The following is a 115,343-nucleotide window of genomic DNA, read 5'->3' as shown; positions in this document are numbered from 1 at the left end:
TCCCGTAATGCTGACTCACGCCGTCAAGGTGCGCCACGGGAGGAACGGGAACCAGCGCCAGATGCGTCATTGCGGCAACCTCACCACCAGGGAATCAGGCCAGGCGCGACTTTCATCCAGGCGCACCCAGGCCATGCCCGGCAGACCGGTTTTCACGTACTCCAGATGCTGCTGTAACAGCTCCGGCGGGATACGCGCTTTCACGCGGAACATCAGTTTTAGCCGCTCATCACTGGTTTCAACTGTTTTCGGCGTAAACTGCGCGACGCTGGCGACAAAGCTGATGGTCGCCGGAATACGCAGATCCGGCGCGGCATCCAGCACCAGTCGCGCTTCACCGCCAATCTTCAGCAGGCCAGCCTGTTCGGTCGGCAAGAAGAATGTCATGTAGACATCGCTGAGATCGACCATATTCAGCACCCGACCGCCAGCGGACAGCACTTCGCCCGGTTCGGCTACGCGATACTGTACGCGACCATCGCGCGGGGCTTTCAGCTCGCTGTCATCGATATCTGCCGCAATGCGTCGTTCGGTGGCCTGTGCAGCTTCGACCCGGGTTTGCGCCTGGATGATACTGGTGCGGGCGGCTTCAATCGCCGCTTTCGCGGCAGAGACCTGCGCCTTTGCCGATTCCAGCGCAGCACGCGCACTTTCAGCCGCGGCGCGGTCGTCATCCAGTTGTTGCTCAGACACCGCACCACGCTGGGACAGTGAACGGGAGCGCACATGGCGTTTAGAGACCGACTGCAGCTCTGCTTCACGCTGTTTGACTACCGACTGCGCGGCCCGCATTTCACTTTGCCGCTGCTCTAACAGCGCTCGCGCCGCCGCCACCGCGCTTTCGGCTTCTTTGATTTGGGCGACCGCTTCCAGCCGCTGCTCCTGCAACACGCGGGTATCCATTTTCGCCAGCACCTCGCCCTGACGAACAAACTGCCCTTCCGACACGAGAATCGTGTCAATTCGCCCGGCAATCTTGGTGGCAATATCCACTTCGGTGGCTTCAATTCGGCCATTGCTGGCTGCAAACCCTTCCGGTATTCCCGCAGGACGGAGCATCCACCATGCTATCGCGGCCACCACAATCAGGATGCCCGCCCCCCACCACATCAGATGACGCTTAAACTTATCCATATTCGACCCGCCGTAATCCCTGTTATCAAACGATGCGTGTCACAAAACCCACTGAACCGCTATCCAGTGAGAGATTCCATCCGGGATGAGAAGGAATGAAAAACGATGGCCAAAGAGCGGACAGGCGTTAAGGCAACGCTTACCGCGAAGGAAGTGAATGACGAAAATGCTGTGAAATCGGGTAGTAATGTTGTCATCATCAGCGTTCCTGGCCGGAAATGAAACACGCATACTCATAACTGCTATCTATTGAATACTAACACCTGGATTCGATATGTCTATTCGGTTGTTCTCGCGTTGTCCTCGGCCAAAACAGTGTCCGGCAATCCGCTCGCCGGACAAGCTTCTGGCGAGTGTTCTGTTTAAAACGCGTGTTGGTATAGCCGCAAAGCATCGTCTGCCGTGAGCGGAACAGGATTGTTATCCAGAAGACGGGTCTGCTGCATGGCATCGTGGGCCAATATCGCCAGCGTTTCAGCAGGGATATCGACATCGCGCAGCCTTTTCGGTGCACCAGATTCAGCAATAATGCGTACCATCGCAGCAATAAATATCGCGGCATCTTTCTCTATATTCCCCGACACCTCCTCGCCAATGACAGCCGCCAGCTCGGCATAGTATGGCGCAGCGACTGACGCATTAAACTGCAGCACCGGAATCAGCATCAGCGCATTCGACAAACCATGTGGAATATGATGGCGAGCCCCCAATGGATAAGCCAACGCATGCACCGCCCCCACGGGAGAGTTGGCGAAAGCCTGGCCTGCCAGCATTGCCCCCAACAACACACTCTCTCTGGCTTCCCGATTGTGGCCATCATGGCAGGCCGTCACCAGATGGCGACTAATTAAGCGTAATGCTTCCCGTGCCAGCGCATCCGAAATGGGGTTCTTCTTATGTTTACCGGTATAAGCCTCAATGGCATGAACCATCGCGTCGATGCCGGCCGCCGCCGTATGAACCGGAGGAAGTCCAAGCGTCAATTGCGCATCCAGCAGCACCAAATCGCCATATAGCTGTGGTGCGACAATCCCCATTTTGCTGTCATCATTGGTCGTCAAAATCGAAATATTAGTGACTTCTGACCCCGTCCCTGCCGTGGTAGGGATGTTAATCAGCGGCAGACGCTGCCCGGACACTTTGCTAATACCGTAAAGCGCCTGCAGATCTTGCTCAGAGTTGATTAACACGGCCACCAGCTTCGCGACATCCAGCGAGGAGCCGCCGCCCAGACCAATAACCATGTCGCAATGGTCATCGCGAGCAACCTGTAAGGCTTCCCGGACCAGACGTTCCTGTGGATCGGGTTGGACCCGATCATAGACCGTCACCTGAAACCCTGCCTCTTGCAGGCTATGCAAAACAGGCGGCAGGATCCCTGCTTTGACCAGTCCGGGGTCGGTCACCAACAACACGCGACGCGCGCTAAATCGCGGCTGAATAATCTCCCCTGCTCGTGATGCTCCCGCCCACTCGACGATAATTTCCGGTACTGTTGAAAACGTAAAATCCTTCATGACAGTGTTCATTGATGTACTCCTGGTAGTAAAAATGGCCAGCTTTTAACTACGCGGTGCATCGGCATGAGTGAGAAAGCTTTTCACCTCTTTACGCTCCAGAAACGGGTTGATAATCCCAACGCCAATACGTTGAAAATGCTCCGTTTGCCGATGAATTTCGAGACCTTGTTCGCAACGATAAGTCTCAATAATCACAAAGCGATCGCCGTCTTCCGTGGAACGGAAAAACTCATAGGAGATGTTTTCAGGCTCCTGACGCGAGGCCTGGGCAAGCAGTCTGAGCGCTTCATTGACCTTGTCCCCCATTCCCTGACGAGAATAGTAATGTGCAATAACAAGAAGTTGTGTATTTTCCATAGTCGGCTCCCGGTGTTCTAACGGCGAAGGTCTATATCCCATAACGCGCTATCACTGCTCGAAACGGCTATCGCGCCGTGTAACAGCGCCGTTTGAGCATGTTCCTCGTTACAGACGAAGCCTGATGCCACTATCGGCGGCAACACATTACGGTCAGCCTGTGAGAGTAGCGGCAACATCTGCGCGGGCATCAGTTGCACGTAATCGGGTTCGCTTTGTTCTACGGCTTTCAGGCTGCGTAACCAGGTGGAACGGTCGGTGACAAAGATTTTCTGCATCGTCACCAGTCCACACTTTTTCTCTCGCTGTACGGTTTGCAAACGCGTTGAGAGCAACCCCATCGATCCCGTTTCGGCCACATAATCAATGCCGCCCTTATCCTGGGACAGCCCATTGCAGCTGTCGATATTCACGATGACGTACTTCCCCGCCTTCGACAGCAGTTCTATCACCGGATGGAGCTTAATCAGGTCAATATTGGCAATAATGCAGACTTCCGCCTTGCTGGACAGCGCGGTTTTCAATTGCTCAATACCGTAAATCGCCATGATGACGGGCTGGCGTGCCAGGAGCACGCCAAGATTTTTGATCATTATTGACCTGCCTGGTGTGAAGGAAGATCGACGCTTAACCCCAGTTTGCCTGGGTTAAGAATGTTTTTCGGATCCAGCGCGTATTTGATATCCGCCAGAACGGAAAGCGATTCGCCTAAAGAAGCCTGCATATAGGGCGAACGCAGGAGACCAACACCATGATGGTGGCTAAGGGAGGTATTGTGCTTAATTAGCACCGCATTCGCTGCATCCCATGCCGCACGATACCAGGCCGCACGTTGCTCAATCGCCACATCACCGCGCAATGAGAAATAGAGGCATGCGCCGTCGATGTAGGCGTGAGACTGATGCGCCGAACCGGCCAGCGTGCCGGGTACGGCATTAATCGCAGCCACCACATCATCATACACGTCGCTAAGATCGCGCCAACGTCCCACCATTTCCAGCGTATCCGCCACCAGACCCGGGCTCTTTTTAAAGCCTTCAGCACTTTTTCCGGTCAGATATCGGGTGTCCAGCCAGCGTTCAAAAATAGCCTCGCCGTCGAGTTGTTGTCCGCTGCGTCGGCACACACGTTCGCTGATAGCCAGCACCGCATCGACAATCTCAGGCTCCCCCTCATCCGCAATCAACAGGACATTGGTATCTGGTAAACCAAACTGCACGCCGCTTTCCAGGTTATCGTACAGGCGCAACGCTGCGGGGTTCGCGCCATGCTGTAAAATTTCACGGCATGCCTCCAGCCCACTGGCGAAGCTGGAGAATCCCCAGGCAATAGCGCGGCCATAGTCAGGTAAACGATGCAGTTTCAGACGCACACGGACAATCACCCCCAATGTGCCTTCAGAACCAATAAACATCTGCTGTAGATCAGGTCCCGTTGCGCTACGCGCATAGCCACCCACGGTGATTAAGCGGCCATCGGCAAGGACGACATCCATCCCATAAACCATATCTTCAATTTTGCCGTAGCGGGTCGACAACTGTCCCGCGCCACGACAGGCCACCCAACCGCCCACGGTACTGATACCAAACGATGACGGCCAGTGGCCCATCGTCATGCCGTACTCTTTTTGGATAGTTTGTTCAAAAATATCGCCGAACATGCCGGCTTCAACGTCAACAATCTGACTTTGTGGATCGAAGTCGATAAGTTTGTTGAGTTCGCAAACATCCAGCACAATGCCCCCCCGCAACGGCAATGCGGCGCCAGTGACGTTACTGCGCCCGGCGGAAACCGTGACCGGGATTGCTAACGCATTCGCCAGACGCATCACATCCTGAATTTGTTCTACCGTAGAGACACGTACAATCGCCCCTTTTGACGTGGCCGGTGCGCCCTGAGTTTCCGCAATCATCGATCCGGCCCACCAGTCGCGGGTCCAGGTAATCACATCAGACTCCGACGTCAGCACCTCATCAGCAATGACCCGCAGCCGGTCAAACGTTGCCTCGCTCATCGCCACCGGATCAATTTGCATCCCTTTCGCGCCACCGCTGCTTTTGATATCCGTCGCCCATGCTGGGCGCGTGTGTGCACCTACCGTATAATTTCCACGGTTGTAACCGCGTTTAATCGCTTCTTTACTGATCATTCGGATGTCCCCATAAGAGTTGATTTTTCATGTTTAATTGCCGCCCGATAGCTGGCTACCTGCCGGGCCACCTGTTCAGGCTGAAGCTTGAGCTCTTGTTGCAGAATTTCCCCCACGCGTTCCGCAGCATTCGCTGACGCATCACGAGCCATCAGACGGGCACGAATTCGGCGCGATAACACATCATCAATGGTGCTGGCGAGTTCATGGCGCACGGCATACACCACTTCCGCTTCGGTATAGGGAAGCCCTTCCACAATTGGCTTTGCCAGTAAGGGATTGGACTGGATAAGGTCACTGACAAAATGCGCTTCCGTCCCGTAGCGCTCCCCCAGGTGCGCAGACAAACCGCCCGATGCCAGAATCGCCTGCGGGTCATAGCCCGCCGCCCCCAGTAACCAGGCGGTTTTGGTTGAGCAGGCCTTTTTACGGCCGAGTATTTTGCTGGCGGCATCGATGGTCTCTTCTGCCATATGACGTGATGTCGTCAGTTTGCCGCCGACAATCGTAATCAGACCATCTGCCGCAACCGTGATTTCATGATTACGTTTCATCTCAACGGTCTTGCCTCCCACCGTCCCCACCAGAGGGCGGCAACCGGCGATACTTCCCACCACGTCTTCCGGGCGGAGATCGGTTTTCAATGCCGAATTCGCCCCTTCCAGCAGAAAGTCCAGTTCAGCGCGATTGCAGTGAACATCATTGAGATCGCCCTGATAATCCTCATCGGTGGTACCCAAATAGGAAACGTTGCCCCAACGGGTGATCGTTGCGCGGCGACTGCGCCCGGCAACCGGGATCGTCACCGTGCAATCATTGCGGATCTTCATCCACGGAATAGCAACATGTACCCCTTTGGCAGGACGGATATTCAGCGGCGATGCGTCACCTTTTTTCAGCCCATTCCAGTCACGTAGCCAGACGCCCGTCGCCATGATGACAACCCGTGCGTTGACCTGAATTTCTCTGCCATCGGCATAGACGATGGCTCCATTCACTTTGCCGTGCTGGTCGCGCGTGGTTTCGATGACTTCCGCGTGGTTGGTCACCACCGCGCCATGAAACGCCGCCGTGCGCACCAATGCCAACGTCAGTCGGGCATCGTCGACGCGGGCATCGAAATACATAAAACCACCGGATAGCTGTTCTTCTTTGAGCGTCGGGCAATGCGACAGCACTTCCGCAGGGGTCAATTTTTGGTGAAGGATGCCTTCCCGCCATCCTCCCGCAAGGTCGTAGGTCCAGAGCAGGCTTTCAAATGCAGCGGACATCCGCTTGTCGAATACGCCATTTTTATCGAGCACCGGGAATAAAAAGGGTAACCGTTGCACCAGATGACGGGCATTTCTCCGCATGCGCTGGCGTTCGAGTAAAGAGTGGCGAACCAGTCCCAGATTTCCTTGTTCGATATAGCGCAGACCGCCGTGTACCATTTTCGATGACTTTGATGAGGTGCCTGAGGCAAAGTCACTTTTCTCAATCAGCGCCACCCGGTAGCCACGCAGGCTGGCATCCAACGCCGCATAGGCTCCGGTTACGCCACCACCGACAATCAGCATGTCGTAGGTGTCGCTTTCCAGCCGATCCAGTTGTTCAGCGCGCTGGAGACGTAATGGCTCTGCACCGTACATCTCACTGCAGGTTTTGTTGGGCTTTCGCGAAGGGAAAAACTTCATGAGTAAGTGTGCTCCTGATTAGCTGAGGTGAGGCTGTCGGCGGCTTCCATTTCGAGTGCAATACGCATCGCCCAGCGGTTAATTTTTTGTTCGCGAAGGTCATGACTGATTTTCGGCTCAAATAGCCGCGCGGTTTTTAGCATGGCGCAGGCATCCGACAGCGAGTCCCACAGCAGCCCATTGGCACCGGCCAAAAACGCAACGCCACCTAAGCTTGCCCGCGCCGTTTCGGCCATTCGCCGCACGGGAATACCGCTAAGATCGGCCTGGATTTGCAATAACGTATCGCTATTTGATAACCCTCCCCCGACCACCAACTCTTTTGTGGGGATACCGGTTGCCGCTTCATTTGCGCGAATACAGGCCGCGACCGAATGCGCAATCCCTTCCAGAATCGCGTAGGCCACCTGCGAACGCGTGGTCGAGATTGAGATACCGTTCAGGGACGCTCGGGCATGAGGCTGGAGATGGGGTACGCGTAGCCCCGTTAGCGCCGGAATAAAACTTACGCCACCCGCGTCGCTAGCCTGCGCGGCCAGTTCGCTGATTTGTTCAGGTGAGTCAAACCAATGCAGCTTTTCGCACACCCAGTTGAGCGCCGAACCGGTAGTGGGGACAAAGGTTTCGACAGAGAAATGCGAAAGCCCTTTTTGGCGGCGCGCCGTCATGGTGAGCGTACTTTCACAACCCTTTTGCAATGTTGGTACCGTTGGCCCCATCATTAAATCAACAAAGCTGCCAGTGCCATGCATACAAAAAGCCTGCCCTCGCTCGGTACACCCCAGCCCAATCGCCCCTGCAAACTGATCCCCTGCGCAGGCCAGGATCGGTACGCTTATCCCCAGAATATCTTCACGCGTGGTGCCGAAGTCATCGGCATCATCATGTAATTCAGGCAACAATGACGCCGGGAAGCCCAGAGTCTGTAGCCATGGCAAATGATAGTGATGCTCTTTGAGGCAATACGCGCCAGCAGAGGTGGCATTTGTCGGAGTGGTGACACTTTTTTTCTCCTGCGCCAAATGCCAAAGCAACCAGCTATCAACGGTACCAAAGACCAGTGTTCCAGCCTGATACGCCTTCGCCACCGCAGGCGTATTGGCAAGATGGTGCGACGCCCAAAGATAAGGAGAGCGTATCCCAACCGGTCGCCCAATCAGCGGCAGCAGTTTTGCATCCCATTCAGGGGCTAACTGGGCCAGTTCATCCGTGAAACGCGCATCCTGCCAGACCATCGCCGGAGTTAATGCCTTGCCCGTTTGCGCATCCCACAGCACTGCCGTTGAACGTTGGGTCGCAATCGCCAGCGCCACAATGCGCATCTTGTTGCATTGCGCGTTAGCTATCGCTTTGCGACAAACCTCAATAGTGGCCTGCAAGACCTCATCTGCATCTTGTTCCACCACACCATGACGCAGACTACTGACCTGAAGCGGCTGGTATTCCAGGCAGTGAACCTGGCTATTTTGTGCAACAACTGCCGCACGGGTCCCCGATGTACCTTCATCGATAGCCAGAATGACATCTTCGTATTCACTCATTTCGTACTCCTGTTTGATTCTGGGGCCATCGACTCTGGATAAGGTGAAGGGGGTGATTCGAACTGCGGCGCACCTGGCTCGTTATCCGGCTGAATAGTGGTGCGGGTGGGGTCCCACGGAATAACAAAACAGATAATGCTCGCAAACAGCGGCACGGCAGACATGATCAGGAAGGTCGTTTGCAGGCCATACAAATCACGGAAGACCGGGAAAATAAACAGCCCAAGCGCCGCACCGATTGCGCCGAGCGCACCGACCACGCCGTTCGCGCCAGCCCGCAGTTCACTGCGAAAAGAGAGTGACGACAGGCTTTTCCCGTTTGCGCCAGGCCCGCCAGAGTGACAAAGAATAAACAGTGCAGGGACCAGCAAAGAGGCCCACAGCGACATACTGTCGCTAAACAGTCCCAGCGTAAGCAGTACGAGAAAAGCCACGGCAAAACCGATCGCCGAGGAGCGGCGTAACCCCAGACGGCGGCCAATCGCAGGCGATAAGAAACCGCCGACGATGCCGAAAACGTTAAAAAATAGTGAACATAAGGTTGCGTAAACAAAGTTTTTACCAAACATCGCAGCACTAATAACCGGCAAATACCAGCCCACACCGAAATATTGGATCGACTGACAGATTTGAACGGTCGAAGCCAGAATCGTGCGTGGTAAATAAACACCACGGAATATTAACAGCACATTTCTTGCGCCTTTTTCAGCCTGCCCAATAACGGGTTTCTGTTCTGCTTTTGGCGCCAGAATAAATTGGTCACCGTATATTTTATTCATGGCAACGATAGCGTCAGGCAATCGAGATTTTCTTGCCAGCCAAACCGGGCTTTCCACTAAATAACGGAACTGGAAAAACAGAACGATGAGTCCACATAATGCCGTTACAGCAATGGAATAACGCCAGATGGCATCACCTACGTCCCATGAGTAAAACATCAGCGCTAATACCAAATTTAAACAAACGGCAACATACCAGACCCCCTGCCAGGTATTTAAACGGCTTTTGAGTTTCACAGGCGTGAACTCTGCCAGCATGGCCATTGCCACAGCAAAGTCCATCCCGTAAGAGACACCAACAAAGAAGCGACCTACGATTATCGTGCTAAAACTGGAGGATGACATCACCAGCAAAGCACCAATCACCGCCATTATTTTGGCAATAATCAGCGGTGGCACACGACCCCAGCGATCGGCTATCCAGCCGCCAATCGGGTTAAATAATATGGCGACCCAGGATGAAAATGAGGTCAGCAGCGCAACTTCGGTCGCGCTCAGATTTAAATTGCGGGTCATTGGGTTTAATCCAGCGCTGAGGGCTGAATTTGAAAAAGCGTCAAGAAACAGGCCGCCTAGTGCTAACCACAAAATAACACCGGCTCTGCCATTGATTTTTCCGCGTGAGTCGATGCAATGAATAACATCATCAACACCACGGATTTTTATCGGATTCGAGAATGAGCATGCGGACATGGCTTTCCCCTTCATAATATTCGGAAGAAGGTCGCCATTAGCTAAAAAAATGCAATAAGAGACCATCTTAATTTCACAGATAGTCTCTTATCTAAAATCTGTATTTTTCCACTCTAGAAGGTAACCCAAAGCGTGTCAAAGCGACTTTTATCCCCATCGTTGATTCTGTGACATGTAGCTCAAATGTTAATGAAACATTACAGAAAGAGGTCGTTATGAGCCATTTTTTCGTTCTCAGCGGGTGGGATACCACTGTGACTGTACCTGGCCGCTGCGCTGGTTGACTGATTTGCGCTGAACGCTCGCCGTTTTCCCTGTACGACGCCATTGCAATATCCACCCAAAATAGGTTTTGAATACGAAGCTCGTTTTTATCCTAAATTTCACCGCTAACATCAAAAACCTTAAAATTCATAAAGATATGCCAACACGCATTTGATCGTGATTATTTAACGCGCTAATTTTTCGTTATGTTGATCACATTCGTATCAAAAGAATGGTGATCTTAAAATAGGTTTTAAATATTGTGGTCAGGCCGCTAGACCACAATAAGAGGATATATCATGAAAAGAAAAACAATGGGATGGCTTATCGTTTTTCTTCTTTTTATAGTTTACATGCTTAACTATATGGATCGTTCAGCATTGTCGATCACCGCTCCACTCATTGAAAAGGAATTAGGATTTAATGCCGCTGAAATGGGTATGATTTTCAGCGCATTCTTTGTTGGTTATGCACTGTTTAACTTTATCGGTGGCTGGGCCAGTGACCGATTTGGCCCCAAAACAGTATTTCTGGTCGCCGCATTACTCTGGTCAGTATTTTGTGGGATGACCAGTCTGGTTACTGGCTTATGGACTATGCTGGCTGTTCGCGTATTATTCGGCATGGCTGAAGGGCCGGTCAGTGCTGCAGGTAATAAAATAATCAATAACTGGATTTCGCGTAAAGAATCGGCCACTGCCATCGGCATTTTCAGCGCAGGATCGCCGTTGGGCGGCGCAATTTCCGGTCCGGTGGTTGGTCTGCTGGCTCTTTCATTAGGCTGGCGTCCGGCATTCGGTATTATTTTCCTGTTTGGTTTAGCCTGGGTATTACTTTGGTATTTCATTGCCAGTGATAAACCCTCAAAAAGTAAACACCTCACCCCGGAAGAACGTGTCGATTTTGAAAACCATGATGACATCATTTTAGCGGATGACGGTAAAGCGATGCCTTCTCTCGGCTACTACATGAAGCAGCCGATGGTGTGGGCAACGACGCTGGCCTTCTTCAGCTATAACTACATACTCTTTTTCTTCCTGACCTGGTTCCCAAGCTATCTGAACCACTCGCTACACCTTGATATTAAAGAAATCAGTATTGCAACGGTGATCCCCTGGGTGATTGGTGCAATCGGCATGGTATTGGGTGGCGTATGCTCTGACTTTATCTATCGGGTAACGGGCAACGCCCTGCTTTCTCGCCGTCTCATTCTCGGTGTTTGCCTGGCTGGAGCGGCAATCTGTGTGGCGGTTTCTGGAACGGTTACCACTATCGGCAGTGCCGTTGGATTGATGTCAGTCTCGTTATTCCTGCTGTATTTAACTGGACCTATTTATTGGGCAGTTATTCAGGACGTCGTGCACAAAGATAAAGTGGGTAGCGTCGGTGGCGCCATGCATGGGCTGGCAAATATATCCGGAATTATTGGCCCTCTGGTCACCGGATTTATTGTTCAGTTCAGCGGTAAATATGATTACGCATTCTATCTGGCTGGTGCTATTGCGATTGTTTCCAGCTGCCTGGTATTCGTATTTGTCAAAAATAAAGGATTAAAAACAAATGAAAGTCAAAGCTGTCTACATCAATAAACCTGGTGAAATTGAAACCCGTTGGGTTGATTACCCGGAAAAGAAAGATAATGAAGTATTAATAAAGGTTGATGCTGCTGGAATATGTGGCTCTGATATAGGTGCATTTCGCGGTACTAACCCCCTGGTGACCTATCCACGTATTATTGGACATGAAGTCACGGGTATTATTATTAAACAAGGCAAGGGCATGCCAGCAAATATTAAGGAAGGTGACCGCGTTATTGTTGATCCTTATATTTATTGTGGTCATTGCTACCCCTGTTCAGTGGGGAGAACAAATTGCTGTGAAAACCTGAAGGTCATTGGCGTACATATTGATGGCGCGATGCAGGAGGTAGTTGCTCACCCCGCGCATTTGATTCACAAAATCCCGGATGACGTCGCTACTGAGATGGCTCCGTTGGCTGAACCACTGACGATCGCACTGCATGCGCTACACCGCGCCAAACTGACGGCCGGGGAGCATATCGCCATTATTGGAGCCGGTGCGATAGGTCTGATGGCGGCATTGAGCGCATTACGTTATGGCGCGACACCTATCCTGATCGATATCGTGGAAGAACGACTTCAGTACGCAAAATCGCTGGGCGTGCCTTACGTCATCAATCCGTCGAACACCCAGGTTGTTGAGGCGATTAAAGATATCACGCAGGGGACGATGGCACAGGTTGTCGTCGAAGCATCTGGTGCCAACAGTGCAATTCGCGAAACGCTGGATCTTGCTTCGTTTGCGGGTCGTATTGCTTTCACCGGCTGGCCAAAACAGGAGACATCGTTACCCACTAACCTGATCACGTTTAAAGAGTTGGATCTGCGCGGATCACGTACCAGCGCTGGCGAATTCGAAGAAGCGTTACAGATGCTGGCTACGCTGAACATTAATCCTGCGGATGTCGTCAGCAAGGTGGTGAATATTGATGATGTGCCTGACGCCGTGAAGGAACTCGATCAATACCCAGAACGCTATCTGAAGATCAATGCGACCTTTCATTAATTTTTCCAGGAGATAAAGCGATGGAACAAACCTGGCGTTGGTATGGCCCGAACGATCCCGTGTCGTTGTCCGATGTTCGTCAAGCCGGTGCAACGGGTGTGGTCACTGCACTGCACCATATTCCAAACGGTGAAGTCTGGTCCGTAGAAGAAATTCTCAAACGCAAAGCGATCGTGGAAAAAGCGGGTCTGGTCTGGTCGGTCGTGGAAAGCGTGCCGATCCATGAAGACATCAAGACCCACACGGGCCAGTACGATCTGTGGATCAAGAATTACCAGCAGACGCTGCGCAATCTCGCCCAATGCGGCATCTTTACCGTGTGCTACAACTTCATGCCGGTTCTGGACTGGACCCGTACCGACCTGGAGTATGTGCTACCCGACGGTTCAAAGGCTCTGCGCTTTGACCAGATTGAGTTTGCCGCCTTTGAGCTGCATATCCTCAAGCGTCCCGGTGCGGAAGCGGACTACAGCGCGGAGGAAATTGCCCAGGCTCACCAGCGTTTTGCGGATATGAGCGAAGAGGACAAAGCTCGGCTGACGCGAAATATCATTGCCGGTCTGCCTGGCGCCGAGGAAGGCTATACGCTGGATCAATTCCGTAGCCACCTTGCAACCTATAAAGATATCGACAAAGCAGTCTTACGGGAAAATTTCGCCGGGTTCCTGAAAGCCATTATCCCGGTTGCGGAAGAAGTGGGTGTACGTATGGCGGTTCATCCGGACGATCCACCGCGCCCAATTCTTGGCCTGCCGCGCATCGTTTCTACTGTAGAAGATATGCAGTGGATGGTGGATACCGTAAACAGTACCGCCAACGGTTTTACGATGTGTACAGGATCTTACGGCGTACGCGCCGACAACGATTTGGTGGATATGATCAAACAGTTCGGCCCGCGGATTTACTTTACGCACCTGCGTTCCACACAACGTGAAGAGAATCCCAAAACCTTCCATGAGGCGGCGCATCTTTCCGGGGATGTTGATATGTACAACGTCGTGAAAGCAATAGTCGAAGAAGAACAGCGACGCAAAGCTGAAGGCAACGCCTTACTTATCCCCATGCGACCAGACCATGGTCATCAAATGCTTGATGACCTGAAAAAGAAAACCAACCCAGGGTATTCCGCTATTGGTCGCCTTAAAGGCCTGGCTGAAGTACGCGGCGTTGAACTGGCTATCCAACGCGCCTTCTTCAATCAGTAACCACATTGCCGCATGGTATCCCCGCCATGCGGTTTTTCACTTTCAGTCAGGACCGGTCTTTGATAGCGCATTATCAAAGAAGATCATCAATGACAGGAGTTTGTCATGGACAAGAATCTCGCCACCGCCCAGATTTCCACCCCACGCCCGCGCTGGGATCGTTCACGCCTTGTTTCGCGTATCGTACATCTTGGTTGCGGCGCTTTTCACCGCGCTCATCAGGCACTCTATACACATCATTTGCTGGAAAGCAGTGACAGCGACTGGGGTATCTGTGAGGTCAACCTGATGCCCGGACACGATGCCACACTGATTCAAAACCTGAAGGCGCAGGATCTGCTGTACACCGTTGCCGAGCGCGGAGCACAAACGACAGAGCTTAAAATCATTGGCGCGATGAAAGAAGCGCTGCATCCTGAGTTTGACGGCTGTGAAGCCATTATCCACGCAATGGCACGTCCAGAAACGGCCATCGTTTCACTGACCATCACCGAAAAAGGATATTGCACAGATGCCGCAAGCGGCGAGCTGGATCTGAATCATCCGTTTATCCAGCACGACATTGCTCACCCACAGTCCCCCAAATCCGCAATGGGTTATATCGTCGAAGCCCTCGCACTGCGCCGCCAGCAGGGATTGAAGGCTTTTACTGTGCTGTCCTGCGACAACGTACGAGAAAATGGCCGCGTCGCAAAAACCGCGGTCCTGGGTTTAGCCGCCGAGCGCGATCCGCAGCTGGCTGAGTGGATTGCCGAACAGGCAACGTTCCCATGCACGATGGTAGACCGCATCGTTCCGGCAGCAACAGAAGAGACGTTAGCGCAAATCGCTGAACAGCTTGGGGTGGATGATCCCTGTGCCATTGCCTGTGAGCCGTTCCGTCAGTGGGTGATTGAAGATAACTTTGTCAATGGGCGTCCGGACTGGGATCGCGTGGGCGCACAGTTTGTAGCAGATGTGGTGCCTTTTGAGATGATGAAGTTACGCATGCTCAACGGCAGCCACTCTTTCCTGGCGTACCTTGGTTATCTGGGCGGGTATGAAACGATTGCCGATACGATGACCAACCCGGCGTATCGCAATGCAGCGCGGGTTTTGATGCTCAATGAACAAGCGCCGACGCTGTCAATGCCGGAAGGAACAGACCTTGCGGCTTATGCAGAGCTGCTGATCGCGCGCTTTACTAATCCATCACTGAAGCACCGAACCTGGCAAATTGCGATGGATGGCAGCCAGAAATTACCGCAACGCTTGCTGGACCCCATTCGACTTCATCTGAAAAAAGGCGAAGACGCTCGCCATCTGACGTTGGGAGTCGCCGGTTGGATGCGCTACATCAGCGGTGTGGATGAACAAGGTCATCCGATTGAGGTGATAGATCCGCTGTCAGCACAGTATCAGGCTATTTATCAACAGTATCCATCAATAGAAGAACGTGTCCGGGCGCTGTTAGCCATTGACACTATCTTTGGGCGAGACCTTTGCGAGAACACAGACTTTATCGAACGCGTAACCGCTGCCTGTCAGCAATTGCACAGCGTAGGCGCACGTGCAGCGGTAGCCGCTCTACGCCAATAGCGTGGTGTGATTAAAGACCCACGATCTGTCTGACATAGGCCAGATGTTCCAGCGATTTTTGGTAAGCACCGTCAGCATCAGCCTGGCGGATCGCATCCACAATCGCTTTATGCTGTGTATTCATGCTGGTTAATACATCCCGATTGCCGGAACGTTTGTCCAGCCCGGCATACGGGATGTTAACGCGCTGTTCCCACAGCATTCGCGACATATCAAGCAGCACGCGGTTCTGGCTGGCTTCTGATACTGTTAAATGAAATTGCTTATCGAGGGAATAAAAACCATGCACATTGTTTTCGTTGATGGCCTTTTCCATGCTGAGATGCAGTGCTTCAAGCTGGCTAATGAGATCATCTTGCCCGGCCTGAGCAGCAAGACGCGCACAATGGCTGTCGACCAACTCACGCGAATAGAGGATTTCTTCAATCGTATAATCACTGGTGGAATGCTTTTTATCAGCAACAATCACACCATTACCTGACTGGATGGTGATCCATCCGGAAATCTCCAGCACAATCAGCGCTTCTCTGAGCGATGCGCGACTTACACCGAGTTGCTTCGCCAGCTCACGTTCGGGGGGTAAGAAGCTTCCCGGCGGAAAAATACCATCATTGATGAGCTTAATGATGAGATTGGCTATCTTTTGATAGAGCCGCTCCTGTTTTACCTCAGGAATAACCATGTGTCTCCCGTTCTCTTATCTGTGCGATTTTTAACTGATTTATCATATCATTCCTGGAGTTAAGAAACGCACGTCAGAGTCAGTTCATGTATCACACATCACGATGATATTTTTTCTTATTGTGTGCAGACAGAGTCTTTCACTTATGCAGACCCCAAATCCTGTGCACATGCCCAGGCGCTCGACCACGCCCACTGGAAGTTATACCCACCCAACCAGCCGGTGACATCCATCACTTCACCAATAAAGTACAGCCCAGGCACTTTGCGGGCTTCCATCGTGCGCGAAGACAGTTCGTTGGTATCCACGCCACCCAGCGTGACCTCCGCTGTGCGATACCCTTCCGTACCGTTCGGCTGCACCCGCCATTCAGTTAGCGTCTCCACCAGCGTTTGCTGATCGCGCACGTTAAGTTGTTTCAGCGTTACATCCGGGATTTGCCCTAATTGCTGCAGGCATTCCACCAGACGTTTCGGCAACTGCATCGCTAAGGTGTTCTTTAAGCTCTGATTGGGATGTGCGCTTCGTTGTTCGTCGAGAAAGCTCGCAAGGTCAACATCCGGCAACAAATTAATGCTGACAAATTCGCCGGGCTGCCAAAAACTGGAAATCTGCAAAACGGCCGGGCCTGAAAGCCCACGGTGCGTAAAGAGCAGGTTTTCACGAAATACGGTGCCGTCTTCAGCGGTGATTACGGAAGGAACAGACACGCCTGAGAGCACCTGAAGCTGCTCCAGCAGTGGCTTATGCAACGTAAAGGGCACCAGGCCTGCGCGCGTCGGCAACACCTTCAGTCCAAACTGTTCGGCAATTTTATAACCAAACGGCGTTGCCCCCAGACCCGGCATGGAAAGCCCACCGGAGGCAATCACCAATTTCTTCGCACCGACCGTCATCCCGTTCAGTTCCAGAATGAAGCCGTCATCATCTCGTGCGACGCTCAGGACTTCGCTACGTAACCGCATCGTAACGTTACCTTTTTCGCACTCAGCAACCAGCATATCGACGATTTGTTGGGCCGAATCATCGCAGAACAGCTGACCAAGCGTTTTTTCGTGCCAGGCAATGCCGTGTTTACCCACCAGATCGATAAAGTCCCACTGCGTATAGCGAGCCAGCGCCGATTTGCAAAAATGCGGGTTTTGACTCAAATATGCAGCCGGTTCCACATAAAGATTGGTAAAGTTACAACGCCCTCCGCCGGACATGAGGATCTTACGTCCCGGCTTTTTACCATTATCAATCAGCAGTACTTGACTGCCTGCTTGCCCTGCCTGCGCGGCACAGAACATACCCGCTGCGCCAGCGCCTATAATAACGGTATCAAACCTTTCCACGTTGCGATCCTCTCTAAAAAGCGGGCGTGAATTGTAAAGATTCCTCAGTGGTCGCACCAGCACCAAACTATCAATAATAGGTATTTATATGAATTCTATAGGATAATTCTTTAGTGGTGTAAAACAAAGCAGGAGACAAATCAAAAAAACTCTATATTTCACTTTGCCCGCGCCGCCAAAGTCACTGATAATGCGCCGCGTTCATGTCCTCAAAATGGCGTAACGTCCTATGCTACATTTGTTTGCTGGCCTGGATTTACATACCGGGCTTTTATTATTGCTTGCTCTGGCTTTTGTGCTGTTCTACGAAGCAATTAACGGCTTCCACGATACAGCCAATGCTGTCGCAACCGTGATCTATACCCGTGCAATGCGTTCGCAATTGGCGGTGGTCATGGCTGCGTTGTTCAACTTCTTTGGTGTTTTGCTGGGTGGTCTCAGCGTAGCGTATGCCATCGTGCATATGCTACCAACGGATCTGCTGCTCAACATGGGTTCTTCACATGGCCTCGCCATGGTGTTCTCCATGCTGCTGGCGGCAATTATCTGGAACCTCGGTACCTGGTACTTTGGTCTGCCTGCATCCAGCTCCCACACGCTGATTGGCGCGATCATCGGTATTGGTTTAACCAATGCGTTGATGAACGGGACTTCAGTGGTGGATGCACTTAACATCCCGAAAGTACTCAATATTTTCGGTTCGCTGATCATTTCCCCTATTGTCGGTCTGGTGTTCGCTGGCGGTCTGATCTTCTTGCTGCGTCGTTACTGGAACGGCACCAAGAAGCGCGCGCGTATTCACCTGACGCCAGCAGAGCGTGAAAAGAAAGACGGTAAGAAAAAGCCGCCGTTCTGGACGCGTATCGCGCTGATCCTCTCCGCTATCGGTGTGGCGTTCTCTCATGGCGCTAACGATGGGCAGAAAGGTATTGGTCTGGTAATGCTGGTACTGATTGGCGTAGCGCCTGCAGGCTTCGTGGTGAATATGAATGCTTCTGGTTACGAAATTACGCGTACCCGTGATGCTATCAATAACGTCGAAACCTACTTCCAGCAGCGCCCTGATCTGCTCAAGCAGGCGACCGGCGTTGATCAGTTGATTCCGTCTCCGGCGGAAACGGCGACAACGACACCGGCAGAGTTCCATTGCCACCCGGCAAATACCATCAACGCGCTTGAGCGTGCGAAAGGTATGCTGGCAAACCTGGAAACCTACGACAAGTTAAGCGTTGAGCAGCGTAGCCAGCTGCGTCGCATTATGTTGTGCATTTCTGATACGACCGATAAAGTCGTGAAACTGCCTGGCGTAAGCAGCGACGATCAGCGTCTGCTGAAGAAACTGAAAACCGACATGCTGAGCACCATCGAGTACGCCCCCGTCTGGATTATCATGGCTGTTGCTCTGGCTCTGGGCTGCGGTACGATGATTGGCTGGCGTCGCGTGGCGACCACTATCGGTGAGAAAATCGGTAAGAAAGGCATGACCTATGCTCAGGGGATGTCGGCACAGATGACTGCCGCAGTCTCTATCGGTCTCGCCAGTTACACCGGTATGCCTGTTTCCACCACTCACGTTCTCTCCTCTTCTGTTGCAGGGACGATGGTTGTTGACGGTGGCGGTTTGCAGCGTAAAACGGTAACCAGCATTCTGATGGCCTGGGTCTTCACCCTGCCAGCAGCGATTATCCTTTCCGGGGTGCTGTACTGGCTCTCCCTGAAGCTAATCTAAGCGCATGCACAGTAAAAAAGCGGGTCAGGAAACTGACCCGCTTTTTTTATATCTGTCGTAGAAATCAGTGCCAGATAATCAGCGCGACCATACTGATTAACACCAGCCCACATAACGCACTGGTAAGGATGAACTGACCGCGAACCCGCTCACAGCGGCGAATAAACTCATCGTCATGATGATCACGGTAACGCTGAGCGTAGATATACCACACCAGACGCATCTGCTTGTTAGGTTGCCCATGCGAGGTAAAAAAGCCGCCCCCATCGACATACTGGTAAAGTAATGGATCGCAACCACGAAGTACCACTAACAGTGCGCGTAGCGAAGAAAAATAACGCGCCATATTAACAATGCAAACGACACATAAAGCCCAGAATAACGCAATGGTGCTTATCATATCTCCTCCCCGGCGACCCGCCCACGGAACTCCTTTCCGGGACTACCGCTCCCCGATACCCTGCCAAACCATTCAGTGAAGAGTACAACCGAAACCGCTCGTGTTAGTGTCACGCATCCGAGCGCCTCTCTAAATAGTGTAGGAGATCAGTTAATTTTTTTGCCAGAAGGTTAAGCACTATCAATGCAATTAACTAAAAAATTTGTTTAACTACTTGGCAAGCAAGGCGGATTGACGGATTATCCCGGTCGCTATAATGTAAGGATAGTCCTTATAAGGTACGTTTTTACGACTGGGCTAGCCCCGCGCACAACGTTCGCAGGACGCGGATGACGCGGCGGCAAATGAACGCCAGCAGGCTAGTCATCGACAACTTATGGAAGGAGTAACACTATGGCTTATAAACACATTCTTATCGCGGTTGATCTTTCTCCAGAAAGCAAAGTTCTGGTTGAAAAAGCGGTCTCTATGGCGCGGCCTTACAATGCGAAAGTCTCCCTTATCCACGTTGACGTAAACTATTCCGACCTGTACACCGGGCTAATCGACGTGAATCTGGGCGACATGCAGAAACGCATTTCTGAAGAAACCCACCACGCGTTAACCGAGCTGTCCACCAATGCAGGCTACCCAATCACCGAAACCCTGAGCGGTAGCGGCGACCTGGGCCAGGTCCTGGTCGATGCCATCAAAAAATACGACATGGATCTCGTCGTTTGTGGCCACCACCAGGATTTCTGGAGCAAACTGATGTCCTCCGCGCGTCAACTGATCAACACCGTGCACGTCGACATGTTGATTGTTCCGCTGCGTGACGAAGAAGAAGCATAAAATGCTTGCTGCCGGGGAATAACCCGGCCCGCTGCAAACAGTAAAGCCTGTAAACGCCCGCCTGTGCGGGCGTTTTTGTTTTTATCATTCGGACACAATTAGTACATCAATCCAACAAATAAATCATAATTAGTGTGATCAACTAATTGGATCGAAAACTATCTCTATAATAATCTACCCTTACGGCTAATCGCCGCAGTCTATAACAAAATAAGACTTTTTCGGCGCGTTTAAGCATACGCGTTCATACTTTTCGGGATGGCTTTGAAAGGCGAAGGAATATGAATACTACTGCACCTACGGGCTTGCTGCAGCAACCTCGTCCGTTCTTCATGATCTTCTTTGTGGAATTATGGGAACGATTTGGCTATTACGGCGTTCAGGGCATCCTGGCGGTATTTTTTGTTAAGCAACTCGGATTTTCTCAGGAACAGGCTTTTATCACCTTTGGCGCGTTTGCGGCATTGGTATACGGCCTGATCTCCATCGGCGGCTATGTCGGCGACCATCTTTTAGGGACCAAACGCACGCTGGTGCTCGGTGCTATCGTACTGGCACTTGGTTACTTCATGACCGGGATGTCACTGCTCAAGCCCGACCTGATTTTTGTCGCACTGGGTACCATTGCCGTGGGTAACGGGCTGTTTAAAGCCAACCCGGCAAGCCTGCTGTCAAAATGCTATCCCCCGAAAGACGCCCGTCTGGACGGTGCTTTTACCCTGTTTTATATGTCGATCAACATCGGTTCGCTGTTGTCACTGTCGCTGGCGCCGGTGATTGCCGATAAGTTTGGTTACGCCGTTACCTATAACCTGTGCGGTGCCGGGCTTATCGTTGCGCTGCTGGTCTACTTTGCCTGTCGTGGAATGGTGAAGAATATCGGTTCTGAACCCGATCATAAGCCGCTGAATTTCCGTAACCTGCTCTATGTGCTGGCCGGTACGGTGGTGATGGTATTCATCTGCGCCTGGCTGATGCACAACGTTAAAGTTGCCAACCTGGTGCTGATCGTACTGTCGATTGTCGTCACCATTATCTTCTTCCGTCAGGCATTCAAACTGGATAAAACCGGACGCAATAAGATGTTCGTGGCCTTTATCCTGATGCTGGAAGCGGTGGTGTTCTACGTGCTGTACGCACAGATGCCAACGTCGCTGAACTTCTTTGCCATCAATAACGTCCACCATGAAATTCTCGGCTTCGCCATCAACCCGGTGAGCTTCCAGGCATTGAACCCGTTCTGGGTCGTGCTTGCCAGCCCGGTACTGGCGGTGATTTATACCCGTCTGGGCAACAAGGGCAAAGACCTGACCATGCCGATGAAGTTTACGCTTGGCATGTTCCTGTGCTCACTAGGCTTCCTGACTGCCGCCGCAGCCGGAATGTGGTTTGCCGATGCGCAAGGGCTGACGTCTCCGTGGTTCATTGTGCTGGTGTATCTGTTCCAGAGTCTGGGTGAGCTGCTGATTAGCGCCCTGGGGCTGGCAATGGTCGCCGCGCTGGTGCCACAACACCTGATGGGCTTTATTCTTGGGATGTGGTTCCTGACGCAGGCAGCAGCCTTCCTGATGGGGGGTTACGTCGCAACGTTTACAGCTGTACCGGAAAACATTACCGATCCACTCCAGACGCTGCCTATCTACACCAACGTCTTCAGTAAGATTGGCCTGGTCACCCTGGCGGTAACGGTTGTGATGGCGATTATGGTGCCATGGCTGAACCGCATGATTAATACGCCGAGTACCGAGCAATAATCTTCAGTGCCGGATGCGGCTTACGCCTTATCCGGCCTACATTCAACAAGCCCGATCGCCTTGCGCTATCGGGTATTTTCATTCACTACCCTTTGCGCGCGTCTATCCACTCCTGAACTTCGACCACAAAAGTGTCAGGCGCTTTGCGATACATTTTGCGCGCCAAGTCCAGAATCGTATGCTGGCCGAGCGCTTCTTCCATTCGCTGCTGGGCCATGTCCATTACCGAACGCACGCCACAAATGCCTTCACAGGCCCACTCCGGTGGATGCTCCTCAAATACCGCCAGCCGCTGGCGAATTTCACGACATTCAAAGATGCGCTTCTCGCCATCAATAGCATTCACCACATCCAGCACCGTGATGTGTTCAGCGGGTTTAGCTAACTGGAAACCGCCGCCCTTACCCTCGATACTGCGCACCAGACCTGCTTTCGACAGACGGGTGAAAATTTTTGCCAGATAGTCATACGGTACACTTTGCAGTTCGGCAATTTCTCGCACACTCATATCCCGCGCGTCGCCTTTGCTATCGACCATACACATCAGGCTATGGATGCCGTACTCAACCCCGGAACTGTAAAATGCCATTTTTTATCTCAGCCAAAATGAATCTGAGTTTATTGTAGCTTTTTCATCTAAGGCATTCCAGAGAACAGAGTGTTCCCGCGTGAGCATAAAAATATAAATAGATATTTATCAAACAGATAGTAAAGCACCCCGATGCAATACAGAAAAAAGGATCAGGATCGCATTGCAATCCAAAACTACGACCAATAAAATCCGAGTAAATAATTCGTAGTCACCAGTGAGATAAAACCAATGCACAAACAAATTCTGATCGTGGGCGCCGGTTTTGCCGGTATGTGGGCAGCATTGAGCGCCGCACGCCTGGCAGATAAACATCAGCAGGCCATTGATATTACAGTAATTGCCCCACAGCCAGAGCTGCGTGTCCGCCCACGTTTTTATGAAAGCGCCGTTCATACGCTGGTCGCACCGCTGCAACCGCTGTTTGACGTTACCGGCGTCAACTTCCTGCAAGGTCACGTCGAGCAAATCCTCCCGGACTCTAAAGAGGTGAGCTGGAAAGATGCCAACGGTGACATTCATCTGCGCCGCTACGATCGCCTGGTGCTCGCCAGCGGAAGTCATGTAAACCGCGACGCCGTCGCCGGTGCCGCCGAGTACGCGTTTGACCTCGACCAACTCGAAAGCGCCGCCGTACTGGAGCAGCACATTAAGGATCTGGCGTTACAACCGGAATGTGAGGCTCGCAATACGGTCGTGGTCTGCGGCGGCGGCTTTACCGGGATTGAAATGGCACTGGAATTACCGGGTCGTTTGCGCGAAATATTGGGCGCTGATGCTAAGACCAGAGTTGTCGTAGTTGAACGCGGTGCTCAGCCAGGCGGACGCTGGAGCCAGGAATTACGTGACGTGATTATCGAAGCCTCTGCTGAACTGGGCGTCGAATGGCTGGTCAATGCGGAAGTAGAAAGCGTGGATGCCTCCGGCGTCACGCTGAAAGATGGGCAGGTGATTGCCTCTCAGACGGTTATCTGGACCGTCGGCGTGCAGGCCAATGGCCTGACAGCACAGATTAACGCTCCGCGCGATCGCCAGGGACGTCTGCATGTGAATGCCAATCTGCAGGTTGTGGGTCACGATGATATCTACGCCACTGGCGATGTGGCCTATGCCGCCACCGACGACAAAGGCAACCATGCGCTGATGACCTGTCAGCACGCTATTTTGTTGGGTAAATTTGCCGGTAATAACGCCGCGGCGGACCTGTTAAACGTATCACCACTGCCATATCGTCAGGAAAACTACGTCACTTGTCTGGATCTCGGTGCCTGGGGTGCGGTGTATAGCGAAGGATGGGACCAGCAGGTGAAACTGACGCGCGCAGAAGCGAAGAAGCTGAAGGTGTCGATTGTCAGCGAGCTGATTTATCCGCCGAAAGCAGACCGTGCAGTAGCATTTGAAATTGCCGACCCGCTGGCACCGTTTGTTTAATGGGTCATGCCGGATGCGGCTAACGCCTTATCCGGCCTCGCTGTCGTAGGCCTGATAAGCGCAGCGCATCAGGCTGTTAAGCGCACAGATCTACAAACTATGCCGTCCCGGCGTAGATATCAAACCGATGCCCTTTCGTGACTACCGCATTCGGCGTGGCGATATCCGCCAGCGGCGGCGCGTAGTCCGGGCGCTTCACCACCACACGTTTGGTGGCTAACTGACGCGCAGGCTCCAGCAGGCCATCCGCATCCAGGTCCGGCCCCACCAGCGACTGAAACACGCGCATCTCTTTTTTCACCAGCGCGCTTTTCTGCTTATGTGGGAACATCGGGTCGAGATACACCACCTGCGGGCGCGGCGTGATATCGGTTAACGCCGTCAGGCTCGACGCGTGGATCAGCTGTAAACGTTCCTGCAGCCACGGACCGATTTCCGGGTCTGCATAACCACGGGCCAGGCCATCGTCGAGCAGTGCCGCCACCACCGGATTACGTTCCAGCATCCGTACATGGCAGCCTACCGAGGCCAGCACAAACGCATCGCGCCCCAGTCCTGCGGTAGCATCGACCACGTCTGGCAGATAATCGCCTTTAATGCCGACCGCCTTCGCCACCGCTTCGCCTCGTCCACCGCCAAACTTACGCCGATGGGCCATCGCCCCGCCGACAAAATCAACGAAGATACCGCCAAGTTTGGGTTCATCACGTTTACGCAGTTCCAGATGCTCCGCTGTCATCACCAGCGCCATCAGGTTATCTTCATCGTGTTCTAACCCCCAGCGGGCGGCAAGAACAGATAAGGCGCCGTCTCCGGCGCCTGTTTCATCAATTAAGCAGATTTTCAATTCCGCTTTACCCTAAATAATTCGAGTTGCCTCAAGACAACAAGTGAAGGAATCCCTGGGAACGTACAAATAGTACGTGACCAGGGTGAGTGAGCGCAGTTGCCGAAGAGGCAGCTTGAAGTATGACGGGTAAATCAGCCTTTAATCCCGTAATGCTCCAGCATTGCATCCAGCTGTGGCTCGCGGCCACGGAAGCGTTTGAACAGCGTCATTGGCTCCTCAGAACCCCCACGAGTCAGGATGCTATCCAGGAATGACTGTCCGGTTTCGCGATTGAAAATCCCCTCTTCTTCAAAGCGAGAGAACGCATCCGCCGCCAGTACGTCGGCCCACAGATAGCTGTAGTAACCCGCCGCGTAGCCACCAGCAAAAATGTGGCTGAAGGCATGCGGGAAGCGGCCCCAGGTCGGCCCCGGCACCACGGCGACCTGTTTTTTAATTTCCGCCAGCGTGTCGAGGATTTTAGCCCCTTGCTGCGGGTTAAATTCCGCGTGCAGACGGAAATCAAACAGACCGAACTCCAGTTGACGCAGAATAAACAGCGCCGCCTGGTAGTTTTTCGCCGCCAGCATTTTATCCAGCAGCTCCTTCGGCAGTGGTTCACCAGTCTCAAAGTGACCAGAGATAAACGCCAACGCTTCCGGCTCCCAACACCAGTTTTCCATAAACTGGCTCGGCAGTTCGACCGCATCCCATGGCACGCCGTTGATACCGGAAACGCCCGCGGTTTCGACACGGGTCAGCATGTGGTGCAGGCCGTGACCAAACTCATGGAACAGAGTGATCACTTCATCGTGGGTAAACAGCGCCGGTTTACCGTTCACCGGACGGTTGAAGTTACAGGTCAGATAAGCGACCGGTTTTTGCAACGTACCGTCGGTTTTACGCATCTGGCCGACGCAGTCGTCCATCCACGCCCCGCCGCGTTTGTGTTCACGTGCGTACAGGTCCAGATAGAAGCTGCCACGCAGCTCGTTGTTTTCATCGTACAGTTCAAAGAAGCGAACTTCCGGATGCCAGACGTCGACGTCAGTACGCTCTTTCGCGGTGATGCCGTAAATGCGCTTAACCACTTCAAACAGGCCGTTAACCGCTTTGTTTTCCGGGAAGTAAGGACGCAACTGCTCGTCGCTGATGCTGTAAAGGTGCTGTTTTTGCTTCTCGCTGTAGTACGCTATGTCCCACGGCTGCAGCTCATCAACGCCAAATTCCGCTTTCGCGAAGGCGCGCAGTTGGGCCAGCTCTTTTTCACCCTGCGGACGGGCGCGTTTCGCCAGATCCGTCAGGAAGTCAAGCACCTGCTGCGGGTTTTCCGCCATTTTCGTGGCGAGAGATTTAAAGGCGTAGCTTTCGAAGCCCAGCAGTTGAGCCAGTTCGTGGCGCAACGCGAGGATCTCTTCCATTATCGGGCTGTTATCCCATTTGCCCGCGTTTGGCCCCTGGTCAGATGCGCGGGTGGAATAAGCGCGGTACATCTCTTCACGCAGAGCCTGGTTGTCGCAGTAGGTCATTACCGGCAGGTAGCTCGGGATGTCCAGCGTCAGCAGATAACCTTCCTGCTCTTTGGCTTCAGCCTGGGCTTTAGCGGCGGCCAGCGCACTTTCCGGCATCCCGGCAAGCGCAGATTCGTCGGTGACGAGTTTGGTCCAGCCCATAGTCGCATCCAGCACGTTGTTGCTGTACAGGTTACCCAGTTCAGACAGACGGGTCGCGATTTCGCCATAGCGCTGTTGTTTTTCTTTCGGCAAACCAATGCCAGACAGCTCAAAATCACGCAGTGCGTTATCGACCGCTTTTTTCTGTGCGGTATTCAGGGTGGCGTAATGATCGCCATCGCGCAGATCGCGGTAGGCTTTGTACAGCCCCTCATGTTGCCCAACCCAGGTGCTGTATTCCGACAGCAGCGGCAGCGTTTGTTCGTAGGCTTCGCGCAGCTCCGGGCTGTTTTTCACCGAATTCAGGTGACTGACCGGAGAGAAAATACGCCCCAGGACATCGTCCACTTCCGCCAATGGCTGGCAGAGATTTTCCCAGGTATACGGCGCGCCCTGCGCAACCACGCGTTCAACGTTTTCGCGGCAATCATTTAGCGCCTTAGTCACAGCGGGCACGACGTGCTCAGGCTGAATTTTAGAAAACGGCGGCAGTTCGAAGGGAGTCAGCAATGGATTGGTCATTAGCGCGGTCCTGTTGAAAAGAGTGAATAAAGCGCGTATCCGGCGCTGTGCATATTATTTGTAGAATGGGGTTAAGTGTAGAGGATTTCAATGCTAACCGTGATGGAAAGACGCCCGGTGGCGCTGCGCTTACCGGGCCTACGGGTAATCTGTGCCGATCTGCTGTAAACTGTGGCAAATCGTCATTTCAGCGGAATTTCATTACCCATGCTCAGTTATCGCCACAGTTATCACGCAGGCAACCACGCCGACGTCCTTAAACACACCGTTCAGAGCCTGATCATTGAATCGCTCAAAGAGAAAGAAAAACCGTTTCTGTATCTGGACACCCATGCTGGCGCTGGCCGTTATCAGCTGAGCAGTGAGCATGCCGAACGTACCGGTGAATATCTGGAAGGCATCGCCCGTATCTGGCAGCAGGACGATTTGCCTGCCGAACTGGAACCCTATATTTCTGTCGTGCAGCATTTCAACCGGAGTGGTCAGCTGCGCTACTACCCGGGTTCTCCGCTGATTGCCCGCCAGTTATTGCGTGAGCAGGACAGCCTGCAATTGACAGAACTGCACCCGAGCGATTTTCCGCTACTGCGTTCCGAGTTCCAGAAAGACGAACGTGCGCGCGTCGCTAAAGCCGACGGCTACCAGCAGTTAAAAGCAAAATTACCGCCGGTTTCCCGTCGCGGATTGATCCTTATCGATCCCCCGTACGAAATTAAATCCGACTATCAGGCCGTCGTCACCGGCATCAGCGAAGGTTACAAACGTTTCGCGACCGGTACCTATGCACTGTGGTATCCGGTAGTCCTGCGTCAGCAAATCAAACGTATGATTCATGATCTGGAAGACACCGGCATTCGTCGCATCCTGCAAATTGAGCTGGCGGTACGCCCGGACAGCGATCAGCGCGGTATGACGGCGTCCGGTATGATTGTGATTAACCCGCCGTGGAAGCTGGAACAGCAGATGAACAACGTCCTGCCGTGGCTACACAGCAAACTGGTTCCGGCAGGAACCGGGCACACTTCCGTCAGCTGGATCGTGCCGGAGTAATCGCAGCCATCGGTGGAACCTTTTAATTTCAGGTATACAATCGCGAATATTTTGGCGGATGGCATAACGCTTCTCCGCCCTACAATGAACATGAAGGAGCGGTCATGACCAAGCACTATGATTACATCGCTATCGGCGGCGGCAGCGGCGGTATTGCCTCCATTAACCGTGCGGCAATGTACGGCCAGAAATGCGCACTGATTGAAGCCAAAGAGCTGGGCGGCACCTGCGTCAACGTTGGTTGCGTACCGAAGAAAGTGATGTGGCATGCCGCGCAGATCCGCGAAGCTATTCATATGTATGGCCCGGATTATGGTTTCGATACCACCATCAATAAATTCGACTGGGACAAACTGATCGCCAGCCGTACCGCCTATATCGATCGCATCCATACCTCGTACGACAACGTGCTGGGCAAAAATAATGTCGATGTGATTAAAGGCTTTGCCCGCTTCGTTGATGCTAAAACCATCGAAGTGAACGGTGAAACGATCACTGCCGATCATATTTTAATTGCCACCGGCGGCCGCCCAAGCCATCCGAACATTCCGGGTGTGGAATACGGCATCGACTCCGACGGTTTCTTTGAGCTGCCAGCACTGCCGAAACGCGTGGCGGTCGTTGGCGCAGGCTACATCGCCGTTGAACTGGCGGGTGTCATTAACGGCCTGGGTGCCCAAACGCATCTCTTTGTGCGTAAACACGCGCCGCTGCGTAGCTTTGACCCGATGATTGTCGAAACCCTGGTTGAAGTGATGAACACTGAAGGCCCGACCCTGCATACTCACGCGATTCCAAAAGCCGTGGTTAAAAATGCAGACGGCAGCCTGACTCTGCAACTGGAAGATGGTCGTAGCGAAACGGTAGATTGCCTGATCTGGGCGATTGGTCGTGAGCCTGCAACCGACAACTTCAACCTGGCGGCAACGGGTGTGAAAACCAACGAAAAAGGCTACATCGTCGTTGATAAATACCAGAACACCAGCGTGCCGGGTATTTATGCGGTCGGCGATAATACCGGTGCCGTTGAACTGACGCCAGTGGCGGTTGCCGCGGGCCGTCGCCTGTCCGAACGTCTGTTTAACAACAAGCCGGACGAGCATCTGGACTACAGCAACATTCCAACCGTGGTCTTCAGCCATCCGCCAATTGGTACTGTAGGGTTAACCGAGCAGCAGGCGCGCGAACAGCACGGTGATGATCAGGTAAAAGTGTATAAATCATCGTTTACCGCGATGTATACCGCCGTTACCTCTCACCGCCAACCGTGCCGCATGAAGCTGGTCTGCGTTGGACCAGAAGAGAAGATCGTCGGTATTCACGGCATCGGCTTTGGTATGGACGAAATGCTGCAAGGCTTCGCGGTGGCGCTGAAAATGGGCGCGACTAAGAAAGATTTCGACAACACCGTAGCGATCCACCCAACGGCGGCTGAAGAATTCGTCACTATGCGTTAAGCGCACACGTGTAGAAAGATTGCGATCGCGATTCACTACACGCTCAAACAACGCCCCTCCGGCAACCAGAGGGGCGTGACATCATCTCAGCCAGCGCTATTCAGCCAACGCACGCATCTCTTTAATCAGGTCTGATTTCCCCTCAAAACCAATGCCCGGCAGTTCAGGCATGACGATATGACCGTCCTCCACCGTCACAGAATCCGGGAAACCGCCGTACGGCTGGAACAGGTCCGGGTAACTTTCATTGCCGCCCAGGCCAAGACCCGCCGCAATGTTCAACGACATCTGGTGGCCGCCATGCGGTATGCAGCGTGATGGTGACCAGCCAAACTGCGCAAGGACATCCAGCGTGCGCAGGTATTCGACCAGACCGTAGGAAAGCGCGCAGTCAAATTGCAGGTAATCGCGATCCGGGCGCATGCCGCCATAACGCAGCAGGTTACGCGCATCCTGATGAGAAAAGAGGTTTTCACCGGTCGCCATTGAGCCTGGGTAAAACTCTGACAGCGCAGCCTGCAAGGAATAATCCAGCGGGTCGCCCGCCTCTTCATACCAGAACAACGGGTATTCACGCAGCATTTTGGCGTAGGCAATACTGGTTTCCAGATCAAAGCGACCATTGGCATCGACGGCCAGGCGTGCTTCATCGCCAATTTCCGCGAGGACCGCGTCAATTCGGCGGCGGTCTTCATCAAGCGATGCCCCGCCGATTTTCATTTTAACCACGTTATAGCCGCGATTCAGGTAGCCTCGCATTTCCTGACGCAACGCGCTCAGGTCTTTACCCGGATAATAATAACCGCCCGCCGCGTAAACAAAGACGCGCGGGTTGGCCTCAACGCCCTTCATCTCAGCCAGCAGGCGGAACAACGGCTTGTTAGCAATTTTGGCGACGGCATCCCAAATAGCCATATCCAGTGTGCCGACGGCGACCGAACGTTCGCCATGTCCCCCCGGCTTCTCGTTACTCATCATGACGTCCCAGATTTTATGCGGATCCAGGTTATCACCTTTGGCATTCAGCAGGCTTTCCGGGTCTGCGTCCAGAATGCGGTTACGGAAGCGCTCGCGGATCAATCCCCCCTGACCATAACGACCATTAGAGTTAAATCCGTATCCCACAACCCGGCGTCCCGCTATTTCAACATCAGTCACAACAGCCACCAGGCTGGTTGTCATCTTGCTAAAATCGATATAGGCGTTACGAATAGGGGAAGCGATGGGTTTAGTTATTTCTACAACATCGAGGATACGCATGTTTTCTCCGGCGGGTTCTTAGTCAGTTGTGCTCACACTTACGCGCCTGTAAAAAGTGATAACTCATGCCGGTTTATTATTGGCATAATGCACGCAGGCAGTATTTAAGGACGCCATCGTCCTGTCTTTTTCCATCTTAAGCAGTGCTCATCTGCTGATCTAATGCCAAAGAGGCTGGCTGTAATGCAAAATCGGCATCACCTGGAACTCACCTGGCTTGAAGACTGCATTGCGCTGGCGCAGTCACTCAATTTCTCCCGGGCAGCCGCTTCCCGATATGTGACGCAGCCCGCATTCAGTCGGCGCATTGTCTCGCTGGAAGAGTGGCTTGGAACGCCGATTTTTGAACGCAACCGCCGTGGCGTCGGCCTGACTCGTGCAGGGGAAGTGTTCGTCGCTCAGGTGCCCGAACTAATCCGGGCGCTTTACACCCTGAGAAATGAAACCATCGAAGCAGCAGGAAATACCCGACCGGATGTTATTTTCTCTGCAACACACTCCCTGTCGTTCTCATTTTTTCCGGCACTGATGCGTAATAACGAAAAAATCGCCCGTTTCGGCTCATTTCGCCTGCTTTCAGATACGCTCAGCGCCTGTGAACGGATGATTGAAAAAGGGGATGCTCAGTTTCTGCTGTGCTATTACCACCCTCACATGCACATCAACCTTGATCAGACGAAATATCTCAGCGTCCGCCTTGGACGAGAAACATTATTGCCTTACTCAAAATGCGCTCCCGGCTCTCCTCAGCCGCTCTGGCAGGCAACGGGGGGCAAAAAATTTCCGTTTCTCTCCTTCTCTGCAGAATCCGGTCTGGGGAGGATCCTCTCAAACACGTCTCCGGTGAATCATGCCCGACGCGGTATGGACATCGCCTTCACCGCCGATCTGGCGGCCACGCTGCTGGCAATGGTCAAAGCTGGAGACGGCATTGCCTGGCTGCCGGAAAGCCTGGCAGCTCCGGACGTTGAGGCCGGGACAATCTCCGCAGCCGCCCCGCAACAGAGTGGATTGTGGGTACCCATTGATATCAGACTGTTTCGACCTGCGGCCAGGATGTCCAGGGCAGTAGAAGAATTGTGGGAAATATTCGTGGCTGAGCAGATATAACCGACGGCCAGGTAAAGGAAAATTATCCAGCCTGCAAAACGTGCCAGGCTGGACAGGGGGAATGATTATTTACCCTGCATATATGGCGTATACACCCCGTTAAGACTTTCGAGGAACGCCACAATATCGTCGATATCTTCCTGCGGCAGTTCCTTACCGACCTGATAACGCAGCATCAGTTTCACTGCGCCATCGAGCGTCGGTACATCGCCACGATGGAAATAAGGTGCAGTTAGCGCAACGTTACGCAGACCCGGTACTTTCTGACGCAGCTTGTCACGTAATTCATTCGTCACGTTCATCCGGCCAATATCTGCCGCGGTGACTTCGCCAAAATTAAAGTCCTTTTTCAGCCCCAGGGGCTCAAATGAGCGTCCGCCTAAAATAATACCGCCATGACAGGTCGCGCACTTATTATCTTTAAACAACTGATAGCCCTGTTTTTGCTGGGCAGTTAACGCCGTTTCATCGCCACGTAACCACTTATCAAATGGCGAATTTGGCGTAATGAGCGTTTTCTCAAACTCAGCAATCGCGTCAGTAATATTGTCACCACTGAATCCCTGCGGATAAACCGCGATAAATTGTTGCTTCAGAAGCGGATCTTTATCCAGTTTCTGGATAATTTCATCCCAGGATTTCGAGGCCATTTCAATCGGATTTAACGGCGGGCCACCGGCCTGCGCCTGCAACGTCGGCGCACGCCCATCCCAGAATTGCTCCACGTTAAACACCGAGTTAAAGACCGTCGGCGCATTAATTGGTCCAACGGCTCCCCCCACGCCGATTGACGTTTTTCTGCCATCCACGCCGCCCGCATTCAGAGCATGGCAGTGCGCACAAGAAATCGTGCTATCGCCGGAAATCCGTGGATCATGATAGAGCGAGAAACCGAGCGCCACTTTACGGGCATCTGTCGGGATACTTTCCGGTATCGGTTGAACCGGTTCGTTGCGATGTTGAGCTGCCGTATCACTGCTGGCGTAGTACTGCTCGCGTTGTTTTGCAATCCAGCCAAGAATCTCTTTGCGCTCAGCATCACTAACCTTACCGGCCCAGTGCAGCGCGGTATAACGCGTTGGCGGCATAGTATCGTACTGCATCACCCATTCAATTTTATTCAGATCGCTTTGCGAAACGGGTTTATCCGCGACCAGTGCCGCACGCACGGCTTCAAGATTGAAGGATTTATATCCCAGTTGAATATCGTAATTCATCAACTGTTTAGCGACAGGAAAAGAAGAATAGAAAGGTAATTCCGCTGAAGGGGTATGACAATAATCGCATCCTTTTTCGCGTAAAAAACCTAATACTTTATTATTTTCTTCCAGCGTAGAAGCCTGAACATCAGCTTGTTTACTACGTTGATTATCGTGATACCACACATAACCGGATAATCCTAAATAACAAATCACGATGCCTGCTATAGCAATCGCGGTAAGACGGGTAATGATTTTCATTATTTTACCCTCACCGTTGTGAGTTATTGTGACCCAGAAAATTAGAATAATTAATGCACAGTCTTTGTCAGACCTGACCATCATAGGAAATGGGGGGATTACTTTTTTGATAAGTATCAATCAATTACATGGGCGGGAACTATCGATAGAATAGCCTGCGCCTATTATAAGAATGAACCGTTACCAGGTTCTATTCACACCTCGTTGCAATCGAATGTTCTGAAAATGAATTAGTTTTAGATTGTGAATAATTATAAATTTCTCATTGTTATCATTGGGATAGTTTTATTTCTTTATTATTGATAAGCATAAAAACGTGATCGACCGCACGCTTTACTCACCCGGCACCGAAGCGAATGTCTACGCTTAACAGACGATCAGGCAATAGCCTTAGCATTTCAACCGTTACCGGAGGTCTTTCTCATTATGCTCAACCAGAAACTACCCCACGCCCCTTCAGAAGAACTGACGATCGACGTCGATCTACTTTATGAAATGGATCCGTGCGAGTTAAAGCTGGATGACATGATTGAGGCGGAGCCTGAACCGGAAATGATTGAGGGGCTTCCCGCCTCGGACGCGTTAACCCCCGCCGATCGTTACCTCGAACTGTTCGAGCACGTCCAGTCATCCAAACTGTTTGCTGATAGCAAAACCTTTCCCGACTGCGCACCCAAAATGGACCCGCTGGATATTTTGATTCGTTATCGTAAAGTCAAACGACACCGGGACTTTGACCTGCAACGCTTTGTCGCGAACCATTTCTGGCTGCCGGAAACCCCCACCAGCGAATATGTTTCCGACCCTGAAAGCTCGCTGAAAGAGCATATTGATCAACTGTGGCCAGTGCTGACTCGCGAGCCGCAGGATCACATTCCCTGGTCCTCGCTGCTGGCGCTACCGCAGTCATACATCGTGCCGGGCGGGCGCTTTAGCGAAACCTACTATTGGGATTCCTACTTCACCATGCTGGGTCTTGCGGAGAGTGGCCGGGAAGACTTACTGAAATGTATGGCCGATAACTTTGCCTGGATGATCGAAAACTATGGTCACATCCCGAACGGTAACCGCACCTACTATCTGAGCCGCTCCCAGCCACCGGTCTTTGCGCTCATGGTCGAACTGTTCGAAGAGGATGGCGTACGCGGTGCGCGTCGTTATCTTGATCATCTCAAAATGGAGTACGCGTTCTGGATGGATGGCGCCGACTCGCTGGTGCTTAATCAGGCATACCGCCACGTGATCAGAATGCCGGACGGTTCTCTGCTCAACCGCTATTGGGACGATCGTGATACCCCGCGCGATGAGTCCTGGCTTGAAGACGTAGAAACGGCTAAGCATTCAGGCCGACCGCCTAATGAGGTTTATCGGGATCTGCGTGCGGGTGCGGCCTCCGGCTGGGATTACTCATCACGTTGGTTGCGCGATGCCGGTCGCCTCGCCAGCATCCGCACCACCCAGTTCATCCCAATTGACCTGAACGCGTTCCTCTACAAACTGGAAAGTACGATTGCGAACATTTCTGCATTAAAAGGAGAGCGAGATACCGAAGCGCGGTTTCGCCAGAAAGCCAGCGACCGCCGTGCCGCCGTGAACCGCTATTTGTGGGACGACGAAAATGGCTGCTATCGCGATTACGACTGGCGACGTGAGCAAATGGCTCTCTTCTCTGCTGCCAGCATCGTTCCGCTGTACGTCGGCATGGCGACCCATGAACAAGCTGACCGACTCGCCAACGCAGTACGCAGTCGCTTACTCACGCCAGGCGGCATTTTAGCGACCGAGTATGAAACCGGCGAGCAGTGGGATAAACCCAACGGTTGGGCACCACTGCAGTGGATGGCGATTCAGGGATTTAAACTGTATGGCGATGACCATCTCGGCGATGAGATCGCCCGTAACTGGATGAAAACGGTTAATATTTTTTATCAGGAACACCACAAGCTAATCGAAAAATACCATATCGCTGACGGCACGCCGCGCGAGGGCGGCGGTGGGGAATATCCGTTGCAGGACGGATTTGGCTGGACGAATGGCGTGGTGCGCCGATTAATCGGTTTGTACGGTGAACCGTAAATGTCTGACGGCCTGATGCCACGAAATGCATCGGGCCGTTAGTTAATGGCATCGTACAGCGCGGTGTGAATTTTCTGCCATTTCTTGTTCTCTGCATTGGGATCTGCACGCACACGCAGTTGGGCCTGTTCCACATCATACTGCTGACGAGCAACGACCTCCGGTGTCGAGCAGAAACTGTGTAGGTAGCTTTTATGCAGTGACGTCAGCGATGCGCCATTAGACATGGCATGACTGAGCGTACTCATAAACTGCTGGCAGGGTTTAGCCTCATCCATCTGTGAGGGATAGCGCAGCAGCAGCTTCAGAACTGCAGTGTTCCCCGCGGAAAATGCCTGCTCCGTCCACGCCAGCTTCCAGTCCATACCGCCTTGCAGGAACAGCGACGTGACGCGGGTATCGTTGCGATCGATAGCCGCCCGCATATTAAAGGTATCCCATGTAATGCCCATGCGGGTCACCGATTCTCGCGCGGAAGGTGCATCACGCCGCGGCTCCTCCTGTACTATCTCAACAGCTTGCCCTGAAGATGCTTGCGGTGCGGGTGCATTGAATAGCCAGAAAGCGCCCAGCGAGACTGCCAGTACCATGACGCCGACCGCCACCCACAGCATGCCGGAAATCAGCTGTTCGCGCTCTTCTGCCGTGCGCTGCGCTCGCTTTTCAGGAGGATCGATACTGTCGGCAATTTCCTTTTTATCACCCCCAGCCTGCTCGTCTTTTTGCCTTGCCGTTTCCCAGAATTGACGCACCGTCGACTCATCAGAGTCCAGATACGATGCAGGATTGATACGCGTTCGGCGCTCTTCAAACGCCCGCTGTACAGAATGCGTAATTTGTTGGTACTGATAATTTAACAGCATCAGCTGTACTGACGTCAGCGGTTGCTGAGCAATGATAGCGTTTCGCGCCAGTCGGCAATCATCCAGAAACATTCGCAGCGTTAAGCGCGGTTCGACAAACAGCATCAACACTGACGTATCATTAAAAATCTGCGTAAAGTGGCGAACAAATAGCTTCTTATCGACCACCATCAACGCCAGTTCGCTAAACAACATGCCGTCCAGCGCATCACGCCCTTCGCCCAGCTTTAACCAGCGACGCAAGCGTTCGGCGCCAAAGTGCTGCTTCAGGAAACTGTTTAGCGGATGCTGATCTGGCCATACCCGAGCGATGAGGGCTTTGAGCGTTAACTCTATTGCGCGAAGCTGACGCTGCGCCCGCATCTGCGCATCCTGCCCCCCGATTTCGATATCGGTTTGATAGTTCAGGAGCGGCTGTTGCTGGCGTAATTGCTCCAGTGCGGCCACAAAACGCAGCGCGGAAATCAGCTGGTTTTCACTGACATCCTGACCGCTTTCATACTGAGGCACACTCTGTTGAAGATGGCGTAAACGCAACGTGAACTGGCTGAGTTGCGCATCATTCATCTGCAAGCGTCTGGCAACTGCCACCCAACCGCCCAGATTCAGTCGGGCCTGATCGAGTTGCTCCAGAAACCAACGCGGATCTTTGCCCTCTGCCACATGTACGCCTAACAGCAGCAAAATTTCCACCGACGCCTGACGGATGATCCCCAAACAGTGTTCAAATGGCGCACATGTCGCCTGTAACGCGCTATTGGTCATTATCTTCCCTAAAAGAGCCCAGAAAGGTGCGGCCTCACGATGTATTACGTTATCTTTTTATAAACGTGGTACTGCGCAGAATAGTGCCGCAGCACACTAGAACACATTCATATAACAAATAAATGTGTTTTGCAGTGACAACGGCAAAATCATTGAAATTTATTCTGGAGATAAACCCGTGTCTGTGTTGAAAACAGCGCGACCGCCTCACAATGACGGAGAGTGACTGGCTATGTCTGGTGATACGCAATAGCATATCGGGAAAAGTGCCTGAGATGACAGGATGTTCAGCCGGTAAAAACGTGAATGCCACCCCTTAAGTCGTAAGGCGTTTATGGCCAAAAATGGCCATATGGCAACTACGTCTGCTGATAATTATCTTTATACTGTTTTTCTTTTAAGAGAAATCATTATGCCGCATTGCGCCGCTCATTTTACCCCCGCCGGTATTGCATTTATCAAGCAATGGCAGGGCCTGTCGCTGGAAAAGTATCAGGATAAAAATGGTGTATGGGTCATTGGCTACGGGCATGAAATGACACCCGATGAAACCTTTGTTACCCCCATTTCAATGGCGCAGGCAGAGGCTCTGCTGCTCGCGGATCTGGATATCTGCAAAGCATTAATACGCACAAATAAACCTCAGCTTAACGACCCGTTTCAACAAGAAGTCTTTATTGCGTGGATGCTAAGTGTTGGGATAACGCGCTTTTGTCACGCAGAAATGTGGCCGATTAATATTTCACAGCCAGATAGCGTCTGACCGTGAAATAAATATCAATTATAGAAATTCATTTAACATCATTGCCGCCTGAGTACGGTTTTTAACTTCCAGGCGCTGATAAAGTGACTCAAGGTGGGCTTTTACCGTTCCGGTACTGATATTTAACAGCCGACCAATTTGCTTATTTGACTCACCAGCCGCCAGCATGGTCAGGATCTCTCGCTGGCGGGCGCTTAATGTTTTTATATTTTGCCTGCTGCTATCGTTTGTCGCTAAGTGATCCCTGGGAAGAAACATCATGTCCATCGCAACGCTGTTAAGCGCCAGAGTAAAGGTTTCTGCATCAGAGTCCCGTGGCACAATGGCCAGCACGTTTAATTGCGTCACATCCTGCAGCCATTTCTTACTGCAATCAGTGGCTGAGATCAGCACCTTCACCGTTGAAAAAGAGTGTGCAATCTGTTGCAGCAAGCTGCAGCAAAACTCACCGTCGAGATCACCGTCCAGCATGAGGAGCGCATCCGGGGTGTTTTCCAGTTTTTGCCAAAGGTCATCTGCCTGACTGACACCCTGAACATTCACTCCTGGAATTCGTTGCTGCAAACTTACATTCATTCCATGAATAAATATTGACTGCCTGTCAAACATTATTACCTGCATTATTAACTCTCCGTCTGAAAAATAGTGGCTTTGAGACGTGAAAGGGTATTATTCACGAGGAAAAATAAGAACTCACCATTTGGCAGGGGTCATTCTACCGATAACAGAAGAATAAAGAAGCAGGAGTTATGAATAGTTACAGCTCAAGAAAAAGGATTACACAAAGCGGGCAGAACAGGATAGATTTCTGAGACATTCCTCATTTATTGAGGGTCATAACTCCTTATTAATATTAATTTTCAGAGAATACATTTTTAGCTGAAAATAAGACATCCTGAACAAATGATAAATATGTTACAAACTACAATATCGCATTAAGTGCTCATTCAACAGCTACCGCAGCCTATTGAATAAGCACGTTGCCACGTTACAGGAACATCCCGCCAGATACCTCAATACGTTGTGCAGTCATCCAGGCGAGCTCATCGCTGAGCAACGCGGCGATGGCATCACCGATATCATCCGGTAGCCCGACGCGTCCCAGCGCCGTTTGCGAGGCAATATACGCATTCAGTTGCGCATTATCACGCACATTCCCACCGCCGAAATCAGTTTCAATCGCGCCCGGCGCAATAATATTTGCCGTAATACCGCGTTCCCCCAACTCTTTAGCCTGATAGCGGGTGAGCACTTCCATCGCCCCTTTCATGGCGGCATAGGCGCTGTAGCCCGGTAGGGCAAAACGCGCCAGACCGGTCGAGACATTGAGGATCCTTCCCCCCTTGTTCATCAGCGGAAGAAGACTCTGCGTCAGGAAAAATGGCCCCTTAAACTGGATACTCAGCAGTTGGTCAAATTGCGCTTCGGTGAATGCAGAGTACGGCGCAGTAATGCCGATCCCGGCGTTGTTCAATAAATAATCAAACCCTTCACTTTGCCACTGTGTCTTTACGGTGTGCTTCATCTGTTCAACGAAGGATGGGAAAGTTGAAGTATCGCCGACATTTAACGGTAATGCCGCTGCTTTTCCACCAGATTGCCGAATTTCATCCACAACCTGTTGCGCCTCTTTTTCATTGCTGTTCCATGTCAGGACGATACCTATTCCTTTGTTCGCCAGCTTAAGTGCCGCGTTTTTACCGAGCCCGCGACCGCCACCGGTCACTAATGCGATACGTTGCGTCATAAGAAACCTCATTTCAGGTGTTGTGATGATTGAGACAAAGCTTATTAGGTGGTAGAAGAACAATAAATATCGCTAATTGCGCATTACTGTTTCATTCAGAACAACAATAGGGCATGGGAATGGATAAAATTCACGCAATGCAGTTGTTCATCCGCGTCGCAGAACTGGAGAGTTTTTCGCGTGCGGCAGACACCCTTGGACTTCCTAAAGGTAGCGTATCGCGCCAAATTCAGGCCCTGGAAAATCACCTGGGCACGCAGCTTCTGCACCGCACCACCCGGCGCGTTCAGCTGACGCAGGACGGCATGATCTATTACGAGCGCGCAAAAGATCTGTTGAGTAATCTGGATGAACTGGATGGGTTGTTCCATCACGATCCAGCCAGTATCAGCGGTAAGCTGCGCGTCGATATGCCGGTTGGCGTGGCGAGAAATCTGGTCATGCCCCGCCTGCCCACCTTTTTGCATCAGTATCCGGGGCTGGAGCTTGAACTTAGCAGCAGTGACCGCTTGGTGGACTTAATTCGCGAGGGTTTCGACTGCGTCGTTCGCGTTGGCACATTGAAAGATTCGGGGTTGATTGCCCGACCGCTGGGGAAACTCACGCAGATTAACTGTGCCAGTCCACAGTATCTGGCCCGCTTTGGTTATCCGGAAAGCCTGGAGGATTTGGCCTCACATGCCGTGGTGCATTACTCGGTGAATTTGGGGACACGCGCACAGGGTTTCGAGGTGGCTACAGACAATGGGACTGCATGGGTAAAAACCGGCGGCATGCTGACGGTGAACAGCACCGAAACCTATCATGCAGCATGCCTTGCCGGGCTGGGTATTATTCAGGTACCACGCGTCGGGGTGCGTGAAGCCCTTCGCGCCGGTACGCTGGTTGAAGTGTTGCCGCAATATCGGGCCGAACCCATGCCCGTTTCTTTGCTGTATCCACATCGCCGTAACCTTTCCCGCCGGGTACATCTGTTCATGGAATGGTTGACCGCTGTGATGAAAGACTACGTGGATTAGCCCATTTTTCGGGAAGTGGGTCTGAGCGGCTATAATGTCATGAGTAAACAAAATAAGGACTACCGATCGGATGACGCAGGAACACGACGCAAAGCACCCCACGCCTGAACAACAGCAAACCACCACAACGCCGGTAAAAAACGCCAAAGCGAACCAGGCGCTGAAAACAGCCATAACCTTCGCAGATAAAATTCAACGTCAACCTGTTATCGCCCACCTGATCCGCGCTGCAGAGCGTTTTAATGACCGAATGGGGAATCAGTTTGGCGCAGCCATCACGTATTTCTCGTTCCTGTCGATGATCCCTATCCTGATGGTGTCGTTTGCGGCGGCCGGTTTTATTCTCGCCTCGCACCCCACGTTATTACAGGATATCTTCAGCAAAATATTGCTCAACGTTAGCGATCCGACGCTGGCCTCTACGCTGAAAAACACCATCAATACTGCCGTTCAGCAACGTACCACCGTGGGTCTGGTGGGGCTTGGCATCGCCCTCTACTCTGGTATCAACTGGATGGGAAACCTGCGTGAAGCGATTCGCGCGCAGTCGCGGGACGTCTGGGAACGCACACCGCAGGATCAGGAAAAAATATGGGTTAAATACCTGCGTGATTTTGTCTCATTGATTGGGTTGCTGATTGCGCTGATCGTTACGCTATCGATTACCTCCATTGCCGGTTCTGCCCAGCAAATGATCATCTCGGCACTGTATCTCGACGGTATTGAATGGCTGAAACCCGCATGGCGGTTGATTGGCCTGGCGATCTCCATTTTCGCCAACTATTTGCTGTTCTTCTGGATTTTCTGGCGTCTGCCGCGCCATCGTCCGCGCAAGAGAGCGCTGATTCGTGGCACATTTATCGCCGCGCTGGGCTTTGAAGCGATCAAAATGATTATGACGTATACGCTACCATCGTTGGTGCAATCACCGTCGGGCGCAGCATTTGGCTCTGTACTTGGACTGATGGCATTTTTCTATTTCTTCGCCCGTCTGACCTTGTTCTGTGCGGCCTGGATTGCCACCGCAGAATACAAAGATGACCCGCGCATGCCGGGGAAAACGCAATAGCCAAAGCCGGATGAGTGGTGAATTGCCGGATGGCGACGCACGCGTCTTATCCGGCCTACGGGTGAGTCTTGTAGGCCGGATAAGCACAGCGCCACCCGGCAATTATAATGCCGCCTGTTCTCACCGATTTAGTGAATAAATCCAACCCGTAACTTTTATTTAACCAAAAACCAGTTTTATCAACTAAGTTTTAAATTTAGTGAAGCATTTCATAGAAGTCAAAACGCCAGCCTAAAAATTATCCCCTTTTTGACTTTATTTTGACCAGGCCCAGCGTTTGTTACAGATTGAAATGTCTCTTTTGCTGTGCGTAATATGGCCTTTCGTTCGACCCAAAATAAGAAAATATTATGCAAGCAACCGCCACAACACTCGATAACGAACAGGAACACGCCCCGGTCAACTCGCGCAATAAAGTTGTCGTCGCCTCGCTCATCGGCACTGCCATTGAGTTCTTCGACTTCTATATTTACGCGACCGCAGCGGTGATCGTGTTCCCCCACATCTTCTTCCCGCAGGGCGACCCCGCGGCGGCAACGCTACAGTCGCTGGCTACCTTTGCTATCGCCTTCGTGGCCCGCCCGATCGGCTCTGCCGTATTCGGCCATTTCGGCGATCGTGTTGGACGTAAAGTCACGCTGGTTGCTTCACTGCTCACCATGGGGATTTCAACGGTCGTCATCGGTCTGCTGCCGGGTTATGAAACCATCGGCATTTTCGCCCCGTTGCTGCTGGCGCTGGCGCGTTTTGGTCAGGGTTTAGGACTGGGAGGTGAATGGGGCGGTGCTGCACTGCTGGCGACGGAAAACGCACCACCGCGTAAACGCGCGCTGTACGGTTCATTCCCGCAGTTGGGTGCGCCTATTGGTTTCTTTTTCGCTAACGGCACGTTCCTGTTGCTCTCCTGGCTGTTGACCGATGAGCAATTTATGAGCTGGGGATGGCGCGTACCATTCATCTTCTCTGCCGTACTGGTCATTATCGGTCTGTACGTCCGTGTTTCGCTCCACGAATCGCCAGTATTTGCCAAAGTCGCCGCAGCGAAAAAGCAGGTAAAAATCCCGCTGGGCACTCTGCTGACAAAGCATGTTCGCGTGACCATCCTCGGCACGTTCATCATGCTGGCGACCTATACGTTGTTCTATATCATGACCGTCTACTCGATGACGTTCAGTACCGCCGCAGCACCTGTGGGTCTTGGCTTACCGCGTAATGACGTATTGTGGATGCTGATGATGGCGGTAATTGGCTTCGGCGTGATGGTACCGGTGGCAGGTCTGCTGGCCGATGCGTTTGGTCGTCGCAAAAGCATGCTCATCATCACCACGCTTATTATTCTGTTTGCACTGTTTGCCTTTAAGCCGTTGCTGGGTTCCGGTAACCCGGTGCTGGTGTTTGCCTTCCTGTTGTTGGGCTTGAGCCTGATGGGGCTGACATTCGGCCCGATGGGGGCTCTGCTGCCGGAGTTGTTCCCGACCGAAGTTCGCTACACGGGCGCGTCATTCTCGTATAACGTCTCGTCGATTCTCGGCGCCTCTGTTGCCCCCTATATTGCCGCATGGCTGCAGGGGAACTACGGTCTGGCAGCGGTAGGAACCTATCTGGCATCAATGGCGGCGTTAACCCTGGTCGCCCTGCTGTTAACCCATGAGACACGGCATAAGTCGTTGTGATGCTTTTGCCGGATGCGGCGTAACCGCCTTATCCGTCCTGGGTTGAGCATGAAACCCAGGCCGGATAAACATCCGGCCAGACATCACTTCTTCATCTGCGACAAAATCGTCCGGCACTGATTCGTTTCGTTTTCCGACGGAGAAATTAGCGCCAGCAGCGCCGCCGCTGGCGTAACCAGCGTTGCCAGCGCGGCAGCCACCGCACCGCGCGCAATCAACGGCCCAGCTTTTACCCCGGCCTGTGGGTTCTTAAATGTCCCGCGAACATACAGCGGCGAACGCAGGGTAATAATACGAATACCTTTGCTCTCCGGGTCGATGGTTAAATCCAGTTGCTCCGACGCAAAGCTTGCCGTACCAGTGACATTAATGACTGCGTTTTCCGTGTCGAAAGCAAAAATCTGCGGACGCGCCACACCGTTAACAATATCCAGATTCGCCGCCGCGCAGTTCACCCGTACTTCGTCATCACCGAATATTTGTCCGACGATATAGTTACCCAGATTCAGCCCAACGATCTCCATCAGATTGCGACTGACCAATCCATCATTCATCAACAGCTTCAGATTACCGTTGCTGTTACCCAGCAACGCAGCCACTGAATTTCCGCTACCGCTCAGCCTGGCATCACCATTCATCTCACCAAGCGTTTTCTGCATCAGCGCTACATCCGGCATCAACGCTTTTAGCTTAAGCCGCCGCGCCTGAATATCCGCCTGCCCGCGCATCGGCTTTTTATCACCTTCCAGATGGATGCTGGAAACAATGCTGCCCCCCGCGAGGCCAAATTTCAGTGGCTGCAAGCGCAGGTCAGCATTTTTCAGGAGGATATGGGTGGAGAGATCGCTTACCGGCAAGCGGCTACCGTGCTCAATCCGTTGCCCTTTGAAACGCACGTCGGCATCCATCACGTTCCATTTATCGGTTTCAAAACGGTCATACGGCAAGACTTTGCCGGCGGGTTGCACGCTGGTCTCACCTTTGCGTCGTTCAGATTGTTTTGCCCGCTCGGCCCCTTTACCCGAATCAACGCCAATCAACGGTCCTAAATCCGCCAGTCGCAGTTGGCGTGATTCAACGTCGCCTTTTAGCATCGGGCGCGGCTTGCCGGTGGTATAGGTAAGCGTTCCGTGAATATCGCTATCGCCAATGCGACCATTAAAATGACGGTATTCAAAAAGAGAGGACTTTTCTGGATCGATTTTCGCCACCAGACGCCCGTCCGTTTCAAACGGTGGCGTATCCGGTAACAGCACACCGGTCAAATCGTATAAATCCCCGAGTGAATCCCCAGAGAATTTAAGCCGTAGATCGACACCGCCCATATTCATCGGGTCATTTATCGTGCCGCTAAATACCACGCGCGTGTTGCCCGAGCGAAAGTCAGCCTGTAGCGGAAAAGGGGTACCTTCGCCGCGTAACGCCAGCATCCCGCCTATTTTCCCCGTTCCGGTTAGCGGTTCACCGTGGTAGCGGCCCTGGGCTTTCAGACCAAAAACGTAATCCTCAACGCTGGCGCTCCCTTCTTTGCTGTTGGTGCCTGTCACTTCGCTAAACGGTAGCGGCTTGCCTAATGGATCGACCAGGATCTCCAGCTCCGATTGCGTCACCTTATCGTTCACAGCGATACGCCCTTGATCGAACAGAATGTTGTCCAGGCGAAATGACCAGGCAGAGGGAGTGGCATTCGGATCGCGGTTTTTATCCCCAGCGAGCGTAAAGGTCCAGTTGTTGTTTTCCTCCGACAGCCGAATGAGCCGCGCATCGGGTTTCACCAGCTTGACCCACGGTAACCAGATGGTTTTTGTCAGCAGCGCCAACGGGGCAAGCGTCGCTTCAACGCGGGGGAGATGTACCATTGTGACGTCGGGAATATCTGGCGGGTTGCCGAGGATAATATCATCAGCATGAACATGCGGCCACGGAACCCAGCTGCGCCAGCCGGTTTCCTGCTTCTGGCGTTCCCAGACGACGCCCAGATCACCGCGTATGGCGAATGGACGGTTGAGTTCAGTAGAGACTTTCTGGTTGATGGTCGGTTTGAGCCGGTTCCAGTCAAATGTCGCAATCACAATGATGAGCACGACGATCAGCAACAAGAAAACCCCTGCTACAAATATGGCTATTTTGCTTGTTTTCGTCACGTTTTCCTCCTGACTTCCTCCCTTGCCTGTCCTAAAGATAGTCCAGCAGGGCGAAAAGGAGGCACGCTACATCCGCATCAAAGCGCCAGAATCACCTCTTCAAGGGTACTCAGCGGCACCGGACGAGAGAGGAAATAGCCCTGAGCAGCAAAAGCCGGTGAGTTTTGCACATCGCGCCACTCCTCCAGAGTTTCAACACCTTCGACAATCACGCCACGGCAATAGCGGTTCATAAGCTGGAGCAGCAAAGTGAAGAGGTTACGGCCTTCCGGCGTCTGACGCAGCATCACAAACAGATCCCGCGCCACTTTGATGTAGTCGTAGCTCACTTCGCTAAGGGCTGAGAAATTGGCCATCCCGGTACCAAAATCATCCAGCCAGAGCGGGCCGAACTCGCACATCGAGGCAAACGACGATCCCTTCGGTAAGCGGATATGCTCGACCAACTCAAAGCGTAACCAGGGCAGGCATTCAATGATTTTCAGGATCTCGGGGTCCTGGCGCATCGCAATGAGCGTCGGGCCATCGACATTGACGGAGGCCAACAGATCATGGGCTCTGAAAAAATCACTTTTCAGTTCAAGTTGTTCAAGCTGCTCTTTCACTACCTCAACGCGATGCCGAACAGCAACTTCAGCAAAATAACGGTCTGGCGCAATGCGTTGAGCAGGGTTATCAGGATGGCTCACGACGGTTAGCAGCTCGACGGCCATCAGCCGACCATTGGTCTGGTAAATGGGCTGATAAGTGTAAGCACGCTCGCACTGCAGCCAATAGCGTCGCTCCTGCAAGCATTCGATACTCGCATCTGGCGTAATTAGCTGCTGGGTGACCTGCTTTATCATCTGAGGTGTCCTGTAAATAAGAGTGTGACTGACCGGACTCGTCAAAGGTTATCGGCGCTCAGGCGCAGAACTTTACGTTCAGCAGTACGCAAAATAAAAACAGCGGCAAAAACGACACAGAACACGTTCTGGCTCAAAAAAATAATGGAACGTTGTTTTAATATAGTTGACCACTTAACACCCACAGCGCACACTAACGCTAATTTTTTTCAGAGCAGGTTACGACTATGTCCAGGAAGATTGCCGTGATTGGCGAATGCATGATTGAGCTGTCACAGAAAGGCGCTGACGTTCAGCGCGGATTCGGTGGCGACACGTTGAATACATCCGTTTATATTGCCCGTCAGGTCGATTCTGCGGCCCTTTCCGTACATTACGTCACGGCGCTGGGCACTGACAGTTTTAGCCAGCAAATGCTGGAATCCTGGCAGGGCGAAAACGTCGATACGTCATTAACCCAGCGTATGGAAAACCGTCTGCCGGGTCTCTATTACATCGAAACTGACAGTACTGGCGAGCGCACCTTCTATTACTGGCGTAATGAAGCGGCGGCGAAATTCTGGCTGGAGAGCGAACAATCCGACGCCATTTGCAAAACACTGGCGACATTTGACTACCTGTACCTGAGCGGAATCAGCCTGGCAATTTTAAGTCCGGCCAGCCGTGACAAACTGCTGTCGCTGCTGCGCGAGTGCCGCGCCAACGGCGGCAAGGTCATTTTTGACAACAACTACCGCCCGCGTCTGTGGAGCAGCAAAGAAGAAACTCAGCAGGTGTATCAGCAGATGCTGGAGTGCACCAATATTGCGTTCCTGACGCTGGACGATGAAGACGCGCTGTGGGGTGAAAAACCCGTAGAGGACGTGATTGCCCGGACTCACGCAGCTGGCGTACAGGAAGTGGTTGTGAAGCGCGGCGCAGACTCTTGCCTGGTGTCCATCGAGGGTGAAGGACTTATCGATGTACCGGCTGTAAAATTACCGAAAGAGAAAGTGATCGATACCACGGCGGCAGGAGACTCCTTCAGTGCCGGGTATCTGGCAGTACGCTTAACCGGTGGCGATGCCGCAGAAGCCGCTAAACGCGGCCACCTGACGGCAAGCACAGTTATTCAGCATCGCGGGGCGATTATCCCACGCGACGCCATGCCGCAGTAACATATTGTCCTTGTAGGCCGGAGGCGCTTCGCTTGCCCGGCCTACACGTTACGATACCTTTACTGTACCGCCGGAATATCCGTCACTTCTGGGTGAGATTCATCCGTTTCAACCGGCGTTGCCGCCGTAGTCGCTGGCACCATGATGCTATCCCATGTCGCCTGCAGATCCTTCATGTTGAACTCAGGCTCCCCTTTCGGCTGAAGCAGAATGAGAGCCATATCCTGCGATAGCTGCTGACGCAAATCCTGATTCAGCATCTCAACGGTCAGGCCATTAAGGAAGTTCTGCCGTAAACGCTGATACTGTTCTGGCGCGATATCCACCACCTGGTTTTGCAACGAGCGCAAACGTTGGCTGATCAAAATATCGGTATCAGTGCGGCCGTAGGTAGCAAACAGTTTCTGCAATTCCAGATTTTTTTGCGCCACCAGCGCATTGAACTCTTCTTCCGGCAGGCCCTTGTCCCGCACTTTCGCCAGTTCGCGAGCCACCGTGCCCAGGTTCGCATTCAGCTTATCGTTCGGCGATTCAACGTTAATGGCGCACTGTGCACGCAGGAACAGCACCCGACAGTCAAAGCCGAGGCCGATGTCTTTCGCGTTGTTCCTTGATAACGTCTGCTGGATATGCCAGAACAGCGCTTCACGGGCTAAATCAGCACGCCAGTAGCGTAACAACGCGGCGGATTCACGGATAGGTTGCCACGGCGCGTCCCACATAATGGAAAGGCGATCCTGGCGTACCGCCTCGGTCATAATGCTTACCGCTTCCGCACGCAGTGGAGAGAGCGTAGGCACCGGTGCCGGCGTTTCACGTTTTCCGTTTAACTCACCGAAGGTTTTATTGATTTGCTCAGCCACGCTGCGCGCGTCAACGTTACCGACGACAATGAGCGTCATTGCGTCCGGGGTATACCATTTCTGGTAGAACGACTGAATTTTTGCTGCATCAATCGGCTTTTTCAGCGGATCGGCGGGATCGTGCCCTAACAGAGTGGAGCCTTTCAGACGATAGCGCCACCACCCTTCTTTGGTATCCGTCGGCCATGTTGCCACCATATCTTCGCTGCTCAGCGCATGGTTAACCGTTTCTGGCGTAATGGTCAGCTTGCCGGAAATATTCGCCAGGTATGAGAGCGACTCTTTCAGCAGGTCATTACGGCTATTGGGTAGGCTGAGGTTATACAGCGTGGAATCATAGGAAACGATAACGGGCGGCATGGGGCGTTTAGGATCAAACCCCTGCTGCCACAGAGAACGGGCCTGCGTGGCATCAAGGCCACCGCTTTGCGTCAGCGCGATACGCGGGATCGCATGGCTAAAACCACTCTGTTGCGTACTTTCGGTGAGTGAACCGGTATTTACCAGCAGACGAACCTCAATACGGTCGCTGGGGCGCTGGGGGGTGGCTAACACTTGCCACTGGAGACCATTCGCCAGCGTGCCCTGTTGCCACGCCGGGTCAGGCTGGAGCGCATCTGCCTGCACATAGCCGGCAGAGGCCATCATCAGCAAGCCGCCCGCTAAAAGTCGAATTTTTGTGCCCTGCATGTGAACCCCTGATCAACTATCCTGGAAATAAAAAGACAGCCCTGAGAAGGACCCTCTGAATATGACGTTAAAAACACTTCGTGTTAGACCGCAAGAACATAAAAATGTCACGGAAGAAGTGAAAAAATCCCGAAACCGTCGCACAGACAGTTTCAGGCACAGGGGGTAATTATGCGCAAACGCCCGCAGTCCTGGAAGGGACTACGGGCATAAGTGACGAGATTAAGAGGATAAATCGTGCGTTTTGCCATCCGGCGCACGATTATTCAGCACATCATCAAGCTTTTTGTGGTCCAGTTCTTTCACCCACTTAGCCACAACGACCGTTGCCACACCGTTACCGACCAGGTTAGTCAGCGCACGCGCTTCAGACATAAAGCGGTCAATACCCAGGATGAGCGCCAGACCCGCTACCGGCAGATGCCCTACTGCGGAAATCGTCGCTGCCAGCACGATAAAGCCGCTTCCGGTTACGCCCGCTGCACCTTTCGAGGAGAGCAGCAGCACCACCAACAGGGTTATTTGATGGAAGATATCCATATGGCTATTGGTGGCCTGCGCGATAAACACCGCCGCCATCGTCAGGTATATCGATGTTCCATCAAGGTTAAACGAGTAGCCAGTGGGAATAACCAGACCAACGACGGACTTCCGGCAGCCCAGCTTTTCCATCTTATCAAGCATACGCGGCAGCGCTGACTCGGAAGAAGAGGTCCCGAGAACGATCAGCAGTTCTTCACGGATATAGCGAATGAACTTAAAGATGCTGAAGCCGGTTGCGCGGGCAATCGAGCCCAGCACCACGACCACGAACAGGATACAGGTGATGTAGAAGCAGATAATCAACTGACCCAGTTGCACCAGCGTTCCGACGCCATACTTACCGATGGTAAAGGCCATGGCACCGAAAGCACCGATCGGCGCAAGGCGCATGATCATGTTGATAATGCCGAAAATAACCTGCGAGAAACTTTCAATTACGTTGAAAATCATCTGGCCTTTGCTGCCCAGACGGTGCAGAGCAAAACCAAACATCACCGCGAACAACAATACCTGCAGGATGTTGCCGCTGGCGAACGCACCGATGACGCTACCCGGGATAATATCCATCAGGAAACCCACGATCCCCTGGTCTTTTGCCTGCTCGGCGTAAATCGCTACCGCTTTGGCATCCAGCGTTGCCGGATCGACGTTCATCCCGGCACCGGGTTGCACCACGTTGACGATGATAAGACCAATGATCAGCGCAATCGTACTAACCACTTCAAAATAAAGCAGTGCAACCGCACCGGTGCGGCCGACGGCTTTCATACTTTCCATACCTGCAATGCCGGTAACGACAGTACAGAAGATAACAGGTGCGATGACCATCTTAATGAGCTTAACGAACGCGTCGCCAAGCGGTTTCATTTGGGCGCCTAATTCAGGGTAGTAATGGCCAAGGAGGATACCAATGGCAATTGCTGTCAGGACCTGAAAGTAAAGGCTTTTGAAGATAGAGGTTTTCATAGGGTGTCCTTAAAGTAAAAACCACAGGTCTTGTAAGGTTTTGTTTAACCTGCGGCCTTAAAGTAACACCCACACAACATGACAGAAATGCACCTGGATCATAATTGATACAAATTTGTTAAAAATTTTGAACTGGCTCGCACAAGCGCTACCTTTTTTAACTTTTGTAATCAGCTGATTCCTTCGCTAAATAGTGTTCTTCGAAGATATCTGCCGGAACCGGACGGGCAAACAGGAATCCTTGCGCGACTTCCACCCCTGCCTGTGATAACCAGTCGCGTTGCGCTTCGGTTTCAACGCCTTCCGCAATCATTTGCAAATTGAGACTATGAGCCAGCTGAATAATGGCAGAAATCATACTGCTATCCTCTGGCAGGCCTTCAACAAACATCTTGTCGATTTTGAGCACATCAACTGGCAGTGACTTCATGTGCTGCAACTGCCGCAGACCCGCATACCCCATACCAAAGTCATCCAACGCAATGCGTACCCCCGCATTGCGCAGCGGACGCAGGATAGCGACAGCGGCGTTTGGATCATCGATATGCCGGCTTTCGGTAACTTCCAGAATCAAGGTCCCAGGCTTAATGCGATAGCGGTTTAACAACTCCAGCAGATCCGACACCATACTGGGGTGCATCAGCTGTAGCGCAGACAGATTCACCGACAGCGGTAACATCAGACCTCGTTCCTGCCAGGCCGCAAGCTGGCGACAAGACTCCTCCAGCACCCAATATCCAACCGTCACCATCAGACCACAGGATTCAATCCTGTCGATTAACCCTTCCGGTAATTCCCAGCTTCCGTCTGCCTGCTGCATCCGCAATAAAGCTTCAGCACTCAACATCTTGCCGCTGGCGATCTCTACCTGCGGTTGCATCCACAACGCAAATTGCTGGTGATCAAGCGCGGTCAGAATGTCGTTCTCTTCGGTCAAACGCTGCTGTGCTTCTTCCATTTGCTGCGGATCAAAGAATTGGATCTGGTTTTTACCCTTGCGACGCGAGGTTAGCACTGCCGATAGCGCGCGGCTGTATAGCTGTTCCGCCGTCAAATCGCCGTAGTACATCGCCACCCCAATATTGCAGCTCGGGCGTAGCTGGATACCCTGAATCGGCAACCGTTCATTCATGATAGTGAGTACTTGCTGACCTAATGTAATTGCATGCCAGGGTTCCTTCACACCGTGCGCGATAATCGCGAAGTCATAGCCGCTCACCTGAGTAAGCACCATTCTGGGTGCCAGCACCGATCTCAGTTTCTCAACCAGCGTCAACAGCAGGATTTCCCGCTGGGTCTCGGTCAATACACCGGCGGTATCACGCAAGGTTTCGCAGGTGACAATCATCAGCGCAGTTGTTTGCGGGCCAGTAACAATCTGCTCCAGTAGCCCCATTAAGAACGTCTTATTTGGCAGTTCAGAGACCGGAAAGCGCATCGAATTGTCGTTCTGCTCTTCACTGTGACGCAGGACCAGCTGCTGATTCAGGTTGTAGCTACGCACCAGCATCCCAATCTCATCATCCTGATGCATAGGCGGTAATGCCAGTTGATAGCCGATCAGCTCCTGCTGCGGAATATCGTTCAGTTCGCGAGCAATTTTGCGTAACGGGTGCACAATCAGGCGGTTAATACACCAGGAGATGGCGACCGACAGGATTAACGACAAAAGTAAGTAAATGGTCACTAACGTTGAAAGCGTGCTCGTCACGAATTTGTACATGCGGTATGAATCCGCTTGTAACACCAGATACGCCAGCGGCTGTGGGTTGGCGGAGCGCCCAAGTGAATAGACCGGGAGCGAAATCTGCACCGGCAGTTCAAACAGTCGAGTCACCGTCACCGGAACGGGGCGTTCAGGGATAAAGCTCATCCGCAATGCCTGAAACTGGTTGGGCAGTACCACATCCGCGCGACTGACCACGCCAGCGGGCTGGATACGGCTTAAAATCATTTCCGCCTCGGGGATATCCCCCTTCAGGATGGCGGCCGACAGAGGTTCACGGACGGAGCGAGCGATGCTTTCCAGTTGCGTAGCCGTGTTATAGCGGTTCTGCTGGACCAAATGGAACAACAAAACGGTGCAAAAAATAAAAACAAACACCATGACAACGGCCGCAACCATCGCCATCTGCTTAATTGTTAACGAGCGACTGACACGCAAACTGACTCTCCACGGATAGACAAAAACTGCCGTCAGAGTATACCCCATCGTAGCGGTATTAAGAGAGGCGGTATCTGAAAACTTCCCTGTGTGCATTATCGCCGCAGGTTAGACACATGACGCTGGGATTTACCTGCAATTAAGGCGAAAAAGGCCGCAAAGTTGCCTCTGCGGCCCGGTTCGGGCGCATATTGCCATTACGGCAGCCAGACACCCATAAGGAGCATTACTTACTGTTACGTAGCCAGTTCACAATCAGGCTGGCAATAATACCAGCGATGATCGGCGCTGCCAGATCGTGCCAGAAAGCACTACCCAGTTGCATGAGCGTCATATAGCCGCCTGCGTTGCAATGGCAACTATTCACGGCTATTCTTGAGTTGTTCAGGTTCAAGTTAGCCCCCGTTTTGTTGCCAGGTTTTTACCGAACAACGTGCGGGGGTTTTCTCTTTCCAGCAACCTATGCCGCCGGGGATCAAGCCCCCGCAACATTGCGCCTCACCGGGATATCCCGGCTTGCCGCTGATTCTACGGTAACCCTTTCGCCCTGGCACCCCGGCGCCATCCACTCTGCGTGAAGCCTCGCAATTACGGCGCTACAAATCCGATATGGCTGGAAAGATTGTTGCCAGTTGGCAACTTTCCTGACGCTCCCCTGAAACAAAAATCATCTAATTCATTGATATTTAAATCTTAATTTTCTGGCACAGCAATTGCTATTTGAATGTGAGCTGTTCTGTTCCGAATTAAAGGAGATATCATGTCTGACTGTCGTACTTACGGATTCAATACCCAGATCGTTCACGCGGGGCAACAACCCGACCCTTCAACCGGCGCGCTCAGTACGCCTATCTTCCAGACTTCAACGTTTGTTTTTGACAGCGCCGAACAGGGTGCCGCCCGCTTTGCGCTCGAAGAGTCCGGGTACATTTATACCCGTTTGGGTAACCCCACCACCGATGCGCTGGAGAAAAAGCTGGCAGTTCTGGAAAAGGGTGAAGCCGCGCTGGCAACAGCATCCGGCATTTCCGCCATCACCACGACTCTGCTGACGCTGTGTCAACAAGGTGACCATATCGTTTCTGCCAGCGCAATTTACGGTTGTACTCACGCATTTCTGTCGCACAGCATGCCGAAGTTCGGCATTAACGTGAGTTTTGTCGACGCCGCAAAACCGGAAGAAATCCGCGCCGCGATGCGGCCGGAAACTAAAGTTGTGTATATAGAAACGCCCGCCAACCCGACGCTCTCATTGGTCGATATCGAAACAGTGGCGGGCATTGCCCACCAGCAGGGCGCTTTGCTGGTCGTGGATAACACCTTTATGTCACCATATTGTCAGCAGCCTCTGCAATTGGGCGCAGACATCGTGGTCCACAGTGTAACCAAGTACATTAACGGACACGGTGATGTGATTGGCGGCATTATTGTCGGGAAGCAGGAGTTTATCGATCAGGCGCGGTTTGTCGGTTTGAAGGATATTACCGGCGGCTGTATGAGCCCTTTCAACGCCTGGCTAACCCTACGCGGCGTTAAAACATTGGGCATTCGTATGGAACGTCACTGTGAAAACGCGCTGAAAATTGCCCGTTTCCTCGAAGGGCACCCGTCCATCACCCGCGTGTATTATCCCGGTCTGACCTCACACCCACAGTATGAGCTGGGCCAACGGCAGATGAGCCTGCCTGGAGGAATTATCAGCTTTGAAATTGCCGGCGGCCTCGATGCTGGCAGACGGATGATCAATTCTGTAGAATTGTGCCTCCTCGCGGTCAGTCTCGGTGATACCGAAACCCTCATTCAGCACCCAGCGTCTATGACACATTCGCCCGTTGCGCCAGAGGAACGGCTTAAAGCAGGTATTACCGACGGGCTTATCCGTCTTTCTGTAGGTCTTGAAGATCCAGAAGATATTATTAACGACCTTGAACACGCCATCAGAAAGGCAACATTCTGACCATTACGACCTGAACCGACGACGATCGGTTCAGGTCGTTGAGCATCAAGGCACAACAGTCTGGCTATACGCGCACTCCTTTTTTGGGGAGAACGGGTATTTTGGGCAGGGGGTTCTATGCAGGACAACACATTACAATTAAGCAACAATACAGCAACCGCCGTACCATTCTCAAAGAAAATACCGTTTACAAAATACGATTTTGGCTGGGTATTACTCTGCATCGGCATGGCAATTGGTGCAGGTACAGTTCTGATGCCAGTACAAATTGGCTTAACCGGCATTTGGGTTTTTATTGTCGCCTTTATTATCGCTTACCCGGCAACGTATATTGTGCAGGACATTTATTTAAAAACACTATCCGAAAGTGAAACCTGCAATGACTACACCGATATTATAAGTCATTATCTTGGAAAAAACTGGGGCGTATTCCTCGGTGTAATTTACTTTTTGATGATTATTCATGGAATATTCATCTATTCATTATCGGTTGTTTTTGACAGTGCCTCATATATAAAAACCTTCGGGCTAACCGATACCGACCTTTCGCAATCAATCATCTATAAAGTGGCTATTTTTGCGGTACTGGTCGCCATTGCTTCCGGTGGAGAAAAGCTGCTATTCAAAATCTCCGGTCCGATGGTGGTGGTAAAAGTCGGCATTATCATCATCTTCGGCTTTGCGATGGTCCCACACTGGAACTTCAGCAATATCAGCGCCTTTCCTGAAGCATCGGTCTTCTTTCGTGACGTACTGTTGACCATCCCATTCTGCTTCTTCTCGGCGGTGTTTATTCAGGTGCTGAACCCCATGAATATCGCCTACCGCAAGCGAGTGGCTGACCGGGTGCTGGCGACGCGCATGGCCATTCGTACCCACCGCATCAGCTACATTACGTTGATTGCAGTCATCCTGTTTTTCTCCTTCTCATTTACCTTTTCGATTAGCCACGAAGAGGCGGTTTCAGCCTTCGAACAGAATATTTCTGCACTGGCTCTGGCGGCGCAGGTCATTCCTGGTCAGATTATTCACATCACCTCCACGATATTGAATATCTTTGCTGTTCTGACCGCATTTTTCGGTATTTACCTGGGCTTCCATGAAGCGATTAAAGGGATTATCCTTAACGTACTTAGCCGTGTAATTAATGTTGAAAAAATAAACCCACTAGTACTTACATTGGGTATTTGCACATTTATCGTTATTACGCTGGTTATTTGGGTTTCGTTCCGCGTCTCAGTACTGGTATTCTTCCAGTTAGGCAGTCCGCTATATGGAATTGTGTCGTGTATTATTCCGTTTTTCTTGATCTATAAAGTGGCGCAACTGGAAAAACTGCGCGGGCTAAAAACCTGGCTAATCCTGATCTACGGAGTTTTACTGTGCCTGTCACCACTGTTGAAGTTGATTGAATAATCCGATGACAGCGCCGTCAGCCCTGACGGCGCTTAACTCACGCTCTCAAGCTGGTAGCTACGAATTTTGTTCAATACCGTGGTATGCGATACGCCCAGCGCCTTAGCAATATGCCGCGACGACACATTCTCTTCCACCATCTGCTCAATTAACTGACGCTCGGCGCACTGGACCTGTTCTTTAAACGGACGTTGGGTGTGGCGCAATTCGCCTGCCGACAGATTCGCCATCCCCAGGTCTTCCCGGGTAATAACATCAGATTCAGCCATCAGCATCAGACGAATAATCGTGTTTTCCAGCTCGCGTACGTTGCCCGGCCAGCTGTGCTGGTGCAAAGTGTCAAAACAGGCTTTATCCAAAATAATTCGCCGTTGGAACTCCTTCGCGTATTTCTGCACAAAGTGGCGGATCAGCAGACTGATATCCTGCGGGCGCTCGCGTAACGGTGGAATGGTGAGTGAAAGTACGTTGATGCGGTAATAGAGATCGGCGCGCAGCAGACGTTGCTCCACCATCTCTTCCAGATTCGCGTTAGTCGCCACAATAATACGCGCATTAACCGGAATAGTTTGCGCCCCGCCAACGCGACGAATCCCCCCATCCTGAAGGACACGCAACAATTTGGCCTGTAAGCTCAGCGACATTTCACCAAACTCATCCAGAAAAAGGGTGCCTTTATCAGCCATTTCAAACAGCCCTTTTTTGCCTTTACAGTCCGCGCCACTGAAGGCCCCTTTCTCATAGCCAAAAAATTCACTTTCCATCAGCGATTCGGGAAGCGCTGAACAGTTAACCGGAATAAACGGATAAAAACGCCGTGACCCGGAATTATGGATGGCCCGGGCAAGTAGTTCCTTACCAGTTCCGGTTTCACCACGAACCAAAACGGTATATTTGCTATCCGCGATTCTGATCGCTTTTTCTATCAGCAGTTGCATGCTCTGGCTGCTGCAAATAATGTCAGAAAAATAACGCGGACGTTCCGGTTCAGACATCGACAGTTCGCTTATCTCTTCGCACAGATAAGCAACGTTAATAATATCAGCGCGCTGGCTTAAGCAGGATTGTACGCAGGAAATATCCTGCAACTGGCGACACCAGGATTTAATCAGAATGCGTCCAGGCGTGACTTTCATGGAGATGATATTGATATCACAGCAGGAAAATTCCTTCAGGACATCCTCAACCATCGACAGACGATCAATTGTTTTAATATCCCAGCGTATCGTGACCACATTTGCTCCTGGTAGTTAGCAACTGCGAAGTAGATATTTCTGTGACGAAAGCCAACCTGACTACATTCTAGACACTATGGAATAATGTTCTGCCAATGGACTCACATTGTGGGAGTAAAAACGAATTATAAAAAAACCGGAGCACAAGGCTCCGGTTATTGGGTCATAACCCACGTTTATTGCTGCGGATTTTCATCCTGGTCAACGGCAAAGCACGCAACCAGTTGGCCGCCGTAGTCTTTCAGCTGTGGCTGTAGTTGGGTACACGGACCAAAGCGACGACGGCAACGGGCATTGAAAGCACAGCCCGGTGGCGGATTCAGCGGACTTGGCAGCTCGCCGGTCAGCTTAATGCGCTCGCGGCGGTCATCCGGGTTCAGGCGTGGTGTCGCAGAAAGCAGCGCCTGCGTATACGGATGGCGCGGATTATTGAAGATCTGATCTTTGGTGCCCTTCTCCACACAACGGCCCAGGTACATCACCATCACTTCATCCGCAATATGTTCCACTACCGACAAGTCGTGCGAGATAAAGACGTAGGACAGCCCCAGCTCCTGCTGCAGATCCATCATCAGGTTCAACACCTGCGCACGCACGGATACATCCAGCGCGGAAACGGGTTCGTCGGCAATCACTACGTCCGGGTCAAGCATCAGGCCACGGGCAATCGCAATACGCTGACGCTGGCCGCCGGAGAACATATGCGGATAGCGGTCGTAGTGCTCGGTTTTCAACCCTACTTTCGCCATCATCGCCAGCGCTTTTTCACGGCGCTGCTCTTTGCTGAGTGTGGAGTTGATCAGCAACGGCTCTTCCAGAATCTGCCCCACTTTCTTACGCGGGTTCAGAGAACCGTACGGGTTCTGGAACACAATCTGGATTTTCTGCCGACGCAATTTCTGCGCCTGCGGGTCGTGCTTCAGCAGATCCTGTCCCTGGTAATACAGTTCACCGCCGGTCGGGACTTCAATCATCGTCAGCAGGCGTCCAAGGGTGGATTTCCCACAGCCCGACTCACCGACTACCGCCAGTGTTTTACCGCGCTCTAAGGTAAACGAAACGCCGTCCAGCGCTTTCACCAGGCGCTCCGGGGCAAACATCCCCTTTTTCACCGGGTAGTGTTTTTTCAGATCAATGGCCTGCAACAGCGGCTGTGGCAAAGCGGCCTTTTGCGTACTCATAGCCCAGGCCTCCCGGCATCATCAAGTGGGTAGTGGCATTTCGACTGACGACCGCCTTCCAGCAGGTTCAGTTCAGGTTCTTCAGCGCGGCATTTGTCGGTTGCATAGGGGCAGCGAGGATTCAACAGACAACCGTTCGGGCGGTCATATTTCCCTGGCACCACACCCGGCAACGAGGCCAGACGCGCTTTATCCTGAGCAAACTCCGGCAGCGCACGCAACAACGCCTGGGTATACGGATGACGTGGCGCGCGGAAAATGTCGTGTGCGGCTCCGGTTTCCACCACCTGACCGGCATACATCACGATAATTTTATGCGCAGCCTCGGCCACCAGCGCCAGGTCATGAGTGATCAGAACCAGCGCCATATTCTCTTTCTGTTGCAGTTCCAACAGCAGCTCAATGATCTGTGCCTGAATGGTCACGTCCAGCGCCGTTGTCGGTTCGTCGGCAATAAGCAGCTTCGGACGACAGGCGATCGCCATCGCGATCATCACACGCTGGCTCATCCCACCGGACAGCTGGTGTGGATACACATCCAGACGCGAGGCCGGGTCAGGGATACCCACCAGCGTTAGCAGGTCAATTGCCCGCTGAACACGCGTTTTTTTATTTCCGCCCTGGTGCACCTTAATGGCTTCCATGATCTGGTAACCCACGGTATAGCACGGGTTAAGGCTGGTCATCGGGTCCTGGAAGATCATCGCCACTTCCGCGCCCACCAACTGACGGCGCTCTTTCTCAGAGATACGCTTCAGATCGCGACCGTTAAACTCCAGATTTTCGGCCATCACGCGGCCGGGGTAGTCAATCAGCCCCATAATCGCCAGCGAACTAACCGATTTACCGGAGCCGGATTCGCCCACAATACCAACCACTTCACCCTGGTTCACACTGTAACTAATACGGTCTACAGCGCGGAATTCGGACCCAACATCGCCGAAATGCACCGATAATTTATCTACATTTAATAACGCCATCTCGAACCTCTTACTGCTTCAGTTTGGGATCGAGCGCGTCACGCAGACCGTCACCCATCAGGTTAAATGCCAGCACCGTCAGCAGGATCGCCAGACCCGGGAAGGTCACGACCCACCAGGCACTCTGCGCAAACTGCAACACGTCGGAGAGCATGGTTCCCCATTCCGGTGTGGGTGGTTGCGCACCCATACCCAGGAAGCCAAGCGCGGCCATATCGAGAATAGCGTTAGAGAAGCCAAGCGACGCCTGAACAATCAGCGGCGCAAGACAGTTAGGAAGAATATTAACGAACATCTGACGCATCGCACCTGCACCCGCTACGCGGGAAGCGGTAACGTAATCACGGTTAACTTCCACCAGGACTGCGGCACGCGTCAGACGGACATAGTGCGGCAATGCCACGAACGTCAGCGCCAGCGCGGCGTTACCAATAGAAGGACCAAATACGGCAACCAGCACCAGCGCCAGCAACAGGCTCGGCAGCGCCAGCATAATATCGACCACACGCATGATGACGTTATCGACGATACCGCCAAAGTAACCGGCAACCAGACCGAGCACCACGCCCATCAGCAGGGACAGTACCACCACCAGGCAGCCAACCAGCAGCGATAAACGCGCGCCATACATCAGGCGCGACAGCACATCGCGGCCGACATCGTCAGTACCGAACAGGTGCGCCATGGTGCCGCCTTCCTGCCACGCAGGTGGGGCCAACAGCGTATCGCGGAACTGATCAGCGGGATTGTACGGGGCGAGAACGTTGGCAAAGACCGCAATCAGGATCATCACCACCACATACACCAGCCCGACAACCGCACCTTTGTTGCGTTTAAAATAGTGCCAGAACTCCTGCAACGGGGTCATCGGCACCGGTGCAGCAATAACTTTATTTTCAGTAACCTGTGACATGATGGCCCCCTTACTTCTTATGCCGAATACGCGGGTTCACCACGCCGTACAGTAGGTCTACCAGCAGGTTGACGAGAATAATCATCGTCGCCACCAGTAATACCCCGCCCTGCACTACCGGATAATCACGGCGTTGCAGCGCATCAATCAGCCAGCGCCCCAGCCCCGGCCACGAGAAGATGGTTTCGGTCAGGATCGCCCCCGCCAACAGCGTACCGACCTGAAGACCAATAACGGTCACAACAGGCAGCATGGCGTTGCGCAAAGCATGAATGATGATGACGCGCATACGGGTCAACCCTTTGGCGCGCGCGGTACGAATGTAGTCTTCGCCCAGCACTTCCAGCATCGATGAACGGGTCATACGCACAATCACCGCCAGGGGAATGGTGCCAAGCACCATCGCCGGCAGGATCATATGCGCCAGCGCATCAATGAAATTGCCCTCTTCACCCCAGATGGCGGTGTCGATCAGCATAAATCCGGTCAGTGGATTGGAATCATCAAGAAACACCATGTCGCTCACGCGCCCGGAAACCGGCGTCAGGTTCCACTGCACGGAAACCAGCATGATCAGCATCATGCCCCACCAGAAAATCGGCATGGAGTAACCGGTCAGCGCCAGGCCAACTGCGGTATGATCGAATATGGAGCCGCGCTTAACAGCAGCAAGTACACCCACCGGGATACCCACTGCGACGGCGAAAATCATCGCGCAGACGCCGAGTTCCAGCGTTGCTTTGAAGCGAGGCACGAACTCTTCCCACACTGGTAAGCGGCTTTTCAGCGAGATGCCTAAGTCACCATGCATAACCCCCCAGATATAGTGGAGGTACTGCTGCCACATCGGTTTATCCAGACCGAGTTCAGCCAGCAATTGAGCGTGACGCTCAGGGGAGATCCCACGTTCACCCGCCATGATCATGACCGGATCGCCGGGGATCATATGGACGAAGGCAAAGGTGAGAAGAGTGATACCGATAAACGTGGGGATGACGAGTCCCAAACGTCGGAGAATGAACTGCAACATAACCCGGATTCTCTCTAATGACGCACGGCCTGGAACCGTGAGTCTGTATTGCTCACAAATCTTATCCCACGCAAACTGCATCGCGGGTAAAGCATTACGCCGGAGGGCGCTGCGCTTATCCGGCCTACACAATACCGGGGCGCAGCGCTTCCTTGATTCCTTTTAATTATTCGACAGAAACGTTTTCGAAGTGGTGTTTGCCTAATGGATCAACCACATAGCCTTTCACTTCTTTACGCACTGGTTCGTACACGGTGGAGTGAGCAACAATCAGAGCCGGAGCCTGATCGTGCATAACAACCTGCGCTTGCTTGTACAGTTCAATACGTTTGTTGTGGTCGTCGGTCGCACGCGCCGGCTGGATCAGGTCTTCAAACGGCTTGTAGCACCAGCGAGAGTAGTTGGAACCGTCTTTCGCTGCCGCACAGCTGAACAGGGTAGCGAAGAAGTTGTCCGGATCCCCGTTATCACCGGTCCAGCCCATCATCACCGCCTGATGCTCACCCGCTTTGGCGCGTTTCAGATACTCGCCCCACTCGTAGGTCACAATCTTGGCCTGAACGCCAATTTTCGCCCAGTCGGCCTGAACCATCTCCGCCATACGGCGTGCGTTCGGGTTGTACGGACGCTGTACCGGCATCGCCCACAGCTCAACGGTAAAGCCTTTCTCCTGACCGGCTTCCTTCAGCAGCGCTTTGGCCTTCTCAGGATCGTAGGTGTAGTCTTTAATATCGTCGTTATAGCCCCACATGGTCGGTGGGATCAGGTTTTTCGCGGCAACGCCAGCGCCCTGATAAACCGCCTTAATGATGGCTTCTTTGTTTACCGCGTAGGTCAACGCCTGACGGACTTTCACGTCATCAAACGGTTTCTTCTCGGTGTTGAAAGAGAGGTAGCCAACGTTCAGACCGGCCTGCTCCATCAGATTGATGTTTTTATCCTGCTTCATGCGCGCGATGTCTGCCGGGTTCGGGTACGGCATCACCTGGCACTCGTTCTTCTGCAGTTTGGCATAACGCACGGAAGCGTCAGGCGTAATGGAGAAGACCAAACGGTCAATCTGCGGCTTGGTGCCCCAGAAGCCGTCGAACGCTTTATACAGAATACGAGAATCTTTCTGGTACTGTTGCAGCTGGAACGGACCGGTACCGATTGGGTTCAGGTCCACTTTCTCCGGCGAACCGGCTTTCAGCATGTTGTCCGCATATTCTTTAGAAAGAATAGAAGCGAAGTCCATCGCCAGGTCAGCCAGGAACGGTGCTTCCGGACGGGTCAGCACGAACTGGACGGTTTTATCATCCACTTTTTTCACTTCGGCGATCAGATCCGGCAGACCCATCCCTTCGAAGTATTCATAGCTGCCGCCAGAGACTTTATGGTACGGGTTCTGGGCATTTTTCTGACGATCGAAAGAGAACACCACGTCATCGGCGTTAAAATCGCGCGTCGGTTTGAAATCTTTGTTGTCCTGCCACTTCACGCCAGGGCGCAGGTGGAAGGTATAGGTTTTACCGTCTTCGCTGATTTCCCACTTCTCAGCAAGGCCGGGGATCACTTCGGTGGTACCGGTTTTAAACTCAACCAGGCGGTTATAGATCGGTACGGAGCTGGCATCATAGGTAGTACCAGAGGTGAAAAGCTGTGGGTTAAAGCCTTCAGGAGATCCTTCTGAACAATAAACCAGAGTTTTAGCCTGTACGCTTGCGGCGCAGGTCATAGCCACCAGGCTCAGACCAAGCTTCAGCATCCCTGACTTCTTCAAGGAAATACTCATTCTTCTGCTCCAAATGTGATGTTTGTTGTTTTACCCTTTGCAGTGGGTTTGCACCGCCTGGCCTTTTTTGTTTTTTACCCGGCCGGGTCGGCGTTAAGAGGATGGGGATTCCGTTCACATAAGCGACTGAGTTGCAGTGCGGATTCTCCATGAAATGCCCCTCATGCCCTACAATCTGTCAACAGAATGTGAAAACGTCAATACAGGTAACCGTGATTTACACCAACGGTGAGAATTGGCAAACAAAGATTAAAAAAAGTGCAGACGGGTATTTTCAGCAGGGAAATTTGTGCTACGCGCACTATGCCAGAATAAATATCTTCATATTCAGAAACATTTGGTGATTAACATTTATGCAAATTATGAAAATTTTCTCAACACATGCTGCATATCTGAGCGATTAATACCATGAACGTTAAAACGCACAGCGGAAAATGCTGGGTTCAGCCATAAGTAACGCAAAAAAAGATTCAAGCAAATATAAAAAAAGGCAATGGAATATGTCACAGAATCGTTAACAGTCAGTGGGAAGTGGTGCACAATTTTTGCAGATAAAATGAAGGTCAAAATGGGGACGGGAAAACGCAAAATACGTCCTGCCAGCGCTTACCTGGAGGCCGGATAAGGCGTCTGCGCCGCCATCCGGCAATGCCTGTTATAGCGTGATGTTTTGCCTGATGGCCTTCGCCTGTAGGCCGGATAAGGCGCTTGCGCCGCATCCGGCGATGTCTGTTATAGCGTGATGTTTTGCCTGATGGCGCTTCGCTTATCAGGCCTACAAAAGCCACAAACGCAAAAAGCCCGCTCAAAGAGCGGCTTTTCTAATTTGGTCGGTGATAGAGGATTACTCGCCACTACGTGGCTCGCCCTGCGGGCCGTTGCTGCCGCAACGTTCTCTCGCTACGCTCGAGTCGAACCTCTTGCCCCCGGAGGTTCTCATCCTCACGAGCTTCAAATGCAAAAAACCCTGCTCGTTGAGCAGGGTTTTAAATTTGGTCGGTGATAGAGGATTCGAACCTCCGACCCCTTCGTCCCGAACGAAGTGCGCTACCAGGCTGCGCCAATCACCGAATGCGGGGCGCATCTTACTGCTCAGCTGCACGCCCGTCAATCCCTTAGTATCAAAATGCCATTCGATCGGCGAGAAAGTCAGCAGCCCATTACTGGGCTACAACCTTCTTGTCGTCCGGGACATGACACCAGTTGTTATTCTCATTTATACCGCCGTTTGGCGAGGTATATCCAAGGCAACCGAGAATGGTGTCGTACAGTTCAACATGGCGACGCGGAACCTTCATATCAGCCTCCTGCTTAAGGTGTGCAAACGCCTTCGCATGGTCTGGGTCTTCCAGATACTTGTCAGACATCCACACCATCATCGGAACGCGGAACTGCTCTGGCGGTGCCATTTTACGTGGCGTACCGTGCAGGTGCTCACGCTCGTTGATCGACTCACCGTGATCGGCAGCATAGAACACAATCGCTTTCTTATCGCGCAGCTGGTCAAACACCTTGGTGATAAAGTGGTCAACATAGGTTACCGAGTTATCAAATGAGTTAATCATCTGCGCTTTCGAACAACCGCTATCAACATTGACACACTCCGGCTTCCACTGGGCGTACTCACGGGTATAGCGCTGCGTGTAGTTAAAGTGCGAGCCTTTGGTATGCAGGATAATCAGGTGCTTACCATTATCGTCCGGTTTGATTGATTGCTGCATCTCAGAGATCAGCAGCATATCGTCAACCGTTTTGCCACGGTTACGCGGCTCAGCGCCAATCTGCTCACGATATGCGATGTTCTCCGCCATCGTGTTGCTGTAAAACCACATCTCACTTTGCATCGCGTAGAGATCGGTATTAAAACCTAGCTGGCTGAGTACGGAAAAGACGTTTTGTTCTTTCAGCGTACGCTGCGGGTTTTCCTCTGCTCCGCCTTCACGAACAAACATACAGCGTAGCGAAAGTTTGGTTGCCGTATCACACGAATATCCGCGGAAAGCGGCCAGGTTTTTTTCCTGAGCCAGCTTTGGCGTGGTATTTCTCTCGTAGCCAAAAATACCCATATGATCCCAGCGGGTTGTTTCGCCGATAATAAACACGACGTAGGTATCATCAATATTCTTGGGGGCAACGTAGGTAAATTTCTTCGCCGGATTCATCAGCGACTTGTTATCGGAAGACTCATCAACCTGCGCCCAGGCATACAGACCTAGCGCGGACAGCCAGTTTGAAGGCAAATATGAATTTGCCACTACGCCACCGTAGCTGGGCAAATCAATACCCGTTTCCCGTTCAACTGATTTCTGCTGCATTCCAAGTAAACGAATCGGCGCCCACACCATCAAGCCAGCCAACAGAACAACGGCCGCGCTACGCCATCTCATTCCTGGCGTACGTATTTGTTTTAGCAGGGTATAGCGGCAGCGGTTACTCCAGATAAGCAGCAGCGGAAAAATGCTGACCGACACCAGCCACACGATAAAATGCCAGCCCACAACTTCCTTTGATAAATCAATATCAGTTGTCATGACCGAGGCAATAATGCCGTAGCCAATTACCACATTCAGGAAGGTCATGTAATAGCTGGCACCAGCGGAACACAGCACCACAAAGGTAGCCAGTACGCGCCAGGCCCGCCGACCAAACAGAGACAGAAGACGAAGTAAAAAGAAGGTAACCAGCACGGTGCCGGCCAATTCAACAACCGCAGAGATTCCTTTCAACGCGGTAAATTCCTGCACATAGCTGCCGAAGCGGCGATAAAAAACTGCGCAGTTCATAAACAGACCGATATAGATCGCAAGCAAGAAACTAAGCTTTTGCTGCGTCATCGATTTAATGTATCTCATGCAAAAAAACCCTGGGAATCGGGATAAAAACACCCTGTGAAGAGGTCAATCGACCAAACAGGGGAAAATGCGACAACAGCAGAGATGAAATGTCTACGGGCGCGGCTAAGTAGACCACAGGAGGAGTGAAAAGTGCTTATGATGAATGCAAACGGCGCATATATTTTTGTAAATATATGCGCCGTGTATAAATCAGACGAAGTGTAAAATCAGGCGTGTGCCTCAGTAAATACGCTACGCTGCGGCTGGCGAATGGTCGTGGACAGCGCCAGCGAGATGATTAACAGCGCAAAGATAACGCAGAAGGTCACATAGAAACCGCCGAACAGCGAGGCGATAATTGACCCGCAGATGCTGCCAATCCCGAAGCCCAGGTAGATAACCCCATAGTTTTTCGCCAGGTTGTTCAGGCCGAAGAACTCACTCACCAGTGACGGGAAGACCGTAATGGTGCCACCGAAGTTGAAGGCGACACAGGCAATGGCTGCGAAGAATGTCACTTCATTCAGCGGAGCAAAAAGCAGCGCCGCCATACCCACCAGCGAAACAACCTGACCAATGGTGATAACGCGAATACGGGAAATTTTGTCGGACAGAATCCCCAGAACCAGACGACCTGACAGGTTCGCGATAGAAATAACGGTTACCGCATTCGCCGCTGTTGCCACATCCATTTTTGCCAGGCTTTGGGCGATATCTTTCGCGACACCAATCACGTAAAGCCCGCTCATGCACGCAGTCAGGAACATCACTGCCAGCATCCAGTACTGTGGTTTACGCATGGATTGCGCCAGCGTGTAGTCATTCTCTACCACACCATTTACGGCTTTAACGTCCTGGTTTGGCGCATCTTTCATCAGCGTGGAGCCAAAGACAATCATCACCAGTACAATCGCGCCCCAAATCATAAAGGTCTTTTCCAGACCCACGGAGCTCAGCAGTTGGCTGTCGATAAATTTAAAACCAAGGCTACCCAGGCCGTAAGAACCGATCGCAAAGGCGGAAATCAGCCCTTTACGCTCAGGGAACCATTTCACGCAGTTGGACAGGGTTAACAGGTACCCTGCACCGTCAGCCAGGCCAACCAGTACACCGGCACTCAGCCACAGCATAATCAGGCTGTCAGAATGCGCGGTTAAGAAGAAGCCTACACCCAGTAAGATACCGGATGCCATGGTGACGCGTTTCACGCCGAAACGTTCCTGAAGCTTCCCAGCGACGGAAGAAGAGATCGCCAGACCCAGGCTTAACAGGCCAAAGGAAAATGCAACCTGACTAACCGGTGCATCGAGCTTTGAAGAGAGTGCGCCATTGAACAGGCTCCAGGTATAAACAGAACCTAATGCAAATTGGGTAATGATGGTGCCGATCAGTGTCAGCCACCGGGTACGCTGATAATCAGAAGTTTTCATGGCAGTCTTCCTGCATAAACAAAATGGGAAATTCTCTGCCGACAACCATACCGAAGTGCTTTTATGACCAGGAGAAAACGGCATGAAATGCCATCAGGACGGAATGAAATGCCTGGATTGCGGAATGAATGACGAGACAAAAAGTCGGGTTACTGAATTTTATTGCCGGAGTTAGTGCACGCTATCGCTGGAATGCGTGTGATCCCTGATCCCAATATGTTACGGATGTGTTTTATCCAGACTTTTTTTGTTAAAATTTGGCGCTCACTCCCATGGTGTACAGGTAGTCGCTGTTATTCGTACTGTTTTCTGCCTGAGAAAGTGCCGCATAGGCAGCCATATGCTGATTCAGCAGCATATCTGCACCGACAGTGACATCGACCCAGTTACCATCCTGACTCGTCGCCGCCATACGATTGAGACCCGATTGCGCCTTCCAGATATTCTCGCCAAATTGCTGGTTATAACTGATTTGCGCCCATGGCCGCACATCACCAAACTGCGAGTCGACCCGCCAACCCAGGGTACTCACGCTGGCATGCCACATCGGATCGGTCAGTGTTAGCGAAGTCACACTGTCGCCAAATTCGTTGTAGGTAGAGGTGGTTGAACCATCATAATGCAGGGCTGCGACGGGCCCCGTCGTCACCTTACGGGAAAGGGGAAAATTCCAGCCCACACTCATACCGCTGGTCGCATCCAGAGCCGTTTGGTCCGCCAGATTCACCACCGGCCCCGCCACGTTCTGGGTGGAGCGAATGCGCTCTTCCAGGATGTCGTTATAACGTGGTTGGTGATCGCTGTCCCATGTATAGCGTTCCGACGTATGACCGGACAGCGCATCAACGATATATTCTTGTTGCCAGCCATATGCCGTATTGGCAAACAGCGCACAGACGATGACGTTCGCCAGGATTAACCTCTGACGACCACTACTGTTTCTTATAATCATCAACGCGACTCCAGAAAAGAGCCGAATTCGGCGATATTATTGTCATTGTTTAAAGGATATCGGGCACATGAGGCCCTGTATTAAATATTGTCTTTTTAGCGGGCGCGTCAAGGCGGGCCGAATGAAATTTTTACGCCAGTAAAAACAGCGAGGAAGAGTATGCAACGTTGCGGCTGGGTCAGTCAGGATCCACTATACATTGCCTATCATGACAAGGAATGGGGCGTCCCGGAAACCGATGGTAAAAAGCTGTTCGAAATGATCTGCCTTGAGGGCCAGCAGGCTGGGCTGTCGTGGATAACGGTGCTGAAGAAACGGGAAAACTATCGCCAGGCATTCCACCACTTCGATCCTGCAACCGTTGCGGCGATGACCGAAGAGGATGTAGAAAGGCTGGTACTGGATGCCGGTATTATTCGTCATCGGGGAAAGATTCAGGCCATTATCGGCAACGCCCGCGCCTTTTTGGCAATGGAGCAAAACGGTGAGCCGTTTAGCGAGTTCGTCTGGTCATTCGTCGATAACCAACCGCAGTTAACCCGTGCCGCCAGTCTGAGCGATATCCCCACTTCAACGCCCGCTTCTGACGCGCTTTCGAAAGCGTTAAAAAAACGGGGATTTAAGTTTGTTGGCACCACCATCTGTTACTCCTTTATGCAGGCATGCGGTCTGGTCAACGACCATGTCATCGGCTGCATGTGCTACCCAGGAGAACAACATGATTCGTGAATCCAACGCTGACGATCTGGCACCCATTCTGGCACTGTGGATGGAAAGCACCATTTTTGCCCATCCTTTTATCGAAGAACGCTACTGGCGCGAGAGTGAGCCTATCGTACGTGATGTCTACCTGCCCGCTGCGCAAACCTGGGTGTGGGAAGAAAACGGTGTGCTCAAAGGTTTTGCCAGCGTGATGGAAGAGCGCTTTTTAGGCGCGCTGTTTGTAGAGCCCGCCGCTATCAGAAGCGGCATCGGCAAAGCGCTGGTGCAACATGTGCAGCAGCGCTTTTCGTGGCTCAGCCTGGAGGTCTACCAGAAGAATCAATCAGCGGTAAACTTCTACCACGCACTGGGCTTTCGCATTGAAGACAGCGCGTGGCAGGAAGAGACTCACCATCCCACGTGGATTATGGGCTGGCAGGCGGATCAAACGCCGTAAGCGTCAACATGGGTCCACTGTATTTTTCAAGCCACGCCAGCGCGGTGTTACCCGCGCAACCATTCCCCAGCTTCGAGCTGGGGAGATCTTTGGTCAGCACGTTGACGGCGCCATTTTTACAAATACCGTTCGCTGCGAGATCCAAATCAGGCCAGGCGCCTTCATGAATACAGATGACGCCGGGTTTGATCCCTGTCGTCACAACAGCACCCGCCAGGATATGCCCGCGGTGGTTCCACACCCTGACCGTATCACCATCTGCGATCCCCCGCGCTTGCGCATCCTGCGGGTGAATCGTCACCGGCTCCCGATCCGCCACCGCATACTGTTCGCGTAACGCACTGTAGTTGAGCTGGCTGTGCAAACGGTGAGCCGGATGGGCGGAGAGCACCTGCAGTTGGTCGGGTTCGGCATTGCCGAACCACTCATCGGGCTCCAGCCACATCGGGTGTCCTGCACAATCCGCATAGCCGTAACCTGCAATTTTTGCAGAATAGATTTCAATTTTTCCACTGTCCGTTTTCAGCGGATGCGCCTGTGGATCGCGGCGAAAATCAGCAAAACGGATGAACTGCATATTTGTGGCGTTTTCCGGCATTTCGATCAGTGCATTCTTTCGCCAGAACTCAGCGAAGGGCGGCAGTGTAACCTGCTGGCTGGCGCCACGCTGCGCAGCAATGTCGTAAAAAGTTTCCAGCCACGCCAGTTCACTTTTCCCCTCGGTGAATCGGGTATAACCGCCCTGTTCCCAGCGCTCGCTAAGCTCGGCAAAAACATCAAAATCGTTGCGCGCTTCAGCCTGTGGCGGCACGACCTGCTTCATCGGCACCAGATGCTGGTTGCTGTAGTCTCCGGTCATGGTCAAATCGTTACGTTCAAAAGAGGTTGTCGCGGGTAACACGATATCGGCATGCTTCGCCGCAGCGGTCCAGAAACACTCCGAAATAACCACCAGCTCCGGCTTTTGCCAGGCGCGGATCAGACGATTGGTATCCTGGTGGTGCGTGAAGTTTGCGCCACCGGCCCACCAGAGCATGCGGATGTCCGGGAAATGCCGATCCATACCGTTGTGCTGATAGAAACCGCCGGGGTTTTCCAGCGCCTCAACGATACGCGCCACCGGGATTTTATCCACCGCGTCGGTGCCGCCTTTGAGGCTCCCTTGCATCGAAGCCAGTACCGCTGCACGACGCGTCGGGTTCCCACCGTTGGCAAAATGATACGACAGTCCAAATCCGCCGCCGGGCGTGCCAATTTGACCGAGCATGGCGGCCAGCGTGACGATCATCCAGTGTTTCTGCTCGCCATACTGCTGGCGTTGCATGCCCCATCCCGCCATCAGCATGGTGGTGTTTTGGTGAAATATCTCCGCAAGTTCGCGTATCTTCGCCGCCGGAACACCACAAATCTCAGCCGCCCATTCTGCCGTTTTCGCTATCCCATCGGATTTACCCAGCAGGTAGTCGGCGAACGAATCATATCCGGTTGTACAACGGGCGAGAAAATCCTCGTCATGCCAGTCGTTTTCCACCAGCGTATGCGCGATACCCAGCATCAACGCTACGTCGGTCCCCATATGCGGGGCGATCCATTCCATTTTGTCGCCAAAGAACGCCACGCTTTCCGATCGCATTGGATCGATGCAGATCAGTCGCTTACCGCTATCGCGCAGCGCTTCAAAGTAAGCAATACCCTGTTCGTCAGAAGCATTCCAGGCAATTTTCAGCGTATTCAGCGGGTTAGCGCTCCACAGCACCACCACATCGCTATGCTCCAGCACCATCGGCCAGCTGGTCTGCTGCTGGTAAACTTCGTTGCCACCTACCACATACGGCATGATGGCCTGCGCCGCCCCCGTAGAATAATCCCCCAGGTGCCCGGTATATCCCCCCGCCAGCGCCATATAGCGCTGTAGCAAGGTCGCCGCTTTGTGTAATACACCGTTCGACCGCCAGCCGTACGAGCCGGCAAAAATCGAGGCTGTGCCGTAACTGCCACGGATGCGCTTATGCTGCGCATCGATAAGATTCAGCGCATCGTCCCAGCTTACACGAACAAACTCATCCTGCCCGCGCACGCCTTGCGGATTATCCGGCGAGGCAAGGAATCCTTTACGCACCATGGGAAAACGTACCCGCGTTTTACTGTGTACCTGATCGCGAACCACGGTTTGCAGCGAGTTGGGATGAGAGGTGGGTAATGCCCCCCGGGATGAAAAAACAGTCTCGCCATCGGTTTCGACAACAATGGGCCCCCAGTGTGCGGCAGTTAACACCGGGTAATGTGCAGGTGAATTAGCCAAGATGGCGCTCCTGAATGCGATGTGACGGCTTATGGTTATGCCGTTCAATGTTACTTACAAATTTCAGAGTCTTCCCTGGAATTTTCTTCATGTTCAGACGTCATAATCAACCGCCACGGTCGCTGTGGTAAAGAAGAAAAAAGTCATTAAGGAATTAAGATGAAGAAACGTGTATTTGTTATTGCTGCCATCGTGAGCGGCGCCCTGGCGGTATCTGGCTGCACAACAAACCCTTACACCGGCGAGCGAGAAGCAGGAAAATCCGGCATCGGCGCGGGTATCGGTTCCCTGGTGGGTGCAGGTATTGGCGCCCTCTCGTCTTCGAAGAAAGATCGCGGCAAAGGCGCGCTGATTGGTGCAGCGGCCGGTGCGGCTGTGGGTGGCGGTATCGGTTATTACATGGATGTGCAGGAAGCAAAACTGCGCGAGAAAATGCAGGGAACAGGCGTCAGCGTGACGCGTAGTGGCGATAACATCATTCTGAACATGCCAAACAATGTCACCTTCGACAGCAGCAGCGCCAACCTGAAACCGGCGGGCGCAAACACGCTGACCGGTGTGGCAATGGTACTGAAAGAGTACAATAAAACCGCCGTCAACGTGTTGGGCTTCACCGACAGCACAGGCAGCCAGGATTTGAACATGCGTCTGTCACAGCAGCGTGCCGACTCCGTCGCCAGTGCATTGATTACCCAGGGCGTGGCAGCGAACCGTATTCGCACTCAGGGTATGGGCCCGGCGAACCCCATCGCCAGCAACAGCACGGCTGAAGGTAAAGCGCAGAACCGTCGCGTAGAGATTACCTTGAGCCCTGTGCAGTAATCGTTGAGCCGGGTGGCGGCTTCGTCCTACCCGGCCTACGTTCGACATGTAGGCCCGGTAAGCACAGCGCCACCGGGCAAATTACTTGCTTCGTCAGATTTTCCCGCTAAGGTATTCTCACTAAATCCAGGGAAATCAGCGATGAGCAAATCAACACGGGCAACCATCAGCGATGTGGCAAAGGCCGCAAAAACCGGCAAGACCAGCATTTCACGCTACCTCAACGGTGAAAAGCATCTGCTATCCGACGCGCTGTTAGCCCGCATTGAAAAAGCCATTGCCGAACTCGACTACCGTCCCAGCCTGATGGCCAGAGGCCTGAAGCATGGGCGTACCCGTCTGATTGGCCTGATTATCGCCGATATAACCAATACCTACTCCGTCAACGTGTTAAGCGGTATTGAAGCCGCCTGCCGTGACAAAGGTTTTACCCCGCTGGTCTGTAACACCAACAACGAAGTGGATCAGGAGCTGCATTATCTCGACCTGCTACGCAGCTACCAGGTCGAAGGGATCGTGGTGAACGCCGTCGGGATGCGTGAAGAAGGACTGAACCGTCTGCAACAGTCTGCGCTGCCAATGGTACTGATTGACCGTAAGATCCCGGATTTCGCCTGCGATATGGTCGGGCTGGATAACACCCAGGCAGCGACCGTCGCTACCGAACACCTGCTTGAACAAGGTTTTGAAGCCATTCTGTTCCTTAGCGAGCCGCTGGGGATGGTGAATACTCGCCGCGAGCGCCTGAGCGCCTTTCGCGCCACGCTCGCACAATCCCCTGGTGTCATCGCACAAAATGCGGAAGTCCCGCTAACGGACAATACGCAACTCGATGACACGCTGCGCCAGTTTCACCAGCAGCATCGTGGGATGCGCAAAGCCGTTATCTCTGCCAATGGCGCCCTGACGTTGCAGGTTGCCCGCGCGTTAAAGCGTATTGGCCTCAACTGGGGCAGCGACATCGGTCTGCTCGGGTTTGACGAGCTGGAATGGGCCGAGCTGGCTGGCGTCGGTATCACCACGCTAAAACAGCCCACCTGGCAGATTGGCTACACCGCCGTCGAGCAGGTAGTACGCCGGATCGATGGCGACTCAGACGCAATCCAGGAACAGTTTTTTTCCGGCGAACTGATCGTTCGTGGCTCCACCGCCCGCTAAATTTCCTTCGTGATGGTGATCATAAATTCAACATCACAGGCTTTTCTTTGGAACCGGTTCCATCTAGCGTTATAGCAAGAACGCTAGTTTTGGAGTTTCCATGAAAAGAAAAATTATGGTGGTCACTGCCGCTTACGGCTACGACCAGGTACGCGCCGCAGGTGGGCAAACGGCCCTGCTGCCCATCATTGCCGAAGCCGGTGCTGACGGGGTTGAAATCCGCCGCGAGATGCTGACCGACGCCGAGCTAAAAACACTGCCGACAATGGCCTCTGCTATTGAAATTTTCGGCCTGCTGGCATGCTACTCCGCCCCCGAACCGCTGTTCACCGAAGGCGGAAATCTTAATCCTCGCCTTCCGGAACTACTCCAGGAAGCGCAAGCCCTGCAAGCACTGTGGTTAAAAGTTTCCCTCGGCCATTTTTCCCATGACGGACAGTTCGACGTGTTGCGCGAATGGCTGGACAACAGCGGGATGGAGCTGGTTGTCGAAAACGATCAAACATCCTGTGGACGCCTGCAACCGATGAAGCGCTTTAACGATGCCTGTCAGGCATTCAATCTGCCCATTTCTCTGACCTTCGATATGGGTAACTGGTTGTGGGTAGGTGATTCTCCGGAAGAGGCTGCACAGCAGTTGGCCTCAAGCGTTGGATATATCCATGTGAAAGCCGCCACACCACATCGTGACAGTTACCGTGCCGTGCCGCCTGATCGCGCAGAACCACGCTGGCTGGCGCTGCTGGACACGTTGCCCGCAGATGTTCCGCGCGGCATTGAATTCCCCCTGGAAGGGCAAGACTTGACGGCGGTTACCCGTCATTACGTCGCTCTGTTACGCAAGGAGTAACACATGAAAAATTCACTGGACGTTGTCACCATTGGTGAAGCGATGGCGATGTTTGTCGCCACGCAAACCGGTGATTTGGCGGACGTGGAGCAGTTTATTAAACGCGTTGCAGGCGCTGAACTTAACGTGGCGACCGGCCTTGCTCGTCTGGGTCTGAACGTAGGCTGGGTCAGCCGCGTGGGTAACGACAGTTTTGGCCGTTTTATTATTAAGTCGCTGGAGAAAGAAGGGATTGATGCGCAGGGAGTCACTCTGGACGGACGCTATGCTACCGGCTTTCAGCTTAAATCTAAAGTTGAAAATGGAACCGATCCCATTGTGGAATATTTCCGCAAAGGCTCTGCAGCCAGCCATCTCAGCGTTGAGGATTATCACGATGGGTATTTCTCCAGCGCACGCCACCTGCACCTGAGCGGCGTTGCGGCCGCGCTGTCTGCCAGCTCCTATGAACTACTGGCGCACACCGCCCGCACCATGAAAGCCCAGGGGAAGACCATCTCGTTCGACCCGAATTTGCGCCCGGTGCTGTGGAAAAGCGAAGGCGAGATGGTGGAAAAACTCAACCGACTGGCATTCCAGGCTGACTGGGTACTGCCGGGGTTAAAAGAGGGCATGATTTTAACCGGGCAACAAACACCCGAAGCCATTGCAGACTTTTATCTGCGTCATGGCGTGAAGGCCGTCATCGTGAAAACCGGGGCTGATGGGGCCTGGTACAAAGCAGCTAGCGGCGAGCAAGGCAGCGTCGCTCCGGTGAAAGTCGACAATGTGGTCGATACCGTCGGTGCGGGTGATGGCTTTGCCGTCGGCGTTATCAGCGCGCTGCTGGAAGGCCGAACGCTGCATCAGGCAGTGACCCGGGGCAATAAAATTGGCGCTCTGGCCATTCAGGTCCAGGGCGACAGCGAAGGATTACCCACACGTGAACAATTAGGGGAATAAACTCCCGGCCAACTCTGTACCCTACATACAGAGGCGGCGTATCAGCATAACCAGAGGGCAGTCTATGAATAGCTCAACTAATGCAGCAAAACGCTGGTGGTACATCATGCCAATCGTGTTTATCACGTATAGCCTGGCGTACCTTGACCGCGCGAACTTTAGCTTCGCTTCCGCCGCCGGTATCAACGAGGACCTCGGCATTACCAAAGGGATCTCTTCCCTGCTGGGCGCGCTGTTTTTTCTCGGCTATTTCTTCTTCCAGATCCCAGGCGCAATTTACGCCGAACGCCGCAGCGTACGTAAACTGATTTTTATCTGCCTGATTCTGTGGGGCGCCTGCGCGTCACTGACCGGGATGGTCAGCAATATTCCGATGCTCGCCGCCATTCGTTTCATTCTTGGCGTCGTTGAAGCCGCGGTCATGCCGGCCATGCTGATTTATATCAGTAACTGGTTTACGAAGTCCGAGCGTTCGCGTGCCAATACCTTCCTGATCCTCGGTAACCCAGTCACCGTCCTGTGGATGTCCGTCGTGTCCGGATACCTGATTCAGGCGCTGGGCTGGCGTGAAATGTTCATCATTGAAGGTTTTCCGGCCATCATCTGGGCGTTCTGCTGGTGGGTACTGGTAAAAGATAAACCGTCGCAGGTGGGCTGGTTGTCAGAATCCGAAAAAGCCGCGCTGCAGGCCCAGTTAGAAAAAGAACAGCAGGGTATCAAAGCCGTGCGTAACTACGGCGAAGCGTTCCGCTCACGTAACGTTATTCTGCTGTGTATGCAGTACTTTGCCTGGAGTATTGGCGTCTACGGTTTTGTTCTGTGGTTGCCGTCAATTATCCGCAGCGGCGGTGCCAACCTGGGTATGGTAGAGGTCGGTTGGCTTTCGTCCGTTCCGTATCTGGCCGCAACGGCGGCGATGATCCTGGTTTCATGGGCTTCCGATAAACTGCAAAACCGTAAGCTGTTTGTCTGGCCACTGCTGCTAATTGCCGCTTTCGCTTTTATTGGCTCCTGGGCCGTTGGCGCAGACCACTTCTGGATTTCTTACACACTGCTGGTGATAGCCGGTGCAGCCATGTACGCCCCGTATGGTCCCTTCTTCGCCATCATTCCTGAGATGTTGCCGCGCAACGTCGCTGGGGGAGCCATGGCGTTGATCAACAGCATGGGCGCATTAGGCTCATTCTTTGGTTCCTGGTTTGTCGGCTACCTCAATGGCACCACCGGCAGCCCGTCCGCCTCATACATTTTTATGGGGGTAGCGCTTTTTGTCTCAGTGTGGCTAACTCTTATTGTTAAGCCTGCTAATAATCAACAGCTACCTATTGGCGCACGCCACGCTTAAATTTTAACTTACGGAGATTCGCATGAAGCCGTCCATTATTCTCTATAAAGCGTTACCTGACGATTTACTGCATCGCCTGGAAGAGCATTTTACTGTCACTCAGGTGCCTAACCTGCGTGCGGAAACCGTAGCACAGCACGCCGCAGCCTTTGCCAGCGCGGAAGGCCTGCTGGGCTCCAGTGAAGCCGTCAATACCGCCCTGCTGGAGAAAATGCCCAAACTGCGTGCGACCTCCACCATCTCCGTAGGCTATGACAATTTCGATGTTGAGGCCTTAAACGCACGTAAGGTGCTGCTGATGCACACGCCAACGGTGCTGACAGAAACCGTGGCGGACACGGTAATGGCGCTGGTGTTAAGTACCGCGCGACGCGTGGTGGAAGTCGCAGAACGCGTGAAGGCAGGCGAATGGACAAAAAGCATCGGGGCCGACTGGTTTGGTACCGATGTTCACCACAAGACGCTGGGCATTGTCGGCATGGGACGCATTGGGCTGGCGCTGGCGCAACGTGCGCATTTCGGCTTTAGCATGCCGATTCTCTACAACGCGCGTCGTCACCATCAGGAAGCGGAAGAACGTTTCAACGCGCGCTACTGCGACCTGGATACGCTGCTGCAGGAATCGGATTTTGTTTGCCTGATTCTGCCGTTAACGGATGAAACCCACCATCTGTTCAGTACCGAACAGTTTGCCAAAATGAAGTCTTCTGCCATTTTCATTAACGCCGGGCGTGGCCCGGTGGTGGATGAAAACGCACTGATCGCCGCACTGCAAAGCGGGGAGATTCATGCCGCGGGCCTGGATGTGTTTGAACAAGAGCCGTTGCCGTCAGACTCACCGCTGCTGTCGCTGCCAAATGTGGTGGCGGTACCGCATATTGGTTCAGCTACGCATGAAACGCGCTATAACATGGCGGCTTGTGCTGTGGATAACTTAATTGACGCGCTGCAGGGGAAAGTTGAGAAGAACTGCGTGAATCCGCAAGTGGCCAAATAACACAAAAGGCCGGGTAGCATTGATGCTCACCCGGCCTTTAATGTGTCTTACCGTACGACGATTACTGCGCGGCATTCACCGCAGCAGTCCATGCCTGATTAAATGCCTGATGCTGCGCCGCCAGCGGGCCAATCAGCGTATTGTACTGACTGGCCTGTTGTGAGGTTGGGAACTGGATGCCGTTCGCAACAAAGCTCACCTGTGTATCCTGCTGCGCGATAAAATCGCCTACCTGCACCAACTGCTGCGTGAAAACTTGCGCGGCTGGGATCAGCGGCTGTAACGCCTCTGCCGGTGCGGTCACGACTTTGCTGTAAACCTGATCAAAGACAGGTTTCAGGTCATCACCCTGCTTCAGCGCGCCATGGGCAGCATCTGCCTGTAGCTTCGCATTCTGCAACTGTTGTCCTAACACGCCCAGCGCGCCATTTGCCTGACGCAGCGGTTCACGCTGAGTCATATAATCCTGAGGAACACGGATTGCGTTTACGCTATCAACAACCGGGCGCAGACCGGAGTCCATTGCCTGATTAACCTGCTGTGAATAGCCATAAAGAATCGCGTAATCCGACACAAACGGGCCAAACTGTTTTTTCTGATCGGCAGTCAGCGTCGGTAAACGCTCTCCGCTACGCATTGCAGTATTCTGCAGAAAATCGATAAACGCTTTGCGTTGATCGCCTTCTTTATCAAAACACCCACTCAGGCCAACTACCATTAAGAGCGCCAAAACAGGCGCAAACCAGCGAGAGCAGGACTTACCTGTCGCCATTTTAATACTCCTTTCACCCAAAAATGCGCACAACGACACCCGCGTGCCTGACGTTGACAAGGATAGTCCAGGTCAGCCCCGCAAGATACCCTTTCCGCGTAATCTTGTCGGGGAAAATAACGGTTTCCGCCGCCCGGTGTTTTGCTCAACAATGCTCCATTCACATAACGGCACTCTATTTTAGTCATCTTTACAATTGGAAGGGTTCGATCGGAGATCCCGACCTTTATCAGTTCGTTAGCCAACTAAAGGTTGTTACCCGCGATTCGCTGAAACGAATCCACAACGTATACCTTAAATTCGCCTTCATTTTTTCCGACTACGCTTAATGAGCTTCGATGAAATTCACGATCCCGCTGTGTGATTTATAGGAGTTCTCAATGGAATACAAAGATCCTATGTTTGAACTGCTAAGCAGTCTGGAGCAGATTGTTTTTAAAGATGTATCTCAGACGGTTACTCAGACGCAAAAAACCAACCCTTTCGCTGAATTTGAACAACTACGACGAGGGACAGGTTTAAAAACAGATGATTTCGCCCGGGTGATGGGCGTGACGGTCGCGATGGTTCATGAATGGGAGTCTAAACGCGTGAAGCCATCCAGTACCGAATTGAAGTTGATGCGCCTGATTCAAGCAGACCCACGATTAAGTAAGCAGTTGATGGATTAAGTTATTTTCAAATTTTTCCTAAGAGCGGTCCTACAGAAGGGCCGTTCCTCCACTGCCAATATCCACAAAAAAGAAAATAGTAGTTGCATCCACCGGCGTAAAATGAGTTAATGCGCTCAACGGTTTGACGTACAGACCATTACAGCAGTTTAGTAAGGCAAGTCCCTTCAAGAGTTATCGTTGATACCCTTCGTAGTGAGCATTTCCTTTACTGTTAAAAAATCTGTAAAGCACGCCATATCGCCGAAAGGCACACTTATTTTTTAAAAGGTAATACACTATGTCCGGTAAAATGACTGGTATCGTAAAATGGTTCAACGCTGACAAAGGCTTCGGCTTCATCACTCCTGACGATGGCTCTAAAGACGTGTTCGTACACTTCTCTGCTATCCAGAACGATGGCTACAAATCCCTGGACGAAGGTCAGAAAGTTTCCTTCACCATCGAAAGCGGCGCTAAAGGCCCGGCAGCTGGCAACGTAACCAGCCTGTAAGCTTAAAAAGCTCAAGATTCTGAATCCCTGCCAAACGGCGGGGATTTTTTTTATCTGTATTTCGCAATACATCCCACCGAAACGCGTCTTTGCATTACTTTACCCACCGCACCTTTGACCTTTCCCTAAGGGCAAGCTTTATAGTGAGCGAGTTTATATTCCACAACTTTCACAAGGAATTGAAGCTATGTCGAAATCCTCACTGCTGTTATTTTTAGGTTTGCTCACAACCGGTACCGCCTTCGCGGCAACGCCGGAAGCCAACTTCCTGGCTGAACACGGACTCAACGGGAAATCCGTCGAGCAAATCGTCGAGACCATTGACCAATCACCGCAGAGTCGCCCGCTGCCGTACTCAGCGTCCATCACCAGCACCGCGCTGAAGCTCTCTTCGGGCGACCAGGTGTATACAATGCCGCTCGGCGATAAGTTCTATCTGTCATTTGCCCCTTATGAGTGGCAAACGCACCCTTGTTTCAACCACAGCCTTTCCGGTTGTCAGGGAGAAATGCCTGGGAAAAAATTCAACGTCAAAGTGACGGATAGCAAAGGGGATGTGGTGGTACAAAAAGAGATGAAAAGTGGTCGAAATGGCTTCATCGGGGTTTGGTTACCGCGCAATATGGAAGGCACGATTGAAGTGAGTTACAACGGAAAAAGTGCAGCGCATACAATTAAGACCATGAATGACAGCCAGACCTGCCTGACTGAGTTGCAGTTGCGCTAAACGCATAAAAAAATGCCGGATAGCGCAATACTTATCCGGCATTTTCTAAGTCAACTCAGAACCGTTACTGCAGCAGTGAAATATCCGCCACGCGCAGGAACAGCTCACGCAGTTTTTCGAGCATAGACAGACGGTTAATACGCAGATCTTTATCTTCTACGTTAACCATCACTTTCTCGAAGAACGCATCGACCGGTTCACGTAGCGCCGATAGCTCAACCAGCGCTTCCTGGTAATGACCGGCAGCGAAGACAGGCTCCAGCTTATCGCGCAACACCACAACCTGCATTGCCAGCGCAATTTCTTCCGGCTCTTTCAGCGTCGCCGCATTCACGCGGTCATTCAGCGTCTCTTCAGACTTCGCCAGGATGTTCGATACACGTTTGTTCGCAGCAGCCAGCGCGGACGCGGCTTCCAGCGTACGGAAGTGCGAAACCGCCTTCATACGTGCGTCAAAATCAGCCGGACGAGTCGGACGACGCGCCAGTACGGCCTGAATGGTGTCGACGGTGTAACCTTCGTCCTGATACCAGGCGCGGAAGCGGCCGAGCATAAAGTCGATAACGTCATCCACCACATTCGCGTTGGTCAGCTTGTCACCATACAGACGAACCGCTTCTTCGGTCAGCGTTTGCAGGTCCAGATTCAGGTTCTTCTCAACGATAATACGCAGCACACCCAGCGCAGCACGACGCAGCGCAAACGGGTCTTTATCGCCTTTCGGATGCTGACCGATACCGAAGATACCCGCCAGAGTATCCATCTTATCGGCAATCGCCACTGCACAGGCAACCGGGTTAGACGGCAGGTCATCACCAGCAAAACGCGGCTGATACTGCTCGTTCAGCGCCACAGCCACATCTTCCGCTTCACCATCGTGACGCGCGTAGTGCATGCCCATTACGCCCTGGGTGTCGGTGAACTCGAAGACCATGTTGGTCATCAGGTCGCACTTGGACAGCAGGCCAGCACGCGTTGCGTGGTTAACGTCAGCGCCAATCTGTTCGGCAATCCAGCCCGCCAGCGCCTGGATACGGTCAGTCTTGTCACGCAGCGTACCCAGCTGTTGTTGGAACAGCACGGTTTGCAGACGCGGCAGATGGTCTTCCAGACGTTTTTTACGGTCAGTATTGAAGAAGAACTCGGCATCCGCCAGACGCGGACGAACCACCTTCTCGTTACCGGAGATAATCTGGCTCGGATCTTTCGATTCGATGTTGGCAACGAAGATAAAGTTCGGCAGCAGTTTGCCGTCGTTCGCATAAACCGGGAAGTACTTCTGGTCACCTTTCATGGTGTGTACCAGCGCTTCAGACGGCACCGCGAGGAATTTCTCTTCGAACTTCGCAGTCAACACTACCGGCCATTCCACCAGCGAGGTGACTTCTTCCAGCAGGCTTTCACTCAGGTCAGCATTACCGCCAATCTTACGCGCCGCCTCTTCAGCATCGGCTTTGATTTTCGCTTTACGCTCAGCGTAATCCGCGATCACTTTGCCACGCTGGCGCAGGATTTCTGGGTACTGATCGGCAGTATCAATAGTGAATTCAGGCTCGCCCATAAAGCGATGTCCACGGATCACGCGATCGGACTGAATACCCAGAATCGTTGCCGGGATCACTTTGTCGCCCAGCAGCAGAGTCACAGTGTGAACCGGACGCACGAAGTGGACGTCAGACGCGCCCCAGCGCATCAGTTTCGGGATCGGCAGCTTCGCCAGCGAAGTCGCAATCATGTTCGGCAGCAGCGTTTCTGCGCTTTCGCCTTTCACGTGCGCACGGTACAGCAGCCACTCACCTTTATCAGTCGTCAGACGTTCAGCCTGATCAACGGTGATACCACAACCACGCGCCCAACCTTCTGCCGCTTTACTCGGTTTACCTTCAGCATCAAACGCCTGGGCAATGGCCGGTCCGCGCTTCTCAACTTCACGATCGGGTTGAGATTCCGCCAGGGCAGCGACTTTCAGCGCCAGACGACGCGGAGCAGCAAACCACTCAACATTGCCGTGCGCGAGGCCAGCGTTATCCAGCTCCGCGGTGAAGTTCGCAGCAAAGGACTCAGCCAGGCTGCGCAGTGCTTTTGGTGGCAGCTCTTCAGTGCCGATTTCCACCAGAAAAGTTTTCTCAGACATGGCCGCCTCTTATTTGTCTTTGTTGCACATCGGGAAGCCAAGGGCTTCACGGGAAGCGTAGTAAGCTTCTGCCACTGCTTTGGTCAGGGTGCGAATGCGCAGGATATAGCGCTGGCGCTCGGTGACGGAGATGGCTTTACGCGCATCCAGCAGGTTGAAGCTATGGGCGGCTTTCAGAATACGTTCATACGCAGGCAGCGGCAGCGGGTTTTCCAGCGCCAGCAGCTGCTGTGCTTCTTTCTCGTACTGCTCGAAGCAGGTGAACAGGAAGTCCACATCGGCGTATTCGAAGTTGTAAGTGGATTGCTCCACTTCGTTCTGATGGAACACGTCGCCGTAGGTTGTTTTGCCCAGCGGACCGTCGCTCCAGACCAGGTCGTAAACGCTGTCTACGCCCTGAATGTACATGGCCAGACGTTCCAGACCGTAGGTGATTTCCCCGGTAACTGGCTTACATTCCAGGCCACCAACCTGCTGGAAGTAGGTAAACTGCGTGACTTCCATGCCGTTCAGCCACACTTCCCAACCGAGACCCCAGGCACCCAACGTCGGGTTTTCCCAGTTATCTTCCACGAAACGGATATCGTGAATGGTCGGGTCCATACCCAGCTCTTTCAGAGAACCCAGGTACAGTTCCTGAATATTGTCCGGTGACGGCTTAATCACTACCTGGAACTGATAGTAGTGCTGTAAGCGGTTCGGGTTTTCGCCATAGCGCCCGTCGGTCGGACGACGAGAAGGCTGCACATAAGCAGTCGCCATCGGTTCCGGCCCCAGTGCACGCAGGCAGGTCATTGGGTGAGATGTTCCCGCGCCGACTTCCATGTCCAATGGTTGAACGATGGTGCAGCCCTGGCGAGCCCAGTAATCCTGTAAGGTCAGGATCAAGCCCTGGAAGGTCCTGGTATCAAACTTTTGCATATTATTTCGTGCTGGATACGTGTGGATTTAAAGGAAGCGATCAGTATACCCGCTGGCTGCAAGATATACAGTACGAAACGGGAAAAAGGGGGAACTTAGCGCATGGAAAGGTGCAAAAACTGCCCGTCTGCGTCAAATGAGCAGACAAAACTCTCTTTACGGAAGGTAGAACCGCGCATCTCGTAGCTACCCTGGAATTGCTCAAGACCAGTGATCGCAATTTTCTGGGCACCCGTATTATAACGCTCCGATGCTTCACTTTTGCACAACGACTCCATATCCAGCGAACGCGTGGCAGTAATTTTGCCCTTTTGCGCTTTCTGCACGGGTGCTGACGATTGTGGATCGGCGCACCCCACCAGCAGCAGCGTGAGGATGGCTGGAAAGAAATACTTCATCATCATTTTATTACCGCCTGGTTTGCTGGTCAGTCTTATTATTAGTGTCTGGAAACAGATCCTATTGTGAGAATCTCCCCAGGCCATCACAAGCTTTAGCGTAATAACTCGGATTAATCCAGTGAGCGATGTTCGCAAATACCGGTCAGACTTTTTTAATGAAAACAGAGGAACTGATGCAGCCCAAAATTTTCTGGATTGATAACTTACGCGGGATAGCCTGTTTAATGGTTGTGATGATTCACACCACGACCTGGTACATCACCAATGCGCAAAGCGTCAGCCCGGTAAATTGGGATCTTGCCAATGTGCTAAATTCAGCTTCTCGCGTTAGCGTCCCGCTGTTTTTTATGATCTCGGGTTATCTCTTTTTCGGCGAGCGCAGCGCCAGACCGCGACATTTCATCCGCATCGCATTGTGTATTCTGTTTTACAGCACCGTGGCACTGGCCTACATCCTGCTGTTCACCTCGATCAACGCTGAGCTATCGTTGAAAAACCTGCTGCAAAAACCGGTGTTCTACCACCTGTGGTTTTTCTTCGCTATTGCCGTTATCTACCTGGTATCCCCACTGATTCAGGTGAAAAATATCAGCGGAAAAATGCTGCTGGCAGTGATGGTCGTGATTGGCGTTATTGCCAATCCCAACACCGTACCGCAAAAAATTGGCGGCTTTGAGTGGCTACCCATCAACCTGTACATCAGTGGCGATACGTTCTACTACATTCTGTACGGCGTGCTGGGCCGGGCGATTGGCATGATGGATACGCAAAAGCGCTCACTCTCCTGGCTCTGCGCAGCGTTGTGTCTCGTCGCCGTGTTTGTTATTTCACGCGGGACGCTGCATGAGCTCCGGTGGCGAGGCAATTTTGCCGATACCTGGTATCTCTATTGTGGCCCGGCGGTATTTATCTTTGCTGCATCGCTCCTGACGCTGGTCAAAAACACGCTCAGTACACGCACACTGCCCATACTGGGGCTTATTTCCCGTCACTCGTTAGGTATTTACGGTTTCCACGCGCTGATCATTCATGCGCTACGTACCCGCGGTATTGAACTCAAAAACTGGCCACCGCTGGATATGCTATGGATTTTTAGCGCCACGCTGGCGGGTAGTTTGCTGTTGTCGATATTGTTGCAGCGTATCGATACGCGCAGGCTGGTGAGTTAGGATTCTCCAGACAGCTCGTTTTCAGACGAACGCTGCAGTAACACTTGCCCCAGTAAACTCACAAAGAATGCCGCCGGGTATAACCCCATTTCGAGGGGTAACAGGCTGGCATTCCACACCCCCACCAGCAGTAATCCGACGGTTATCAGCGCCACCATCTGACACACAGAAGCGAAACGTTCGTCGTTCTGATTGAGATTTACAGCACGCTGATAAGCGTACGTCACAAACATTCCCGTCATCAGCACGCCGAAAAAATAGCCTTTGCCACTCAATAACGGGCACGCCCGCCATAAGCCAATAACGTAAATGAGTGCGCCGGAAAGAAACAATAGCCATGGCAATAGCCTTGTCGTCTTCATTGGGATCTCCTTATCCTCTACCACGGATACAATATGAATAACCCACTCAAGACAATACAGAAAAACGCTATCTCACTGAGATTTCAGATTACATTCATGCACATAAATTATTGATTCAATGAAAACATATATGAGGAAAATCCCCTCTGCGCATCAGAGGGGAACACGATCAGGACATTAAGGGCAGCAATTGCTGATAGATACGACGGAAGGTTTCCCGACGTTGTTGATACCGAGCATGTTGCTCTGCATCAGGGTAATGCGCCTGCTCCAGCACCAGTTGAGGCAGTAAGTCAGAGAGTGGTTGTTGTGGATTCATCGCAATTTGCGCCAGCCGTGCTGCGCCCAGGGCAGGACCGACATCTCCGCCGGTACGGTAATCCAGCTGCAATCCGCTGATATCGGACAACATCTGCCGCCAGTATTCGCTACGCGCCCCACCACCGATGAGCGTAATGCTGGCCGGTGTAACGCCACAGGCATGTACCACATCCATACCGTCAGCTAAGGCAAATCCCACACCTTCAAGTACCGCTCGCGCCAGCTCTGCCGGACCATGCTGATGCGTCAGGCCAAAAAAGACGCCTTTCGCCTGCGGGTTATTGTGCGGCGTACGTTCACCTGACAGATAGGGTAAGAACCAGACCGGTTCAGCCTGCTCATTTTCCTGCTGTGCGGCATCAATCAGCGCAGGTACGCTTGCCAGCCCGGTTAATTTTGCCGCCCAGTCGAGGCAGGATGCGGCGCTCAGCATCACTGACATCAGATGCCACCGGTCAGGCAGCGCGTGGCAGAAGCTGTGTACCGCACTTTCTGGTTTACTGAGAAAGCCGTCGCTTACTGCAAAGTAGACGCCGGATGTACCCAATGACAGCATTGCCTGGCCTGCATTCATCATGCCTACGCCAACCGCACCCGCCGCGTTATCGCCACCACCCGCAACAACCGCAACCTCTGACATACCCCAGGATTGCGCGACACCAGGCAACAGCGTTCCGGTAATCGCACTACCCTCGTACAAGGCCGGCATATGCGCGCGAGTCAGCTGGCACGCCGCCAACATGACGTCACTCCAGTCACGTTTCGCGACATCCAGCCACATCGTACCTGCGGCATCCGACATATCGCTGGCAAACTCGCCGGTCATACGCAGACGCAGGTAATCTTTCGGTAGCAGGACTTTATCAACCTGGCTGAAAATGTCCGGTTCATGGCGCTGAACCCACAGCAATTTAGGGGCAGTAAAGCCAGGCATCATCAGATTGCCGGTAATCACACGAGATTGCGGCACCTGATTTTCCAGCATCACGCATTCTTCAGCGCAGCGACCGTCATTCCACAGGATTGCCGGACGCAATACCTTCTGTTGTTCATCCAGTAGCGTCGCGCCGTGCATCTGCCCGGCGATCCCCAACGCTTTCACCTCGCGGAGTGAATGCTGCTGACCCAGTGTATTTACTGCGCGATCCGTTGCCAGCCACCACTGTTCAGGATCCTGCTCCGACCATAACGGATGAGGCCGGGAGACGGTCAGTTTCTCCGTGTGCGAGGCCACCACATCGCCCTGCTCGTTCAGCAGAATGGCCTTTACGCCTGATGTACCAAGATCTATCCCGATATACATAGGGTATCGTTCCTTAAAGAAAGGCCCGGTAGCGAATCGCTATCCGGGCTTACGGACGTACTCAGCAGTCCATTATTTGTCGAACAAATAATGGTTTACCAGATTTTCCAGCTGTTCCTGATGGCCGCTCTGATGCACCGGTGCCAGGTTATGTTGTTCAGCGTACTGCGCAATTTCCGTCAGCGTCATCTGACCTTTCAGAATTTGCTGGCCCAGCTCACCATTCCAACCGGCATAACGTTTTGCCACACGCTGATCCAGACCACCGTCTTCAATCATACGGGCCGCAATTTTCAGCGACAGCGCCATGGTATCCATCGCACCAATATGACCATAGAACAGATCGTATTTATCAGTACTCTGACGACGGACTTTGGCATCAAAGTTCAGGCCACCAGTGGTAAAACCGCCCGCTTTCAGGATTTCGTACATGACCAGCGCATTCTCTTCGACGCTGTTCGGGAACTGGTCGGTATCCCAGCCCAGTTGTGCGTCGCCGCGGTTCGCATCGACGGAACCAAATAGCCCCAGAGCAATCGCCGTAGCGATTTCGTGGTGGAACGAATGGCCTGCCAGCGTGGCATGGTTCGCTTCAATATTCAGTTTGATCTCTTTTTCCAGACCGAACTGCTTCAGGAATCCGTAAACGGTCGCGGCATCGTAGTCATACTGGTGTTTAGTGGGTTCTTGCGGCTTCGGTTCGATCAGTAAGGTGCCCTGGAAACCGGTTTTGTGTTTATGCTCAACCACCAATTGCATAAAGCGGCCAATCTGCTCACGTTCCTGACGCAGGTCGGTATTAAGCAGCGTTTCATAACCTTCACGGCCGCCCCACAGAACGTAGTTCTCGCCACCTAATTTATGTGTGGCATCCATGGCAGTCACGACCTGCGTAGCCGCCCAGCTGAAGACTTCCGGGTCCGGGTTAGTCGCCGCGCCTGCGCCATAACGTGGGTTAGTAAAGCAGTTTGCCGTACCCCACAGCAGTTTCACGCCGCTCTGTTCCTGTTTTGCCGCCAGCACATCCACCATCTGGGCAAAGTTATTTTTATACTCTTTCAGTGACGCGCCTTCAGGCGAGACGTCAACATCATGGAAGCAGTAGTAAGGCACATTCAGCTTATGGAAAAACTCAAAGGCTACATCCGCTTTACGTTTTGCCAGCGCCAATGCCTCACCCGGCTGCTGCCACGGACGGTCGAAGGCTCCCATACCGAACATATCCGCGCCATTCCAGCAGAAAGTGTGCCAGTAGCAGGCAGCAAAGCGCAGATGATCTTCCATGCGCTTGCCCAGCACAATTTCATCAGGGTTGTAATGGCGAAATGCGAGTGGGTTAGTGGATTTAGTACCTTCAAAACGAACGCGATCGAGTTGGTCAAAATAAGCCTGCATAATAAGCTCCATAATCAGGTAATACGGCAAGTAAACTGCGATACAGTCATACTGGAATTTCCTGATTTATTGCTCAATTACGTTATTTCACACCGCCATTAAGAGAATACCCAAATGTGCGCTGGCTCCCAAAAATGCACACTGAATAAGCAATTAAAAAAGCGATCGCGATCGGCTCTTCATCAATAAACAAAAAACCGTAATACGCAGATAAGAAATGACAATTGTCTTCCTGGTCAGGGTGTGTGAATTTTGCGTAGCGTTACGCAAATAAGAAATTTGTCACGCTTCATCAAGTAGTCGCACCTGCGGTTTTGGTAGTATCGACAGGCCACGTTAACCTTTCAGGATAGGCTCTTATGTTTGATAAACGACACCGTATCACCCTATTATTTAATGCTAATAAAGCCTATGACCGCCAGGTGGTAGAGGGCGTAGGTGAATATTTACAGGCATCGCAATCCGAGTGGGATATATTCATTGAGGAAGATTTCCGTGCCCGTATTGATAATATCAAAGACTGGTTAGGCGACGGTGTTATTGCTGATTATGACGATGATGACATTGCGCAATTACTTGCTGATGTCGATGTTCCCATCATCGGTGTCGGTGGTTCCTACCATCTTGAAAGCGATTATCCACCCGTCCATTACATTGCGACCGATAACCATGCACTGGTGGAAAGCGCTTTTTTGCATCTGAAAGAAAAAGGGGTCAACCGATTCGCATTTTATGGTCTGCCCTCTTCCAGCGGCAAGCGCTGGGCTGCCGAGCGTGAATATGCCTTTTGTCAGTTGGTCGCCAAAGAGAAGTACCGTGGTGTTGTCTATCAGGGGCTGGAAACCGCACCAGAAAACTGGCAACACGCTCAAAATCGTCTGGCGGACTGGCTGCAAACTTTACCCCCGCAAACCGGTATTATCGCCGTGACCGACGCACGTGCGCGGCATGTTCTGCAGGCTTGCGAGCATTTGCATATCCCGGTGCCGGAAAAACTGTGTGTCATTGGGATCGATAACGAAGAACTCACCCGTTACCTGTCCCGCGTCGCGCTGTCATCCGTTGCTCAGGGCGCGCGACAGATGGGCTATCAGGCTGCAAAACTTCTGCACCGCTTACTGGCGAATGAAGAACTGCCGCTGCAGCGCATTCTGGTGCCTCCGGTGCGCGTCGTGAATCGTCGTTCAACCGACTATCGCTCACTGACCGATCCCGCCGTTATTCAGGCAATGCACTTTATCCGCAACCATGCCTGCAAAGGCATCAAAGTCGAACAAGTGCTGGATGCAGTTGGGATTTCACGTTCGAATCTCGAGAAGCGCTTTAAAGACGAGGTCGGGGAGACCATCCACGCCGTGATTCATGCCGAAAAACTGGAAAAAGCGCGTAGCCTGTTGATCTCCACGACGCTCGCGATAAACGAAATTTCACAAATGTGCGGCTACCCGTCGTTGCAGTATTTCTATTCCGTGTTCAAGAAAGAATACGATACGACGCCAAAAGAGTACCGTGACATGAACAGTGAGGTGTTACTGTAAGGGGAATTGTGCCGGATAGCGGTTTCGCCTTATCCGGCCTACAGAGCGACTCACAGGCCTGATAAGCGTCGCGCCATCAGGCCTGTGGAATTACATATGCGCGGCGATTAAACGCTGGTTATCCTGGTACATCGCGAACAGATAGTTATTGTAACTCTGTCCTTTGGTGGAGTACCCCTTCAGCTTATGGATCATCGTGGTCGCTGTCACTTCCTGATCGGCTTTACGCAACTGCGCGCGCGATTTACGGAAGGAAGAGTATGCCGGGTGCGTGTTCAGGTTAATGACATAGGCATTCACCGACTCTTTTACCGATTCAAACTGTGAGTAGCCTTTCACCTTACCGGGTGCATTGTTGCAGCGGCCTTTGACACATTTCATGCCAAACAGGTTGTTATTGCTACGCGCCAGTTTCGATGTGCCCCAACCGCTTTCAGCCGCAGCCATAGTCGCCACCATACTGGTAGGAATGATGTCTACGCGCTCAAGCAGCGTATTCCATGGAATTTTACGCGTGTTACCAGACCAGCTCACCTTGTAGCGTTTCGCGATATCTTTCATACGCGTACGCTCAGTCGGTGACCAGCGATTCTGGTACTGCTTTGAGATCAGCCAGTTACGGTCCGCCGTAATGGCAGCATTTTGACTGGTAATATAAGGCATAACCGTCCGGAGAAACGCTTTTTTCCTTGGTGTTCCGGAAGGGTATTTTCGCAAATCAGGAAGTGAACTACTCTTTGCACTATTGCGAGAATACTCTTGTTTACTGCTTACCTGCGTATTACTTGCCTTGATTACCTGGGGCTTATGACTCGTTGTCGCCGTGTGTGTCTTTGCCAGCACCTCACCCGAAAATGCAATGGTGAGTAACATAAGAATCATTGCCCCATATCGTCGAATGGGAGTCAATATCATTAGGTCTCCTGGTCGGATTTAAACATTCCAACACCTTATATTTTTCACAAAAATGAGAGATGAATCTCAAATCATATCAAAAATAGCCGTCAAGAGCACCCAAAGGAATAGTCCAATTCTGAAACTATGTCACGTACAAACCGTTCCGGGTGCGGTTAATTCGAAGAAAATGTGGAGGTTATCGCAAAATTAGGTCGTTTTTTGCGCGTGATCGCTCACCCTCATCTCTCATCCGGGCAGAATCGACGCTAAGGATGAGTTTCCGCTCTAATTTCACTGGCAAACTGGCGTAAATCGCAGCATCAAGGACAGCATTATGAAACTTGCCGCCGTTGCGCTGGTATTACTGCCCGGCATTGCCATCGCCTCATCATGGACTTCTCAGGAATTCCCTACCTTCGACGCGGAAGGTACGGGTAAATTTGTCAGCCATGCAGCGTTGACGAAGGGTACTCGCCCTTTGACCCTGAATTTTGACCAACAGTGCTGGCAGCCTACAGATGCCATTAAACTCAATCAGATGCTGTCGCTAAAACCCTGTGAAGGCACACCGCCACAGTGGCGTTTATTTAAAGACGGTGATTACACATTGGAAGTCGATACCCGCTCCGGTACACCGACGCTAATGCTGTCAGTAAAAAACGTGGCTGATCCCGTCACCGCCCAGATCCGCCAGTGTCCAAAATGGGATGGCTCACCGCTGACGCTGGATGTGAGCCAGACCTTCCCGGAAGGCGCCGTGGTACGCGATTACTATAGCCAGCAAACGGCAACGGTCAAAAAAGGAACCATTACCCTGCAACCCGCCGCAACCAGTAACGGGCTGTTGCTGCTCGAACGGGCGGAAACTGATGCCCCCGCCGCTTTTGACTGGCATAACGCCACGGTGTATTTCGTCCTGACGGACCGCTTTGTGAATGGCGATTCGAGCAACGACCATAGCTACGGACGTCGCAGCGACGGCATGCAGGAAATCGGCACTTTCCACGGCGGCGATTTGCGCGGGCTCGCCAGTAAACTTGACTACCTGCAGCAACTGGGCGTTAACGCCTTGTGGATCAGCGCGCCGTTTGAACAAATCCACGGCTGGGTTGGCGGTGGTACTAAAGGCGATTTTCCCCACTATGCCTATCACGGTTACTACACCCAGGACTGGACCACGCTCGACGCCAATATGGGTAACGAGGCCGACCTGCGCGCGCTGGTTGACGGCGCCCATCAACGCGGCATCCGCATTCTGTTCGATATTGTCATGAACCATACCGGTTACGCCACGCTGGCTGATATGCAGGAGTACCAGTTTGGGGCGTTGTACTTGTCAGGTGAGGAACTGGAAAAAACGCTCGGTGAACGCTGGACGGACTGGAAACCCGTGTCCGGGCAGAGCTGGCACAGCTTTAATGATTACATCAACTTCAGTGATAAAGCCGCGTGGGAAAAATGGTGGGGGAAAAAGTGGCTCCGCACTGACATTGGCGACTACGACAATCCGGGTTTTGACGACCTGACCATGTCGCTGGCTTTCCTGCCCGATCTGAAAACGGAGTCCACTACGCCTTCGGGTTTGCCAAATTTTTATCAACACAAGCCGGATACCCATGCCAAAGCCATCCCTGGTTATACACCACGAGATTATCTGACTCACTGGCTCAGCCAGTGGGTGCGTGACTACGGCATTGACGGGTTTCGGGTCGATACCGCTAAACATGTCGAGCTTCCGGCCTGGCAACAGCTAAAAGCGCAGGCCAGCTCAGCGTTGGCCGAATGGAAGAAAGCTAATCCAGACAAAGCGCTGGATGATAACCCCTTCTGGATAACCGGTGAGGCCTGGGGACATGGCGTCATGCAAAGCGATTATTACCGCCACGGTTTCGATGCGATGATCAATTTTGACTATCAGGAGCAGGCGGCCAGGGCCGTCGATTGTCTGGCGAATATCGATCTCACCTGGCAGCAGATGGCCGATAAATTGCAGGATTTCAACGTGCTAAGCTACCTCTCATCACACGATACCCGGCTGTTCCGTGAAGGTGGAGACAAAGCCGCCGAGCTGTTATTGCTGACGCCTGGCGCGGTACAACTTTTTTACGGTGACGAGTCGGCACGACCTTTCGGCCCAACCGGCTCAGACCCGTTACAGGGCACACGCTCGCAGATGAACTGGCAGGACGTTAGCGGGAAATCTGCTGCCAGCGTCGCGCACTGGCAACGCATTAGCCAGTTCAGGGCCCGACATCCCGCAATCGGAGCAGGTAAACAAACCACGCTTTCACTAAAGCAGGGATACGGATTTATCCGCGAACACGGCGACGATAAAGTCATGGTCGTGTGGGCCGGTCAGCCCTGATCCCAACAGGCTTCTCGCTGTGCATACAGCGGGAAGCCCAACGCAAAATAAAAAACCAGCCAGGTAAACATCTGCAGCATAAAACATCAATCCAGCCCCACCCCCCTGATTTGCACCCTGCCATAGGTAGCGCTATGGTTAGCCACTTTACTACTCAGTTCGACAGATCCCCTGCTATGACATTCTCACTTATTGGCGACAAATTTACCCGCCATTCAGGCATCACCCGCCTGATGGAGGACCTCAACGACGGTTTACGCACCCCAGGCGCCATCATGCTCGGCGGTGGTAATCCGGCGCAAATTCCAGAGATGCAAAATTACTTCCAGTCTCTGCTGACAGATATGCTGGCAAACGGCAAAGCCACTGATGCGCTTTGCAATTATGACGGTCCGCAAGGAAAAACCGAGCTACTGTCTGAGCTGGCGAAACTGCTACGTGAGAAGCAGGGTTGGGATATCGAGCCACAAAATATTGCACTGACAAATGGCAGTCAGAGCGCGTTTTTCTACTTATTCAATCTGTTCGCCGGGCGCCGCGCTGACGGAACAACGCAAAAAGTGTTATTCCCGTTAGCCCCGGAATACATTGGCTATGCCGATTCCGGGCTGGAAGAAGATCTCTTCGTCTCTGCACGTCCGAACATTGAGCTGCTACCGGAAGGCCAGTTTAAGTATCACGTTGATTTTGAACACCTGCACATCGGTGAAGAGACGGGAATGATCTGCGTGTCGCGCCCCACTAACCCGACAGGCAACGTGATCACCGATGAAGAGCTGATGAAGCTGGATCGGCTGGCCAACCAGCATGGGATCCCGCTGGTGATTGATAACGCCTATGGCGTACCGTTCCCTGGCATCATCTTTAGCGAAGCACGCCCGCTGTGGAACCCCAACATTGTGCTGTGTATGAGCCTTTCCAAGCTGGGCCTGCCAGGTTCCCGCTGCGGCATCATTATCGCGAATGAAAAAATCATCACTGCGATTACCAATATGAACGGCATCATCAGCCTGGCACCTGGCGGAATGGGTCCGGCGATGATGTGCGAGATGATTAAACGTAACGATCTGCTGCGCCTGTCCGAAACGGTTATCAAGCCGTTTTACTATCAGCGCGTTCAGGAGACGATTGCGATTATTCGCCGCTACTTGTCAGAAGATCGCTGCCTGATTCATAAACCAGAAGGGGCTATTTTCCTGTGGTTATGGTTCAAAGATTTGCCTATCACTACCGAACTGTTGTATCAGCGTCTGAAAGCGCGCGGCGTGCTGATGGTTCCTGGTGACTACTTCTTCCCGGGGCTGGATAAGCCCTGGCCGCATACCCATCAGTGCATGCGGATGAACTACGTGCCAGAGCCGGAGAAAATCGAAGCTGGCGTGAAGATTCTGGCTGAAGAGATCGAACGCGCCTGGCTGGAAGGCTAACGCAAACCCGACCCAAGTGCGGGTCGGGCTTACTTCACAGCGGTTGTGAACGCAGACGCTGGCGCTGAATACTGACGGCATCAATACACTGCAACGCGCTGGTCGGGCAGGCTTCTACACACGCCGGTCCCGTCTCGCGATGCCAGCACAAATCGCATTTTATCGCCTGCACCCGCGACGAACGGGCTACGACATTCATTGCACCAAACGGGCAGGCCAGCATACAGCTTTTGCAGCCAATACAACGTGTCTGTTCAACGAAGATATGCCCATGTTCACGACGGATGGCGTGAGTTGGACAAACATTCGCGCAGGGAGCGTCTTCGCATTGATGACAAGCGACTGCCGTGGTAAAGGCGTCGTCTTTGATTACCCGGATCCGCGGTATAAACGCAGAAGAAGAGACCGACGCACAGTCCTGGTTTTGCTGATGCGCGACGACACAGGCAACTTCGCAGGTACGACACCCAATACATTTTGCCGCATCCGCCATAATAAACGCGTTCATTGCCCCCTCCTTCTGCGTGAAAACCACAGATTGCCAGAGAGACGGCCCCTGTCGCTTTGATCGGACAGGGGAAACGGTTAAATAGTGTCAGGCTTCGGTTACGCCGAATTAATATGCTCCTTACAATAGCGCCGTTTCCACGCCGCGGGCGTCAGGCTGGTGTGCTTACGAAAGATTTTGCGAAAATAACCCGCGTCATTAAATCCACATTTCATCGCCACTTCAGTTAACGACAATGAATCACTGATTAACAACTTTTCTGCCGCCCTTACTCGCTGACGGTGCAACGCTTCGGTTAGCGTCAGCCGGAAAGCACCACGGAAAACGCGCCCCAGATAGTCCGCATTACAATGCAGCTCTTTTGCCAGCGTGGAAGCCGAAATCGGCAGGTGAAACTGAGTATGTATAATTTGTTGGGCCTTCCATGCCAGCGCATTACCTGGGCTATCAGCGGGCTGTTCGCCGGCAGCCGCGGATATTTGCTGCAGAATCAACAACAAGAGCAGCTCCAACGCGATACTGCGATGTATATTTTCTTGCTCACGTAAGAACTGGCGAAACAGCGAAATAATATACTGCGGCTCACTCACCCGGGTATGCTGAGGAATTTTGAGTAGCGGTTCAGGTATGGCTGTACCGGTTTCTGCCGTTACCTCAAAGTGCAGCCAGTAAAACTTCAGGTCGGCTGGAAATTGCCCCACGCCGATATGTAAGCGTTGCGGCCATAACAGCAAACTTTCACCGGCATTCACGCGAAAAAGATCATTACCCTCGCGAATCGTTAATGTCCCTTTTTCAACAAAAATTATTTCCCAGGATTGCAATTGTCGTGCCGGATGACTACCGACACCACAGGAAATAAATAAGCCACCATTTTGGACTTTAATCGGAAGAGACATGGATAATTCGAGCATAACTATTCAAACCTCTGCTTTTTACATTATCTAACGTACTCTTTACCTTTGATTATTCACGATAAAATCATGTTCTGCCGGATCAAAATCACATTTTTATAATGACGTCGGAATTGTCATCTTTTTATACTTTTCTCTTCCCTTGTTGACCCAAACATTTCGTGCAAAATAAATAACGTACTTTGCAAATTACCACTAAAAAACCCGCAATGTAGCGGGATACTTTCTGAACATCATCTCCAGGAGTTATTTATGACTTCGGCTCCGATTACGACAAGCGATTTAGCGCAACGTGCGCAAGACGACAAATTATCCCTGCGTGAAAAGATAGGTTATGGATTAGGCGATGCGGGTGGAACGGTAATTACCTGCCTGATCATGAACTTTCTCACCTTTTTCTACACCGACGTGTTCGGTTTAACGCCCGCACTGGTCGGTACACTGTTTATTGCTTTGCGCGTATTTGATGCCATTTCCGACCCCATTATGGGCATACTCGCCGACCGCACACAAAGCCGCTGGGGGCGCTTTCGTCCGTGGCAACTGTGGGTCGCAGTTCCCATTGGTATCATTGGCGTACTGACATTTACCGTCCCGGACGCCAGTATGGGCGTAAAAATCGCCTGGGCGTTCGGCACCTATCTGCTGCTTTCCGTCGGCTACACCGCCATCAACGTACCGTACTGTGCGCTGATCAACACCATGACGACCCGCCATAGTGAGGTCATCAGCTGCCAGTCCTGGCGCTTTGTGCTGTGCGGTGTGGCAGGATTCCTTGTCTCCGTCGGTCTGCCGTGGATGGTCGATGCTCTCGGTCAGGGCAATGCCGCGCAGGGTTATCAGTTCGGCGTTGGCATACTGTGTGCTATCGCGGTGGTGATGTTCCTGTGCTGTTTCTTCTGGGTGCGCGAGCGCGTACCGCTGGCGATGATGGGGAAATTTACCCTGCGTGAGCATATCGGCGGGCTGCGTAAAAATGACCAGCTGTTGCTGATGCTGGTGATGTCATTCCTGCTGATCAACGTTTTCAATATTCGCGGCGGCGGGTACATGTACTTCATTACCTATGTGCTGGAGGGCAGCACCGCTTACACGTCGCTGTTTTTCACCATGGTCACCTTCGCGTCCATCATTGGCTCGGTGATTGTCAGTCCGCTAACCCGTCGCATCGATACCGTCAAACTCTATTACTACACCAACCTGGTACTGGCCGCGCTGGCGGTAATGATGTGGTTCCTGCCAACCGGCCCGGCTTATCAGACGCTGTGGCTAGCGGTGATCCTCGGTAACGGCATTATTCTGGGCTTCACGCTGCCGTTGCACTTCTCACTGATGGCTTTTGCCGACGATTACGGCGAGTGGAAAACCGGTGTGCGTTCATCCGGCATGAACTTCGCCTTCAACCTGTTTTTCATCAAACTGGCCTGGGCTTCCAGCGCGGGGATCATCAGCCTGTTGTTTATTTTTGTCGCTTACCAGCCAGGCGCTGGCAACCAAACTGCCAGTTCATTGCAAGGCATTACTGCCATGGAGACGCTGCTGCCTGCACTGTTCCACCTGCTGCTGGCACTCTCTATTCGCATCTGCAAACTCAATAATCCTATGATGTCGCGCATTGCCACCGATCTGCGTCAGCGTCATGTACAGCCTTAAGGAGCACGAAATGAACGTACTGGAAGTCGACCTGCATAAGCTCACGGTCAGCGATCCGTTCCTCGGACAATATCAGCAATTGGTGCGTGACGTAGTGATCCCCTACCAGTGGGATGCGCTCAATGACCGCATTGCAGAGGCGGAACCAAGTCATGCAATAGAGAACTTTCGCATCGCCGCAGGACTGCAGGATGGTGAATTTTACGGCATGGTTTTTCAGGATAGCGACGTCGCGAAATGGCTGGAGGCCGTCGCCTGGTCCCTGTGCCAGAAACCTGATGCGGAACTTGAGAAAACCGCAGATGAGGTCATTGAACTGGTGGCTGCGGCACAGTGTGAAGATGGCTATCTCAATACTTACTTTACGGTAAAAGCCCCGGATGAACGCTGGACCAACCTCGCCGAATGCCATGAGCTGTACTGCGCCGGTCATTTAGTTGAAGCGGGCGTCGCCTTCTTCCAGGCCACGGGAAAACGTCGCCTGTTAGACGTCGTTTGCCGCCTGGCAGATCATATCGACAGCGTGTTTGGGCCAGGTGAAAACCAGCTTCACGGCTACCCGGGACATCCGGAAATTGAACTGGCGTTAATGCGCTTATACGAAGTGACCCAGCAACCACGCTATATGGCGCTGGTAAATTACTTTGTGGAACAACGCGGCACGCAACCCCATTTCTATGACGAAGAGTACGAAAAGCGCGGCCAAACCTCTTACTGGCATACTTACGGCCCGGCGTGGATGGTGAAGGATAAACCCTACAGCCAGGCTCATTAGCCCATTTCAGAACAGCAAACGGCGATCGGTCATGCAGTACGTTTTGTTTATCTGATGACCGGCGTGGCGCATCTGGCACGCTTGAGTCAGGACGAAGGCAAACGTCAGGATTGCCTGCGTCTGTGGAAAAACATGGCCCAGCGTCAGTTGTACATTACCGGCGGGATCGGTTCACAAAGCAGCGGCGAGGCATTTAGCAGCGATTACGATCTGCCTAACGACTCCGTGTATGCGGAAAGCTGCGCCTCAATCGGTCTAATGATGTTCGCCCGCAGAATGCTGGAGATGGAGGCCGACAGCCAGTATGCCGATGTGATGGAGCGCGCATTGTACAACACCGTACTCGGTGGCATGGCGCTGGACGGCAAGCACTTCTTCTACGTCAACCCGCTGGAAGTGCATCCTAAATCGTTAAAATTCAATCATATTTATGATCATGTGAAACCCGTTCGTCAGCGCTGGTTTGGCTGCGCCTGTTGTCCACCGAATATTGCCCGCGTCTTAACTTCAATTGGCCATTACCTCTACACACCGCGTCAGGACGCGCTGTATATCAATATGTACGTGGGCAATAGCATGGAGGTTCCCGTTGAGAACGGGACGCTCAAACTGCGCATCGGCGGCGATTATCCATGGCATGAGCAAGTCAAAATCACCATCGACTCAGCCGAGCCGGTGTATCACACTCTGGCGTTACGCCTGCCAGACTGGTGCTCCGCGCCACAGGTCACGCTGAATGGCCTGCCGGTTGAACAGGATATTCGCAAAGGGTATTTGCACATCAGTCGCACCTGGCAGGAAGGCGATACGCTGAGTCTGACGCTGCCGATGACGGTGCGTCGGGTGTACGGGAACCCACTTGTTCGTCATGTTGCGGGTAAAGTTGCCGTTCAACGTGGACCGCTGGTGTATTGCCTGGAGCAAGCCGACAATGGTGAAGAGTTACATAACCTGTGGCTGCCGAAAGAGAGTGAATTCAGGGTATTTGAGGGTAAGGGGTTATTCAGCCATAAAATGCTGATTCAAGCTGAAGGCGTGAAACACAGCGCAAACGACGCGACGCAACAGTCCTTGTGGCACTACGATGTCTCACCAGCTTCTCGTCAGGCGCATACGCTGACGTTCATTCCGTGGTTTAGCTGGGCAAACCGTGGTGAAGGTGAAATGCGTATCTGGGTAAATGAGCGGTAAGTGAAAACATGCCGGATGGCGACGCTTCGCGTCTTATCCGGCCTACCACAGCGAAAAGATTGCCCTCCTCCCTGAGGACAAACGGGTGAGAATCAGAAGCGCCAGCTCACCCCTGACAGGAAAGTGAAGCTGTCGTCGCGATCGACCATCGGGCTATTCTTAATATCATCCGGTAGCACGCTATAGTTGGCGCTGGCGAGCAGCGTCAGGTTGCTGGTCAACGCGTATTTAGCGGACAGGCCAACATACGGTGTCCAGCTGTCCCCTGGGGAGTAGCTTGATAACCCGCTGCGGCGGGATTCATTACCAGAGATGCCGTAATAATATTCGTTAAAGTTTTCGTCATAGTAGAGCACGCCAATCGCAGGCGTCAGCGTCAGCTTGCCCATTGGCATTTGACGGAACAGCGACAACTCCCCGACCCAACCATTGCTGTTGTCCAGAACATCTGCCGCCGCGGAGACTTTCACGCTGCCCCATTTCTCATGGTGATACCACGCGGCGCCCGCCATGGCGGTCGCATCGCGCTTATCCAGCTTTTTCATCGCATGATCGTCGTTATCACCTGGATCAAACTCAAGCGGCATGTATGAGGCAGTAATGCTAAATTCATTACTTTCGTTTTTTGAAAGAATATAACCTAACGTTGTTTGCCTAAAATAAAATGATTCACTTTCATAACTGACAAGCGGTACTGCGTGAACATTATCATTATATCCACGATAAGGAGATTCATTATATACAGCGCCACCGCCAATAGAAAATTCTGCGGCTGTCGCACTCGCCATAAAAGAAAAGGCGAACAGCGCCACAATATTGCGTTTAATTAACATGCCAACATTCCATTTTAAAATAAGCTACAAAGCGTGTGCATAATAATGCTTACAATTTCATCGGTGCAACATCCATATTTATATAGTAATATATATAAAATTATATATATCAGGCTTGGCGATGAATAAATTACAACTCAAACACCGGGAACTGAAGATTATTTCGGTCATTGCTGCCAGTGAAAACATCAGTCACGCAGCCACAGTTCTCGGCATTGCACAGGCCAACGTCAGCAAATATCTTGCTGATTTTGAATCAAAAGTGGGGCTAAAGGTGTTTGACCGCACCACCCGGCAGCTGACCCTCACGCCGTTTGGTACTGCGCTGCTCCCTTACATCAATGACATGTTAGACCGAAACGATCAGTTGAATAATTTCATTGCTGATTATAAGCATGAAAAACGTGGCAAAGTAACGGTATATGCGCCAACGGGGATTATTGCTTACCTGTCGCAACATGTTATTGCCAAAATTATGGATATCGGCGATATCAGTCTGGTGTTGAAAACCTATAATCTGGATCGCAAGGCATTTTACGAAGGCGTCGACTTTCCTGACGACTGTGATATTTTACTGTCCTATGCTCATCCGAAAGATGAATCACTGGTTGCCAGTTTTATTACTAAATATGCGGTGATTGCTTTTGCCAGCCAGGAGTATCTCAATAAACATCCTATTAGCGGTCCTGAGGAATTAGAACATCACTCCTGTATTTTGATTGACTCCATGATGATTGATGATGCCAATATTTGGCGGTTCAATTCAGCGGAAGACAAAAAGATGCGTGACTATCGCGTCACGGGTAATTACGTCTGTGACAATACCCAGTCCGCGCTGGCGCTGGCACGTAACCATTTGGGTATTGTTTTTGCACCGAATGAGAGTGTGCAACGAGATTGTCGCTCCGAGATGCTGGTTCCGTGTTTCTCTGAACAACATGAATGGTGGCTGGATTTGGTGGCGATTTTCCGCAAGCGTGAATACCAGCCCTGGCGGGTGCAGTATATTCTCGACGCAATGTTAACCGAGATACGTCTGCAGCTTACTCAGGCGCTACGACAGCCTGAGTAGGCAAATAACCTGCGTTTAGTGGTCGAGATACAGGTAGTGCACCCAGCTGGTCATCCTCAGCAAGACCTTGCGCATGACCGACACATGTTCGAAGTGGTCAGAGTAAACGGCGACCTGGGCGTAAATCCCATCAGGTAACGCGCTCACATCCGCATTTTCATTCAATTCGATTGTGGCAATCACCCCTTCTGAACCAGGCGTAGAATTCAACGATTGCAGCGCCCCATTCGACTGATACGTCCCTCCCGGAACGGCCGGGCTGATAGCTGCCAGTTTTCCGCTAAACACTTTACCCGGCAGTGCATTAAACACCACTTCGGCTTCATCGCCGGGTTCCAGTCGCAGCAGCGAATTTTGGCGGAACTGGGCGATAATTTGCCGTTTTTGATCCGGAATAAACACCATTACCGGGCGCATCGGCAGCGCAGCGGCATAGGTTCCGGGGCGCATCAGCACCTGCGTAACGTAACCATCGCTGGGCGCACGAACCACGGTCTGATCCAGGTTAAACTCCGCTTCGGCCAACTGTGCTTTCAGGCTGGCAATTTGCGAATGCTCACCCTGCACCAGGCTGTCTAACTGACTCTGGATTTGCTGTTGTTCTGCAACGGAGGATTTCACCGCGGCTTCCTGCGCCAGATAGTTTTGTCGCGCCGCATCAATATCACGTTCAGAGAAAGGATTCACCTTCGCCTGACTCCCCTGCGCATAGCGTTGGTAATCTTTCGCCAGCTTGTCACGTGTGGCTTTTGCCCGCTGCGTGTTGGCTTGCATTTCATCCAGCTGCGCAGCAAGAGCCTGCTCTTTATGCTGGGCCGTGACAATGTCGGCTTTCAGGCGGTCAACCCGCGCCTGATAACGTCCCGGATTCAGTTTAAACAGAACTTCGCCTTTTTTGATCAGCGTGTTCTTCTTATCCGTGACTTCCGTTACCACTCCCGTCACTTGCGGCACGACGGGAATAGAAATTACCGCCTTTTGTGCTTTAAATGTATACGGGTGGTTATAATTCATCAGTAATATAAGACCGCACACAATAAATATACCGCCCAATGCGGCGGTGGGTACTGTCCATTTATTTACAGGGATTTTAAAAATTTTAAATATTGACCATGCGCACGCGACATAGGTTAGAACAATCAGTAAATCCATCGATATTACTCCGCCGGAGAGGTCTTCGCCTCACCCAGTTTCTTTTCCAGATCGGCAACCCTTGCCTGAAGCTGGATCAGGGAAGAATCCGCGCTCTGCATGCCCCACCCGCGTTCCGGACGATAAAGCGTTGCCCAGATCCATAAAAAGGGCCAAATAACATGTAAGGTAAACAAACTAACCCAGCCCGCGACGTGTATTGCGTCAGCATGTGGATGGTTACGTTTCTTTGCAATTAGATAGGGAATATCATGCAGAATAATAATCCCATAAAAAATGACCAGGAATACAAAAATAAGCACTCCTAATGCAAAATAATCAAGGAACATATTTGCCTCAGGGATTTAAATTAAATAATCGGCTGCTGTTTGATTTAAACAATAGCGTTGATAATAGTAGTGGAATGACCAGATTGGATGCAATGGTGTTATTTATATAACGATATATGGGTTTCTATATATACCCGTCGTCTTTCGAGCTGCTTCTTTGTTGGCTGCGTTAATTCACCCCAGTCAGTTACCTGAGTAAGCGCTTGGGGATGCCCGGTACGCTAAACGCGCCCGGGCAGTAAGTGACGGGATATTAGAACAGTCCTAGCGGTTTATCCGAGTAGCTCACCAACAGGCATTTGGTTTGCTGATAATGCTCGAGCATCATTTTGTGCGTCTCGCGCCCGATGCCCGACTGCTTATAGCCGCCGAACGCGGCGTGGGCCGGGTAAGCGTGGTAACAGTTAGTCCAGACACGGCCTGCCTGAATACCGCGTCCCATCTTGTATGCCAGATTACCGTTGCGACTCCAGACGCCGGCGCCTAGCCCATATTGCGTGTCATTGGCGATTTCCAGCGCCTCATCCATGGTTTTAAAGGTAGTGACCGCCAGTACCGGGCCAAAGATCTCCTCCTGGAAAACACGCATGTTGTTCTTACCGAACAGAATGGTCGGTTCGAGGTAGTAGCCTTCTTTTAGCTCACCCTCCAGCTGCTTGCGCCGCCCACCGGTCAGCACATCCGCCCCTTCTTTCTTACCAATATCGATGTAATTCAGAATGGTTTCCAGTTGACCATGGGAAACCTGCGCCCCCATTTGTGTGATGCTGTCCAGCGGGTTGCCGCTGCGGATACTCTCTACGCGACGGATCGCTCTTTCCATGAAACGTTCGTAAATGGACTCCTGTACCAGTGCGCGGCTTGGGCAGGTACATACCTCACCCTGGTTAAATGCAAATAACGCGAAGCCTTCCAGCGCCTTGTCAAAGAACGCATCTTCTTCATCCATCACATCAGCGAAGAAGATATTTGGCGACTTGCCGCCCAGCTCCAGCGTGACGGGAATAATATTCTGTGTGGCGTACTGCATGATCTGCTGCCCGACTTCCGTCGAACCGGTAAACGCCACTTTCGCAATGCGTTTTGACGTCGCCAGATACTCCCCAATTTCCCCACCCGCTCCGTTCACCACGTTCACCACGCCAGGCGGTAGCAGGTCACCGACCACTTCCATCAGCAGCAGCACAGAAAGTGGTGTCAGACGCGCAGGTTTGAGCACTACGCAGTTCCCCGCCGCCAGCGCAGGCGCCATCTTCCAGCTCGCCATCAGCAGTGGGAAGTTCCACGGAATAATTTGTCCTACCACGCCAAGAGGTTCGTGGAAGTGATACGCCACAGTGTCGCTATCAACTTCACTGATTCCCCCTTCCTGTGCGCGGATACAGGAGGCGAAGTAGCGGAAATGGTCAATGGCCAGCGGCACGTCAGCAGCGCTGGTTTCGCGAATAGGTTTGCCGTTATCCCAGGTTTCTGCGGTGGCCAACAGCTCCAGATTTTGCTCCATACGGTCGGCAATTTTGAACAGAATCGCCGCCCTGTCCTGCACCGAGGTATGCGCCCACTGCTCTTTAACTTTATGCGCAGCATCCAGTGCCAGGTCGATATCCTTTTTGCCGGAAGAGGCCACTTCGCACAGTAATTGCCCGGTGACTGGCGTCAGGTTCTGGTAATACTCACCGTCCACCGGTGCAACCCAGTCGCCGCCGATAAAGTTATCGTATCGGGCCTTTAACTTCAGAGGGTAACCATACTCGCCGGGATAGATACGCGTTGAAGGGGGGTTATTGGTCATGACCGTCTCCTTGCTGTAGGGGTATTACAAAGGTAGACGGGACTGGCGAATTATTCGCCAGCCTTTTACTGCTTTACGACAGATATCACGAATTACATTGCCGCGCGGTAGATCGCCATGATTTCCTCATGAGTCGCCTGGATCGGGTTAGTAAAACCACAGGCATCTTTCAGGGCGTTGGTCGCCAGAACAGCAAAGTCTTCTTCCTTAACCTTCAGCTCACGCAAACCTGCCGGAATATTCACTTTCTCGGCCAGTTCACGGATTGCCGCGATACAGGCTTCGGCGCCTTGCGCTTCGTTCAATCCAGCCACGTCGACGCCCATTGCCGCAGCACAATCGCGCAGACGCGCTGCGGCCACCTTACTATTGAACACCTGAACGTGCGGCAGCAGTACCGCGTTGCAGACACCGTGTGGCAGGTCGTAGAAACCACCCAACTGATGCGCCATCGCGTGAACGTAACCAAGAGAAGCGTTGTTGAATGCCATACCCGCGAGGAACTGCGCATAAGCCATCGCTTCACGCGCCTGAGCATTGGCGCCATCCTCCACGGCGATCGTCAGGTTCTCGGCAATCATCGTCACGGCTTTAAGCGCACATGCATCGGTGATCGGCGTTGCCGCAATGGAGACATACGCTTCAATCGCGTGAGTCAGCGCATCCATACCGGTTGCTGCAGTCAGGGACTTCGGCATACCGACCATCAGCGAAGAATCATTGACGGACAGCAGCGGCGTAACGTGCTTATCTACAATCGCCATTTTGATGTGGCGTACTTCGTCGGTAATGATGCAAAAACGGGTCATTTCAGATGCCGTTCCCGCCGTCGTGTTAATGGCGATCATCGGCAACTGCGGTTTTGCAGAACGGTCAACGCCTTCGTAATCACTAATATCGCCGCCGTTAGCCGCCACCAGCGCAATCCCCTTCGCACAATCGTGTGGGGAACCGCCGCCGAGGGAAATGACGCTATCACAGGCATTTTCTTTCAGCATTTGCAGGCCTGCGGCAACGTTGCTGGTTGTCGGATTAGGATGCGTACCATCATAAATTATGCTGAAAATATCACGTTCCTGCAGCGCTTTTTGAATTTCACTCGCCATACCTAATTTCGCCAGCATGGCATCCGTGACAATTAACGTACGGCGAAATCCATATTCCGCCATTGTATTCATTGCATCTTTTAATGAACCAGCGCCAATTACATTCACGGAAGGAATAAAAAATGTTGAAGCAGCCATTGTACGATCCTTAATTACTCAAAAGAGGCAGGGAGCATACGAGTGATAATCCCAACAAAATATGATCGTGGTTGTTATTTTAATAACATCAGAAATTAAAAAGCACATTAGGTTCATAATCTAATGTGCTTATTTTAATCAATATTTATTTTGTATTAATTCATTCTATTCCTGAATTAATTGTTTCATTCCTTTTCAGGAAACAGTAATGCATCGCGTAATAAATGATCATTTCCCCGACGACGAGTAAAGCCGATACGGTCAAAATATTCCAGAATCTGGATAGCCAGTTTACGTCCGACATTGAGCCTGTCGCGGAAATCGGCAGCGCAGGTCGACCCTCTCTCCTGATCCAGTTCGCGGATCAGATTGGCAAAGGCCACAATCCGATCGTTACGGTAATAACGATCTTTGACGATCGCCGTAATAATGCCCTGCTGCGCCGCCTGCCGTAGCGCCTGACGCATCGCCTGCTCGTCCGTAGCCGTGGTTTTCGCCAGATCGCGCACCCACCACGGCTCATCGCCAAAAAGCGGTTCTACTTTTTGCCAGATAGCCTGCTGCTCATCGCTGAAACCGGCCTTATGATCCGGCAAATGCAGCCAGCCATGATGGCTATGAATAGCGCCGCTATCGCGCATCTTTTCAATCAGCAGCAGGACCAGCGCTTCATCTTCCATTGGCAGGGCCATACGACGCAGGCGTTCACGTCCAGGTCCTGGCTCATCACGATGTTGCTCATGGTAGGTCGCCAGCGTATCCAGAATCTTACGTTGCCAGCGTGCAGCAACGGACGCATTCAACAGGCTATACCCGGCGCGAATAAATCCATGTTGCTCAATCAACGGACGCATGCCGTCGCCATTGAGCTGGCGTGCCCACGCGAAATCGGGAATGTTCACCGCACCGCGCGTCAGATGCAATGCCAGCGCTTCGCCGTCATTCTGCGCACTTTCCAGCGCCGACAGCCACTGTAAATACTCCGGCTTACGCTTCCCACGGCGCGGCGGATTCAGCGTCACGACACGTGCGCCTGCCAGCGTCGTACGGGCAGAAATATCTCGCAGCACCAGCCTGTCGTTATCAGCCAACCACAGCGGTGTATCAAACACCAGTTCCGCCAACGTCCCTTCGAGCAGAGAGATACGTCCGGTCACATGGCTGGCTGCGTGGTGGATATGCAGCGGCTGCCACTGCATCAGCGGAGCCGAGTGTTCTAAAGAGACAATGACGCGTGAGAAGGCCTCCGGCGGCGCATCAGCCAGCAGCCAGTCACCACGGTTAATCTCTTCTTTTTGCGCATCACCGGCAATGTTCAGCGCAATTCGCTGTCCGGCGTAAGCGTGTTCGGTCGGCTGATTTTGCGCATGCAGACTACGTACGCGCATCGGTGTGTTAACCCCGGTCAGCCACAACGCGTCCCCGACGTTCACTTCTCCGCTGAGCGCTGTTCCCGTTACGACCAGACCTGCGCCTTTTACCGTGAAAGCGCGGTCAATTGCCAGGCGGAAGGTGTGATCGCGGGCCAGCTCACGCGGCGTCAACTGCAGCAAGTGATCACGCAGCGCTTCGATACCACGGCCTTCACTGGCGGCAGTCACGAACAGTATCGCATCGGCAAAACCATAGTTACCCAGCGTGGTTTGCACCTCGGCACGTACTTCGTCAATGCGTGCGTCATCGACGCGATCGGCTTTTGTGAGCGCCACGGTAAGCTGTGGGTTGCCCGTCAGTTGCAGGATTTGCAAGTGTTCACGCGTTTGCGCCATCACGCCATCATCACAGGCCACCACCAGCAGCGCGTGGTCGATACCACCGACACCCGCCAGCATGTTGGACAGAAACTTTTCGTGTCCAGGGACATCGATAAATCCCAGTACCCGCCCATCCGGCTGCGGCCAGTAGGCATAGCCGAGGTCGATAGTCATGCCACGCTTTTTTTCTTCCGGCAGTCGGTCGGCATTCACGCCGGTAATCGCCTGTAATAACGTTGTTTTTCCGTGGTCAACGTGTCCGGCGGTTGCAATAATCATTTCAGCATCATCTCCATAAACCGGGTCTCGTCTTCAAGGCAGCGCAGATCCAGCCACAAGCGACCATCATAAATTCGCCCAATGACCGGCACGGGCAGCTGACGCCAGCGGGCGGCCAGCGCTTCGAGGCGGCTTCCACGCCCGTCATGCGGGGTAAAGGTTAGTGCCGCGCTCGGCAGCCTATCTACCGGTAATGAGCCGCTGCCAATCTGCGACAGGCAAGGCATGACATTCAACGCAAACTCGGCACCATAATGTTCTGCCAGTTGTGCCTGTAATCGTAGCGCCTGCTCGTGGATCGCCTCTTTCGTGCGGGTGAGCTGGCGTAGCGTTGGCAATTTCTCCGCCAGCGCTTCTGGGTGCAGATAGAGCCGCAGCGTTGCTTCCAGCGCTGCCAGCGTCATTTTATCAGCCCGTAACGCTCGTTTCAGTGGGTGCCGTTGTAAGCGGGCGATCATCTCTTTTTTGCCCACAATAATGCCAGCCTGCGGCCCGCCCAACAGCTTGTCACCAGAGAAACTCACCAGGCTCACACCTGCGGCAATGAGCTGCTGCGGCATCGGTTCCTGCGGCAAACCATACTGACTGAGATCGACCAACGAGCCGCTACCCAGATCCGCCACTACCGGCACATCCAGCTCCTGACCAATGGCGGCCAGCTCAGCTTCATCCACCGACTTCGTAAAGCCTTCGATGCTGTAATTACTGGTATGCACTTTCATCAGCAAACCAGTGTTTTCATTCACCGCCTGACGGTAATCTTTCGCATGGGTGCGGTTGGTGGTGCCCACTTCGCGCAGCATACATCCGGCCTGACACATGACGTCCGGAATACGAAACGCGCCGCCAATTTCCACCAGTTCGCCGCGAGACACAACCACCTCTTTGCCCGCCGCGGTGGCCGCCAGCATCAGCAGAACCGCAGCGGCATTATTATTGACGATACAGGCGTCTTCCGCCCCCGTAAGACGACAGAGTAAATCCGCCAGCGCCCGGTCACGATGTCCACGCCCGGCGTCAGTCAGGCTGTATTCCAGCGTCACCGGCGTACGCATCGCCTGCACCACCGCCTCGATCGCTTCTTCGGCCTGCGACGCACGACCAAGGTTGGTGTGCAGCACAGTCCCCGTCAGATTAATCACCGGGCGCAGTGCACTTTGCGATTCTCGTTCCAGCCGGGAGCTGGCTTCTTGCGCCCAGTCTTCCCCCCATGCTGGAAGCGCCTGCGTATCGCGAATCGCCTCTCTGGCTTCATCGAGCATATGACGCAGCAGGTCCACCACGCGGGTATGACCGTGGGACTCACGTAAGACCTGGAAGGCGCTATCGCGCAGTAAACGATCGATAGCAGGAAGCTGGCTGTAGAGTGAACGCATGTCGGTTGTCATGAAAGGGCCTGGCTGTTGGTGGCCCTCTCCACCGTGGAGAGGGATATCGATATGCAGAGGATTGTACCGTGACTTTACTCAGGCGGACATAATACGCATCAAGCCTTTGGCGGTTCCGTGCGGGCGAAGCTTTCTCGTTGAAAGAGTGTTTCCACCAGTTTGACCAGACGTGGTCGGTCAACACACCAGCCAGGTGCAACCCGACGAAAATTGAGATAGCCCACGGCACAGGCAATCGCAATCGTTGCCAGATTAACCGTATCCGTTTTCAGCGTACCGTCCACCAGATAACCTTCCAGAACATCCAGGCCGCGGGTAATTTTCTCACGCTGGCGTAGCAATTCAGTTTCTGACTGCTGCGCAGCGGGGCGCGCCTGCTCACGTACCGACACCAACCCCGCATCCATAATACCGTCCGCCAGTGCTTCCAGTTGCCGTACTTTCAGCGCCGCCAGCGGCTCACGCGGGAGCATAGCGGGTGCAATATCCAACAGCTCTATATATTCAGCAATGATCGGGGAATCAAACCAGTACTCTCCCTCATCGGTGACCAGCGCGGGCACTTTGCCTAACGGGTTATATCGCGCCACGCCGTTTTCCGCGTTATAGGGGAGTTCATTAACGAATTCGAAGGTGATGCCCTTTTCCAGCAACAGAATAGAAATTTTACGCACAAAAGGGCTGGTATAGCTGCCAATGAGTTTCATGCCGTGTCCTTTTTGCCAACAAAAAAGCGATGTCCAACGACTATCTGGACACCGCTTAGTATGGCTCAGGCCACGACAAATGGCAGGTGATGCTGGTCTCAATGATCTAAATAAAGATAATGCATCCAGCTGGTCATACGCAGCAGCACTTTACGCATCACCGAAACGTGGGCGAAATGGTCGGAATAGACCGCCACCTGTGCGTAGATCCCATCAGGTAAAGCATCTACATCAGCATTCGGTTCCAGTTCAATCGTTGCCAGTACACCATCCGTTCCCGGAACAACGGTTAAGGACTGCAATGCCCCCTGCGCCTGATAAGACCCTCCCGGCACAACCGGCAGGATGCTGGTCAGCTTACCGGTGAATACCTGACCCGGCAGCGCGTTAAACACCACTTCAGCCTCATCACCCGGCTCCAGGCGGAGCAGAGAGTTCTGGCGGAACTGCGCCACAATTTGCCGTTTCTGTTCAGGTATAAATACCATTACGGGTCGCAGCGGAAGAGCGGCTGCATAGGTCCCCGGTCGGATGAGTAACTGCGTCACGTAACCGTTGCTGGGCGCCCGCACCACGGTCTGATCCAGATTGTATTTCGCCTCTGTCAGTTGCGCGCGTAGGCTAACAACCTGTGATTGCTCACCGTTGACCATGCTGTCTAACTGGCTTTGAATTTGTGATTGTTCAGCGACCGACGCTTTGACCAGCGCATCCTGTGCCAGGTAGTTCTGGCGTGCATTATCGATATCGCTTTCAGAGAATGGATTGACTCGCGCCTGGCTGCCTTTCAGGTAGCGCTGATAATCTTTGTACAGACGGTCACGTTCGGCTGAAACACGCGTGGTATTGGCCTGCGCCTCTGACAATTGCGCTTTTAAGGTCTCAATATTATGCGTGGCCGTCACCAGATCGGCCTGTAGCCTGTCGACCCGCGCCTGATAACGCACCGGATCGAGCTTAAAAAGCACTTCGCCTTTTTTAATCAGTTGGTTATTTTTATCGGTTACCTCGCTCACAATACCCGTGACCTGCGGGGTAATAGGAATTGAAATAACAGCTTTTTGCGCGGTAAACGTATAAGGGTGGTTATAGTTCATTAATAAGATGAGTCCCGCCACAATAAACACCCCGCCTAATGCGGCAGTCGCCAGTGTCCATTGGTTTACCGGAATACGGAATATCTTGAAGATGGCCCAGGCAAACGCCACGTAGGTCAGAACAATCAACAAATCCATGATTAAATCTCCGGGAAAGTGGAGTCATCAGTTTTTTTCTCCCCAGCCAGCCTTTTTTCTAACTGGGTAATGCGCGCGGCCAGCGCGGCAATTTCAGGGTCTTGTTCCCTTCCGGTCGGCGCGACATGCGACTGCATCCCCCAGCCCTTTTCAGGCTGGTAGAGCGTGGCCCAGATCCACAGAAACGGCCAGATAACATGCAGCGTAAACAGGCTTACCCACCCAGCGGTATGAATGGCTTCCGCATGCGGGTGGTTACGCTTTTTAGCCATGTTGTAGGGAATGTCATGAATGGCAATGATTCCGTAAAACAGAACCAGAAAAACGAAGATCAGCACGCCTAATGCGAAATAATTTAGAAACATACCTGCCTCGAATTCACGCTAATTAGAGTTTTTTTGTGCCGGCAGCCGTATGCATCCTGGCTGATATTTTGAACATAACCGGAGATCGGGGTTTTCGCCATACCACAAAATAAATATTTTTTCTGGTGAGAAATTGCTCTCTTGTGCGAAAAAAAATGCCAGGGTAGAAGCTGCTGAAGATCACATCCTGGGAATCCCCAGTGAAAATACTTTGCGATCTACTTCACAAAAATCCAACAAACATTGAATTGCAAAACGTGAACTAATTCACATTTAATCGCCATTTTTAGCAAATCCCTGGCTGTCGATGTTTTTTTGTACCGGTATTTTGTGATGAAAATCACATTAACTAACGCCACACACCCTATATTTACGTGACGCAAGTCACACAAAAGGGCGTCGACTGGACAGTTGAACGATTCAGTGCCAGATTTCGCAGTATCTACAGGGTCCGGCTACCTCCTGCCGCTACATTAACAAACCTCGGGCTTTCAGCCTGCGCGATAGCAAACATAAGAAGGGGTGTTTTTATGTCATCCGATATTAAGATCAAGGTGCAAAGCTTTGGTCGATTCCTCAGCAACATGGTGATGCCAAATATCGGCGCGTTTATCGCGTGGGGTATTATCACCGCATTATTCATTCCGACAGGGTGGTTGCCGAACGAAACGCTGGCGAAGCTGGTCGGCCCGATGATCACCTATCTGCTGCCGCTGCTGATCGGTTATACCGGTGGTAAGCTGGTAGGCGGCGAACGCGGCGGCGTAGTGGGTGCGATTACCACCATGGGCGTGATCGTCGGTGCTGATATGCCGATGTTCCTCGGTGCGATGATTGCAGGCCCGCTGGGCGGTTGGGCAATCAAACATTTCGACGGCTGGGTAGACGGTAAGATCAAATCCGGTTTTGAGATGCTGGTGAATAACTTCTCCGCTGGCATCATCGGTATGATCCTCGCCATTCTGGCCTTCCTCGGCATTGGCCCATTGGTTGAAGCCCTGTCCAAAATTCTGGCGGCCGGCGTTAACTTCATGGTTGTCCATGACATGCTGCCGCTGGCGTCTATCTTCGTTGAACCGGCGAAAATCCTGTTCCTCAACAACGCCATCAACCATGGTATTTTCTCACCGCTGGGCATTCAGCAGTCGCATGAGATGGGTAAATCCATCTTCTTCCTGATTGAAGCAAACCCAGGCCCGGGTATGGGTGTTCTGCTGGCGTACATGTTCTTCGGTCGCGGTAGCGCTAAACAGTCTGCAGGCGGTGCGGCTATCATCCACTTCCTGGGGGGTATTCACGAAATTTACTTCCCGTATGTGCTGATGAACCCACGTCTGATCCTGGCCGTTATCCTCGGCGGTATGACTGGCGTATTTACCCTGACTATCCTGAACGGTGGTCTGGTGTCTCCGGCTTCTCCGGGTTCTATCCTGGCCGTGCTGGCAATGACGCCGAAAGGGGCTTACTTTGCTAACATCGCGGCAATCTGTGCGGCAATGGCGGTCTCTTTTGTGGTCTCGGCGATTCTGCTGAAAACCAGCAAAGTGAAAGAAGAAGATGATATTGATGCGGCAACCCGTCGTATGCAGGACATGAAAGCAGAATCTAAAGGCGCTTCTCCGCTGTCTGCTGGCGATGTCACCAACGACCTGAGCCACGTGCGTAAAATCATCGTCGCCTGTGATGCTGGTATGGGTTCCAGTGCCATGGGTGCAGGCGTACTGCGTAAGAAAGTACAGGATGCTGGTCTGTCGCAGATCTCCGTTACCAACAGCGCAATTAACAATCTGCCGCCGGATGTGGATCTGGTCATTACTCACCGTGATCTGACCGAACGTGCGATGCGCCAGGTTCCACAGGCTCAGCACATTTCGCTGACCAACTTCCTCGACAGCGGCCTTTACACCAGCCTGACTGAGCGTCTGGTCGCGGCGCAACGCCACAACGTCAACGAAGAAAAAGTACGCGATCACCTGAAAGACAGCTTTGATGAAGGTGATAACAACCTGTTCAAACTGGGTGCGGAGAATATCTTCCTTGGCCGTAAAGCCACCAACAAAGAAGAAGCCATTCTGTTTGCCGGTGAGCAACTGGTGAAAGGCGGCTACGTTGAGCCGGAATACGTCCAGGCAATGCTGGACCGCGAAAAACTGACCTCTACCTACCTGGGTGAGTCCATTGCGGTACCGCACGGCACCATCGAAGCGAAAGATCGCGTGCTGAAAACCGGCATCGTGTTCTGCCAGTACCCGGAAGGTGTGCGCTTCGGTGAAGAAGAAGATGATATTGCCCGCCTGGTCATTGGTATCGCTGCGCGTAACAATGAGCATATCCAGGTGATCACCAGCCTGACCAACGCTCTGGATGATGAATCTGTCATCGAACGCCTGGCGCATACCACCAGCGTGGATGAAGTCCTGGCGCTGCTGGCAGGTCATAAGTAAGCGTTATTGCCCGGTGGCGCTCACGCTTACCGGGCCTACAAAATCCTCTCCCACCGGGAGAGGGTTAGGTTGAGGGGAAATCTATGCAGTCCCTCACCCCAGCCCTCTTGGGTAAAAACATTAATGAAGGTTAATACTATGAAAGCATTACATTTTGGCGCAGGTAATATCGGTCGTGGCTTTATCGGCAAATTGCTGGCGGACGCGGGGATACAGCTGACGTTCGCGGATGTAAACCAGGTCGTGCTCGATGCCCTGAATGCCCGTCATAGCTATCAGGTTCATGTTGTCGGTGAAAATGAGCAGATTGATACCGTTTCCGGCGTTAACGCCGTCAGCAGCATCGGCGATGATGTCGTCGACCTGATTGCCCACGTTGATTTAATCACCACGGCTGTGGGTCCGGTTGTACTTGAGCGTATCGCACCGGCCATCGCCAAAGGGCTGGTCAAACGCAAAGCTCAGGGCATCACCACTCCGCTGAATATCATCGCCTGTGAAAACATGGTGCGTGGAACCACACAGTTGAAAGGCCACGTAATGAACGCGCTGGCAGATGAAGACAAAGCCTGGGTTGAAGAACATGTTGGAT

Annotated in this window: 95 protein-coding genes, 1 tRNA gene, 1 other RNA gene and 1 pseudogene (2 of these 98 only partly in view); 39 read left to right on the top strand and 59 right to left on the bottom strand. The window is 52.5% G+C overall.

The features are described from left to right. The 9 genes from rbbA to RYZ59_RS05360 all read right to left on the bottom strand — a co-directional run. Positions 1–70, bottom strand: the 5' end (the start) of a protein-coding gene (gene rbbA, locus RYZ59_RS05400; RefSeq protein ID WP_318045434.1) for a ribosome-associated ATPase/putative transporter RbbA. Its footprint begins 2,678 nt before the window's first position; 70 of the gene's 2,748 nt are visible here — the first part of the coding sequence; it begins with the start codon at positions 68–70; the stop codon falls past the left edge of the window. Further along, positions 67–1,134 carry an HlyD family secretion protein gene (locus tag RYZ59_RS05395; RefSeq protein WP_318045436.1) on the bottom strand — a complete coding sequence of 356 codons (1,068 nt, stop codon included), beginning with the start codon at positions 1,132–1,134 and terminating at the stop codon, positions 67–69. The genes rbbA and RYZ59_RS05395 overlap by 4 nt, the downstream gene beginning before the upstream one ends. Positions 1,135–1,496: 362 nt before the next feature. Continuing rightward, a complete protein-coding gene (locus RYZ59_RS05390; protein ID WP_318045438.1) occupies positions 1,497–2,663 on the bottom strand; it encodes an iron-containing alcohol dehydrogenase in 1,167 nt (388 codons plus the stop codon). 33 nt (positions 2,664–2,696) lie between these two features. Continuing rightward, positions 2,697–3,011 (bottom strand): putative quinol monooxygenase, encoded by a 315-nt coding sequence (locus RYZ59_RS05385; protein ID WP_318045440.1) that lies wholly within the window; start codon positions 3,009–3,011, stop codon positions 2,697–2,699. 17 nt (positions 3,012–3,028) lie between these two features. Then, complete coding sequence (locus RYZ59_RS05380; protein ID WP_318045442.1) at positions 3,029–3,604, bottom strand: glycerol-3-phosphate responsive antiterminator; 576 nt, start codon at positions 3,602–3,604, stop codon at positions 3,029–3,031. Continuing rightward, on the bottom strand, positions 3,604–5,160 hold the full coding sequence (locus RYZ59_RS05375; protein WP_318045444.1) for an FAD-binding oxidoreductase: 1,557 nt from the start codon (positions 5,158–5,160) through the stop codon (positions 3,604–3,606). The genes RYZ59_RS05380 and RYZ59_RS05375 overlap by 1 nt, the downstream gene beginning before the upstream one ends. After that, positions 5,157–6,836, bottom strand: a complete 1,680-nt coding sequence (locus RYZ59_RS05370; RefSeq protein ID WP_318045446.1) for a glycerol-3-phosphate dehydrogenase/oxidase — start codon at positions 6,834–6,836, stop codon at positions 5,157–5,159. The genes RYZ59_RS05375 and RYZ59_RS05370 overlap by 4 nt, the downstream gene beginning before the upstream one ends. Further along, entirely contained in the window at positions 6,833–8,377 is a 1,545-nt protein-coding gene (locus RYZ59_RS05365; RefSeq protein ID WP_318045448.1) for an FGGY family carbohydrate kinase, read from the bottom strand. Before RYZ59_RS05365 ends, RYZ59_RS05370 begins: the two co-directional genes overlap by 4 nt. Then, positions 8,374–9,849 carry an MFS transporter gene (locus RYZ59_RS05360; protein ID WP_318067331.1) on the bottom strand — a complete coding sequence of 492 codons (1,476 nt, stop codon included), beginning with the start codon at positions 9,847–9,849 and terminating at the stop codon, positions 8,374–8,376. The genes RYZ59_RS05365 and RYZ59_RS05360 overlap by 4 nt, the downstream gene beginning before the upstream one ends. A 563-nt stretch (positions 9,850–10,412) precedes the next feature. On the opposite strand from RYZ59_RS05360, the gene RYZ59_RS05355 reads away from it, so the two are divergent. From RYZ59_RS05355 to RYZ59_RS05340, 4 genes are all read left to right on the top strand, one after another. Next, positions 10,413–11,702 (top strand): MFS transporter, encoded by a 1,290-nt coding sequence (locus RYZ59_RS05355; RefSeq protein ID WP_318045452.1) that lies wholly within the window; start codon positions 10,413–10,415, stop codon positions 11,700–11,702. Next, positions 11,674–12,699 (top strand): zinc-binding dehydrogenase, encoded by a 1,026-nt coding sequence (locus tag RYZ59_RS05350; RefSeq protein WP_318045454.1) that lies wholly within the window; start codon positions 11,674–11,676, stop codon positions 12,697–12,699. Before RYZ59_RS05355 ends, RYZ59_RS05350 begins: the two co-directional genes overlap by 29 nt. 20 nt (positions 12,700–12,719) lie before the next feature. Continuing rightward, complete coding sequence (gene uxuA / locus RYZ59_RS05345) at positions 12,720–13,904, top strand: mannonate dehydratase (protein WP_318045456.1); 1,185 nt, start codon at positions 12,720–12,722, stop codon at positions 13,902–13,904. A gap of 105 nt (positions 13,905–14,009) precedes the next feature. Then, entirely contained in the window at positions 14,010–15,482 is a 1,473-nt protein-coding gene (locus tag RYZ59_RS05340) for a fructuronate reductase (protein ID WP_318045458.1), read from the top strand. 10 nt (positions 15,483–15,492) lie between these two features. On the opposite strand, the gene RYZ59_RS05335 is transcribed toward RYZ59_RS05340, so the two are convergent. Continuing rightward, complete coding sequence (locus tag RYZ59_RS05335) at positions 15,493–16,164, bottom strand: FadR/GntR family transcriptional regulator (RefSeq protein WP_318045460.1); 672 nt, start codon at positions 16,162–16,164, stop codon at positions 15,493–15,495. A gap of 143 nt (positions 16,165–16,307) precedes the next feature. After that, the gene (locus tag RYZ59_RS05330) at positions 16,308–17,501 is read right to left on the bottom strand and encodes an NAD(P)/FAD-dependent oxidoreductase (RefSeq protein WP_271441286.1); all 1,194 of its coding nucleotides are present in this window, start codon (positions 17,499–17,501) and stop codon (positions 16,308–16,310) included. Positions 17,502–17,730: 229 nt separating this feature from the next. Between RYZ59_RS05330 and pitA the strand changes: the two genes are divergently transcribed. Then, positions 17,731–19,230, top strand: a complete 1,500-nt coding sequence (pitA, locus tag RYZ59_RS05325) for an inorganic phosphate transporter PitA (protein WP_318045464.1) — start codon at positions 17,731–17,733, stop codon at positions 19,228–19,230. Between the two features lie 64 nt (positions 19,231–19,294). Here pitA and uspB read toward each other — a convergent pair whose 3' ends face one another. Continuing rightward, positions 19,295–19,630, bottom strand: a complete 336-nt coding sequence (uspB, locus tag RYZ59_RS05320) for a universal stress protein UspB (protein WP_003023371.1) — start codon at positions 19,628–19,630, stop codon at positions 19,295–19,297. A gap of 393 nt (positions 19,631–20,023) precedes the next feature. On the opposite strand from uspB, the gene uspA reads away from it, so the two are divergent. Both uspA and dtpB read left to right on the top strand, forming a co-directional pair. Then, positions 20,024–20,461, top strand: a complete 438-nt coding sequence (gene uspA / locus RYZ59_RS05315; protein WP_137382013.1) for a universal stress protein UspA — start codon at positions 20,024–20,026, stop codon at positions 20,459–20,461. A 281-nt stretch (positions 20,462–20,742) separates the two neighbouring features. Continuing rightward, a complete protein-coding gene (gene dtpB, locus RYZ59_RS05310; RefSeq protein WP_318045466.1) occupies positions 20,743–22,215 on the top strand; it encodes a dipeptide/tripeptide permease DtpB in 1,473 nt (490 codons plus the stop codon). 85 nt (positions 22,216–22,300) lie between these two features. Here the strand turns inward: dtpB and RYZ59_RS05305 are convergent, their stop codons facing one another. Beyond that, positions 22,301–22,804 carry an RrF2 family transcriptional regulator gene (locus RYZ59_RS05305; protein ID WP_220394438.1) on the bottom strand — a complete coding sequence of 168 codons (504 nt, stop codon included), beginning with the start codon at positions 22,802–22,804 and terminating at the stop codon, positions 22,301–22,303. Positions 22,805–23,035: 231 nt separating this feature from the next. Between RYZ59_RS05305 and RYZ59_RS05300 the strand changes: the two genes are divergently transcribed. Further along, on the top strand, positions 23,036–24,235 hold the full coding sequence (locus RYZ59_RS05300; RefSeq protein ID WP_318045471.1) for an NAD(P)/FAD-dependent oxidoreductase: 1,200 nt from the start codon (positions 23,036–23,038) through the stop codon (positions 24,233–24,235). Between the two features lie 97 nt (positions 24,236–24,332). On the opposite strand, the gene rsmJ is transcribed toward RYZ59_RS05300, so the two are convergent. Then, on the bottom strand, positions 24,333–25,082 hold the full coding sequence (gene rsmJ / locus RYZ59_RS05295) for a 16S rRNA (guanine(1516)-N(2))-methyltransferase RsmJ (RefSeq protein ID WP_318045473.1): 750 nt from the start codon (positions 25,080–25,082) through the stop codon (positions 24,333–24,335). A 134-nt stretch (positions 25,083–25,216) separates the two neighbouring features. Then, on the bottom strand, positions 25,217–27,259 hold the full coding sequence (gene prlC, locus RYZ59_RS05290; protein ID WP_318045474.1) for an oligopeptidase A: 2,043 nt from the start codon (positions 27,257–27,259) through the stop codon (positions 25,217–25,219). A 207-nt stretch (positions 27,260–27,466) separates the two neighbouring features. Here prlC and RYZ59_RS05285 point away from each other — a divergent pair, with 207 nt between their 5' ends. Together RYZ59_RS05285 and gorA are read left to right on the top strand one after the other, a co-directional pair. Further along, positions 27,467–28,309 (top strand): 23S rRNA (adenine(2030)-N(6))-methyltransferase RlmJ, encoded by an 843-nt coding sequence (locus RYZ59_RS05285; RefSeq protein ID WP_137382019.1) that lies wholly within the window; start codon positions 27,467–27,469, stop codon positions 28,307–28,309. A gap of 104 nt (positions 28,310–28,413) precedes the next feature. After that, complete coding sequence (gene gorA / locus RYZ59_RS05280; protein ID WP_202037485.1) at positions 28,414–29,766, top strand: glutathione-disulfide reductase; 1,353 nt, start codon at positions 28,414–28,416, stop codon at positions 29,764–29,766. A gap of 96 nt (positions 29,767–29,862) precedes the next feature. Here the strand turns inward: gorA and RYZ59_RS05275 are convergent, their stop codons facing one another. Further along, the gene (locus RYZ59_RS05275; protein ID WP_137382021.1) at positions 29,863–31,026 is read right to left on the bottom strand and encodes a mandelate racemase/muconate lactonizing enzyme family protein; all 1,164 of its coding nucleotides are present in this window, start codon (positions 31,024–31,026) and stop codon (positions 29,863–29,865) included. Positions 31,027–31,209: 183 nt separating this feature from the next. Between RYZ59_RS05275 and RYZ59_RS05270 the strand changes: the two genes are divergently transcribed. Then, on the top strand, positions 31,210–32,136 hold the full coding sequence (locus tag RYZ59_RS05270) for a LysR family transcriptional regulator (protein ID WP_318045479.1): 927 nt from the start codon (positions 31,210–31,212) through the stop codon (positions 32,134–32,136). Between the two features lie 65 nt (positions 32,137–32,201). Here RYZ59_RS05270 and RYZ59_RS05265 read toward each other — a convergent pair whose 3' ends face one another. Beyond that, complete coding sequence (locus RYZ59_RS05265; RefSeq protein ID WP_318045481.1) at positions 32,202–33,596, bottom strand: cytochrome-c peroxidase; 1,395 nt, start codon at positions 33,594–33,596, stop codon at positions 32,202–32,204. A 426-nt stretch (positions 33,597–34,022) separates the two neighbouring features. On the opposite strand from RYZ59_RS05265, the gene RYZ59_RS05260 reads away from it, so the two are divergent. Next, the gene (locus RYZ59_RS05260; protein WP_318045483.1) at positions 34,023–35,672 is read left to right on the top strand and encodes an alpha,alpha-trehalase; all 1,650 of its coding nucleotides are present in this window, start codon (positions 34,023–34,025) and stop codon (positions 35,670–35,672) included. Between the two features lie 38 nt (positions 35,673–35,710). Here the strand turns inward: RYZ59_RS05260 and RYZ59_RS05255 are convergent, their stop codons facing one another. After that, positions 35,711–37,300: an STY4199 family HEPN domain-containing protein gene (locus RYZ59_RS05255; protein ID WP_318045484.1), complete on the bottom strand. Its 1,590-nt coding sequence runs from the start codon at positions 37,298–37,300 to the stop codon at positions 35,711–35,713. Between the two features lie 412 nt (positions 37,301–37,712). Here RYZ59_RS05255 and RYZ59_RS05250 point away from each other — a divergent pair, with 412 nt between their 5' ends. Next, on the top strand, positions 37,713–38,063 hold the full coding sequence (locus tag RYZ59_RS05250; protein WP_202039653.1) for a glycoside hydrolase family protein: 351 nt from the start codon (positions 37,713–37,715) through the stop codon (positions 38,061–38,063). 18 nt (positions 38,064–38,081) lie between these two features. Here the strand turns inward: RYZ59_RS05250 and RYZ59_RS05245 are convergent, their stop codons facing one another. Both RYZ59_RS05245 and RYZ59_RS05240 read right to left on the bottom strand, forming a co-directional pair. Next, positions 38,082–38,684: a response regulator transcription factor gene (locus RYZ59_RS05245; protein WP_318045486.1), complete on the bottom strand. Its 603-nt coding sequence runs from the start codon at positions 38,682–38,684 to the stop codon at positions 38,082–38,084. A 367-nt stretch (positions 38,685–39,051) separates the two neighbouring features. Then, entirely contained in the window at positions 39,052–39,810 is a 759-nt protein-coding gene (locus tag RYZ59_RS05240; protein WP_318045488.1) for an SDR family NAD(P)-dependent oxidoreductase, read from the bottom strand. Positions 39,811–39,929: 119 nt separating this feature from the next. Between RYZ59_RS05240 and RYZ59_RS05235 the strand changes: the two genes are divergently transcribed. The 3 genes from RYZ59_RS05235 to RYZ59_RS05225 all read left to right on the top strand — a co-directional run bounded on the left by RYZ59_RS05235 (position 39,930) and on the right by RYZ59_RS05225 (position 43,571). Then, positions 39,930–40,829, top strand: a complete 900-nt coding sequence (locus RYZ59_RS05235) for a LysR family transcriptional regulator (protein WP_318045490.1) — start codon at positions 39,930–39,932, stop codon at positions 40,827–40,829. Positions 40,830–40,899: 70 nt separating this feature from the next. Further along, positions 40,900–41,898, top strand: coding sequence for an inner membrane protein YhjD (yhjD, locus tag RYZ59_RS05230; RefSeq protein WP_202037475.1), 999 nt, complete (start codon positions 40,900–40,902; stop codon positions 41,896–41,898). A gap of 350 nt (positions 41,899–42,248) precedes the next feature. After that, positions 42,249–43,571 (top strand): MFS transporter, encoded by a 1,323-nt coding sequence (locus RYZ59_RS05225; protein ID WP_137382029.1) that lies wholly within the window; start codon positions 42,249–42,251, stop codon positions 43,569–43,571. An 83-nt stretch (positions 43,572–43,654) separates the two neighbouring features. Here the strand turns inward: RYZ59_RS05225 and RYZ59_RS05220 are convergent, their stop codons facing one another. Both RYZ59_RS05220 and pdeH read right to left on the bottom strand, forming a co-directional pair. Continuing rightward, positions 43,655–45,715, bottom strand: a complete 2,061-nt coding sequence (locus tag RYZ59_RS05220; RefSeq protein ID WP_318045493.1) for an AsmA family protein — start codon at positions 45,713–45,715, stop codon at positions 43,655–43,657. A gap of 77 nt (positions 45,716–45,792) precedes the next feature. Continuing rightward, positions 45,793–46,560: a cyclic-guanylate-specific phosphodiesterase gene (gene pdeH / locus RYZ59_RS05215; protein WP_318045495.1), complete on the bottom strand. Its 768-nt coding sequence runs from the start codon at positions 46,558–46,560 to the stop codon at positions 45,793–45,795. A gap of 227 nt (positions 46,561–46,787) precedes the next feature. On the opposite strand from pdeH, the gene RYZ59_RS05210 reads away from it, so the two are divergent. After that, positions 46,788–47,717 carry a sugar kinase gene (locus tag RYZ59_RS05210; RefSeq protein ID WP_199947390.1) on the top strand — a complete coding sequence of 310 codons (930 nt, stop codon included), beginning with the start codon at positions 46,788–46,790 and terminating at the stop codon, positions 47,715–47,717. A gap of 59 nt (positions 47,718–47,776) precedes the next feature. On the opposite strand, the gene RYZ59_RS05205 is transcribed toward RYZ59_RS05210, so the two are convergent. The 4 genes from RYZ59_RS05205 to RYZ59_RS05190 form a co-directional block, all read right to left on the bottom strand. Further along, complete coding sequence (locus RYZ59_RS05205; protein WP_318045498.1) at positions 47,777–49,270, bottom strand: pitrilysin family protein; 1,494 nt, start codon at positions 49,268–49,270, stop codon at positions 47,777–47,779. Between the two features lie 222 nt (positions 49,271–49,492). After that, a complete protein-coding gene (gene dctA, locus RYZ59_RS05200; RefSeq protein WP_048213643.1) occupies positions 49,493–50,779 on the bottom strand; it encodes a C4-dicarboxylate transporter DctC in 1,287 nt (428 codons plus the stop codon). Between the two features lie 157 nt (positions 50,780–50,936). Further along, positions 50,937–52,943 carry a biofilm formation regulator HmsP gene (gene hmsP, locus RYZ59_RS05195; protein WP_318045502.1) on the bottom strand — a complete coding sequence of 669 codons (2,007 nt, stop codon included), beginning with the start codon at positions 52,941–52,943 and terminating at the stop codon, positions 50,937–50,939. 226 nt (positions 52,944–53,169) lie between these two features. Next, positions 53,170–53,277 (bottom strand): type I toxin-antitoxin system toxin Ldr family protein, encoded by a 108-nt coding sequence (locus RYZ59_RS05190; protein WP_202037470.1) that lies wholly within the window; start codon positions 53,275–53,277, stop codon positions 53,170–53,172. Between the two features lie 426 nt (positions 53,278–53,703). On the opposite strand from RYZ59_RS05190, the gene megL reads away from it, so the two are divergent. Beyond that, on the top strand, positions 53,704–54,900 hold the full coding sequence (gene megL / locus RYZ59_RS05185; RefSeq protein ID WP_202037469.1) for a methionine gamma-lyase: 1,197 nt from the start codon (positions 53,704–53,706) through the stop codon (positions 54,898–54,900). A gap of 117 nt (positions 54,901–55,017) precedes the next feature. Beyond that, positions 55,018–56,316 (top strand): amino acid permease, encoded by a 1,299-nt coding sequence (locus RYZ59_RS05180; RefSeq protein WP_137382037.1) that lies wholly within the window; start codon positions 55,018–55,020, stop codon positions 56,314–56,316. Positions 56,317–56,348: 32 nt separating this feature from the next. Here the strand turns inward: RYZ59_RS05180 and RYZ59_RS05175 are convergent, their stop codons facing one another. The 12 genes from RYZ59_RS05175 to RYZ59_RS05120 form a co-directional block, all read right to left on the bottom strand. After that, positions 56,349–57,551: a sigma-54 interaction domain-containing protein gene (locus tag RYZ59_RS05175; protein WP_318045506.1), complete on the bottom strand. Its 1,203-nt coding sequence runs from the start codon at positions 57,549–57,551 to the stop codon at positions 56,349–56,351. 176 nt (positions 57,552–57,727) lie between these two features. Further along, the gene (gene dppF, locus RYZ59_RS05170; protein ID WP_043018667.1) at positions 57,728–58,732 is read right to left on the bottom strand and encodes a dipeptide ABC transporter ATP-binding subunit DppF; all 1,005 of its coding nucleotides are present in this window, start codon (positions 58,730–58,732) and stop codon (positions 57,728–57,730) included. Further along, entirely contained in the window at positions 58,729–59,712 is a 984-nt protein-coding gene (gene dppD / locus RYZ59_RS05165) for a dipeptide ABC transporter ATP-binding protein (protein WP_137382039.1), read from the bottom strand. The genes dppF and dppD overlap by 4 nt, the downstream gene beginning before the upstream one ends. Positions 59,713–59,722: 10 nt before the next feature. Then, positions 59,723–60,625, bottom strand: coding sequence for a dipeptide ABC transporter permease DppC (gene dppC / locus RYZ59_RS05160; RefSeq protein ID WP_137382040.1), 903 nt, complete (start codon positions 60,623–60,625; stop codon positions 59,723–59,725). A 10-nt stretch (positions 60,626–60,635) separates the two neighbouring features. Continuing rightward, entirely contained in the window at positions 60,636–61,655 is a 1,020-nt protein-coding gene (gene dppB / locus RYZ59_RS05155) for a dipeptide ABC transporter permease DppB (RefSeq protein ID WP_003827415.1), read from the bottom strand. Between the two features lie 166 nt (positions 61,656–61,821). Then, a complete protein-coding gene (gene dppA / locus RYZ59_RS05150) occupies positions 61,822–63,429 on the bottom strand; it encodes a dipeptide ABC transporter periplasmic-binding protein DppA (protein ID WP_137382041.1) in 1,608 nt (535 codons plus the stop codon). Then, positions 63,344–63,580: a hypothetical protein gene (locus tag RYZ59_RS05145; protein ID WP_137398959.1), complete on the bottom strand. Its 237-nt coding sequence runs from the start codon at positions 63,578–63,580 to the stop codon at positions 63,344–63,346. The genes dppA and RYZ59_RS05145 overlap by 86 nt, the downstream gene beginning before the upstream one ends. A gap of 676 nt (positions 63,581–64,256) precedes the next feature. Further along, positions 64,257–64,389, bottom strand: a non-coding RNA gene (locus RYZ59_RS05140) — RtT sRNA. A 33-nt stretch (positions 64,390–64,422) separates the two neighbouring features. Then, a tRNA-Pro gene (locus RYZ59_RS05135) sits at positions 64,423–64,499 on the bottom strand. Between the two features lie 90 nt (positions 64,500–64,589). After that, on the bottom strand, positions 64,590–66,281 hold the full coding sequence (eptB, locus tag RYZ59_RS05130; protein ID WP_318045511.1) for a kdo(2)-lipid A phosphoethanolamine 7''-transferase: 1,692 nt from the start codon (positions 66,279–66,281) through the stop codon (positions 64,590–64,592). 209 nt (positions 66,282–66,490) lie between these two features. Further along, on the bottom strand, positions 66,491–67,693 hold the full coding sequence (locus RYZ59_RS05125) for an MFS transporter (RefSeq protein WP_137382043.1): 1,203 nt from the start codon (positions 67,691–67,693) through the stop codon (positions 66,491–66,493). Between the two features lie 250 nt (positions 67,694–67,943). After that, positions 67,944–68,645: an autotransporter outer membrane beta-barrel domain-containing protein gene (locus RYZ59_RS05120; protein ID WP_318045514.1), complete on the bottom strand. Its 702-nt coding sequence runs from the start codon at positions 68,643–68,645 to the stop codon at positions 67,944–67,946. A gap of 159 nt (positions 68,646–68,804) precedes the next feature. Between RYZ59_RS05120 and tag the strand changes: the two genes are divergently transcribed. After that, positions 68,805–69,374 (top strand): DNA-3-methyladenine glycosylase I, encoded by a 570-nt coding sequence (gene tag / locus RYZ59_RS05115; RefSeq protein WP_202037460.1) that lies wholly within the window; start codon positions 68,805–68,807, stop codon positions 69,372–69,374. Further along, complete coding sequence (locus RYZ59_RS05110; protein ID WP_318045517.1) at positions 69,364–69,804, top strand: N-acetyltransferase; 441 nt, start codon at positions 69,364–69,366, stop codon at positions 69,802–69,804. The genes tag and RYZ59_RS05110 overlap by 11 nt, the downstream gene beginning before the upstream one ends. On the opposite strand, the gene RYZ59_RS05105 is transcribed toward RYZ59_RS05110, so the two are convergent. Then, the gene (locus RYZ59_RS05105) at positions 69,773–72,106 is read right to left on the bottom strand and encodes a molybdopterin guanine dinucleotide-containing S/N-oxide reductase (RefSeq protein WP_318045519.1); all 2,334 of its coding nucleotides are present in this window, start codon (positions 72,104–72,106) and stop codon (positions 69,773–69,775) included. The two genes, RYZ59_RS05110 and RYZ59_RS05105, sit on opposite strands and share 32 nt — an antisense overlap. 159 nt (positions 72,107–72,265) lie before the next feature. On the opposite strand from RYZ59_RS05105, the gene RYZ59_RS05100 reads away from it, so the two are divergent. From RYZ59_RS05100 to ghrB, 6 genes are all read left to right on the top strand, one after another. Then, positions 72,266–72,928, top strand: a complete 663-nt coding sequence (locus RYZ59_RS05100; RefSeq protein ID WP_101742802.1) for an OmpA family lipoprotein — start codon at positions 72,266–72,268, stop codon at positions 72,926–72,928. A gap of 141 nt (positions 72,929–73,069) precedes the next feature. Continuing rightward, on the top strand, positions 73,070–74,086 hold the full coding sequence (locus RYZ59_RS05095; protein ID WP_318045523.1) for a LacI family DNA-binding transcriptional regulator: 1,017 nt from the start codon (positions 73,070–73,072) through the stop codon (positions 74,084–74,086). Between the two features lie 100 nt (positions 74,087–74,186). Then, positions 74,187–74,936: a sugar phosphate isomerase/epimerase gene (locus RYZ59_RS05090; protein ID WP_318045525.1), complete on the top strand. Its 750-nt coding sequence runs from the start codon at positions 74,187–74,189 to the stop codon at positions 74,934–74,936. Positions 74,937–74,939: 3 nt separating this feature from the next. Then, the gene (locus RYZ59_RS05085; RefSeq protein WP_202037455.1) at positions 74,940–75,878 is read left to right on the top strand and encodes a sugar kinase; all 939 of its coding nucleotides are present in this window, start codon (positions 74,940–74,942) and stop codon (positions 75,876–75,878) included. 64 nt (positions 75,879–75,942) lie between these two features. Continuing rightward, positions 75,943–77,223 (top strand): MFS transporter, encoded by a 1,281-nt coding sequence (locus RYZ59_RS05080; protein WP_040231622.1) that lies wholly within the window; start codon positions 75,943–75,945, stop codon positions 77,221–77,223. 22 nt (positions 77,224–77,245) lie between these two features. Continuing rightward, on the top strand, positions 77,246–78,220 hold the full coding sequence (ghrB, locus tag RYZ59_RS05075; protein ID WP_202037453.1) for a glyoxylate/hydroxypyruvate reductase GhrB: 975 nt from the start codon (positions 77,246–77,248) through the stop codon (positions 78,218–78,220). Between the two features lie 61 nt (positions 78,221–78,281). Here the strand turns inward: ghrB and RYZ59_RS05070 are convergent, their stop codons facing one another. After that, complete coding sequence (locus RYZ59_RS05070; protein WP_048213663.1) at positions 78,282–78,992, bottom strand: DUF3053 domain-containing protein; 711 nt, start codon at positions 78,990–78,992, stop codon at positions 78,282–78,284. 380 nt (positions 78,993–79,372) lie between these two features. Between RYZ59_RS05070 and RYZ59_RS05065 the strand changes: the two genes are divergently transcribed. The 3 genes from RYZ59_RS05065 to cueP all read left to right on the top strand — a co-directional run bounded on the left by RYZ59_RS05065 (position 79,373) and on the right by cueP (position 80,883). Next, positions 79,373–79,663, top strand: a complete 291-nt coding sequence (locus tag RYZ59_RS05065) for an HTH-type transcriptional regulator (protein ID WP_048213664.1) — start codon at positions 79,373–79,375, stop codon at positions 79,661–79,663. A 280-nt stretch (positions 79,664–79,943) separates the two neighbouring features. Beyond that, positions 79,944–80,156 carry an RNA chaperone/antiterminator CspA gene (gene cspA / locus RYZ59_RS05060; RefSeq protein WP_000014594.1) on the top strand — a complete coding sequence of 71 codons (213 nt, stop codon included), beginning with the start codon at positions 79,944–79,946 and terminating at the stop codon, positions 80,154–80,156. Positions 80,157–80,343: 187 nt separating this feature from the next. Beyond that, positions 80,344–80,883 (top strand): copper-binding periplasmic metallochaperone CueP, encoded by a 540-nt coding sequence (gene cueP / locus RYZ59_RS05055; protein ID WP_318045530.1) that lies wholly within the window; start codon positions 80,344–80,346, stop codon positions 80,881–80,883. A gap of 64 nt (positions 80,884–80,947) precedes the next feature. Here the strand turns inward: cueP and glyS are convergent, their stop codons facing one another. From glyS to RYZ59_RS05040, 3 genes are all read right to left on the bottom strand, one after another. After that, complete coding sequence (gene glyS / locus RYZ59_RS05050) at positions 80,948–83,017, bottom strand: glycine--tRNA ligase subunit beta (protein WP_318045532.1); 2,070 nt, start codon at positions 83,015–83,017, stop codon at positions 80,948–80,950. Positions 83,018–83,026: 9 nt separating this feature from the next. After that, a complete protein-coding gene (glyQ, locus tag RYZ59_RS05045; RefSeq protein WP_001168551.1) occupies positions 83,027–83,938 on the bottom strand; it encodes a glycine--tRNA ligase subunit alpha in 912 nt (303 codons plus the stop codon). A gap of 95 nt (positions 83,939–84,033) precedes the next feature. Then, positions 84,034–84,342, bottom strand: a complete 309-nt coding sequence (locus tag RYZ59_RS05040) for a YsaB family lipoprotein (protein ID WP_318045535.1) — start codon at positions 84,340–84,342, stop codon at positions 84,034–84,036. Positions 84,343–84,512: 170 nt separating this feature from the next. Between RYZ59_RS05040 and RYZ59_RS05035 the strand changes: the two genes are divergently transcribed. Further along, positions 84,513–85,508 (top strand): acyltransferase, encoded by a 996-nt coding sequence (locus tag RYZ59_RS05035; protein ID WP_318045537.1) that lies wholly within the window; start codon positions 84,513–84,515, stop codon positions 85,506–85,508. On the opposite strand, the gene yiaB is transcribed toward RYZ59_RS05035, so the two are convergent. From yiaB to xylA, 3 genes are all read right to left on the bottom strand, one after another. Continuing rightward, entirely contained in the window at positions 85,505–85,870 is a 366-nt protein-coding gene (gene yiaB, locus RYZ59_RS05030; protein WP_137382057.1) for an inner membrane protein YiaB, read from the bottom strand. The two genes, RYZ59_RS05035 and yiaB, sit on opposite strands and share 4 nt — an antisense overlap. 169 nt (positions 85,871–86,039) lie before the next feature. Next, positions 86,040–87,494 carry a xylulokinase gene (gene xylB, locus RYZ59_RS05025; protein ID WP_318045540.1) on the bottom strand — a complete coding sequence of 485 codons (1,455 nt, stop codon included), beginning with the start codon at positions 87,492–87,494 and terminating at the stop codon, positions 86,040–86,042. Between the two features lie 72 nt (positions 87,495–87,566). After that, positions 87,567–88,889, bottom strand: coding sequence for a xylose isomerase (gene xylA, locus RYZ59_RS05020; protein WP_137361657.1), 1,323 nt, complete (start codon positions 88,887–88,889; stop codon positions 87,567–87,569). 359 nt (positions 88,890–89,248) lie between these two features. Here xylA and xylR point away from each other — a divergent pair, with 359 nt between their 5' ends. Further along, the gene (gene xylR / locus RYZ59_RS05015; protein WP_048213671.1) at positions 89,249–90,427 is read left to right on the top strand and encodes a D-xylose utilization transcriptional activator XylR; all 1,179 of its coding nucleotides are present in this window, start codon (positions 89,249–89,251) and stop codon (positions 90,425–90,427) included. 90 nt (positions 90,428–90,517) lie between these two features. On the opposite strand, the gene RYZ59_RS05010 is transcribed toward xylR, so the two are convergent. Further along, on the bottom strand, positions 90,518–91,342 hold the full coding sequence (locus RYZ59_RS05010) for a protein bax (protein WP_318045545.1): 825 nt from the start codon (positions 91,340–91,342) through the stop codon (positions 90,518–90,520). A gap of 316 nt (positions 91,343–91,658) precedes the next feature. Here RYZ59_RS05010 and malS point away from each other — a divergent pair, with 316 nt between their 5' ends. Both malS and avtA read left to right on the top strand, forming a co-directional pair. Continuing rightward, complete coding sequence (gene malS, locus RYZ59_RS05005) at positions 91,659–93,689, top strand: alpha-amylase (protein WP_318045547.1); 2,031 nt, start codon at positions 91,659–91,661, stop codon at positions 93,687–93,689. Between the two features lie 176 nt (positions 93,690–93,865). Then, entirely contained in the window at positions 93,866–95,116 is a 1,251-nt protein-coding gene (avtA, locus tag RYZ59_RS05000) for a valine--pyruvate transaminase (RefSeq protein WP_411961641.1), read from the top strand. Between the two features lie 34 nt (positions 95,117–95,150). On the opposite strand, the gene RYZ59_RS04995 is transcribed toward avtA, so the two are convergent. Both RYZ59_RS04995 and RYZ59_RS04990 read right to left on the bottom strand, forming a co-directional pair. Continuing rightward, positions 95,151–95,624 (bottom strand): 4Fe-4S dicluster domain-containing protein, encoded by a 474-nt coding sequence (locus RYZ59_RS04995; protein ID WP_044700411.1) that lies wholly within the window; start codon positions 95,622–95,624, stop codon positions 95,151–95,153. A gap of 98 nt (positions 95,625–95,722) precedes the next feature. Continuing rightward, on the bottom strand, positions 95,723–96,538 hold the full coding sequence (locus tag RYZ59_RS04990) for a helix-turn-helix domain-containing protein (protein WP_318045552.1): 816 nt from the start codon (positions 96,536–96,538) through the stop codon (positions 95,723–95,725). A 252-nt stretch (positions 96,539–96,790) separates the two neighbouring features. On the opposite strand from RYZ59_RS04990, the gene RYZ59_RS04985 reads away from it, so the two are divergent. Together RYZ59_RS04985 and RYZ59_RS04980 are read left to right on the top strand one after the other, a co-directional pair. Then, positions 96,791–98,191 (top strand): MFS transporter, encoded by a 1,401-nt coding sequence (locus RYZ59_RS04985; RefSeq protein ID WP_318045554.1) that lies wholly within the window; start codon positions 96,791–96,793, stop codon positions 98,189–98,191. Between the two features lie 10 nt (positions 98,192–98,201). Next, positions 98,202–100,157, top strand: a pseudogene (locus tag RYZ59_RS04980) (glycoside hydrolase family 127 protein). 92 nt (positions 100,158–100,249) lie between these two features. Here RYZ59_RS04980 and RYZ59_RS04975 read toward each other — a convergent pair. Continuing rightward, positions 100,250–100,990, bottom strand: a complete 741-nt coding sequence (locus RYZ59_RS04975) for a MipA/OmpV family protein (protein ID WP_318045556.1) — start codon at positions 100,988–100,990, stop codon at positions 100,250–100,252. Positions 100,991–101,111: 121 nt separating this feature from the next. On the opposite strand from RYZ59_RS04975, the gene RYZ59_RS04970 reads away from it, so the two are divergent. Continuing rightward, positions 101,112–102,062, top strand: a complete 951-nt coding sequence (locus tag RYZ59_RS04970; protein WP_202037431.1) for a LysR family transcriptional regulator — start codon at positions 101,112–101,114, stop codon at positions 102,060–102,062. 15 nt (positions 102,063–102,077) lie between these two features. On the opposite strand, the gene RYZ59_RS04965 is transcribed toward RYZ59_RS04970, so the two are convergent. The 9 genes from RYZ59_RS04965 to RYZ59_RS04925 form a co-directional block, all read right to left on the bottom strand. Further along, entirely contained in the window at positions 102,078–103,214 is a 1,137-nt protein-coding gene (locus RYZ59_RS04965) for an HlyD family secretion protein (protein WP_137382073.1), read from the bottom strand. Between the two features lie 5 nt (positions 103,215–103,219). Continuing rightward, a complete protein-coding gene (locus tag RYZ59_RS04960) occupies positions 103,220–103,543 on the bottom strand; it encodes a DUF3302 domain-containing protein (RefSeq protein ID WP_103769449.1) in 324 nt (107 codons plus the stop codon). A gap of 253 nt (positions 103,544–103,796) precedes the next feature. Next, positions 103,797–105,335 (bottom strand): aldehyde dehydrogenase AldB, encoded by a 1,539-nt coding sequence (gene aldB / locus RYZ59_RS04955; protein ID WP_318045563.1) that lies wholly within the window; start codon positions 105,333–105,335, stop codon positions 103,797–103,799. A 92-nt stretch (positions 105,336–105,427) separates the two neighbouring features. Continuing rightward, on the bottom strand, positions 105,428–106,579 hold the full coding sequence (gene yiaY, locus RYZ59_RS04950) for an L-threonine dehydrogenase (protein WP_318045565.1): 1,152 nt from the start codon (positions 106,577–106,579) through the stop codon (positions 105,428–105,430). Positions 106,580–106,764: 185 nt separating this feature from the next. Then, a complete protein-coding gene (gene selB, locus RYZ59_RS04945; RefSeq protein ID WP_318045567.1) occupies positions 106,765–108,612 on the bottom strand; it encodes a selenocysteine-specific translation elongation factor in 1,848 nt (615 codons plus the stop codon). Beyond that, entirely contained in the window at positions 108,609–110,000 is a 1,392-nt protein-coding gene (selA, locus tag RYZ59_RS04940) for an L-seryl-tRNA(Sec) selenium transferase (protein WP_318045568.1), read from the bottom strand. Before selA ends, selB begins: the two co-directional genes overlap by 4 nt. A gap of 98 nt (positions 110,001–110,098) precedes the next feature. Then, complete coding sequence (locus RYZ59_RS04935) at positions 110,099–110,707, bottom strand: glutathione S-transferase (protein ID WP_318045570.1); 609 nt, start codon at positions 110,705–110,707, stop codon at positions 110,099–110,101. 98 nt (positions 110,708–110,805) lie between these two features. Next, positions 110,806–111,942: an HlyD family secretion protein gene (locus RYZ59_RS04930; RefSeq protein WP_137382079.1), complete on the bottom strand. Its 1,137-nt coding sequence runs from the start codon at positions 111,940–111,942 to the stop codon at positions 110,806–110,808. A 2-nt stretch (positions 111,943–111,944) separates the two neighbouring features. Beyond that, positions 111,945–112,307 (bottom strand): DUF3302 domain-containing protein, encoded by a 363-nt coding sequence (locus tag RYZ59_RS04925; protein WP_202037424.1) that lies wholly within the window; start codon positions 112,305–112,307, stop codon positions 111,945–111,947. Between the two features lie 530 nt (positions 112,308–112,837). Between RYZ59_RS04925 and mtlA the strand changes: the two genes are divergently transcribed. Together mtlA and mtlD are read left to right on the top strand one after the other, a co-directional pair. After that, positions 112,838–114,751, top strand: a complete 1,914-nt coding sequence (gene mtlA / locus RYZ59_RS04920) for a PTS mannitol transporter subunit IICBA (protein WP_137382081.1) — start codon at positions 112,838–112,840, stop codon at positions 114,749–114,751. A 138-nt stretch (positions 114,752–114,889) separates the two neighbouring features. Further along, a protein-coding gene (gene mtlD / locus RYZ59_RS04915) for a mannitol-1-phosphate 5-dehydrogenase (RefSeq protein WP_318045573.1) crosses the window boundary here: on the top strand, positions 114,890–115,343 show its start. It continues 695 nt past the right edge of the window; the window shows 454 of its 1,149 coding nt (coding positions 1–454); the start codon lies at positions 114,890–114,892; its stop codon lies beyond the right edge, outside the window.

Source organism: Citrobacter sp. HN-141 (assembly GCF_033341895.1).
In the GTDB taxonomy this organism is placed as follows: domain Bacteria; phylum Pseudomonadota; class Gammaproteobacteria; order Enterobacterales; family Enterobacteriaceae; genus Citrobacter.
Note: the sequence above shows the minus strand (reverse complement) of the source record. Positions and strands in the feature narration are given on the sequence as shown.

Bases quoted from the DNA above. Each gene is read 5' to 3' on its own strand.
- glyQ (WP_001168551.1), bottom strand. From the start codon at position 83,938: ATGCAAAAGTTTGATACCAGGACCTTCCAGGGCTTGATCCTGACCTTA.
- RYZ59_RS05300 (WP_318045471.1), top strand. From the start codon at position 23,036: ATGCACAAACAAATTCTGATCGTGGGCGCCGGTTTTGCCGGTATGTGG.
- RYZ59_RS04985 (WP_318045554.1), top strand. From the start codon at position 96,791: ATGACTTCGGCTCCGATTACGACAAGCGATTTAGCGCAACGTGCGCAA.
- RYZ59_RS04975 (WP_318045556.1), bottom strand. From the start codon at position 100,990: ATGTTAATTAAACGCAATATTGTGGCGCTGTTCGCCTTTTCTTTTATG.
- RYZ59_RS05125 (WP_137382043.1), bottom strand. From the start codon at position 67,693: ATGAAAACTTCTGATTATCAGCGTACCCGGTGGCTGACACTGATCGGC.
- RYZ59_RS05385 (WP_318045440.1), bottom strand. From the start codon at position 3,011: ATGGAAAATACACAACTTCTTGTTATTGCACATTACTATTCTCGTCAG.
- RYZ59_RS04990 (WP_318045552.1), bottom strand. From the start codon at position 96,538: ATGCTCGAATTATCCATGTCTCTTCCGATTAAAGTCCAAAATGGTGGC.
- RYZ59_RS05085 (WP_202037455.1), top strand. From the start codon at position 74,940: ATGAAAAATTCACTGGACGTTGTCACCATTGGTGAAGCGATGGCGATG.
- RYZ59_RS05040 (WP_318045535.1), bottom strand. From the start codon at position 84,342: ATGATGATGAAGTATTTCTTTCCAGCCATCCTCACGCTGCTGCTGGTG.
- dppF (WP_043018667.1), bottom strand. From the start codon at position 58,732: ATGAGTACGCAAAAGGCCGCTTTGCCACAGCCGCTGTTGCAGGCCATT.
- tag (WP_202037460.1), top strand. From the start codon at position 68,805: ATGCAACGTTGCGGCTGGGTCAGTCAGGATCCACTATACATTGCCTAT.
- eptB (WP_318045511.1), bottom strand. From the start codon at position 66,281: ATGAGATACATTAAATCGATGACGCAGCAAAAGCTTAGTTTCTTGCTT.
- RYZ59_RS05225 (WP_137382029.1), top strand. From the start codon at position 42,249: ATGCAAGCAACCGCCACAACACTCGATAACGAACAGGAACACGCCCCG.
- dppB (WP_003827415.1), bottom strand. From the start codon at position 61,655: ATGTTGCAGTTCATTCTCCGACGTTTGGGACTCGTCATCCCCACGTTT.
- RYZ59_RS05390 (WP_318045438.1), bottom strand. From the start codon at position 2,663: ATGAACACTGTCATGAAGGATTTTACGTTTTCAACAGTACCGGAAATT.
- RYZ59_RS05245 (WP_318045486.1), bottom strand. From the start codon at position 38,684: ATGCAGGTAATAATGTTTGACAGGCAGTCAATATTTATTCATGGAATG.
- RYZ59_RS05395 (WP_318045436.1), bottom strand. From the start codon at position 1,134: ATGGATAAGTTTAAGCGTCATCTGATGTGGTGGGGGGCGGGCATCCTG.
- RYZ59_RS05380 (WP_318045442.1), bottom strand. From the start codon at position 3,604: ATGATCAAAAATCTTGGCGTGCTCCTGGCACGCCAGCCCGTCATCATG.
- RYZ59_RS05305 (WP_220394438.1), bottom strand. From the start codon at position 22,804: ATGGCATTTTACAGTTCCGGGGTTGAGTACGGCATCCATAGCCTGATG.
- pitA (WP_318045464.1), top strand. From the start codon at position 17,731: ATGCTACATTTGTTTGCTGGCCTGGATTTACATACCGGGCTTTTATTA.
- RYZ59_RS05265 (WP_318045481.1), bottom strand. From the start codon at position 33,596: ATGAAAATCATTACCCGTCTTACCGCGATTGCTATAGCAGGCATCGTG.
- RYZ59_RS05240 (WP_318045488.1), bottom strand. From the start codon at position 39,810: ATGACGCAACGTATCGCATTAGTGACCGGTGGCGGTCGCGGGCTCGGT.
- RYZ59_RS05375 (WP_318045444.1), bottom strand. From the start codon at position 5,160: ATGATCAGTAAAGAAGCGATTAAACGCGGTTACAACCGTGGAAATTAT.
- gorA (WP_202037485.1), top strand. From the start codon at position 28,414: ATGACCAAGCACTATGATTACATCGCTATCGGCGGCGGCAGCGGCGGT.
- dppA (WP_137382041.1), bottom strand. From the start codon at position 63,429: ATGAGTATTTCCTTGAAGAAGTCAGGGATGCTGAAGCTTGGTCTGAGC.
- yhjD (WP_202037475.1), top strand. From the start codon at position 40,900: ATGACGCAGGAACACGACGCAAAGCACCCCACGCCTGAACAACAGCAA.
- RYZ59_RS04930 (WP_137382079.1), bottom strand. From the start codon at position 111,942: ATGGATTTGTTGATTGTTCTGACCTACGTGGCGTTTGCCTGGGCCATC.
- ghrB (WP_202037453.1), top strand. From the start codon at position 77,246: ATGAAGCCGTCCATTATTCTCTATAAAGCGTTACCTGACGATTTACTG.
- xylA (WP_137361657.1), bottom strand. From the start codon at position 88,889: ATGCAGGCTTATTTTGACCAACTCGATCGCGTTCGTTTTGAAGGTACT.
- dppC (WP_137382040.1), bottom strand. From the start codon at position 60,625: ATGTCACAGGTTACTGAAAATAAAGTTATTGCTGCACCGGTGCCGATG.
- RYZ59_RS05210 (WP_199947390.1), top strand. From the start codon at position 46,788: ATGTCCAGGAAGATTGCCGTGATTGGCGAATGCATGATTGAGCTGTCA.
- RYZ59_RS05355 (WP_318045452.1), top strand. From the start codon at position 10,413: ATGAAAAGAAAAACAATGGGATGGCTTATCGTTTTTCTTCTTTTTATA.
- RYZ59_RS05180 (WP_137382037.1), top strand. From the start codon at position 55,018: ATGCAGGACAACACATTACAATTAAGCAACAATACAGCAACCGCCGTA.
- RYZ59_RS04995 (WP_044700411.1), bottom strand. From the start codon at position 95,624: ATGAACGCGTTTATTATGGCGGATGCGGCAAAATGTATTGGGTGTCGT.
- yiaY (WP_318045565.1), bottom strand. From the start codon at position 106,579: ATGGCTGCTTCAACATTTTTTATTCCTTCCGTGAATGTAATTGGCGCT.
- RYZ59_RS05080 (WP_040231622.1), top strand. From the start codon at position 75,943: ATGAATAGCTCAACTAATGCAGCAAAACGCTGGTGGTACATCATGCCA.
- RYZ59_RS05260 (WP_318045483.1), top strand. From the start codon at position 34,023: ATGCTCAACCAGAAACTACCCCACGCCCCTTCAGAAGAACTGACGATC.
- RYZ59_RS04970 (WP_202037431.1), top strand. From the start codon at position 101,112: ATGAATAAATTACAACTCAAACACCGGGAACTGAAGATTATTTCGGTC.
- RYZ59_RS05340 (WP_318045458.1), top strand. From the start codon at position 14,010: ATGGACAAGAATCTCGCCACCGCCCAGATTTCCACCCCACGCCCGCGC.
- cspA (WP_000014594.1), top strand. From the start codon at position 79,944: ATGTCCGGTAAAATGACTGGTATCGTAAAATGGTTCAACGCTGACAAA.
- yiaB (WP_137382057.1), bottom strand. From the start codon at position 85,870: ATGAAGACGACAAGGCTATTGCCATGGCTATTGTTTCTTTCCGGCGCA.
- RYZ59_RS05190 (WP_202037470.1), bottom strand. From the start codon at position 53,277: ATGACGCTCATGCAACTGGGTAGTGCTTTCTGGCACGATCTGGCAGCG.
- xylR (WP_048213671.1), top strand. From the start codon at position 89,249: ATGTTTGATAAACGACACCGTATCACCCTATTATTTAATGCTAATAAA.
- RYZ59_RS05095 (WP_318045523.1), top strand. From the start codon at position 73,070: ATGAGCAAATCAACACGGGCAACCATCAGCGATGTGGCAAAGGCCGCA.
- dctA (WP_048213643.1), bottom strand. From the start codon at position 50,779: ATGAAAACCTCTATCTTCAAAAGCCTTTACTTTCAGGTCCTGACAGCA.
- uspA (WP_137382013.1), top strand. From the start codon at position 20,024: ATGGCTTATAAACACATTCTTATCGCGGTTGATCTTTCTCCAGAAAGC.
- RYZ59_RS05010 (WP_318045545.1), bottom strand. From the start codon at position 91,342: ATGATATTGACTCCCATTCGACGATATGGGGCAATGATTCTTATGTTA.
- RYZ59_RS05275 (WP_137382021.1), bottom strand. From the start codon at position 31,026: ATGCGTATCCTCGATGTTGTAGAAATAACTAAACCCATCGCTTCCCCT.
- xylB (WP_318045540.1), bottom strand. From the start codon at position 87,494: ATGTATATCGGGATAGATCTTGGTACATCAGGCGTAAAGGCCATTCTG.
- RYZ59_RS05120 (WP_318045514.1), bottom strand. From the start codon at position 68,645: ATGATTATAAGAAACAGTAGTGGTCGTCAGAGGTTAATCCTGGCGAAC.
- RYZ59_RS05090 (WP_318045525.1), top strand. From the start codon at position 74,187: ATGAAAAGAAAAATTATGGTGGTCACTGCCGCTTACGGCTACGACCAG.
- RYZ59_RS04935 (WP_318045570.1), bottom strand. From the start codon at position 110,707: ATGAAACTCATTGGCAGCTATACCAGCCCTTTTGTGCGTAAAATTTCT.
- RYZ59_RS05285 (WP_137382019.1), top strand. From the start codon at position 27,467: ATGCTCAGTTATCGCCACAGTTATCACGCAGGCAACCACGCCGACGTC.
- cueP (WP_318045530.1), top strand. From the start codon at position 80,344: ATGTCGAAATCCTCACTGCTGTTATTTTTAGGTTTGCTCACAACCGGT.
- malS (WP_318045547.1), top strand. From the start codon at position 91,659: ATGAAACTTGCCGCCGTTGCGCTGGTATTACTGCCCGGCATTGCCATC.
- RYZ59_RS05035 (WP_318045537.1), top strand. From the start codon at position 84,513: ATGCAGCCCAAAATTTTCTGGATTGATAACTTACGCGGGATAGCCTGT.
- RYZ59_RS04960 (WP_103769449.1), bottom strand. From the start codon at position 103,543: ATGTTCCTTGATTATTTTGCATTAGGAGTGCTTATTTTTGTATTCCTG.
- RYZ59_RS05110 (WP_318045517.1), top strand. From the start codon at position 69,364: ATGATTCGTGAATCCAACGCTGACGATCTGGCACCCATTCTGGCACTG.
- RYZ59_RS05255 (WP_318045484.1), bottom strand. From the start codon at position 37,300: ATGACCAATAGCGCGTTACAGGCGACATGTGCGCCATTTGAACACTGT.
- mtlA (WP_137382081.1), top strand. From the start codon at position 112,838: ATGTCATCCGATATTAAGATCAAGGTGCAAAGCTTTGGTCGATTCCTC.
- prlC (WP_318045474.1), bottom strand. From the start codon at position 27,259: ATGACCAATCCATTGCTGACTCCCTTCGAACTGCCGCCGTTTTCTAAA.
- uxuA (WP_318045456.1), top strand. From the start codon at position 12,720: ATGGAACAAACCTGGCGTTGGTATGGCCCGAACGATCCCGTGTCGTTG.
- RYZ59_RS05335 (WP_318045460.1), bottom strand. From the start codon at position 16,164: ATGGTTATTCCTGAGGTAAAACAGGAGCGGCTCTATCAAAAGATAGCC.
- aldB (WP_318045563.1), bottom strand. From the start codon at position 105,335: ATGACCAATAACCCCCCTTCAACGCGTATCTATCCCGGCGAGTATGGT.
- RYZ59_RS05350 (WP_318045454.1), top strand. From the start codon at position 11,674: ATGAAAGTCAAAGCTGTCTACATCAATAAACCTGGTGAAATTGAAACC.
- RYZ59_RS05065 (WP_048213664.1), top strand. From the start codon at position 79,373: ATGGAATACAAAGATCCTATGTTTGAACTGCTAAGCAGTCTGGAGCAG.
- glyS (WP_318045532.1), bottom strand. From the start codon at position 83,017: ATGTCTGAGAAAACTTTTCTGGTGGAAATCGGCACTGAAGAGCTGCCA.
- pdeH (WP_318045495.1), bottom strand. From the start codon at position 46,560: ATGATAAAGCAGGTCACCCAGCAGCTAATTACGCCAGATGCGAGTATC.
- RYZ59_RS05100 (WP_101742802.1), top strand. From the start codon at position 72,266: ATGAAGAAACGTGTATTTGTTATTGCTGCCATCGTGAGCGGCGCCCTG.
- RYZ59_RS05070 (WP_048213663.1), bottom strand. From the start codon at position 78,992: ATGGCGACAGGTAAGTCCTGCTCTCGCTGGTTTGCGCCTGTTTTGGCG.
- RYZ59_RS04965 (WP_137382073.1), bottom strand. From the start codon at position 103,214: ATGGATTTACTGATTGTTCTAACCTATGTCGCGTGCGCATGGTCAATA.
- avtA (WP_411961641.1), top strand. From the start codon at position 93,866: ATGACATTCTCACTTATTGGCGACAAATTTACCCGCCATTCAGGCATC.
- RYZ59_RS05250 (WP_202039653.1), top strand. From the start codon at position 37,713: ATGCCGCATTGCGCCGCTCATTTTACCCCCGCCGGTATTGCATTTATC.
- RYZ59_RS05360 (WP_318067331.1), bottom strand. From the start codon at position 9,849: ATGTCCGCATGCTCATTCTCGAATCCGATAAAAATCCGTGGTGTTGAT.
- RYZ59_RS05145 (WP_137398959.1), bottom strand. From the start codon at position 63,580: ATGGAGAATCCGCACTGCAACTCAGTCGCTTATGTGAACGGAATCCCC.
- RYZ59_RS05370 (WP_318045446.1), bottom strand. From the start codon at position 6,836: ATGAAGTTTTTCCCTTCGCGAAAGCCCAACAAAACCTGCAGTGAGATG.
- RYZ59_RS05270 (WP_318045479.1), top strand. From the start codon at position 31,210: ATGCAAAATCGGCATCACCTGGAACTCACCTGGCTTGAAGACTGCATT.
- selA (WP_318045568.1), bottom strand. From the start codon at position 110,000: ATGACAACCGACATGCGTTCACTCTACAGCCAGCTTCCTGCTATCGAT.
- RYZ59_RS04925 (WP_202037424.1), bottom strand. From the start codon at position 112,307: ATGTTTCTAAATTATTTCGCATTAGGCGTGCTGATCTTCGTTTTTCTG.
- dppD (WP_137382039.1), bottom strand. From the start codon at position 59,712: ATGGCGTTATTAAATGTAGATAAATTATCGGTGCATTTCGGCGATGTT.
- RYZ59_RS05365 (WP_318045448.1), bottom strand. From the start codon at position 8,377: ATGAGTGAATACGAAGATGTCATTCTGGCTATCGATGAAGGTACATCG.
- RYZ59_RS05235 (WP_318045490.1), top strand. From the start codon at position 39,930: ATGGATAAAATTCACGCAATGCAGTTGTTCATCCGCGTCGCAGAACTG.
- megL (WP_202037469.1), top strand. From the start codon at position 53,704: ATGTCTGACTGTCGTACTTACGGATTCAATACCCAGATCGTTCACGCG.
- RYZ59_RS05205 (WP_318045498.1), bottom strand. From the start codon at position 49,270: ATGCAGGGCACAAAAATTCGACTTTTAGCGGGCGGCTTGCTGATGATG.
- dtpB (WP_318045466.1), top strand. From the start codon at position 20,743: ATGAATACTACTGCACCTACGGGCTTGCTGCAGCAACCTCGTCCGTTC.
- uspB (WP_003023371.1), bottom strand. From the start codon at position 19,630: ATGATAAGCACCATTGCGTTATTCTGGGCTTTATGTGTCGTTTGCATT.
- selB (WP_318045567.1), bottom strand. From the start codon at position 108,612: ATGATTATTGCAACCGCCGGACACGTTGACCACGGAAAAACAACGTTA.